Origin of the sequence: Ruegeria pomeroyi DSS-3 (assembly GCF_000011965.2) — a bacterium.
Taxonomy (GTDB): Bacteria; Pseudomonadota; Alphaproteobacteria; order Rhodobacterales; family Rhodobacteraceae; genus Ruegeria_B; species Ruegeria_B pomeroyi.
In genome coordinates, this window is record NC_003911.12 from 885105 (window position 1) to 999226 (window position 114122).

A 114122-nucleotide genomic window follows, 5' to 3' on the forward strand; every position below is an offset into this window, starting at 1 on the left:
ACCGGCCGAGAGAATCGCAAGGATCAGGAGAGTGGGCAGAACAACGCGCAACATGGGGGATTTCTAACGCAACCCGGGGCGGATTTCACGCCGCAACGGCCAATGCCGTGACAATCAGCCCGCCGCCCCGGGCAAAGCGTCCGTGCAGGGCCTCGCCCCTGACAAAGGGGGGCACATCGCTCTGGAATGTGGCGACAAAACTCTGGCCGGGGGCGTCGATCCGCAGCTCGAGCGCGTCAAAACCGATCAGGGCGTGGCTCAGCCGGTGTTGCGCCTTATAGGCCGCTTCCTTGGCCGAAAAGATCAGCTTGGCCCAGTGCCCGGCCTCATCCTGAGTGGCCAGCCAGGCGCGCTCGGCAGGGGTGCAGACGGTCTCCAGCAGGTCAGCGTCCAGCGGTGTGTCGGGTTCCATGTCCAGGCCCAGCAAGCGAAACTCGCCCTCCCAGGCGGTGGCGGCCAGACAGGCGGTGTCGGTATGGGTGATGCTGCCCAGCAGCCCCGGCGGCCAGACCGGTGCACGGTCGGCCCCCATCGGGATCGCCAGCGCCGGAGCACCCAGTTCGCGCAGCGACAGGCGGGCGGCAGCGCGCCCGGCGGCAAACTCGCGCGTGCGCTTTTCGGTGGCGCGGGGCAGGGCGGCCAGCTCTTCCGGATAGGCCTCGTAGGGGCCGGCGGGGTCGGTCGCGGCCAGTGCCACCCGCCTGTCCAGAAGCGGCGCCGCCAGCATCAGCGCGCCGGAGGCGGCCGCCCCTGTCACCGTACCCGTTCCTGTCGGCTGGCCCGCATCGCGCGCCGCCGCGACATGGTGCTGGCGCGTTCCTCGCTGTCGACGGCGGGCGGTGTCGGTTCGTCCGGGGCGCTGCCTTGTGACAGATGCGCGGCCAGCCCGCCCAGCGTGGGAAAGCGGAAGATGTCGGTGATCGGCAGGTTCGGCACGTTCAGCGCCGCGCGGATCTCGCGATGGGCCTGCACCGCCAGCAGGGAATGCCCGCCGAGGGTGAAGAAGTTGTCATCGGCCCGGATGTCGCCGACGCCTAGGATACGTGACCAGATCGCGGCGATCTGCGCCTCAGCGCCGCTGGCGGGTTCCGAGGGGGCGCTGGGTGCGGCGCGCTGTTGCACCGGTTCGGGCAGGGCCTTGCGGTCTATCTTCTTGTTGGGTGTCAGCGGAAACGCGTCAAGCGTCACGATATGGGCGGGCACCATCACCTCGGTCAGGCGCGCGGCCAGATGCGCGCGCAGGGCGGCATCCGAGACCGGCCCGCCGGTGGTGACATAACCCACCAGCCGCGTGTCGCCGCCCATTTCGCGGGCGATCACCACCGCACCGGTCACGCCGGGATAAGCCGCCATTGCGGCCTCGATCTCTCCCAGCTCGATCCGCTGGCCGCGGATCTTGACCTGATGGTCGCTGCGGCCAAGGAAATCGAGCTGCCCGTCGGCCCGCCAGCGCACCAGATCGCCGGTGCGATACATCTGCGGGGCGGCGGTCACGGTCAGACCGGCCTCGGCCGCAAACGGGTCGCGCGGGAATCGCTCGGCGGTCAGTTCTGGGCGCTGCCAATAGCCGCGTGTGACCCCCTCGCCGCCGATATGTAGCTCTCCGGGCACGCCGATGGGGCAGGGCTGGCCGCTGCCGTCCAGCACATAGACGGTGGTATTGGCAATGGGCTGGCCGATATCGACCGTGCCCTCGGCCCGGGGCGGCACCAGCGCGCAGGTGGACCAGATCGTCGTTTCGGTCGGCCCGTACATGTTGAGGATACGGGCGCCGGTCGCCTCGCGCAGATCCTCGACCAGATCGCCGGGCAGAGCCTCGCCGCCCAGCAGCAGGTGTTTCACCCGCCCCAGTGCCAGGCGCGCCTCGTCGTTCATGGCGATCATCCGCGCCATCGAGGGGGTGCACTGCATATGCGTCACCCCATGGCGCACGATCTGGGCCGCGAGCGAGAAATCATCCTCGGCCAACGCGCTGGGCGCGCGCACCCGCCGCAAGACCTCGGCCAGCGGTTTCAGCCCTTCGAGCACGACCGCAGGGTCGATGCCATAGTCGATGAGGCAAGCGACCTCGTCCACGCCGATGCGTTTGAGCTGTTCGACGCGGGCCACCGCATCACCGATGGTGCCGAACAGGCCCGAGTCCTCGAAGTACCGCTCGAAGGCGAAATCGAGGATCGCCTCCAGCTCGTCGCCGCTCAGCACCCCCAGATCCATTTCAAAGGCGTTGGTCACGCCTTTGGGTTTCTTGAAGGCGGGGAAGGCCCAGGCATATTGCTTGATCAGCCCGGCGGCGGAACGCAGATAATCCTTCATCGGCTCGCGGGCGATGCGCGCCGCCTCTTCGCGGGTATCGGCCAGATAGGTGTGCAGCATCAGCGTCACCTTGAAACCGGCCGGGTCATGGCCCGCCTCGCGCAGGGCGGCGTGATAGATGCGGATCTTTTCGGCCACCTCGTCGATGCTCTGGCCCAGAAGGTGGGTCAGCACGTTGGCGCCGATGGACCCGGCCTCGCGCCAGGTCTCCGGGTTGCCCGCCGTGGTGACCCAGAGCGGCAGTTCCTTGGACACCGGGCGCGGCTGGGTGACGACCGAATGCATGGTGCCATCGGCCTTGGCAAACTCCACCGCCTCGCCGCGCCAGAGCCTGCGCAGGGTCTCGATGGTTTCGAACATGGCGGGCTTGTTGCGCGGCGGCGTGTTTTCCGGGCGCAGGATGAAATCGTCGGGCTGCCAGCCCGAGGCGATGCCAAGCGCCGCGCGTCCGCCGGTCAGGTTGTCGATCACCGCCCATTCCTCGGCGATGCGGGCGGGATGGTGCAGCGGCGCCACGCAGGAGCCCGCGCGCACGCTCAGGTTCTTCGTCACCGCAGCCACCGCTGCGCCGGTTACCGAGGGGTTTGGATAGGGGCCACCAAAGGCATGGAAATGCCGTTCCGGCGTCCAGACCGCGTTGAACCCATGCGCATCGGCGAATTTCGCGCCTTCGAGCAGCAGTTCGTATTTCTTCGGCCCCTGACCGTCGTCATTGCCCCAATACATCAGGTTGAAGTCGATCGGCCGGTCGCTGACCGCGATCGGGCCTTTCGACACTTCGGCGCGGTTCTCGTCCGAACTCAGCACCACCTTGAAGCCGCGCGCCAGCGTCCAGAACAGTTCCAGCACCGAGATGTCGAAGCTGAGCGAGGTGACCGCCAGCCAAACCCCGCCCAATGCATGGTCGATGCGGTCATCCATCCCGGCAAAGAAATTGGCCACATTGCGGTGTTCGACCATCACCCCCTTCGGCGTGCCGGTCGAACCCGAAGTATAGATCACATAGGCCAGATCGTCGGCACTGGCGCAGCCATCGACATTCTCGGGCTGTCTGGCACCCGCCAGCGGGCCAAGGTCGAGGATTTGGGCCTGCGTCTTGGGCAAACTTTGCGCGCGCGTGCCTGTCGAAACGATGATCGCGGCACGGCTGTCACTCACGTAATGGGCGATGCGGTCGGCCGGATAGGCGGGGTCGAGCGGCACATAGGCGCCGCCTGCCTTGAGCGCGGCCAGCGCCGCGATCAGCAGTTCGGGGCTGCGGTCGAGATAGATGCCGATATGGCTGCCGGGGCCAGCGCCCATCTCGCGCAGGCGCGCGGCCACCGCATTGGCCCGGGCGTTGAGCGCGGCGTAGCTGAGCGTTTGACCCTCGAATACCAGCGCCGGGGCTTCGGGCGTGCGGGCGGCCTGATCCTCAAACGCGCGGTGCACCGTCAGCGCCCGGTCGTAATCGCGCGCGCTGCGGTTCCAGTCGCTGAGCATGGTCGAGCGTTCCGAGGCCGGCAGAACCGGCAGCGCGGCGGCGGTATCGGTGGCGCGCGCGCGCCCCATCGCATGCATCGCGGTTTCCAGCCGCCGGGCCAGGATCTCGGTCCGGCGCGGGTCAAGCCGCGCGGCATCAGCAAAGAGCGTGGCCTGACCCCGGTCCAGCGCCACGGTAAGCGCAGCGCCCGGAACCGGCCCGGCGCCATCCAGCGCCAGCGCCACCTGCGGCGTGTCGCGATGGGCGATGCGCGGGTCGCGCAGCAGCAGATCGGCGGGCGGCGCGCCCTTGGCCCGGGCGGCCTCGACCGTCTGTTCGATCCAGCCGATCAGGTCGGCCCGGGTCGAGGTCAGCGCCGCCTGCAAAGGCACCCAACCGTTGATATACCCCTCGGCGGCGGCCTGTTGCATGGCGCCCGTGGTCAGCGCCAGATCGCCGAATTCTTCGCCGCTGCTGCGCAGGGCCCAGACCACCACAGCCGCCATCAGCGCCGCATCGTCCAGCCCGTGGGGCACCGAAATGCGGTGCGGACCGGGGATGCCCGGCGCGGACGAACCGGCCAGCGGCACCGGCAACGGTCGCATCGCGGCAAGAGGCAGGCGCCAATGCCGCTCGGCGGGCAGGGCGGCGGCAAGCGCGCGGTCAAGTGCCGCGCTCTCGGCGGCAGAAAGCGCGGGCAGGCGTTGCCCCTCGGGCACCAGCGCGGCCAGATCGACCGGCGCGCCATCCAGCGCGCGCAACCCGCTCAGCACCAGATCGCCCTCGCCGCAGGCAAGGGTCAGGCTGTCGGAGCTGCTGGACAGAACCGTGCCCGGCAGCGCGCCGGAACGGCCCTCGGCCCGGGCGCGGCCCACGGCCAGCACCCGCCCGCCGGCCAGGATCTTGGCGCAGGTCAGCGGGTTGGCGTAATCGCCGAAATCAAGCGCGCGCACCAGCGCGGCGAGTGTCGCGGCGGGTTTGGTGAAATCCAGCCGCCCGGCGGCGGCAGGCCGGGCGTCGCGCCCGAAATAGCTGCGCTGGCTCAGATCCTGGGCCTGCCGCTCGAGCCCCTGTTCCAGCTGCCCGGCCACGCGCGCGAAACTGTCCAGCGCCGCGCCGTAGCATTTGGAGTTCAGCGAAAATGCGGTGTCGTCCTCGGCGATATCGAACATCTGCTGGGCCAGGATATCGCCTTCGTCGATGCCGCCCTCGATCAGGTGCCAGGTGACACCATAGCGGGTTTCGCCCGCCATCAAGGCCCATGCGGGGGTGTTGAGACCGGCATAGCGTGGCAGCGGCCCGTCGTGAAAGTTGATCGCGCCCTGGCGTGGTAGGGCCAGCAGCGCCTCCGGGATCACCCGCAGATTGGCGATCGACAGCAGCCAGTCGAACCCGGCACCGGCCAGATGCCGGTCCAGATCAGAGAGGTCGCGCATATGGGCCAGCCCTTTGCCCCGTGCCCAGGCGGCGATTTCGGCATCGGTCGAGACAACGGCGGCGATCTTGTGGCCCCGATCAAGCAGCATCTCGCTGCACCCGATCAACAGGGATTCGTTTCCGATCACGACATGGCTCAGGCTCATCTGCTGTCCTCCGGGATGGCGGCAATTGGGGCGGGGGCGGTGCGGGGCCGGCCCAGCGCGGCGCGCAGGGCATGAGTGACCAGATCGCTCAGGAAGCGATCAGGATCGGCCTGCGGCTTGGCCTGCAGCAGACGGCGCAGGCGCCAGATCATGGCACCGGCCACCAGCGCCAGCGTGGCGCCCGCCGCATAGGCCCGCCCATGGGTTTTCAGGTAGTAGTGAAGCCGGGAATCGAACCAGTATTGCGGGGTCCGGTTCCAGCTTTTCATGCCGGTGCTGGCCGAGCCGATATGCACCACACCCACGTCAGGCAGGTAATGCGTGCTCCAGCCCTCGGCCTGGGCGCGATGGCAAAGATCGGTTTCCTCGAAATAGAGAAAGAAGCGTTCGTCGAACCCGCCGGTGGCCGCAATCACCTCGCGCCGGATCATCAGGCTGGCGCCCGAGGCCCAGTCGACCCGTGTGCGCCGCGCGGGCAGGGGCGGCGCGATGATGCGCTCGCGCAGCAGGCGGCTCAGCGGGCCGGTACGGGCGGCGGCCTCGAACTCGCCCGCTGCAGTGGGAAAGCGAAAGGCGGTGCGGTGCGGATCATCGTCGATGCCGCGCACGGCGCTGGCGGCCAATCCCGCATCGGGGGTTTCCAGCAGGAAATCGCGCAGGCCGCGGATGCAGCCCGGATCGGGCCAGGCGTCCGAATTCAGCAGGTAATAGAAATCAGGCGCGGCCCCGTTCGACAGACCCGCGGTCATGCCCACGTTCATCCCGGCGCCAAAACCGCCATTGCGCCCGCTTTGCACCAGCCGCAGCTTGCCGCTGGCCAGCCAGCCATAGTCGGACGCGGCCTTGGAAAGCTTCTCGAACGAGCCATCGCCCGAGGCATTGTCGACCACCACGATCTCGCCCGGCAGGCCCTGCATCTCGCGCATGGCGGCCTCGCAGGCGCTGATCGTCAGATCGGGCGTGCGGTAGTTCAGGATGACGGTCAATACGGTTGCGCTGCTCATGGTCTCACTCCGCCGCATGCGGCAGGGCGCCGGGTTTGTCGATGGCGTTGAGCTGGCCGCGCAGATGCTCGGCCAGGACCGAGACATTGGGGACCAGCACCATGCTGTCATGGTCGCCGGGCACCTCGATCACCTCGAGCGCCGCGATCCAGCGGCCCCAGTCGTTGTCGGGATAGACATAGTGGCGTTCATGATTGACCCAGTTGCCGCCCGACACCTGCCAGAGCCGTTCCAGCGGCGGCCGGAACAGTACTGTGGCGCCCTCCCATGGCCGTAGCGCATAGCCCGCCGCCGAGCGCAGAAAAGCCGCCTCGATCCGTGTGTTGTTGAAGGCACCACCGCCGCTGTCCTGAGCCGGGCCGCGCCTGCGCTGCACTTCCCAGGCAAAGCGCGCCTTGACCCAGTCGACCAGATAGCGCGGGCCACGTTCGCGGAATTGTTGCAGCTTGATCAAGGCCTTGTCGCTGCGGCCAAGGGGTGGGCGCTGCGGCAGCGGGGTGTCGAGCAGTACGAGCAACGCCACCTCTTCGCCCGCGTCGCGCAGTTGTTGCGCGATCTCATAGGCAATGATGCCGCCGCCCGAGAAACCACCCAGCAGATAGGGGCCATGCGGCTGCACCTGCCGCATCTCGGCGATATAGTCGCGCGCCGCCTCGGGGATAGTTTCATGCGGGGCATCCTCGCCCACCAGCCCGCGCGCCTGCAGGCCATAGACGGTCCGGTCGCGGCCGAGCATCAGTGCCAGATGGCGCAGGTTGAGCACATTGCCGAACATGCCGGCCACCACGAAGAACGGGCTGGCATGGCCGCCCGCCGCCTGATGCAGCGGCACCACATGGGTCAGGTCGGGCGCGCTGGCCTCGGCTGTTTCGGGGCTGTCGCCCGTGCCGCTGCGGCCCAGCCGCGCGTCGATCCGCGTGGCGATGGCCTCGACGCTGGGTGCCTCGAACAGCAGCGAAATCGGGAATTCCACCGCAAAGGCGCGGTTGATCTGCGCAAACAGGCGCACCGCGATCAGGGAATGACCGCCAAGGTCGAAGAAACTGTCCTGCGTGCCGACCTTGCTGACCCCCAGCAGGGTTTCGAAGAACCCGGCCAAGGTCTTTTCCGTCTCGGTCGCGGGCGCCACATAATCGGTGTCCAGCTCGGGCCGATCAAAGCTCTGCCCGGCCTCGGCCGGGGCGGCGACCTGATCGGCCTCGGCGATCAGCCGGGGCAGGTCGAGCGAGCTGACCACCAGTTGCGGCAGGCCGGTGCCCAATGCGCGCACCAGCGCCTCGGCGCCTTCTTCGGCGCGGATGCCCTGGGCGATGTTGTGATGCAGGCGCTGTTCCTCGGGGGACAGCGGCGTCGATTGCCGCGCGGGTTCCAGCCCCAGCGCGCGCGCATCCGCATCGGGGCGTTCGGGATCGCTGAGGTCGATGGTGCCCGAGGTGCGCTGCATCTGGAACCCTTCGATCTCGACCAGAACGGCGCCCGTGGCATCGCTCAGCGTGATGTCGAAGGAGGCATGCCCCGCCACCGAGGCCTGATCCGGCGTCAGGCGCATCCAGCTGCGGATTTCAGCAGGCAGCGGCGCATGGACCCGGATCGAACGGTAGGAGACCGGTACCCAGAGCGTCGTGTCATCATAACCGGCGGCTAGCTCGATCGCCCAGCCGGTGGCCAGGTCGAGCAGGCCGGGATGCATCCGGTACCCCTTGTCCAGATCGCCGCGATAGGCTTCGGGCAGGGCAAGCCGGGCCAGCCCCTCGCCCGTGCCGCGCGCGGTGGCGCGCAGCACCTGCCAGCGCGGGCCGAATTGCAGGTGCCGTTCCTGCGGGCTGTGCAGCACCGCGTTGGGCGCGGCGCTCTGTGCCTCGGGGCAGCGGGTGGCAATGGCAGCCAGGTCGAGCGGTTCGGCCTGTGCCCCGGGCGCGGGCACCAGCCGGGCCTGCGCGTTCTGGGCATAGCCGCCGCCGGGCAGCGCGCTCCAGACGGAAAAGGCAACGCCGTCCGGCGCGTCTTCCAGCCGGACCACCACCTCGCGCGGGGTGCCGTTCACCCTGAGCGGGCGGAAGAAATAGAGATCGCGGATGTCATAAGGATGCGTGATGCCCTGGGCGTGCAGTGCTTGGGCGGCCAGTTCCAGATAGCCGGTCCCGGGCAGCAGCGCGGTACCATCGGCGGTGCGGTGTTCGTCAAACACCCAATCCTCGGCGCTCAGCCGCGAGACGAACAGGCGGTTGCCCGCCTCGTCAAACCCGGCCTCGTGCAACAGCGGCAACCCGGTCGGGCTGCGGGCGGTGTCGTGACCGGTGCCCAGCCGCGCGGCGCGGGCATCGGCGGCCATGCCGACATCGGCCCAGACCCCCCAGTTGACCGCGACCACCCGGGTTGCGCCGCCCTGCCGGCTGTCGGCAAAGGCGTTGAGATATTCGTTGGCGGCCACGTAATCGACCTGCCCCGCCGGGCGGCTGGCGGTGGATGACGAGGCACAAAGCACCATCAGCTCCAGCACCCCGTCGGGGAACAGCTCGTCCAGCACCCTCAGCCCGGTCATCTTGGGCGACAGGACCCGGTGCAGATCGGCCTCGGTCTTGGCCAGTGCGGGGCCGTCGGCGATATGGCCGGCGGCATGGATCACGCCGGTGAGCGCGCCGAACCGGTCCTCGGCCAGGGTCAGCGCGCGGCGCATCTGGTCGATATTGGCCACATCGGCGGCAATCGCCATGACCTCGCCGCGCTCCAGCGCCTCCAGCTCGGCCAGGGCGCGCAGGCGGCGGCTGGTGCGGTCGGCGGGGCTGTGCCCGGCCAACCACGCGGCAGGGTCGGTGGGCAGCGGGTCACGCCCCAACAGGATCACGTTCGCGCCGTGGTGGTCCATCAGGTGGCGGGCCAGCGTCAGACCGATACCGCCGAAACCGCCGGTGATCAGATAGGTGCCACCGTCGCGGAACGCAGGCCCTGCGTCGGTCAGCGGCGCCGGGCGGTAACTGCGCGCGTACCGCTTGCCGTCGCGCCGCGCAGCGAACGCGTTGCCGGGTTCGACCAGCAGCTCTTCCAGCAGGGCCGGGGTCAGATCCTCGTCCTGCTCGGGTGCCGCGCCGCGCAGGCGCGCAAAAAGCGGCGGGCGCAGCCGGGCGGGCAGTTCGATATCCACCGTTGCGCAGGTCAGTCCGGGCATTTCATGCGGCAGCACCCCCATCGGCCCGGCGATGGTGGCCTTTTCGGGATAGGCCAGCCCCTCGTCGCGCAGCCGCGCCGCGCCCGAGGTGAAGACGGTGATATGCAACGCTCCGGGCAGGTCCACCTGCCCCAGCGCCTGCGCCAGCCAGGTCAGCCCAAAGAAGCCGTGTTCCATGTTGCGGTCATGAAAGCTCGACCCGGGGCGAAAGCGCTCCGCCTCGGTCACAAGCCAGAAATGACCGATCCGGTCGGGCAGCCGCTGCTGCTCGTCCAGGTCACGCAGCAACAGGTCATAGCCCATCCGCCCCTGTTCGGGCGCGAGCGTATAGCTGCCATCGGTCAGGCGGGCATAGCTGTCGCCCGAGCGGACGCGGGTGACATGATGACCAACGCCCTCCAGCCTTTGCGCGGCGGCCTCGGCCAGCCCGGTCTCGTCCATGAAGAACAGCCAGTTGCGCGGCGCGGCCTCGGCCAGCTCGGTAGCCGTGTCGATATCGCAATCGGCCAGACGCGGACGCCAGACCGGGCGCCAGCCCCATTGGCTCAGGTCGTCGCTGCGCGCAGGCAAGGCGCGCGGCGCCTCGGCCTGCCGGGTGCCGGGCTCGATGAAGTAGCGGCTGCGCTGAAAGGCATAGGTCGGCAAGGGCAGGCGGCGGCGGTGCGCCTCGCCCCAGATCTGGGGCCAGTCGGCTTCGACCCCGCAGGCCCAGAGCCGCCCGATCACGCCCAGGAAATAGGCATCATCGGCAATCTCCTGATCGGGGTGGCGCAACGAGCTGAGCACCTGGCCCGGGGTCACACCCGGGCACATCTGTGCCAGCGAACTCAACGCCTTGCCCGGACCCACCTCGAGGAAGACCCGGTCAGGGTCTGAGGAGAGGCCCGCGATGCAATCGGCGAAATGCACCGTGTTGCGCAGCTGCGCGACCCAGTAATCTGGGCTGGTGGCCTCGGCCTCGCTCAGCACCGCGCCGCTGCGGTTGGACTGGATCGGGATCTGCGGCGCGCTCAGTGTCAGGCCGCGCAGGAAATCGCCATATTCCTTCAGGATCGGCTCCAGCATCCGCGAATGGGCGGCGATGTCGATCTGGATACGCTGATACTCGACCTCGCGGGCCTTCAGCACTGCGGCCAGCCGGTCCAGCGCCGCTTGCGGGCCGCTGACGGCGGTCAGGCGCGGCGCGTTGACGCTGGCGATGTCCAGATCCTCGCCGATCAGCGCCTGCACCTCGTCCAAGGGCAGCGAGATCGACAACATGCCGCCCGGCGCCACGGTGTCGAACAGCCGCCCGCGCAGAAGAACCAGGTCGATGCAATCCTCGAACGCGATCACGCCTGCCAGACAGGCGGCGGTGTTCTCGCCCATGGAATGGCCGACCAGCGCGGCGGGCCGCACGCCCCAGCTGAGCCAGAGCTGGGCCAGCGCATATTCCACGATCATGATCAGCGGCAATTGCACCGAGGGCTGTTGCAGCTTGGCGTCTGCCTCGGCAGTATCGCCATCGGGCAGCCAGATGGCGCGGATGTCGTAATCGAGGCTCTGTTGCAGATGCGCCAGCCCCCGGTCCATCCACTCGGCAAAGACCGGTTCCACCTCGTAGAGGTCGCGTGCCATGCCGGCATATTGCGCCCCGCCGCCGGGGAACATGAAGACCACATCGGCCCCGGCCCCCAGCGCGTCATGGGTGAACACCCGGCGCGGATCGCCCTGGTCCAGCAGGTCTGCGGCCTCAAGCGCGGTTTCGGCCACCAGCACGCGGCGTTTCTCGAACCCGCGACGGCCCTCTTTCAGCGTATAGGCCACATCGGCCAGGTTCACGTCCGGGTTGGCGCGCAGCCAACCGGCCAGCGCCTTGGCATTGCCGTCGAGCGCGGCGCGCGAGCGTGCCGACAGGCACAGGATCTGGAACGGGAAGTCGCTTTCGTCGGAGGCGGCGCGCTCGGGCGCTTCCTCAAGGATAACATGCGCGTTGGTGCCGCCCACACCCAGACTGTTCACCGCGCCCCGGCGTGGCCCCTTGTGCGGGGTCCAGTCGGTCAGCTTGTCGTTCACCCGGAACGGGCTGGTCTCGAAATCAATCGCCGGGTTCGGCGCCTCATACCCCAGCGAGGGCGGGATCTGTTTGTGATGCAGCGCCAGCGCGGTTTTCACAAAGCCCGCGACCCCGGCGGCGGTGTCGAGATGGCCGATATTGGTCTTGACCGAGCCGATCCGGCAAAAGCCGCTTTCGGCGGTCTGTTCGCGATAGGCCTGGGTCAGGGCCGACACCTCGATCGGATCGCCCAGATAGGTGCCGGTGCCATGGCATTCGATGTAATCAATGGTCTCGGCAGGCACATCCGCCGCCTTCAGCGCGGCGCTGATCGCCTGCGCCTGACCGCCCACCGAGGGCGCCAGATAGCCCGCCTTGTCGGCGCCATCATTGTTGATGGCGCTGCCCTTGATCACGGCCCAGATATGGTCGCCATCGGCCAGCGCGTCCTCGAGCCGGCGCAGTGCCACCACCCCCGCGCCCGAGCCGAACACGGTGCCCTGCGCCCTGTGGTCGAAGGCATGGCAATGGCCATCAGGGCTGAGGATCTCGTTTTCCTTGTAAAGATACCCGCGCCCCTGCGGCAGTTCGATGGTCGACCCGCCCGCCAGCGCCATATCGCATTCGCCCTCGCGCAGCGCCTTGCAGGCATAGTGGATGGCGACCAGCGAGGTGGAACAGGCGGTCTGGATATTGAGGCTTGGCCCGCGCAGGTCGAACACATGGCTGACCCGGGTCGACAGGAAATCCTTGTCGTTGCCGGTATGGCGCAACAGGAACATGCCCACATCGTCGACCAGCCCGGGGTTCGAGCAGATGTTGAAATAGAAATAGCTGCCCATGCCGCAGCCGGCATAGACACCAATGGGCCCGGCGATGGTCTCGGGCGGGTGGCCCGCATCCTCCATCGCCTCCCAGGCGGTTTCCAGGAACTGACGGTGCTGGGGGTCGAGGATGGCGGCCTCTTTCGGCGAGAAGCCAAAGAAATCGGCATCGAACCGGTCAAACCCGTCCAGCGGTGCCGCCGCACGGACATAATTCGGGTCGGCCAGCCGGTCGGGGCGCTCGCCAGCCTCCAGCAGCGCCGCGTCATCCAGGACACGGATCGATTCGATCCCAGCCCTCAGATTGCGCCAGAATTCCGCCGCCGATTGGGCGCCGGGAACATGGACGGACATGCCGACGATGGCGATGTCTTCCTGTTCGAACTGTGTTTCACTCGTTGCCATGGCCAGACCAAACGATCCCGTTCGTTCACATCAGCCCGCCTACCCGCGCCCAATTTAGAGAGCGCCAGAGAGGGCGGAAAGTCTCGAATTTTAACAATCTCACCCGTACCGCGCTTAACCACCTGTATTCGTGACACAAAGTCTAGCGGGTTTGGAATATGTTCGCTCCAAGTTTAGGAACAAACCCAGTTCTTTCTGAATTTTGTGGCCTGAATGGGGACAATTGGTGATCATTTCAGGCGGCTCTGGGGCGGCCACATCACAGAACGGGCCGGGTTTCGTCGCTGGGGACATGCCGGCCAAGGACGGGCGCGCGGGCCTGTTGGCGGCGCCCCGGCTCTGCCACCGGGCGGCGCAGCTGTTCCACATATCCCAGCACCGCCCCGGCGCAGAGCCAGGTAAACGGCGTCAGCGTGTCATTGAGCAACATGTCGGTCATCGTGGCGGCTAGGATCAGGGCCAGCGGCGCGGCGAAATCCGAGATCTCGGCCGATTTCATTTTGCGGGATTGCCAGGTCATCATGGCAATAGGCGCTGCCAAAAGGCCCATTTTCGCAATATATCCGAGCCAGCCGAAGGTGCCGAAAGCGATGATCCAGGCGCCATCGGGGATGGTGATGATCAGCCCGGTCTCGTCATCCAGTACCAGGTTGCGGTTCCAGCCGCCCCAGCCGAACCAGGGTTTCAGATGGGCCCGATCCAGCAGCTGTTCTTCGTTGGTAAAGCGGAATTCCAGCGATTGTGCCCGTTCCGCGCTGATCGCGGCGGCACGTTCCAGAATGGCATCCAGCGGGATGACCCCGATATTGCGCAGCGCCGGATAGGCGATGGCCAGCGCCGCGATACCCAGCGCGATACGCAGCACCGCCTTGCGCCGCAGGAACAGCACCACCGGCGTCAGCGCGAGGCCATAGCCCAGCGCGGCCAGGCTCTTGCAGGCGTTGAGCACCAGCAGCATGTAGATCAGCGCCCCGGCCCAGCGTTCGCGAATCTTGGCGCGGCTGTGGCGGGTCAGGGCGGCCACCGACAGCACCGCCGTGGTCATGAAGAAGGCCAGCCATAATCCGTGCGGCATGAACACGATGGGGCGAAAACCGCCCTCGCGGATCATCTGGTTAAAGTCGTGCTGGAAGAAGCCGTAGATATGGATGTTCAGCACCGGGGCGAACAGAATCTCGAAGATCGACGGCAGGGAATAGGCCAGGCCCGCCACCGCCATCGCCAGCACCAGATTGCGCAGCCCCGCCTCGTCTGCCAGATGCGCCCGCCCCAGAAAGAAGGGCAGCAGGATGATCAACTGGCTCAGGATGATCGACAACAGGTCGCGCAGGCCCATTCCGGGCACGTAATTGGTAAAGAAGCGGATCGGCTCGGCCTGCATCGCCATTTCAAAGATCAGCGGCTCGCGATTGGTCAGCACCGTGGGCACCGCGCACAGGACAAAGCTGAACAGCAGCACCCGCACCGGCCAGCTGTCGGGGATCAGCGGCACCCGCTTGCGCGCCACAAAGAGGCAGGCAAGGAAGGTGCTGACAGCGGCAATGGAATCCTTGTTCATCGACGGGACCAGCGGCAGGTCGAACTCGGCCACCGGCGGCAGGATCAGATAGGCCCCCAGGATGCCCCAGATGATGGCGCGCTGCAGCGGCAGGCGCGTGAACAGGAACGCGCAGGCAATCGGCCACAGCATCAGCATCAGATAGGCGACGGGATTGGGCATCTGCTCCTGCCTTATGGGTCGCATGCGGATGGGCAAAGCCTAACAGGGCAGCGCCCGCTTGTCCCGGGGGTAGCGCGCGAATGCGGCGATCCGGTGGCAGGATCGGTTCGCTTTCGCAGCAGGGGCTGGCCTGAGAGCGCGCCGGCGGCTAATCAAGGCGGGGGCAGTCGGAGGCGGGTCGATGGAATTCAGTTTTGGCACGGACAGGGTGAGCGTCAACATGCCGACCCGCGAGGCGCTGATGGGCGAGGTGGGGCGCCGGTTTCGCGCGGGCGAGGGGTTTGCCCTGGCGACGATCAACCTCGACCACCTGGTCAAGCTGGGCTGCGACCCCGTCTTTGCCCGCGCCTATGCCGGGCAGGATCTGGTGGTGGCCGATGGTCGCCCCATCGTGGCGCTGGCGCGGCTGGCGCAGCGCCCGGTCGAGCTGATGCCGGGCTCGGATCTGGTGCGCCCGCTTTGCGCGCTGGCCGCGGCCGAGCGGGTGCCGGTGGCCTTGGTCGGCAGTTCGGATGAGGCTCTGGGTGATGCCAAGCGCGTGCTCGAGGCTGAGACGCCGGGGCTGGACATTGCCTGGACCCATGCCCCCGAATACGGGTTCGACCCCGAGGGCGCGGCGGCCGAGACGATCCTGATGGAACTGGCCACGCGGCGTATCGGCCTGTGTTTCCTGGCGCTGGGCGCCCCCCGGCAGGAACGGCTGGCGCTGCGCGGCCGGGCCTTGGCGCCCGGGGTCGGGTTTGCCTCGGTCGGGGCGGGGCTTGATTTTCTGGGCGGTCACCAGCGCCGGGCGCCGCTGTGGATGCGGAAACTGGCGCTGGAATGGCTGTGGCGAATGCTGAGCGATCCGCTGCGCCTTGCGCCGCGCTACGCGCGTTGCGCGGCGATCCTGCCCGGCCATATGGTGCGGGCGCTGCGGCTGCGCGGGCGCTAGGCTCAGAACCCCAGAAGCCCGGCCTCGTCCACCGCGTTGGTCAGGAAAGCGTCGGCATCGCTGACCGGGTGCCAGCCGAGCGCGGATCGCGCGCCCGAGATGTCGAACCGGCTTTGATGGGCGCGCGACAGCCAGTCGGCGCGCGAGGGGCGGGTCAGCCCGCTGCGCCCCAGTACCCGGGTCTTGAGCTGGAACTTGACCCAGTCGGCGGCATACATCAGCGACAGGTTGCCGCCGCTCACCCGGATGCGGGCGCCCAGCCGGTCATGGATGGCGTCGAAATAGTCACGCGCGCTCAGGATCGGCGGGCCGACCAGGTTGAAGGCGCGGCCTTCGATCCCCTCTGCCTCGGCGCAGCGGATCAGCCCGTCGACGCAATCGCCGATCAGCACGAAGGGCAGCGGGTTGCGCCCGTTGCCCCACAGCCGTACCGCCCCGGCGCCGTGCCAGCGGCCGATCCCCCAATGTTGCAGCGGTCCGCCCGCACCCAGCACGATGCCGGGCCGCGCGATCACCAGCGGCAGGGCGCTCTGGCGGTGCAGCGCCATCAGGCGCCGCTCGCATTCGGCCTTGGAGCGGGCATAGAGGTTGCGCTCGTCCATCTCGTCCGGCAGCGGTGTGGCATCGGTGATCGTGGCTGCCGGATCGGACATGTCGAAACTGGCGATGGTGCCGGTATAGACCAGCCGCCGCACCCCTGCCGCCAGTGCGGCCTTGCCGATGCCCTCGGCCACGGCGACGTCGTTTTGCAGGCAATCCTCCCAACTGCTGTCGGTGGAACGCGCTAGGTTATAGACCGTGTCGATCCCCGCCATCGCCCGGGCCAGCCCCTCGGTGTCGCGCAGCGACAGCGAGACGGTTTCGACCTGATCGGGCAGGTCGGCAAAGGACCCCTGCCGCCCGCGCGAGATCACCCGCACATCGCTGCCGCGCGCCACCAGTTCGCGGGTCAGCGCCCGACCGATGAAGCCGGTGCCGCCGATCACCATCGCGCTGGGCGCCGGTTTGCGGCTGGGGCTGGCGGGCACCGGCGCGGGCCAGTCGACCCGCTCGAGCACCGCGTCAAGCGCGGTCATCACCGCGACGGCGGAACTGCCCGACCAGCGCGGATCGGCGGGGGCATTCTGCGCCAGCGGCTCCCAGATACCGTTGGCGAGGCCACGAAAGCTGAGTGCGTAAGGCGATTTACGGTTGAACGAGGTCAGTTGCCGGGCCGCATTCACGCTGCCCTGAACCAGGTGCTGGCGGGCAAGCGACAGCTGGCGCAGCAGCGGGTTGGCCACCAGATCGGCGGTATTCTCGGCGTCGATGACCAGCGTGTCGGCAGCCAGGTCCAGCCGCGCCCGCGCCGAAGACCCTCGGATCGTCACCGAGCGGTCATCGGCGGTTTCGACCAGCGACAGGATCAGCACCAGCTCGACCTCGCCCGCCCGGGCCAGGATGCGCCAGCCCTGCGGCCGGGTGCCCGCCCCGGGCAGCGCCACCGGTTTGGACAGCGCCACATGTTCGATCTCGGGCAGGCCGAACAGGTCGATCACCAGGCTCATCAGATGCGGGCCGAATTCCAGCATCAGATTGCGGGTATCGCGCAGCGGCCAGATGCCGAACGGCCCCGCCCTGAGCGGCCCGAACGGATAACACCAGCGGATCTCGGCGCCCGAGACGCGGCCCAGTGCGCCGCGCCGGATCTCGCGTTTCAACCGCGTGTACGAGGGCAGGCCCAGGAAGTTGTGACCGGCGTGAAAGCGCCGGTTCGCTGCGCGCGCGGCATCCTCGATCTCTTGTGTCTGGGCGGCGTTCAGCGCCACCGGTTTCTCGACCAGCACATGCAGGCCCGCGCGCAGGCAGTGCAGCGCCAGCGGGTGATGCAGGTCGGGCGGGGTCAGGATATGCACCCCGTCGCACAGACCGGCGCCGATCAGGTCGTCCAGATCGCCAAAGGCACGCGCGCCATGGGCCGCGGCCAGCCCCTCGGCCAGGTCCATGTTGGGATCGCAGACGGCGGTCAGCTTGACACCCGGCACCGCGCGCAGGGCATCCGCATGCCAGGCAGCGATATAGCCGGCGCCGATCAGTCCGATGCGAAGGGGGGGCGTGGTCATGATACTCTCACTGATACTCGATGATCCGGGGGCGGCGGCGCGCAAGATGCGTCAGCCAGTATTTGCCCATGCCGATCAGGTTGGGGAATTTCGACAGGGTCAGCAGAAACGCCTGTTTGCGGGCCTCGGGGGCGGGCATCCCCTCGGCGCGCAGCCCCTTGGCACTGCGCAGCCACGACAGCGCATAGAGCAGCGCCACCAGCACTGGCACGACCGGTCCCCGGGTGGCGCCGAGCAGCGCGATCAGCGGCAACACGAGGCCCCAGGCCAGCACCCGGCGCTGTTCGGTACGGAAATGGCCGGGATGGCGCAGGCCAACTTGTGCAAAACCATGCCCTGCACGAACGGCGCGTCGCCACCATTGTGCAAAGCGGGTCATCGCGGCGTCATGCCGTGTCATCTCCAGCGGCAGGCGTTCCAGCTGCCACCCGGCCCGCGCCAGCCTGAGGCAGAAATCGTCATCCTCGGCGGCGATCACCGTGGGATCGAACCCGCCCGCCTGCGCAAAGGCCTCGGCCCGGACCATCATGTCGCCGCCGCAGGCCACGATCGGCCCGGCGGGGCGGCGCCATTCATGATCGCAGATGCGGTTGTAAAGGCTCGCCTCGGGCGCGATTTCCGAGCGCCAGCCAGTGACAAGGCCCAGCGCGTCATCCTGGCTCAGCCGGGCCTCGGCGGCGGCGAGCCAGCCGGGAACCAGCGCGCAATCGCCGTCGATGAACTGTACGAAAGGGGCCGGATCCTTTGCCTGCGCGGCCTCGAATCCTGCGTTGCGGGCGCGGGCGGCGCTGAAGGGGATGGACATGTCCAGTTCGACCACCAAGGCGCCGGCGGCGCGGGCGGCGGCGACGCTGCCATCGGTCGAGCCCGAGTCCACATAGATCAGGCGGCGCGCCTGACCGCGTGCGGCGCGCAGGGCGCGGAGCAGCCGCTCGCCCTCGTTCCGGCCGATGAGAACCAGATCGACGCTCATGATCGGCCCTCGCCGCTCAGCACCGATTCCAGCAGATCGCAGGCATGGTCCCAGCTTTGCCCTTGCGCGATCTTGTGATTGCGTGCGGACATGGCGCGCCATTCGCCATCGGGCAGCGAGAGGATGTGTGCGGCGCCCTCGGCCAAGGCACTCGCATCGCCCACATCGGCCAGATAGCCTGTCACGCCCGGTTCGATCAGGTCCTCGGCGGCGCCTACGCGGGTCGAGACCAGCGGCGTGCGGCAGGCCATTGCCTCGAGCAGCGGCAGAAAGAACCCCTCGGCGGTGCTGGCGCAAAGGAACACGTCGCAGGCGGCATAGATGTCGCGGATCCGCTCCTGCGCGGGGCGCAGGTGAAAATCGGCGCCGGGGGGCAAGGGCAGATCGGGGGTCACCGGTTCGGCGCCAAAGGCGACCACATGCAGATCGGGGAAGCGTTGCCGCAGCAGGGCAATGGCGGCTAGCGCGGTATCCGACCCCTTGATCGGGTGCGGGCTGTAGAGAAACCCGACCGTGGGGCGGGCGGCCTTGCCCCGCTCGGGCGCGTGGAACTGGGTCAGGTCGATGCCATTGGGCACCAGCCGCGCGTCGTCGCGGCCATAGGTCCGGCGCAGGATGCCGTCCAGCCAGTTCGAGATCACGATGGGGGTCAGTGGCAGGTAATAGGTGGCGCGCGAGATCTGCCAGGGCAGGAAATCATGCACCTCGTGATGCTGAATCAGGTAGAACTTGCGCCCCTTTTCGGGCGGCATCGCGGCGGCGGCAAAGGCGGTCTCCCACCAGGTCGCCACGATCACGTCCGCATCGGGGATTTCATCCGGGTCGACATGGAAATCGGCACGCGCGGTTTCGATCACTGGCAGGTCCAGCGTGTCGAGATGGCCGGGTGGCTCGGGTGAGTTGGATGCTTGCCCGCGCAGCAGCGCGCGCAGTTTCTGCCGGCGGCCGGGCTGTGCCCGGGCCGGAGTGACAAGGGTGACCTCGTGCCCGCGCGCGCGCAGCATGCGGGCATAGATCGCGATCACGCGCAGGCCGCCCGACAGGTTCGAGCGTGGGCTGAGAAACGTGATGCGCACCGGGTCTGCTCTCCTTGGTCTGATCCGCGCGGATTGCCCTGTCCTAGCATGGGGGCCGGGACTGGCGAGTGAAAATCTCTCTGTGCGCCTCGATACCGCTGCCGGGGTACGGTTTTGCGACCCGACTGTGACCAATCCGGGGCAGGGAGGGCTCTTTTTAATTTGACACTTAAATTAAATCGGGCAAAGCTCTGGCAACGGCTGGGGAGGCGACATGTTCATAGGGCTCGATCTGGGCACATCGGGGGTGCGCGCGATACTGGTACGGCCGGATGGCAGCGTGTTGGACAGTGCCGAGGCCGGCTTGCAGGCAAGCCATCCGCATCCAGGGTGGAGCGAACAGGACCCCGACGACTGGCTGTCGGCGGCGCGCGCCGCTCTGGTCGCGCTGGCACAGCGCCATCCGCTTGCGATGGGCCGCGTCGCAGGTCTGGGCCTGTCGGGGCAGATGCATGGGGCGGTGCTGCTCGATGCGGCTGGGGCGGTGATCCGGCCCGCGATCTTGTGGAACGACAGCCGCAGCTTTGCCGAGGCGGCGGAACTGGACAGGACGGAGGCGGTGCGCGACCTGTCCGGCAATATTGTGTTCCCGGGCTTCACCGCACCAAAGCTGGCCTGGCTCGCAAAGCACGAGCCTCGATCTTTTGCCCGCGTGGCCAAGGTGCTGCTGCCCAAGGATTATCTGGCGTTCTGGCTGACCGGCATCTTGGGGTCCGAGATGTCCGATGCCGCCGGTACCGCCTGGCTGGATGTGGGCGCGCGCGACTGGTCCGACCGGTTGCTGGAGGCGGGTAGCATGCGCCGCGACCAGATGCCGGACCTGCGCGAGGGGACCGGGACTGTCGGACCTGTGCGCCCCGACCTTGCCGCAGATCTGGGCCTGCCTGATGGGGTGCAGGTGGTGGCAGGGGGCGCCGACAATGCCGCCGCCGCCTGCGGCGTGGGCGCATTGGCCGAGGGTGACGGCTTTGTCTCGCTGGGCACTTCGGGCGTGCTCTTGGCGGCGCGAAACGGGTTTCACCCGGACCCGGCCAGCGCAGTGCACACTTTCTGCCATGCAGTTCCCGGACGCTGGTACCAGATGGGCGTGATCCTGGCCGCGACCGACAGCCTGAACTGGCTGGCGCGGATCACCGGCGCCAAGGCCCCAACGTTGACCGCCGAGTTGGGCGCGCTGGGCGCGCCCGGTCCTGTGCGGTTCCTGCCGTATCTCTCGGGCGAACGGACCCCGCATAACGATGCCGCGGTACGCGGTGCCTTTCTGCATCTCGACATTGCGCAGGACCGCACCGACCTGACCCGCGCCGTGGTCGAAGGCGTGAGTTTCGCCCTGCGCGACAGTCTCGACGCCCTGCGCGCCACCGGCGCCGATCTGCCGCGCCTTCTGGCGATCGGCGGCGGCACCCGCTCGCGCTATTGGGTGGAACTGCTCGCCACCGTGCTGGGCCTGCCGCTCGACCTGCCCGAACAGGGCGAGAACGGCGCGGCGCTGGGCGCCGCGCGGCTGGCCATCTGCGGCGTCACCGGGGCCGATCCGGCACAGGTGATGACCCGCCCAGCCGTTGCCGAAACCATCGACCCGCGCGCCGACTTGCTGGAGGCCTATGAACAGGCCCATGCCGATTTCGCCGCCACTTACCCCAAGCTGAAAGCCCTGCCATGACCGAGTTCTTCGCCGATATCGCCCCCGTCCGTTACGAGGGACCGGACAGCGCCAACCCGCTGGCCTTTCGCCACTATGACCCCGACGAAATGGTCATGGGCAAGCGGATGGAGGATCACCTGCGCTTTGCCGTGGCCTATTGGCATTCCTTCGCCTGGGAGGGGGGCGATCCGTTTGGCGGCCAGACCCTGATCCGGCCCTGGCATCCGCAGGACGACATGACCCGCGCCAAGGTCAAGGCCGATGCCGCGTTCGAGATGTTCGATATCCTGGGCGTGCCCTATTTCTGCTGGCATGATGCCGATATACGCCCCGAAGCCGCGACATTCGCCGAGTCCTTGCGGAATTTCGAGGAAATCATCGACCATTTCCTTGCGAAAATGGAAAGCCGCAGGACCCGCCTGCTGTGGGGCACCGCAAACATGTTCAGCCACCGCCGCTGGATGGCGGGCGCTTCGACCAACCCCGACCCGGACGTCTTCGCCTATGCCGCAGCGACCGTCAAAACCTGTTTGGACGCCACCCAGCGGATGGGCGGACAGAACTATGTCCTCTGGGGCGGGCGCGAGGGGTATGAGACGCTTCTGAACACCGATATGGGGCGCGAGCTGGACCATATGGGCCGGTTCCTGAGCATGGTGGTGGATTACAAGCACAAGATCGGCTTCAAGGGCGCGATCCTGGTCGAGCCGAAACCGCAGGAACCCTCGAAACACCAGTACGATTTCGACGCCGCCACCTGCATCGGCTTCCTGCGCAAATACGGGTTGGAGGGCGAGGTAAAGCTGAACCTTGAGCAGGGCCATGCGATCCTCGCCGGGCATTCGTTCGAACATGAAATCGCGGTGGCCGCGTCCGAGGGGATGCTGGGGTCCATCGACATGAACCGCAACGATTACCAGTCGGGCTGGGACACCGACCAGTTCCCCAACAACGTGCCCGAGGTGGCGCTGTGCTATTACCACATCCTGCGAGCGGGCGGCTTCACCACTGGCGGCACCAATTTCGACGCCAAGCTCCGGCGCCAGTCGCTCGATGCAACCGACCTGATCGCGGCCCATGTGGGCGGCATGGATATTTGCGCGCGGGGGCTGAAAGCTGCCGCTGCGATGATCGAGGACGGCGGGCTGGAGACCGCGCTGCGCGACCGCTATGCCGGATGGGACAGCGACCATGGTCAGGGCATCTTGGAAAGCGATCTGGACAGTCTCTTTGCCCGCGTGCTGGCCGGCGAGATCGACCCGCAACCCCACTCGGGCCGTCAGGAGATGCTGGAAAACCACGTGAACCGCTTTGTCTGACCGGGGTGGCATCCGGCGGCACGTGCTGGAGGGGGGCGACGTTTCGGTCGCGATCCTGAACCGTGGCTGTATCACCCAGGACTGGCAGGTGCCGCTGCGTGGCACCCGGGTGCCGGTGGTGCTGGGCTATGCCGACCCTGCCGACTACGCCCATAACCCCGCCTATCTCGGGGTGATTGCGGGCCGGGTGGCCAACCGTATTTCGGGCGCGGCGTTCACGCTGGACGGGCAGCGCTATGACCTGCCCGCCAACGAGGCGCCGAACCACATCCACGGCGGGCCAGAGGGGCTGCATACGCGCCTGTGGGAGATGGAGGCGGACGGTGCCCGCGCGGTGCGCCTGACACTGGTGTCCCCACATGGCGAGGGCGGATACCCCGGGCGGCTCGATCTGACGGTGACCATCCGGCTGGAAGGTGACGCGCTCACCTATGACATACGTGCCGTCAGCGACCGTCCGACCCTGCTGAACCTGGCGCAGCATTCCTATTATTCGCTTGGGGCCGAGACCTGCCGCGATTTCCACGTGACCCTGCCCGCCAGCCGCCATACCCCGAATGACGCCGCCAGGATCCCCACCGGCGAAATTGTCCCGGTCACCGATCGCCCCTTCGACTTTCGCAACGGGCGCAGCATCGCCGAGGCGGACCCAGAGAGACAGGGGCTGGACATGAATTTCGTACTCGACCGGGGGCAGGCGCGGGTGACCGGCAACGGGCTGGTGCTGGAGATCGAGACCGACCAGCCCTGCCTGCAACTCTATAGCGGTCAGCACCTGAACCCGCTGCACCCCCCCTTGCCGGGCCAGAGCCACGCGCCCTTTGCGGGCCTCTGTCTGGAGCCGCAGGGCTATCCCAACGCGGTGAACACCCCCGGCTTTCCCTGCCCGCTGGTCACCCCCGATCACCCCTACCGCCAGCGCACGACAGTGCGCATACGCGAACAGGACGCGGCATGAGACGGCTGGTCGCGCTTCTGACGTTTGTGGCAGGTCCACTGCTCGCCGAACCGCTGCCACGCGCCGATGCAATATTTGCCGAACCCGCGATGGAGGCGGTGCGGCTGGGGCAGCTTCTGTTCTATGACCCGATCCTCAGCGGCAACCGCACGATATCCTGCGCCAGCTGCCACCATCCGCGCTTTGGCACCTCGGACGGGGTGTCGCTGGGCCTGGGCGACGGCGCGGTTGGGATCGGGCCGGACATGCGCCTCGACCCGCAAAACCCGCCGGAACAGCGCATCCCGCGCAATGCACCGGCGCTCTTCAATCTCGGCGCGGCGGAGTTCACCCGTTTCTTTCACGATGGCCGACTGGAAAGCGATCCCACCCGCCCCTCGGGCATCCGCACGCCGCTGGGTCCCGATATGGAGCAGGGCTTCGCCTCGGCGCTGGCCGCACAGGCGATGTTCCCGGTGCTCTCGGGCGATGAGATGGCCGGGCATTACTCGGAAAACGACGTGGCCCAGGCGGTGCGGCAAGGCAGGCTCACAGGCCCAGGCGGGGCCTGGGCGATCCTGGCGGCGCGCATCGAGGCGATCCCCGACTACCGCCGCTCCTTTGACGCGGTCATCGGGCCGCGCCCGGTGACATTTGCCGACATTGCCAATGTGATCGCCGATTTCATGGTGTTCGAGTGGCGCGCCGATGACAGCCCCTTTGATCGTTTCCTGCGCGGGGAGGGGGACCTGCCCGAGGTGGCGAAAGCGGGGATGGACCTCTTCTATGGCAAGGCGCGGTGCGCGACCTGCCATGCGGGGCAGTTCCAGACCGATCATGCGTTCCACGCCATCGCTATGCCGCAGATCGGGCCGGGCAAGGCGGCGCGCTTCGAGCGGCACAATCGCGATATCGGGCGGATGCGGGTGACGGGCGATCCGGCAGACGCTTATGCGTTCCGCACGCCCTCGCTGCGCAACGTGACCGCAACCGCGCCCTATGGGCATAGCGGCGCCTATGCCAGCCTGCGCGCGGTGGTCGAACATCATCTCGACCCGGTGGCCAGTCTCGAAGCCTATGATATTGCGTCGGCGCTGCTGCCGGGGCCCGGGTTCGCCAGCGACCGGGCGGTGCTCGACGATCCGGCGGAGATGGCGGCGATCGCCGCGTCGAACCGGTTGGAGCCGATCCGGCTGACCGAAGCGGAGGTCGATGCCCTGCTGGCCTTTCTGGATACGCTGACCGACCCCGTGGCGCTGTCGGGGCGTCTTGGCATTCCCGATAGTGTCCCGAGCGGCCTGGCGGTGGCGCGATAGATTTTTCGTCGAAAAATCTTTGCCTCCGGCGTGAGTATTTTTAGCGGAATGAAGGGGCTATCGCCGTGCTTTCAGGCCCTTGGCGGTGCGGATCAGCGTCAAGGCCTGATTGGGGCCGACATAGACGGTTTCGGATTTGGCGCCGTCGGGCCAGATCACACGAATGCCGATCTCTCCGGCATCCGCCAGGCCGAAATGTTCGAACCCCGCCATACCTCCGGCATGGCCGCCGCCCACCATGATCTCGCGAAGTTGCGGGGCGCCGGTGGTGGTGACCTCGATCCATCCGCCGATGGCGGCGCGGTTGGGGCCGGGCTGTTCCAGCGCCAGCGCCAGCCAGTTGCCAGTTTCGGGCGTCACATTCTGCCAGATTTCCATCGGCGCGCGGCGGTTGACCACCGCGATATCAAGCCGCCCGTCGCCGTCCAGGTCCACCAGCGCGCCGCCGCGCCCCCGGTGCAGGCTGGCGATGCCGGCGCGGTCGCCGGCCTCGGCGAATGTGCCGTCGGGCTGCTGGATCAGCAGGTTGTTGGGGTCCTCCATCGCCGCGTCGGGCATCTGTTCGACATTGCCCTTGGTGATGAAGACATCGTCCAGCCCGTCATTCTGTACATCGCCGAAACCGATATGCCAGCCGGTCGAGGGCCGCCCGTCGCCACCGGTATAGGGGCGGTGGGCGGTTGTGCCCATGGCATAGGGCACATCCGTGAACTCCGCCCCGTTCCCGGTCATCCGCTGCAACCGCTGGTCGCCCATCGAGGACAGGAAGACCTCTTGCCGCCCGTCGCGGTCCAGATCGCGCTGGGCAATGCCCATGCCCCAGAGCTTGTGGCTGAGCCAGCCATCGGCGGGGCCGAGCAGGCGGGGCGTGGACCCGATCGCCCACATCTGTTCCTCGCCGTCAGAGACATAATAATGCCGGTCGTTGCTGACCCGCAGGTCGGCGCGGCCCTGCCGCGCCCAGTCGCTGAACAACATCGAGAGCGGGCAATACCCCGGCGTGAGTTCGATGGGCGGGCCGTACCGGTCGCCCTCGGGCCGGTAGAGCAGGTTGGTGTCGCAGGTGCCGAACGGCCCGTTCGGGTTGCTGCGGTCGACATAATTCCCAAAGGCTAGTGTCGGCAGGCTCTGCCCCGTCTCCCAGGTGGCGGAAAAGGCGGTGGTCCAGCGGTCGTCGCTGGTGAAACCCAGCCCCTCGAACGGGGCAAAGCTGCAATCGGCGCCCCCGCGCAAGAGTTGGTTCGAACCCACCCGCAGTACCACCAGATCCATGGTCCCGTCGCTGTCGATATCCAGAGGATAGGCGCCGGTCATCCCCGGTTCGGTCAGGGCTTCGGGCGTGTCCGCCTCGAAGCGCAGCGCGCCCGCATCCGAGCGGTTGCGCAACAGCGTGGCCGGGTTCTCGCCGCCTGCCGCCAGCAGCTCGGGCAAGCCATCGCCGTCGCAGTCGAACACCGCCAGCCCGCCGCCGACGAAATGCTCCCAGCCGCCCGCATAGACATGTTCGGGCACCGGGACCGGGTGGAACATGGGTTCGGCCACAGCGGGTGTGGCCCCCAGCGCCAATGCAAACAGCTCAGGCCGCATCTTCGTCCAGCCGATCCAGCGCCAGTTCCGAGACCTGCTCCAGCGCATAGGCCGCCGCGCCGCGCGCCCACATCAGGTCGCCCCATTTGTGCACCACCACCTCGGGCGGGGGCTTGTCCACCTGCACGATGGATTTGCGCATCGCCTCGATCACCGCATCGGCATAGAGATGGTCAAGCTGCATCTGTTCGCCGGCAAGGATGATCAGCTCGGGGTCGAAGATATTGACCAGATTGGCCAGTCCCATGGCAAAGATCTGGCCCGCCCGGTCCAGGATGCTGCGCGCGGTCGCATCGCCCGTCCGCGCGGCATCCAGCAGGGTTTCGATCCTGGTGCCCGGGTCGCCAGTGGGTGGCAGGCCACTGACCAGCGTCGCCTCGCGCAACAGCGCGTAATCGGCCACATAGGCCTCGAGACAGCCGCGCTGGCCGCAGCGGCAGAGCGCGCCGTTCAACTGCACCTTGGTATGGCCGAACTCGGCGCCGCACCCGCGGGTGCCACGATAGAGCGCGCCGCCGATCACCATGCCCAGGCCAACGCCGCTTTCGATGGTGACGACCAGAAAATCCTTGTGTTCGCGCCCCAGGCCAAAGGTCTGCTCGGCCACCGCCACCAGATTGGCGTCATTGTCGATGAAACAGGGGGTGCCCAGCGTCCGTGTCAGCAGGGCGCCAAGATCGACGTTGCGCACCGAGAGCGAGGGCGACCAGTGCACGAAGCCGTCGGTCGCCTCGACGATACCGGCGATGCCGACACCCACGCCCGAGATCTCCTCGGCCCGGCGTCCGGCGGTGGTGGCCAGATGGGCGACCGCGTCGCGGATCGCATCGGCCAGCGCCTCGGGGGCGTTGACGGGGGCGGGCAGGTCGCATTCCTTGGCGGCCAGCTGTTCGCCCTCGAAATCCAACAGCACCAGCGACAGTTTGTGATGCGAGACCTTGACCCCAACCAGCAGATGCGCGGCGCCGCGAATCTTGAGATCGACGCGGGGCCGGCCCCGGCGGGAATCCGGCCCGGACTCGTCGCGCTGCACCTCTTCGATGAGGCCGCGCGACAGCAGTTCGGCGGTGATGGTGGTGACCGTGGCCCGGCTGATCCCGGTCAGGTCGGCCAGCTCGATCCGGGGGATGCGGCCCGCGCGCCGGATCTGATGCAGCAGGGTGCGGCGGCCATATTCCCGTTGCATCACAGCCATTTATGCATGTCCTTCCTGGTTCTTTCGGGCGCCGGTCTGCGGATCCTATCCAGCCGGGGACGCCGGGCCAAGCCTTTTGGGGCGCGGCCTGTTGCACAAGCCTATCTTATTTAATTTGACATTCAAATTAAAATCACACACGATCCGTCGCATCGGCCCCGCCTGTGCCAATGTCCTGGCGTGCGGCTGCAACCGATTTGGGAGGACAGAATGAAACTCTTTGCAACCGCGGCTGCGGTGATTGCGGGTGCCGTGATGAGCACCTCGGCCCTGGCCCAGGATGTCGTTGTCGGCGTCAGCTGGTCGAACTTTCAGGAAGAGCGCTGGAAAACCGACGAGGCCGCGATCAAGGCCGAGCTGGAATCCAAGGGCGCCAAGTATATTTCCGCCGATGCCCAAAGCTCCTCGGCCAAGCAGCTGTCGGATGTGGAAAGCCTGATCGCGCAAGGCGCGACCGCGCTGATTATCCTGGCACAGGACGCGCAGGCCATCGGCCCCGCCGTGCAGGCCGCAGCAGACGAGGGGATCCCGGTCGTCGGTTATGACCGCCTGATCGAGGACAGCCGCGCATTTTACCTGACCTTCGACAACGTCGAAGTGGGCCGGATGCAGGCCCGCGCGGTGCTCGAGGCCGCGCCCTCCGGGCGCTATGTCATGATCAAGGGCTCGCCCACCGATCCGAACGCCGATTTCCTACGCGGCGGTCAGCAGGAAGTGCTGCAAGCCGCCATCGACAAGGGGGACATTACCATCGTCGGCGAGGCCTATACCGACGGCTGGCTGCCCGCCAACGCGCAGCGCAACATGGAACAGATCCTGACCGCCACAGACAACGGTGTGGACGCGGTTGTCGCCTCGAACGACGGCACCGCCGGCGGCGTTGTGGCGGCGCTGACCGCGCAAGGGATGGAAGGCTTGCCGGTCTCGGGCCAGGATGGCGACCATGCCGCGCTGAACCGGGTGGCCAAGGGCACCCAGACCGTTTCGGTCTGGAAGGACGCTCGCGATCTGGGCCGTGCGGCTGCGCGTATCGCCGTGTCGCTGGCCGAAGGCACCCAGATGAACGCCATCGGCGGCGCCGATGACTGGACCTCGCCGGGTGGCACCAAGATGAACGCCATGTTTCTCGAGCCGCTGCCGATCACCAAAGACAACCTGTCGGTTGTTGTCGACGCTGGCTGGATCACCCAGGAAACCCTGTGCCAGGGCGTGACCAACGGTCCCGCACCCTGCAACTGATCCTTTCCCAACACGACCGGTCTCACCCTGTTTCGGGGTGAGACCCCCAAAATCGCAGGACATCCCATGACTCATTCCGAGGCGGAGCTGTCCCCGGCACATCCCAAGAAATCCTTTGTACAGACGCTGGAACTGGATCTGCGCCTTCTGGGCATGATCGGGGCCTTTGCGATCCTGTGCGTCGGGTTCGACATCGTGACCGGCGGCCGTTTCCTGACACCGCGCAACATCTTCAACCTGACCATCCAGACCGTTTCGGTTGCGATCATGGCCACCGGCATGGTGTTCGTCATCGTCACCCGTCATATCGATCTGAGCGTCGGCGCCCTGCTGGCCACCTGCTCGGCAGTGATGGCGATGACCCAGACCGAGATCCTGCCCAACATGCTGGGCCTGGGGCTGGGCCATCCGCTGATCCCCTGGGTGACCATCCTTGTCGGCCTGCTGGTGGGGTCGCTGATCGGTGCCTTTCACGGCTGGCTGGTGGGCTATCTCGCCATCCCCGCCTTTATCGTCACGCTGGGCGGACTGCTGGTCTGGCGCAATGTCGGCTGGTACCTGACCAGCGGCAAGACCATCGGCCCGCTGGACCCGACCTTCATGCAATTCGGCGGCATCAATGGAACGCTGGGCGCCACCTGGTCCTGGATCGTCGGTCTGCTGGCGCTGGCCGCCGCGCTCTATGGTCTGTGGGCGAGCCGCAAGAACAAGCTCCGCCATGGGTTCCCGGTCAAGCCGCTCTGGGCCGAGGGGGTTCTGGCGGCGCTGATCTCGGGCGCGATCCTGGGCTTTGTCGCCATCCTGAACGCCTATGAGGTGCCACTGGCCCGGCTCAAGCGCGATTTCGCGGCGCAGGGCCTGACCTTGCCCGAAGGCTATACCGAGGCTTATGGCATCCCGATCTCGGTGCTTCTGCTGATCTTTATCGCGGTGGGCATGACCATGCTGGCACGCCGAACCCGGCTGGGCCGCTATATCTTTGCCACCGGGGGCAACCCGGATGCGGCGGAACTGAGCGGCATCAACACCCGGCTGCTGACGGTCAAGATCTTTGCGCTGATGGGCGCGCTCTGCGCCATCTCGGCGGTGGTGGCCTCGGCCCGGCTGACCAACCATTCCAACGACATCGGCACGCTGGACGAACTGCGCGTGATCGCGGCCGCCGTGATCGGCGGCACCGCGCTGGCGGGGGGCTTCGGCACCATCCACGGCGCCATCCTGGGCGCGCTGATCATGCAGTCGCTGCAATCGGGCATGGCCATGGTCGGTGTCGACGCGCCCTTGCAGAATATCGTCGTGGGCGCGGTTCTGGTGCTGGCGGTTCTGATCGACATTCTCTATCGCAGAAAGACGGGGGCACGGTGATGATTGACAGAACGGGAACACCCTTGGTCGAGATGCGCGACATCTGCATCTCGTTCGGTGGCGTACACGCGGTCGACCATGTCAGCGTCGATCTCTATCCGGGCGAGGTGGTGGGCCTTTTGGGCCATAACGGCGCCGGCAAGTCGACGCTGATCAAGATCCTCTCGGGCGCCTACCAGATGGACTCGGGCGAGATCCGTATCAACGGGGATCGGGCCGAGATCCACAATCCGCGCGACGCAAGGCGTTACAATATCGAGACGATCTATCAGACATTGGCGCTGGCGGACAATCTCGACGCGGCCTCGAACCTGTTTCTGGGGCGCGAATTGGTGACGCCCTTCGGATTGGTCGATGACGATGCGATGGAGGCCGAGACGCGCAAGATCATGGCGCGGCTCAACCCCAACTTCAAGAAGTTCAACGAGCCGGTCTCGGCCCTTTCGGGCGGCCAGCGCCAGTCGGTTGCCATTGCGCGCGCGGTCTATTTCGATGCCCGCATCCTGATCATGGACGAACCCACCGCCGCGCTAGGCCCGCATGAAACGCAGATGGTTGCCGAGCTGATCGAGCAACTCAAGGCACAAGGGATCGGCATCTTCCTGATCAGTCACGACATTCATGACGTGATGAAACTGTGCGACCGGGCCAGCGTGATGAAAAACGGCCAATTGGTGGGTACGGTCGACGTGGACAAGGTGACCGATGACGACCTGTTGGGCATGATCATCCTGGGCAAGCACCCGGGCGAGCAGGCCGAGGCGTGAGCATGACCGTCCTGGTGGCAGATGTGGGGGGCACCAATACCCGCGTCGCGCTGGCCAGCGCCGGGCAGCTGGTGCATCTGGCCCGGTTCGCCAACGATGCCTATGGCTCTTTCGCCGAGGTGCTGACGGCCTATGCGCGGGGCAGGGACCTGCCGGGTCTGCGCGGCGTCTGTGTCGCGGTGGCGGGCCCGGTGGCGAATGGGCGCGCCGAGCTGACCAACCGGAACTGGCATTTCGATACGGCAGAGCTGGCCGCGCCGCTGCCAGGGCAGGGCGATGTTGCGGCGCGGCTGATCAACGATCTGGTGGCGCTGGGCCATGCCTTGCCGGGGCTGACGGCAGCGCAGCTTGACGTGATCCGCGCGGGCGCCGTACAGCCTTCGAACGATCAGGCGCTGGTGGCCGGGCTGGGCACCGGTTTCAACACCTGCCTGCTCAAGGGTGGCGCGGTGGTCGAGGCGGAACTGGGCCATGCCAGCCTGCCGCTGGCCATCGCCGAGGAACTGCGCGCGCAGCTTGGCGACGCGGCGGGCGGGTTTCGCACCAACGAATGCCTGTTCTCGGGCCGGGGCCTGTCGCGGCTGCATGCCATCCTGTCCGGTCAGGACCGGCGCGGACAGGACATCCTGGCGGATTATGCAATTGGCGAGGACCCGCAGGCCGCCGCCACGGTGACTCTGACCGCGCGGCTCTTGGGTCTGTTCGCCCGCGAACTGGTGTTTCAGTACCTGCCGTTTCGCGGCATCCACTTTGCCGGCGGGGCCGCGCGCGGCATCCTCGGCTCGGCGGCGCGCGCCGAATTCCTGTCGGCCTTCGAGGCCGATGGGCGGTTTGCCGACCATCTGGACCGGGTACCGGTGCGGCTGATCGCCGACGATGCCGCAGCGCTCAGCGGCGCAGCGCGACTGATGGAGGAATGCGCATGAGTGCACCGCTGTTCCGCTGGGGTATCCTGTCGACGGCAAAGATCGCGCGCGAACAGGTGATGCCCGCGATTGCGCGATCGGAGACCGGCGTGATCCACGCCATTGCCAGCCGCGACGCGGGCCGGGCACAGGCGCAGGCGGCGCGGTTCTCGGCTGCGCGCTGGTATGACGGGTACGATGCGTTGCTGTCTGATCCGGATGTGGACGGGGTCTATATCCCGCTGCCCACGGCGCAGCATGTCGAATGGGCAATCCGCGCGGCGGAGGCAGGCAAACACGTGCTCTGCGAAAAGCCCATCGCGCTGAGGGCCGAGCAGATCGACCGGATCATTGCGGCGCGCGACGCCACGGGCCGGGTCGTGTCCGAGGCGTTCATGGTCTGGTATCACCCGCAATGGCACAAGGTGCGCGACCTGATCGCCAGCGGCGCCATCGGGGCGTTGCGGCAGGTCACCGGCGGGTTTTCCTATCACAACACCGACCCGGACAACATGCGCAACCGGCCCGAGCTGGGGGGCGGGGCGCTTCCCGATATCGGGGTCTATCCGGTGGTGACGACCCTCTTGGCGACCGGAGGGGAGATGCGCCGGGCCGAGGCGCGGGTCGCGTATTCGCCCGAGTTCGGCACCGATATCCTTGCCCGCGCCACGGTTGGCTTTGACGGGTTCGATCTGGATTTCCATGTTGCCACCCAGATGGCCGCCTATCAGTCGATGCTCTTCTTTGGTGAAACCGGCTGGATCGACGTGCGGACCCCGTTCAATGCCGGTCTCTACGGGTTTGACGAGGTTGTGCTGCACGATCAGAAGGCGCTGTCGCGACAGGTGTTCCGCTTTCCGGGCATCAATCAGTACGAGGCGCAGGTGGATGCTTTCGTTCGGGCGACGCGCGGCGCGGGCGCGGTCTTTCCGCTGGAGATGTCACGCCGTGTGCAGGAGGTGATCGACGCGATCTATGCCGCGGGCACGCCCCGCCGCGCCTAGCGCGGCACCGTTTTCCGGCCCGGAAAACGGCCCGGAATTCTTGCAGAATTCCGGCGCTCAGCGTCCGATCGCATAGGCCTGCATCAGCCGGGGCGTTGCCGCCGCGCGCAGCGTGCCGTCAGACAGGCGGCTGGCCGCGGTCAGGCGGCCGACGCTCCAGGGCTCGGCCACCTCAACCCGGTGACCGCGTGCGCGCAACTCGGCGATTGCGGCCTCGCCCAGGGCGGGTTCCACCATCAGATGCCCGGGCTGAACCTCGCGCGGGTAGAATGAACTCTGGAAATGGTTGGTATGGAACAGTGGGGCGTCAATTGCCTCTTGCAGGTTCAGCCCGCCATGCACCAGCCGCAGGAAATAGATCAACTGCCACTGGTCCTGCTGGTCGCCCCCGGGCGTTCCAAAGGCCAGCTCGGTTCCGTCCGGCCCCCGCGCCATAGAGGGCGACAGGGTGGTGCGCGGGCGGCGTCCCGGTGCCAGCGAGGTCGGCAAGCCTTCCTCCAGCCAGAACATCTGTGCCCGGCTGTTCAGCGGCATTCCCAGCCCCGGCACCACCGGCGCGCTTTGCAGCCAGCCGCCCGAAGGGGTGGCCGAGACCATGTTGCCCCAGCGGTCGATGACGTCCAGATGCACGGTGTCGCCCTTGCGCTGGCTCAGATGCGCCATGGTGGGTTCCCCCGCGCCGGTTCCCCCGGCCGAGGCATAATCTTCCCGCGCATGGCGCAGCGCCGCCGCGACCCAGCTCTCGTACCCCTCCACCAGCCCCGGGCGCTGTTCGGTCGATGCGCGTTCGCCGATCAGGCCGCGACGGGCCTCGCCATAGCGGGCCGACAACAGGGCCGACATGGGAATGTCGCTGTGCTCGGGGTCGCCGTAATAGGCCTCGCGATCGGCGAAGGAAAGCTTCATCGCCTCGCTCACCAGATGCACGAACTCGGCGCCATTGAGGTCGATCGCATCCAGATCGAACCCGTCGAGCAGATGCAGCGATTGCAGCAGCGCGGGGCCTTGTGTCCAGGGGCCGCCCTTCCAGACGGTCCAGTCCTTGTAGCGGGTCGAGATCGGTGCCTCGTAACTGGCCTGCCAGCAGGCCATGTCCTCGCCGCTCAGCACGCCCTTGCGGCGCCCGCCGGCAGCATCCATCACGCAGGCATGGCGCAGATAGCGGTCGATGCTCTCGGCCACGAAACCACGATAGAAGGCGGCACGTGCCGCCTCGATCTGCGCCTCGCGGCCCGATACCGTCTCGGACTCGGCCAGAAGGCGCGTCCAGGTGTCGGCCAGGGCCGGGTTCTTCATCAGCGCCCCGGCGCGCGGGGCGCTGCCGCCGGGCAGCCAGGTTTCGTGAGAACTCGGCCATTCCGCGCGAAAGAACTCCGCCAACCCGGCAATGGTGGCGGCGACCCGGGGCAGGGCGGGATGCCCCGCCCGGGCATAATGGATGGCCGGTTCCAGAATATCGCGCAGCGGCAGGGTGCCGTAATCGCGCAGCATCAGCATCCAGGCGTCGAAGGCACCCGGGATGACGGTGGCCAGCAAGCCCGATCCCGGAATACGGGTCAGCCCTTCGGATCGGTAATGCGCGATGGTGGCCCCGGCAGGCGCGGTGCCCTGTCCGCAGACCATGGTGGGCACCACATCACCTGCCGGTTTGATCAGCATCGGCATATCGCCCAGCGGGCCGTTCAGATGCGGTTCGACCACTTGCAGGACGAACCCCATCGCCGCTGCCGCATCGAACGCGTTGCCGCCGCGCTCCAGCACCCCCATCCCGACCGCCGAGGCGATCCAGTGGGTGGAGGTGGCAACGGCAAAGGTGCCCGCGATCTCGGGTCGGGTGGTAAATCGCATGGCTCAGTAATCGCGCTCGAAGAAGATGCCCAGCGAGGTGTCGCCAGCATTGTCGACCATACCCTTGAGCGTCAGATTGTCGGTCACGTCCAGGTTCAGGTTCACCTCGGTGTCGCCTTCGATATTGACGGTGAAATCGGTGTAGAGATTGTCACTCAGATAGGCCCCGGCACCCAGCCGTCCAACCCCGCCCGCGTCCGTACCGATTTCGACCGTGTCGGCGCCGGTCTTATCCCTTGCCCCTTTGGCGACGTCACCGCCATGGCCCGACAATGTCGCCAGCGAGGCGGCCATCTGCGCGATCACAAAGGGCGAGAGCTGCGAGAACTGGTTGCCGAACAGCAGCATCGCCAGCGCCTCTTCGGAGGGGCGGTCGGGGTCCGCGGTCACCCGGACCTCGGGCTGGTCCAGCGGCCCGATGATCCTGAGCGTGGCCTGCCCTTCCGAGGTGGTGGCGGTCGAGGCGAACTCGACATAGGGGGTAAGATCGCCCTGCAGGGTGACGACGCCCTTGGTCAGTTTCAACCGTCTGCCGAGGATGTTGAAATCGCCCCGGATCAGCCCGATCTGGCCCGAGGGAACCACGGCCGCGCTGGTGCCGCCGATATGGATGCGTCCGCCCATCTCGGCATTCAGGCCGCGCCCGCGCGCATAGACCTTGCCCGGGGCGTTGATCGCGATGTCCAGTGCCATGCTGGTGCGCCCGCCATTGCCATTGCCGCTATCGATCAGCTTGGCGCGCTGCCGGGTGGCACGCACCGCAGCCGGTTCGCGCTGATGTACCATGCCTTCGGGGATCGGGGCCGCGCCAACCGCGCCCGAGGCGGTGTTGAGGTTGATATTGGTCTCGCCCACCTCGATCTGCCCGGCCAGCCTGCTGTTGCCCGTCAGCGGCCCGGACAGGGTGATCTGCCCGCCCAACCGGCTGTCATAGGAAAGGTTGTCGGTCAACACCAGGTCGTTCAGCCGCACCGCGATCTGCCCGTCAAAGGGGGGCAGCAGCGAGACCGGGCCGCTGACGGTAAAGCCGCCGCCGGCGCGGACGCCACCACGGATGTCGATCCGGGCGGCGCTGTCGGCAAGGGTGACGGTGCCGCCGATGCCGGTGATGGTTTGGCCCAGATCGGGGATCGCCAGCGCCGACTCTGCCGTGGTGATGGTGCCGCTGAGCGCGCCCAGCCCCGGTGTGCCGCGCAGCGCCAGATCGAACCGGGCGGTGCCTTCGATCTTGTTGGGGGCCAGCGCCTTGTTGGCTGCGCCCAGGCTCAGCTGGCCCGTTGCCGTCATGTCCGCCGCGCCCTTTGCCTCGTCAAAGGTGCCGGCCACATCCGCCGTGATTCCGGCGGGGCCCCGGGCGTTGCCGGCGACGGTCCAGATGCCGCTTGCGCGGGTGGCGGTTCCGACAGCCTTGAGCGCCCCGGCCAGATCGGGCACGAACCGTTCAAGCCGCGCCAGTTCGGCGTCAAACGCCAGATCGGCGGCGCCATCGGTATCGACGGTGCCGTTCAGCCGGGCAAAGGAACTGTCAGGCCCCAGCAATTCCACCTCGCTGCGCAGGCCGGTTGCGGTGGGCGACAAGGTCCCGCTCAGTTGCAGCGGCCCCGAGACAGAGGGCGTCACCCGCGACAGCTCGTCCAGACGGGCGGCGAAACGCAGGTTGCTGCCGGTACCGCGAAAGGCGCCCGAGGCCTCGGCGCTGAGCGCGCTGCCGTCCAGGTCGAAATGGCGGATATCCATGCCGCCCGCATCGCGGCTGCCGTCGAATTCCAGCCGGGTCTGCCCGGCGATCAGGGCGTCGGCCTGGGCGATGCCGGTGCGCAGGTCGGTGGCATCAAGCGCCAGGCTGAGGTCGAAGCGCTCGCCGTTCAGCGCCGAGCGCCCCTCCAGCCCGGCACGGATCCGTCCGCCAAGTTCCAACCCGGCCAGCGCCGAGAACGGGGCCAGATCGGGCGCTTCGATCCGCGCGGTGCCGTCAAAGACCGCTTCCGTGGTCAACCCGGTCACCTCGCCCTGCACCTGCGCCGTCAGCACCGGCGCGTCGAGAGTGAAGCGGCGCAGGGTCAGGCTGTTGCCCGCCCGGCGGGCATCCAGCCCGATCCGGCTGGCCCCGGCCAACAGCGGGTCGATCTCGGCCATGCCGCTCGACAGGTTCTGGCCGCTCAGGTCGATACTCAGGTCGAATTCCTCGCCCAGCCGGGCGACATTGCCGGTGATGTCAGCCACCGCGCCCCCGCTCAGCGGACGCCCGGCCAGCGCCGAGAACGGGGCCAGATCCGGCGTGTCGATCCGCAGGCTGCCATCCAGCGCCAGCTCGCCGCCCGGTTGGGTGACCCGGGCCTGGGCCGTGATCCGGCCCGCGGCTGCGTCCAGTGTCAGCTTGCGCACCGTCATCCCGGTATCATCGCGCAGCGCGTCCAGATGGAGGCGGCTGTTGCCGGTCAGCAGCGGGTCGGCCTCGGCCATGCCGGTTTTCAGGTCGCGGCCGTCAACATCCAGCACAAAGTCGAAGCTGCCCGACAGGGGCGCGCCGGTGCCGGTCAGTCGTGCCTGGGCGACGCCGCCCAGATCGCGGCCCGCAAGCCCCGAGAAGTGGCTGAGATCGGTGGCGGTCAGGCTGACCGTTCCGTCCATTTCAAAGCCCGAGGTCAGCCCGTCGATCACAGCATCTGCGGTCGCGGTGAAATCCGCGCCGCGCAGGGTGAGGCCGCTCAGCGACAGATCCCGTTCGGGGGGCAGCTCGAACCCGCCCTCCAGCGTCAGCGCGGTGCCCAGCGCGCTGTTCAGCGCCGGGTCGGCAAAGCCCATCCCGCTCAGCGCCGCCTCGATACGGCCCGCCAGGGTGGGGCCACCCGCGCCCGGTGTCAGGGTGCCGCTGGCGTCGATCCGGGCAAGGTCGAGCCGCAGATCGGGCGTGTCAAGCGCCTCGGCGCTCAGGTTCAGAGACCAGCCATCGCCCTGGGCCCGGTCATAGCGGCCTGCCAGTCGTGCCGCGCCCAGCGTGATGCGCTGATCGGGCACGGGCAGGGTGACACGGGTGCCATCGGGCGGGGTGATCCGCCCATCGAGCACCGCGCGTTCCAGCGCGCCGCCCGCCGCCAGCGCCAGCGCGCCGCTGAGGTCGAGCGCGTCGGAACGCAGGTCGAACCGGTCAAGCCTCAGCGCCCCGTCCGCCAGCGACACCCCCTCGATCCCAAGCCGGGTATCGGCGCCGAAGAACGGGTCGAACGCGGCATCAAGCAGCGGCGTGACATCGCCGCCCAGGTCGGCGGCAAAGGCGATGCCGGGGGCGGTGTCATCGCCGGTGCCGCGCAGGCGCACCTGCCCGCTGACCCGCTCGACCGCGTCGCTGCTCAGCCCGATATCTGCGGTGAAATCGTCGACCGGCCCGGCGCCCTTGGCGCTGAGCATCAGTGCGGGGGCGTCGGGGATGGCCAGCGTGGTCGCGATCAGACCGCCAGCCGCCTCGGTCAGGGTCAGGTCCAGGGTGATCTGCCGGGTCTCGTTGGCAAAACCCGCCACCAGATCGACCTTGTCGCCGGGCCGGTCCAGCCGGGTCACGCTCAGCGTGGTGTCAAGCGCCCCGTCGGCCAGGGTCAGGTTACCCCCGATCGACAGTGTCGCCGCCACGCCCAGCAGCGGCGCGCCCAGCGTCAGTGTCTCGACCCCAAGCTCTCCCAGTTCCACGGCGACGGGCAATTCGGGCACCTGGAACGGGGTCGCGGCGGCATCGGGCAGTTCGAGCTCGGCGGGCGCGGGCAGGGGCGCGCGGGCAATGTCGATTTCGGCGGCGGTCAGCGTGTTGACCGAGAACCGCCCGCGCAGCAGCGCCAGCCGGTTCCAATCCAGTTCCGCCGCGCGGATGGTCAGCCAGACCCCGTCAGCGTCGGCGACGGTGATTTCCTCGATGGTGGCGCGCGCGCTGAGCGCGCCCGAGAGACCGCGCACCCGGATATTGCGCCCCTCGCCCGAAAGGGTGTCCTCAAGAAAATCGACCAGCAGACCGCCGCTTTCCTCCAGGCTCTGGGTCTGGGCCACGGCCGAGGACAGGGTGAGCGCGAAGGCCAGCGGATATACAACCGGTTTCATCAGAATGCCTGCCCGATCCCCAGATAGAATTGCAGCCCGCCATCGGTGTTGCCGCTGGTGGGATAGGCCAGGTCCAGCCGCAGCGGCCCCAGCCCGCCCAGATCATAGCGGATGCCCAGCCCGGCGCCCGCATGGCTGTCCGAGCCCGAAGTGATGAAGGACGATGCCCCCACCGTGCCGAAATCGTAAAAGCCCACCAGCGAGATTTTCTCGGTCACCTTGCCCCGGACCTCGGTCGACAGACCCACAAAGGATTTGCCGCCCGCGATATTGCCGCCCACCGGCAGGCCCAGGCTTTCGTACGGCTGGCCGCGCACGGTGCCCGCCCCGCCCGAAAAGAACAGCAGTTCGGGCGAGATCTCGGATTGCGACGGACCAAGAACCGAGCCGATCTGAAGTCGCCCGGCCAGCACGAACCGGCCCTCGGTATTGAAATCCCAATAGGCGCGGCCATCGGCGGTCAGCCGGGCCCCGGATTTGCTGCCTGAAAGCCCGATGAACGGGTCCAGCCCGGCGTTGAGGTAAAAGCCGCGGGTGGCGCTGACCTTGTTGTCGCGCTTGTCCCATTCCACCGTGCTGCGCAGGCCGAAATAGCGGAACTTGCGCCCGCTGCCATAGGCGTCGTCGGCATCGCCATAGTTAAAGCCCACGCCCGCCTCGGCATAGAGCGTGTCCGAGAAGGTGCGCCGCGCACCGATGCCCAGCACCGCGCGGGTGATCTGGTAGTGGGTACGGTTTCGCCGTTCCGCCTCGCCGATGTAAAAGATGCTGTCATCCGGCCCCAGCCGGTCGGGCCGGTCGAGGCGGAAACCGATGCGCCCGTCGATATCCTCGGTACCGCCGATATTGCGCACCGTGGCCTCCAGCCGCAGCCGCTCGGCGGCGCCAAACAGGTTGCGGTGGATCCAGATCGCCGACAGGTCGAGCCCATCGCGCGAGGACAGCTCGGCGCCAAAGGTGATGCGCCGCTTGGGCAGGTCCTCGAAGGTGGCGTTGAAATCCAGCGTTCCATCGGGATTGGGGTTTTCGTGTTCGGTGAGCGACACCAGCGCAAAGGCGCCGGTGCGGCGCAGGCGGGTGCCGACCCGCTGGACCTGATCGGGCGAATAGACCTGTCCGCTGGGAAAGCCCGCGATCCGGGCGATGGCCTCGGGGCGCACATCGCTGTCGCCCTGTACGACCATCTGGCCAAAGCGCAATTTCGGCCCCGGCAGCAGGCGGATCTCGGCGTCAAGCTCGGCGGGCGCATGCCGCACCACGATGCGCTGGTCGCCAATGCGGGCCTTGGCATATCCGGCCTCGCGCCAGCCCAGAATGCCGGTCTGTGCCGCATCGCGGATGGCGCCCGTTGTGGCGGGCTGGCCGGGGGCGAACGCGTCAGACAGGCGCGTTTCGGCGCTCAGCGGTTCCACCCGCGCGGTGCCAAAGCGGAAGGCGGGGCCGGGATCGACCGCAATCTCGATCCGTTCGATCCGGGCAGGGGTGGAAAACGGGTCGATCGCCGCCGCCTCGCGCCCGTCGAGGCGGATATGGACCACCGGGCTGAAATGGCCCGCGTCATAGAGAACCTGAACCAGGGTGCGGTAATCGGAAAGCGCCGAAGACAGCAGTTCCAGCGGGCTGTCCTGGCCACGGGCCGACGCCGAAAGCGCGGCCGAGCTCTGGCGCAGGCGATCCTGCAACTCTTCCGAAGCGCCGGGCGCGGTCAGCACCGCTTCAAGCGCGCTCGCATTCACCGGCACAAGAAGAAGACCCGCGGTGACGAGACCACGCAAACGCGCACCCAGAGGGCCTGTCAGATTCATGCCACGGCTCCAGACTCTTCGGCCTATAGAACTACGGGCCTCCCCCCAAGGATGACTCGCCGGTTACCCCTGTCTAGCACAGGGCGAGAGGGGAGCGGAACGGCATAATCCGGGATGGGCGGAACTGTGGCGGTTCGGGCCGGCTCAACGGGTGGCGGCGCGGTACCAGGCAATGATCGCGGCGCGGTCTTCGGGTTCCATATAGGTGACATTGGCGGGGGGCATGGCATGGCTGACGCCGGATTGCAGATAGATCGCCCGCGCATTGCGGGCGATGTCACCTTCGGTTTCCAGCAGCACGCCCTTGGGCGCCCAGAGAATGCCTTCCCAGACCGGTTCGCGGGCATGGCACATCGAGCAGCGCCCCAGCACCACGTCATGTGCCTGGTCAAAGCCGGGCGCGGCGGCCAGGCGCTGCTCTTGCGCGGTCATCGGCATCGCCTCGGCCTCTTCCAGCGGCTGATGCATCGGCGCGGTGGAAAGCCAGATGATGGCGAGGAACAGCAGCGCCGTCACCAGCCAGGTCCAGGTCGGGTTGCCGGTGCGGGCATGCAGCGAGTTGAAATAGTGCCGGATCGTCACCCCCATCAGGAACACCAGCGCCGCGATGATCCAGTTGTACTGGGTGGCAAAGGCCAGCGGATAGTGGTTCGACAGCATCAGGAACAGGACCGGCAGCGTCAGATAGTTGTTATGGGTCGAGCGCAGCTTGGCGATCTTGCCATATTTGGGATCGGGCGCGCGCCCGGCCATCAGGTCGGCCACCACGATCTTCTGGTTGGGGATGATGATGAAGAAGACATTGGCACTCATGATCGTGGCGGTGAAGGCGCCCAGATGCAGCATCATGGCGCGGCCGGTGAACACCTGGTTCAGCGCCCAGCCCATCACCACCAGCAGAACAAAGAGCAGCAGCATCAACAGCGTCGGGCGCTCGGCCAGGCCGGATTTGCACAGCCGGTCATAGACCAGCCAGCCAATCGACAGCGTCGCCGCAGAGATCAGAATGCCCTGCCACAGCGCCAGCTCCGCCTTGGACTGATCGACCAGATACAACTCGCCCCCGACCCAGTAGACGATCATCAGCAGCGCAAAGCCGCTGAGCCAGGTTGCATAGCTTTCCCATTTGAACCAGGTCAGGTGTTCCGGCATCCGCTCGGGCGCGACCAGGAACTTGCGGATGTGATAAAAGCCGCCGCCATGCACCTGCCATTCCTCGCCATGCGCGCCCGGGGGCAGGTCGGGCGCCTTGCGCAGGCCAAGGTCCAACGCAATGAAATAAAAGGACGATCCGATCCAGGCAATCGCGGTGATCACATGCAGCCAGCGCACACCAAAGGCCAGCCAATCCCAGAACACGGCTAGATCATACATAGGGGGTCTCCGATCCGTTTGCGCCAGACTAGGCAAAGCCTGTTTTTTCCGGTATTCCAGCATATTGCCAAGCTGTATCAAAATTTCCGGAACAATGTCCTATCTTGATAATATCCGAACCTTCGTGCGGGTCTATGAACTGGGCAGCATGTCCGCTGCGGGGCGCGATCTGCGGATCTCGCCGGCGGTGACCTCGGCCCGGATCTCGCAGCTTGAGGACCATCTGAACGTGCGGCTGTTCCAGCGCACCACCCGCAACCTGACGCCCACCGAACAAGGACGTGCCTTTTACCCCGGGGCGGTGGCGGTGCTGGATGCGGTGGACGAGGCCGAGGCGCAGGTGATGCACCTGACCGAAGCGCCGCGCGGTTCGCTCTTCGTGGCGGCGCCGCTGGGGCTGGGGCGGCGGTTGCTGGCGCCCAACGTGCCCGACTTTCTGGCACAATATCCCGAGATCGACATTCGTCTGCGGTTGACCGACCGCACCATCGACCTGACGACCGAGGGGCTGGATCTGGCCTTTTTCCTTGGCCAGCCCGAGGACAGCAACCTGCGCATCCGCAAGATCGCCGATTGCCGCCGGGTACTGTGCGCGGCACCTGACTATGTCAAACGCCGGGGCCTGCCCGCGACCGGGCAGGACCTGATCACGGGGCGGCACGAATGTCTGAACCTGCGCTTTCCCGGCGCGACCGAGTTCCAGTGGCTGTTGCAGACCGCCGAAGGCCCGCGCCGGTTTGCGGTTTCGGGGCGGCATGAATGCGACGATGGTGATGTGCTGACCGATTGGGCGCTGACGGGGCAGGGGATCGCGATGAAGCCGGTCTTTGAGGTGGCCGAACATCTGAAGGCGGGGCGGCTGGTGCCGGTGGCGGTGGACACACCGCCGGTGACGGTGCAGATGGCCTGCCTATATACCCACCGCCGCCACCAGGACCCCAAGACACGGCTGTTCATGGAATTCATGATCGAACGGGTGGGGCGGGCGGTGAAAGCCGCCGAAAGCGCCGCCGCCTGAAACGGGGCCCTCCCGCCCCCGGATCGCTGCCCTGACGGGCAACTCCCGGCGTTGGGCCGGGCGCCGGCCCTGCGTTCCGGCGCGGTCGGTCTACCTGGCTGGGGTGCGTGCAGCGCAACCGCGCCGCGCCAGAGGCGCGGCGCATGGCCCAACGGGAGGAGGGCATCTGTGATGCCCGATCGACGGGCGGGAGTGGCCCGCCCCATGAGCGACCGCGCCTAGCTGCCGCGATAGGTTGAATAGCCGAAGGGCGACAGCAGCAGCGGCACATGATAATGTGCCTCTGGGTCCGAGATGCCGAACCGGATCGGCACCACATCCAGGAACAGCGGCTCCACCCCGTCCTGTCCGGTGGCTCGCAGATAGTCGCCAGCGGCAAATTCCAGTTCGTAGATACCGGGAGAAAAGCTCTCTTGCGGCAGGATGGGCGCATCGGTCCGCCCGTCTGCATTGGTAAGCATCTCGACAATCTTGTGGCGCGCGCTGTTCTCGATCCGGCACAGGGTGATCCGCAGCCCTGCGGCCGGGCAGCCCCGGGCGGTGTCCAGAACATGTGTGGTCAGATATCCGGTCATGGCGGTCTCCTTGCGTGTTTCCCTGCCTCTCACATCCACCCTGCCTGTGGCAGACCCGGAATGCACGAGAGAGTTTCTGCCTCTTTTTGAGAATGGCCGTTTGCCCCTGCGCCCGGCCCCAAGGCACCCGAACCCGGATGCCCGGCGCCGATGATGCCCGCACCTGACCCCTCCCGGTCTTTCCAATTTCCGAAAGCTGCGTCAAATCGCATTTGATAAACGGAACCCGCTTTGTGAGATATGGACAAAGGCGGTACCTTTCTCGAACCAAGCAGGATCCAGACATGACAGCCCCCCGCTATCCGCGCGACATGATCGGCTATGGCGCCACGCCCCCGAATGCCAATTGGCCGGGCAATGCCAGAATCGCGGTGCAGATCGTGCTGAACTACGAAGAGGGCGGCGAGAACAACATCCTGCATGGCGATGCCGCCTCAGAGGCGTTCCTGTCCGAGATCGTCGGCGCCGCGCCATGGCCGGGTCAGCGCCATTGGAACATGGAGACGATCTATGAATATGGTGCCCGCGCCGGGTTTTGGCGTCTGCACCGTCTGATGCGGGACCTGCCCGTCACCGTCTATGGCGTCGCCACCGCGCTGGCCCGCTCGCCCGATCAGGTGGCGGCGATGAAATCGGCCGGTTGGGAGATCGCGAGCCACGGGCTGAAATGGGTCGAACACAAGGACATGCCCGAGGAGGAGGAGCGCGCCCAGATCGCCGAGGCGATCCGCCTGCACACCGAGGTGACCGGCAGCCGTCCGCGCGGCTGGTACACCGGGCGCTGTTCGATGAACACCGTCCGCCTCGCGTCCGAGGCCGGGATTGATTACATCGCCGACACCTATGACGACGATCTGCCCTATTGGAAACGCATCGACGGGCGCGATCAGCTGATCGTGCCCTATACGCTCGACTGCAACGATATGCGCTTTGCCACGCCGCAGGGGTTCAACTCGGGCGATCAGTTCTTCGCCTATCTCAAGGACAGCTTCGACGCGCTCTATGCCGAGGGGGGGGAGGGCGCGCCCAAGATGCTCTCCATCGGCCTGCATTGCCGCCTGATCGGGCGGCCGGGCCGGGTGATGGCGCTGAAACGCTTCCTCGATTATGCGCGCGGGCATGAGGATGTCTGGTTCGCCACCCGCCTGCAAATCGCCGAGCACTGGGTGCGCGAACATCCGCCGGTGGCGCGCACCCGCCCGTCCGAGATGCCCAAGGCCGATTTCGTGGCGGCCTATGGCGGCATTTTCGAACATTCCCCCTGGATCGCCGAGCGCGCTCATGGGCTTGAACTCGGCCCCGCCCATGACACGGCGGGCGGGTTGCACAATGCGCTTTGCCGCATGTTCCGCTCGGCCAGTGCCGAGGAGCGGTTGGGTGTGCTGACCGCCCACCCGGATCTGGCGGGCAAGCTGGCGCAGGCCAAACGGCTGACGGCGGAAAGCACCTCGGAGCAGGCCTCGGCAGGGCTCGATGCGCTGACCGACGAGGAACGCACCACCTTTACCCGGCTCAACACCGAATATGTGGCGCGCTTCGGCTTTCCCTTCATCATCGCGGTGCGCGACCATGACAAGGCGTCGATCCTTGCCGCCTTTCAGCGCCGCATCGGCAATGACCGCGAGACCGAATTCGCCGAGGCTTGCCGTCAGGTCGAACGCATCGCCGAGTTCCGCCTGCGCGACGTGCTGCCCTCATGAGCCGCCGCATCGTGACAGAGCCGATCACCGTCGCCGGGTTCGCGCCCTTTGGCGACCTGCTGTCGGTTTCGGGCGCACCGGACAAGATCATCAACCAAGGGCAATGCGGGCGCTATCATGACCGGGCGCGGCTCGATTTCGCTGATGGGCGCGCGGGCATCAGCCTGTTCGACGCCAATCCGCGCGCGCTGCCCTATACGCTCGACATGGTCGAGCGGCATCCCGATGGCAGTCAGGCCTTCATCCCGATGAGCCATCAGCCCTTTCTGGTCATTGTGGCCCCCGACGAGGATGGGCGCCCCGGCACGCCGCGCGCCTTTGTCACCGAGCCGGGACAGGCGGTGAACTATCATCGCGGCACCTGGCACGGGGTGCTGAGCCCGCTGGCCGCGCCGGGCCTGTTTGCGGTGGTCGACCGTATCGGCCCCGGCGCCAATCTGGAAGAATTCTGGTTCGACGACCCATGGGAGGTGGTCGCCGGATAAAGAAGCCGCCCGGCAGACAAGAGGCGGCAAGACCCCCATGATCCACACAGGGAGGACAGTGACATCATGGCCGACACTTCGATAGGAACGCCGGAGCAACTCCGCGATCCGAATTACACCCCGCCGCTGATCAAGGCGGTTCCGCTGGGCATCCAGCATGTGCTGGCGATGTTCGTCTCGAACGTCACGCCGGCGATCATCGTGGCGGGGGCGGCGGGCTTCGGCTTTGGCTCGAACTCGCCCGATTTTCCCGAACTTCTCTACCTGATCCAGATGTCGATGCTGTTCGCCGGTGTGGCGACGCTGTTGCAGACGGTGACGTTGGGCCCGGTGGGCGCGGGCCTGCCGATCGTGCAGGGCACCAGCTTTGCCTTTCTGCCGATCATGATCCCGCTGGTCGCGGGCAAGGGGGTGGACGCGCTGGCGGCCCTGTTTGGCGGCGCGATCCTGGGCGGTCTGTTCCATTTCTGCCTCGGCTTCTTCATCGGGCGCATCCGCTTTGCGCTGCCGCCGCTGGTCACCGGCCTGGTGGTGACGATGATCGGTCTGGCACTGGTCAAGGTCGGCATCCAATATGCCGCTGGCGGCGTGCCCGCAATCGGCACGCCGGAATATGGCTCGGCTCTCAACTGGTCAGCAGCGCTGGTGGTGATCCTGGTGACGCTGGGGCTGAAATTCTTTGCCCGGGGCATGCTGTCGGTCTCGGCGGTGCTGCTGGGGCTGATCGTTGGTTATGTCTATGCGCTGATGGTTGGCATGGTGACCTTCGAGGCGATCGGCACCAGCTGGAGCCGAGCGGCGGGTTTTGCCCTGCCGGTGCCGTTCAAATACGGGTTCGAATTCTCGCTGGCCGCCGTCATCGGCTTTGCGATGATGGCGGTGGTTTCCGCCATCGAGACGGTGGGCGATGTTTCGGGCATCACCAAGGGCGGCGCGGGACGCGAGGCGAGCGACAATGAAATCGCTGGCGCCACCTATGCCGATGGTCTGGGCACCGCGGTTGCGGGCCTGTTCGGCGGTTTCCCGAATACCTCCTTCAGCCAGAACGTGGGCCTGATCGCGATGACAGGGGTGATGAGCCGTCATGTGGTCACCATCGGCGCGCTGTTCCTGATCCTCTGCGGGCTGGTGCCCAAGGTGGGCGCGATCATCCGTACCGTACCCATCGAGGTGCTGGGCGGCGGTGTCATCGTGATGTTCGGCATGGTGGTCGCCGCCGGTGTCTCGATGCTGTCGGATGTGCACTGGAACCGGCGCAACATGGTGATCTTTGCCATCGCTTTGTCGGTCGGGCTGGGCTTGCAGCTGGAGCCCGGCGCGGTGCAGCACCTGCCCGATACCGCGCGGATCCTGATGACCAGCGGGTTGTTGCCCGCCGCCGTCATCGCCATCGTCCTGAACCTGATCCTGCCACAGGAATTGGGGGAAGAGGCGACCGAGGAGGTCTCAGGCGGCATGGACGGCCACGGGCGTCGGTAAGCCTTTCACCGGGCGGGCCGCTCCCGCCCGGGTCCGCCGCATTAAAGATGCGTTGGCCCCGGTTGGGCCGGGCGCGCGGGGGCAAGCCCCCCGCGCGCGGATCGCGCTGAAGCGCGATGCCTCCGGCGGAGGTATTTTCGAACAGAAGAAAGGTGCCGGGTGCCGTGGCCGGGGTCAGACGGCCATCAGGCGGGCGATATCCAGCATCCGGGCCGAGAACCCCCACTCATTGTCGTACCAGCCGAACACCCGAACTTGCTTGTCCCCCACCATGCGGGTCTCGGGACCGGCGATGACCAGCGATTCCGGGCGCGCGCGCAGGTCCGAGGAGACCAGCGGCTTGTCGGTCCAGCCAAGCACTGGCGAGGCTTCGACCGCGGCGCGCAGGGCGGCATCGAACTGTTCGGGTGTCATCGCGCGGTCGAGCTGCACCACCAGATCGACCGCGGAAACGCTGGCGGTGGGAACCCGGACCGCCGCGCCCGAGATGCGGCCGGCCAGATGCGGCAGCACCTCGTCGATCAGATGGGTGGCGCTGGAGGTGGTGGGCACCATGGACAGCGCCCCGGCCCGCGAGCGGGCGAGATCGCCCCGGGGGGCGTCCACCATCGGCTGGCTGTTGGTATAGCAGTGGATCGTGGTCATATGGGCGCTGGTGATGCCAGCGATATCGTCGATCATCCGCGCCAGCGGCGCCAGCCCGTTGGTGGTGCAGGAGGCGTTGGAGACGATGCGGGCATTGCCCAGCAGTGCCTCGTTCGCACCCAGTACCACGGTGATCTCGGCGGCAGGCGAGGGGCCCGAGATCAGCACCTTGCCAGCGCCGGCACTGAGGCCCCTTGCGGCTACATCCGAGGATCGCGCGATTCCGGTGCAATCAAGCAGCACGTCCACGTCCGAGAGATCGACCCGCGCCAGATCGGCGCTGTGGGTGACCGGGATGGCCAGACCATCGACGATGAGGCTGTCGGCGCCGGTGGCGACATCGCCGCGCCAGGGGCCGAAGGTGCTGTCATATTCGAAGAGATAGGCACAGGTGTCGAGCGGTGCGATGTCGTTGATCAGAACCAGGTCTATATCGGTGGCCCGCGGCGCAGCCAGCAGCTGCCGCAGGATGGTGCGGCCGATGCGGCCGAATCCGTTGATCGCGAGTTTCATGGGCAAGCTATGGCAGGAGCTTTGAGTGATCTCAATGCTTTTGGGGGCCAGGTCGAAAGGATGTCTTTGGGGGAGGTTGCCGGGGCAGGCGCCATTTTCCTGCAAGGAAAATGGACAAGAAAATTGCTAATTTTCTTGTGTGGAAACCAAGGTTTCCACACCGGAATTCTTGCAGAATTCCGGTGGCTCGTAACAGCGCCACTCAACGCCGGGGCAGCGCCATGTGCCGGTTCACATCCTTGTAAAGAAGATAGCGGAACGGCCCCGGCCCGCCCGCATAGCAGGCTTGCGGGCAGAAGGCGCGCAGCCACATGTAATCACCCGCCTCGACCTCGACCCAATCCTGGTTCAGCCGGTAGACCGCCTTGCCCTCGAGCACATAGAGCCCGTGTTCCATCACATGGGTCTCGGCAAAGGGGATCACGCCGCCGGGCAGGAAGTTCACGATGGTGACATGCATGTCGTGGCGCATGTCCTCGGGGTCGACAAAGCGTGTGGTCGACCAGCGCCCCTCGGTGCCCGGCATCTCGTTGGGGGTGACATCCTGTTCGCGGATCACGAAGGGGGTCGGGGGATCGATCCCCTCGACCGCTTCATAGGCTTTGCGGATCCAGTGGAACCGGGCGGCGGGGCCAGCATGGTTACGCAGCCGCCACGGGTGGCCCGCAGGGATATAGGCATAGCCGCCGGGTTCCAGCACATGTTCGGCCCCGTCCAGCGTCAACGTCACCGCCCCTTCCACCACGAACAGCACCGCCTGCGCGCCCGGATCGGTGTCGGGCCGGTCGCTGCCGCCGCCGGGCTGAACCTCCATGATGTAATGCGAGAAGGTCTCGGCAAACCCGCTCAGGGGGCGGGCGAGGATCCAGGCCCGGGTACCCTGCCAGAAGGGCAGCTTGCTGGTGACGATGTCGCGCATCGTGCCCTTGGGGATCACCGCATAGGCCTGGGTGAACATGGCCCGGTCGGTCAGCAGCTGCTCTTGTCCGGGATGGCCGCCTTGGGGCGCGTAATAGCTTGGGTGTGCCATGGGTCCTCGTCTTGTCGTTCCGGTTAATCTGGGGCGTTGGCGGCGACAGTCCAAGTGCGGATGGCCAGATAGGATCCTTCGCCTTTATTTGAAGATTGACCGCCACGGGTCAGCCTGACGCGTTGGCGTCTGGCGCCGGGCCGTGTAATCATCGGACAGATCTACGCGCGTTGAGGAGAGAGCGATGAGACTGGTTGTGGCGTTTCTGCTGGCCGTGGGGCTTTTTGGTGCAAGTGCCGAGGCCAAGCCCCTTTCGCGCATCATCGCCGAACTGGGGCTGGAGCCCGAGGATTTCCAACTGATGGGCGCGGCCTCGCGGCAGTTGATCGTCGATGGCAAGCCCGTGGTGGGGCGAGAAAGCGGATGGGAGAATGCAACGACCGACTCGCAGGGAACCGTGCGGGTCGATGCGGTGCAGGGCGATTGTGCGGTGCTGCATCACGTGATCCGGCCCAAGGGCGCGCAAGACCCGCGTGTGATCGGCACCCGCCTGTGCAAAGGCGCGGATGGCGCCTGGACGCTGACGCCGTAAGGCAGGGCATCGGAGAGCTCTGCTCTGTTCGGGATGATTGGCTGCCGGTCCTATGCCCCGGTTCGCGCGATCTATGGGAAGAAGAGCGTTCTGGCCCCCGATTCACCGATGCTGCGGTTCGTGTGATTGTCGGCTATCTATGTAGGCCCGCGAGATTATCCCGCGGATTGACAATCCCGTGCCGTGACGATCACGGTTGTTGGATGATCCAGATGCAGCAAGACGTTCGTCAGTATGGCGATATGCCCTCTCGCGTGGTCGTGCTTCATGGCGGCCCCGGCGGCGCGGGAGAGGTTGAACCGCTGGCGCGTGAACTGGGAAACAGGGGCCATGCGGTACTGGAGCCTTTTCAGACGTGCCAAACAGTAGGTGGGCAGGTTGATGAACTCAGCTCACACATCGAACGTTTCTGTGCGCCACCTGTGACGGTGATCGGTTGGTCATGGGGCGCGTGGCTTGGATGTTTGCTCGCTGCGCAACGCGGGATGCTGGTCCGCAGGCTCATTCTTGTCGGCAGCGGACCGTTCGAGGAAAGCTATGCCAGTGCGATCAGAACCACAAAGAATTCCCGCCTGACGAAGGACCAGCGCAAAGAGATATCGCAGCTGCGTCCAACAGAAGGAGACCCGGCAGAAGTGGCGCGTTTCATCGCCCTCAGCGACATCGCGGATACCTACGCACGAGATACCTCGCAGCAACCGTTTGTCGCGTTCGACGGGGCGATACACGCAGCAGTTTGGGCCGAAGCGGTAGACATGCGCAGAAATGGCGCTCTTCTGGAAGCGGTTTGTGCCATTCGTTGCCCGGTTGTCGCAATCCATGGCGATTACGATCCAAGGCCGTCAGAGGGGGTGCAGATACCACTGCGAGCGGCGCTCCCATCAGCAGATTTCGTGCAACTCGAACGGTGCGGGCATAAACCGTGGCAAGAAACCTTTGCCAAGGCCGATTTTTATCGTGCGTTAGAGGCTGCAATCGTCTGAACGACAGGAACAGCGGGTCGACGCACAATGGAAATTTGCCCGCACTTGGGATCTTCGGGCAGAATGCGGCGGGTGCACCATTGCGCATACCTGTTCCCATCACGCGGTGCGTCGCGACCTATCGGCGTTGCGAGCGGTGCCCAAACCCGGCCAAGGCCTTGGGTCATTTGCTCTATTGCCGCAACCGGGGACCGGGGCTAGGCTTGCCGGCATCAAGCGTTTTTCACAGGGAAAGACACCGGATGAAATATACCGAAGAGCATGAGTGGCTGCTGGCCGAGGATGACCTTATCGTGGTTGGGATCACCGCCCATGCCGCCGAGCAGTTGGGGGATGTGGTGTTCGTGGAATTGCCCGAACCCGGCACCGAGGTCAGCAAGGATGACGAGATCGTGGTGATCGAATCGGTCAAGGCGGCCTCGGATATCCTGGCGCCGCTGGATGGCGAGATCGTCGAAGTGAACGAAGCGCTGATCGACAATCCCGGCATGGTCAACGAAGACCCGATGGGCGAGGCCTGGTTCTTCAAGATGCGCCCGTCCGACCTGTCGCCGATGGACGACTATATGGACGAGGCGGCCTATACCGATTTCATCAGCTGATTTGTCGCGCGTGCGTGCGGCAGGCGGCCGTTTTCCGCGCCGGAAAACGGCCCGGAAAACCCTGTTTTCCGGCACCCCCTCACGGATGGCGCTATTGGCCCGGCCACATTCGGGCCGGTGACGTTTCGTCACGCGGCTGGACATTCGCGCGCGCACCGCGCCATCCTCTTTCCAGACATTCCCCCGATCATCCGGGGGCAGGGAGGCAAGGCCATGAACATGACGTTCGCGATGCGCGACGAGAACCGCAAGCTTCTGGATCGCGTCGCGGCGATGATCCGGGACGAGATCATGCCGCTGGAGGAGGAATACCATGCCGAGATCGCCAAGGGCGATCGCTGGCAGTATACCGCCCGCCAGACCGAGATCCTCGAATGGCTCAAGGCCAAGGCCAAGGCCGCCGGCCTGTGGAACTTCTGGCTGACCGACAGTGACCGCGGGTTCGGCCTGACCACCGTCGAATACGCCTATTTCGCCGAAGAGATGGGCAAGACCCCGCTGGCGGCCGAGGTGTTCAACTGTTCCGCCCCCGACACCGGCAATATGGAAGTCTTCGAGCGCTATGGCAGCGAGAGGATGAAGCGGGACTGGCTGGCGCCGCTGCTGGATGGCCAGATCCGCTCGGCCTATCTGATGACCGAACCGGATGTGGCCAGTTCGGATGCCACCAATATCTCGATGTCCTGTGTCCGTGATGGCGACGACTATGTGCTGAACGGCGAGAAATACTGGGCCTCGGGTGCCGGTGATCCGCGCTGCAAGGTCTATATCGTGATGGTGAAAACAGGGGGCGAGGACGCACCCAAGCACCAGCGCCATTCGATGATCGTGGTGCCTGCCGGGGCCGAAGGCATCGAGATCCTGCGTCCGATGCTGGTGTTTGGTCACGACGACGCGCCGCATGGCCACATGCATATCCGCTTCACCAATGTGCGGGTTCCGGCCGAGAACATTCTGGTGGGCGAGGGGCGCGGCTTTGAGATCGCGCAAGGCCGGCTTGGACCCGGCCGCATCCACCATTGCATGCGTTCGATCGGTCAGGCCGAGATCGCGCTGGAACGCATGTGCAAGCGCGCGCTCGACAAGGAGGCGTTCGGCAAGAAACTCGCGCATCTGGGTGCCAATTACGACATCATCGCCGAATGCCGGATGGAGATCGAGATGGCGCGCCTGCTGTGCCTCAAGGCCGCCTGGATGATGGATCAGGGCGACGCCCGGGCCGCCGCGCCCTGGATCAGCCAGATCAAGGTGGTGGCGCCGCGCGTCTCGCTCAAGGTGATCGACGAGGCGATGCAGATGCATGGCGGTCAGGGGATCAGCCAGGACACGCCACTGGCCGCCGCCTGGACCGGTCAGCGCACCCTGCGCTTTGCCGATGGTCCCGACGCGGTGCACCGCCGCCAGATCGCCCGGACCGAGCTGAAGAAATACACCCAGGAAAAGGTCTGACTTCCGTGACGGCCCCGGTCTATTTCACAGAAACCGAACCGGGGCTGTTTGTCGGCAACGATCCGGCGCGCGGGCCGTGGTCGCCCGATCACTGCCATGCCGGGCCGGTCACCGGCCTGGTGGCGCGCGCGGCCGAGGCGGTCGCCGGGCCGGAGAAGATGCTGACCCGGCTGACGCTTGACGTGCTGAAACCGGTGCCTCTGGCAGGTATCCGGATCACCACCGAGATCGCCCGCAACAGCCGCACCCTGACCACGACCCGGCTGGCGTTGCATGACACGACGGGCACGCTGTGCCTCACCGGCACTTCGATGCACCTGGTGCGCAAGGAGCTGGGAGAGGTGCCCACCGCAACGGTGCCCGCTCCTGATTTTGCCCGCGCCCGTCCGGGCCCGGCCCTGCTGGTGGGCAAGCTGCATGACCAGCCCGCCTTTGGCCAGTATATCGAGATGGCCTATCCCGAGGGCGAGGATCTGGGGCCGGGGCCGAAAACCGTCTGGATGAAGGCGCCCCACCTTCTGGCGGGCGAGGTGCCTTCGCCGATTCAGGCGATCTGCCCGCTGGCCGATTGCGGCAACGGCATTTCCTGGAACGAGCCTCCGGTTCGGTTTGGCTTCATGAACACCGACCTGACCCTGCAAATTCACCGCGAACCGCAGGGCGACTGGTTCGCGGCCTCGGCGGTCTCGCATTGGCAGCCCAACGGTATCGGCATGTCGCAGGCGATCCTCTATGACACGCTCGGGCCGGTGGGCATGGCGCTTCAGACGCTTGTTCTGCATCCGATGGCGAAATAGCGCCGAGTTACAGAAAGATTCTGCGGCTGCGCTTCTCTTCTCCGTCCGGACCAGGCTCGACGATCAGCAAATCCGCTCCGTTCAGCTTTGCCATCGCAAGCGAGTGATAGACGATCAGGGCGCGGCGCACGACATCGGTCGGGGTTTCCGCTGGTGTTTCATTTTGAATTTCAGAAATCATCTCGCCCAGTTTCCCACTGAGTCGAACAGTCACCCGACCGCTGGATTTTTCTTCCGACATCTTGTCGCCTCCCCATCTGCGCCAGTGCCTGACTTGCGTTCATACGCATGAAGGCAAAGTGATTCTGATGGCGCAGTGTGTCGCCAGAGCACTTCTCGTCTGACATTGGTGTGTTTTGGCAGAAATTTTGGACCTGTTCAACACTAAATTTACCTAGCGTCATATGGACGGACAGATGCGCAAGATTTTATGCTATTTTAGCGCTAACATCGTGAAATTTAACATGTTTTCGAAATGCTCATTTAGGAAATCGTTTGCTCATCCGGCGGATTCGGGCCCGTCGGCCGATAGCGATCCAGGCCGAGGGGGGAAGCTGTTCATTTGTGTACAGTGAAATCCATGCTACGGTGAAGGAGTTCCTAAATGTCGGAACGATGTGAAATCTAGCAACTTTGTTATCAAGGAGAAACCGATGACCGTCTTTTCAACACTTCGAAATCCAGGGAGCTTCAACTGGAATATCAGTGGTATATTTCATTTTCTTGAAATCACCTTGGACTCTGCTTTCCGAGCCCGGCTGATTGCCAAATCTGACGATTGTCGCGTAGCCGGTCTGCCAATCCCCACCCGTTTCGCTTCCCTCGCACCGGCCTTTGCCGGAAATACCGAAGCCCATGTGACACGAAAGGAGAAGAACCGTGACAGGTCGCCAGAAAGGAAAGGAAACTGTACCTCGTAAACCCGACCCGCTGTTCGATCAGCTGGGGCCGGATGTAAAGTCCTCTTTGGAACGCAACACCTTTGCCGGATCATTCAGTCCAGAACTGAAACGCGCCATCCGACGTTTCGTATTCGAAGTTGCCATCATCCTGGTCGCCACACTGATCATCTTCGCGGCAACCAAGGCATATGCCCACTACATTTCCGACGATTTCGGCGGGTCAAAATTCCCGGCCAATATCGAACAGATGGACAAGCATGCGCCACCCACAAGTTGCCGGAAACCACAATACTGGAGATGGAACAGTGAGTCCTTCAAAATCTGAGACCGAGAGCGATGGCTCTCAAACTTGACCCGCCCGATCTGATCGCGGCGGGTTTTTCTTTGGTGGCGATGGCGAAATAGCGCCGCAGCCGCGCCTGCCCGGATTGTCAGCCCTGCACCCGCGCCCTATCGTCTGGCCATGCGTCGGATTGCCCTTGCCCTCTCTTTGTTGTTCCCTGCGCCGCTGACGGCGCATCCGCATGTGTTCATCGACACCGGATTCGAGCTGATCTTTGCCCCTGATGGGGCGTTGACTCAAGTGCGGGTCACCTGGGCCTATGACGATTTCTATTCGTTGGTCATCCTCGAGGAACTGGGAATGGACCCCGATGGCGATGGCAGCCTGACACCCGAGGAACAGGCGCAATTGGCGGGGTTCGATGCGCAATGGATCGACGGCTATAACGGCGATCTCGACCTGCGGTTGGGCGATCAGCCACTGGCGCTGTCCGGCCCGCTGGAGCCCACCGCCACCACCGAGGCTGGACGGATCGTGTCGACCCATCTGCGCGCGGTTACTGGTGGCGGGGTGGGGGCGGGCGCGCCCCTGTCGCTGCGCCCTTATGACGAGAGCTATTACACCGCTTACGAGGTTGCGCGCCCGGTCACGATGAGCGGCCGCGACGATTGCCTGCTGGAGCGGTTCGAGCCCGATATCGACGGGCAGTTGGCGGAAATGCAGCAGATGCTGCTGCGCATCGACGCCGATGCCGATCTGGAGGAGATGGATATCCCCCTGATCGGCGCTGAATTTGCCACCGAGATCCGCGTCACATGTCCCGGCTCGTGATCGTTCCGGTTGCGCTTGTGCTGGCCCTCTTGGGCTGGTTCTGGCTCAGCGGCGGTTTCGACCAGCTGACGCTGTGGGCGGCGGGCGAGCAACGGGATTTTCAGAACCGGATCGCCCAGGCGCTGCGCGGATTGCGCAGCGGGCAGGGTGAGGCGCTGATGCTGCTGTTGTCGGTCTGTTTCGCCTATGGCTTCTTTCACGCGGTCGGGCCTGGCCACGGCAAGGTACTGATCGGCGGCTATGGGCTGGGTCGGCGGGTGCCGGTTCTGCGGCTTGCGGCGATTGGGCTGGCGGCGAGCCTGGGCCAGGCGGTTACTGCGATCGCGCTGGTTTATACCGGGGTAATGGTGCTGGATCTGGGGCGTCAGCATCTGGTCGGCGTGACCGAGCGGATCATGGCGCCCGCCAGCTATGCCGCCATCGGGTTGATCGGCTGCTGGCTGGTCTGGCGCGGGGCCCGGCGGCTGCTGGCCACCCAGAAACCCACGCACCACCATCACCATCATGACGGCGAGACCTGTTCTCATTGCGGCCACAAGCACGGCCCCAGCCTGAGCGAGGTCGAGCAGATCGGCACCCTGCGCGAGGCGCTGGCGCTGATTGCGAGCATCGCGATCCGGCCCTGCACCGGGGCGCTGTTCGTGCTGATCCTGACCTGGCAGATGGGCATCGCTTTGGCCGGAATCGCCGGAACACTAGCCATGGCGCTGGGCACCGCCAGTGTGACCGTCGGGGTCGGGCTGGCCTCGGCCGGGCTGCGCGGCGGGGTGCTGGGCGCGGCCTCGGCCTGGCGCTTTGCCGGCGTCGCCCTGCCGATGGTCGAGCTTGCCGCCGGTCTGCTCGTTGCGACCCTTGCCGGCGGGCTGTTCCTGAGTGCGATCTAGGCGCGCCGGGTGATGAAGTTGCGGACCAGATCGACCATCACCGGGGCCAGTTTCGGGGTGATGATATGGCCCATGCCCTCGATGGCGTGAAACTCGGATGCGGGGATATGGGCGGCGATCTCTTCGCCCATTTCCAGTGGCACCAGCGTGTCCTGCCTGCCGTGGATCACCAGACAGGGCAGGTCGAGCTGGCGCAGGCCGGGGCGCCGGTCGGGCGCGTGCAGGATCGCCAGCACCTGCCGGTTCTTTCCCGCCGCATCGACACCGCGGGCCCAGGCGCGCTCGGCCATCGCGCGGATATCGGCCTCGGGCATCGGATAGCCGGGGCTGCCCCACAGCCCGTGTTCGGCGATCTGCGCCTCCAGATACTCTGGCTGGCTTGTGTCGCGCACCAGCAGATTCGCGGCCAGTGCCAGCAGCGCCTCGCGCCCTTCGCCCGCGCGCTCGGTAAAGGGGCGGCAGGCGGTCATCACGATGGTTGCCGACAGCACCCGGCCGGGGTGGTCGATGCAAAGCTGTTGCAGCACCGCGCCCCCCATCGAGATGCCAAAGAAATGCGCGCGTTCGATCCCCAGCGCATCCATCAGGCCGGTGATGTCATCCACCATATCCTCGATCCCATAGGGTTTGGGCAGGTCCGCGCCTGCCGCCAGCGCCGCCAGAATGTCGTCGGCACTGTCGGGCACGCCCGGCGCCGGGCAGCGCCGGGACAGTCCCACGTCGCGGTTGTCAAAGGCGATCGTCCGGAACCCGGCGGCGGCAAAACCGGCGCCCAGCTCCTTGGGCCAATGCACCAGCTGGCTGCCCTGGCCACGGATCAGGATCAGCGGCACCCCGTCCGCCGGCCCGCTCTGCTCGACTTCCAGGTAAATCCCGTTCGCTTCGACCCGCATCGATCCTGCCCCTGATGTTGACCGGGCAAATCTGCGCAAGCGGGCGGGGGATGTAAACCGGTTTGGCGCGCGGCGCTCGATCAGTGCAGATTTTCACATCACCGATGTTGACTCGGCTCTTTCCACCCCCTAGCTATGCGCCGTTAGCACTCGTCAGACCTGAGTGCTAATGCCTCTGTGAGAGAGCAGGGGGAGGGAAACAAACTTTGAGCCTCAAGGAGCTGCAAAGATGGCATTGAAACCGCTTCATGACCGCGTGCTGGTTCGCCGTACCGAAAGCGAAGAGAAAACCGCAGGCGGCCTGATCATCCCCGATAGCGCCAAGGAAAAGCCCAGCGAAGGCGTGGTTGTCGCCTGTGGCGAAGGCGCCCGCAAGGATAGCGGCGAGCTGATCGCGATGGCAGTCAAGTCCGGTGACCGGGTTCTGTTCGGCAAGTGGTCGGGCACCGAAGTCACCGTCGACGGCGAAGAACTGCTGATGATGAAGGAAAGCGACATCATGGGGATCATCGAGTAAGCCACGCGCTTCTCTGATCTCTGGTCGCATCATTCCAAACATATTTCTCAAGGAGAAAGAACATGGCTGCTAAGGACGTCAAGTTCAATACCGAAGCCCGCAACAAGATGCTCAAGGGCGTCAACATCCTGGCCGACGCGGTCAAGGTGACCCTGGGCCCCAAAGGCCGCAACGTGGTTCTGGACAAGAGCTTCGGCGCGCCCCGCATCACCAAGGACGGTGTGTCGGTCGCCAAGGAAATCGAACTGGAAGACAAGTTCGAGAACATGGGCGCGCAGATGGTGAAAGAAGTCGCCAGCCGCACCAATGACGAGGCCGGCGACGGCACCACCACCGCCACCGTGCTGGCCCAGGCCATCGTGCGCGAAGGCATGAAATCGGTTGCCGCCGGCATGAACCCGATGGATCTGAAGCGCGGCATCGACCTGGCCACCGCCAAGGTTGTCGAGGCCATTAAGGCAGCCTCGCGCCCCGTCAACGACAGCGCCGAAGTGGCGCAGGTCGGCACCATCTCGGCCAACGGCGAATCCGAAATCGGCCGCCAGATCGCCGAAGCCATGCAGAAGGTCGGCAACGAGGGTGTCATCACCGTCGAAGAGAACAAGGGCCTGGAAACCGAGACCGACGTGGTCGAGGGCATGCAGTTCGACCGTGGCTACCTGTCGCCCTATTTCGTCACCAACGCAGACAAGATGATCGCAGAACTCGAAGACTGCATGATCCTGCTGCACGAAAAGAAACTGTCCTCGCTGCAGCCGATGGTTCCGCTGCTCGAGCAGGTGATCCAGTCGCAAAAGCCGCTGCTGATCATCGCCGAGGATGTCGAAGGCGAAGCGCTGGCCACCCTCGTGGTGAACAAGCTGCGCGGCGGCCTGAAAATCGCAGCCGTCAAGGCACCGGGCTTCGGCGATCGCCGCAAGGCCATGCTGCAGGACATCGCCATCCTGACCGGCGGTCAGGTGATCAGCGAAGACCTGGGCATGAAGCTCGAGTCCGTCACCATGGACATGCTGGGCACCGCCAAGAAAATCTCGATCACCAAGGACGAGACCACCATCGTTGATGGCGCAGGCGAGAAGGCCGAGATCGAAGCACGTGTTGCCCAGATCCGCACCCAGATCGAAGAGACCACCAGCGACTACGACCGTGAAAAGCTGCAAGAGCGCGTGGCCAAGCTGGCCGGCGGTGTTGCCGTGATCCGCGTCGGTGGCATGACCGAAGTCGAAGTGAAAGAGCGCAAGGACCGCGTCGATGACGCCCTGAACGCCACCCGCGCAGCCGTGCAGGAAGGTGTTGTTGTGGGCGGCGGTGTCGCTCTGGTTCAGGCAGGCAAGGTTCTGGCCGACCTGGAAGGCGCAAATGCCGACCAGACCGCCGGTATCAACATCGTGCGCAAGGCCATCGAAGCGCCGCTGCGCCAGATCGCCGAGAACGCAGGCGTCGACGGCGCCGTGGTTGCCGGCAAGGTGCGCGAATCGGGCGATGCCTCGTTCGGCTTCAACGCGCAGACCGAAGAATATGGCGACATGTTCAAGTTCGGCGTGATCGACCCGGCCAAGGTTGTCCGCACCGCTCTGGAGGATGCGTCCTCGGTTGCCGGTCTGCTGATCACCACCGAAGCTATGGTTGCCGACAAGCCGCAGAAAGACGCCCCCGCAGGCGGCGGCATGCCCGACATGGGCGGCATGGGCGGCATGATGTAAAAGGCGATTTCGCCTGAACATCATCTGTAAAAGGTGCGTGTTCATAGGCCCTTGGGCCTATGTGATACCCACCCTTCGCAGTAGAATACCGGGGCCGCCCTTGGGCGGCCCCTTTGTTTTTCCACCCGCCGCAGCTGGCAGAGTCTCGCCGGTTTCGATTACGGGGAAAGAAAACGATTGGGTGACCGTGACCTTGCGGGCCATGCGGTGTATGCCGAACCCGCCGATCGGGGCGAATTGAACCGCCCTTAGTCTAGCGAAAGTTGATCTTTGCATGAAACCATTCCCGCCCGCCGTATTTCCCGATCTGGTCGACGCCTTGCTGCGCGCGGCCTTCGATACCGGGGCCGAGGCGGATCTGGTGCGCGAATTGCGCGCCGACCGGGATATCGCCACCGAGGTCACCTTTCAGGAACATGGCGAGTTGCTGGGTTATGCGGCGCTGTCCTGGATGCGCTCGCCCGATGGCTGGCTGTGTTTGGCCCCGCTGGCGGTGGCGCCCGGGGCGCAGGGGCGGGGCATCGGTTCGAAAGTGCTGCAACTGACCCTGAAATGGGCGGCCGAGCGCGATCTGATGATCGTGGTACTGGGCGATCCCGCCTATTACGAGCCGCGCGGCTTCTCGCAGGCCCGCGCGGCCGAGCTGCGCGCGCCCTATCCCAACGAACACCTGATGCTGGCCGGGCGCGGCAGTGAGGCACCCAAGGCACGGCTGGTCTATCCGCTGGCGCTGGAGCCGCGCTGACGCGGAAGTGTCTGTTGCGGCGCCCCGCGATCCTGTAGGCCGGGTTTATGCGCCTGTTTCTGCTCACTGCCCTGACCATGACCGCCTTTGCCGCCAACTCGGTCCTGAACCGGCTGGCGGTCGCCCAGGGTTGGGCCGATCCGGGTGGCTTTGCCATTCTTCGGGTGCTGGCCGGTGCTGCCATGCTGACGGTGCTGGTTCTGGCGCAGGGCCAGCGGCTGCCGCTCTGGCGGCGACGCCGGCTGTTGGGGGCGGGATCGCTCACCCTCTACATGGTCGGGTTCTCGCTGGCCTATCTGACGTTGGATGCCGGGCTGGGCGCGCTTATCCTGTTCGGTGTGGTGCAGATCGCCATGTTCGGCTGGAGCGCCGCAACCGGCGCACCGCCGACGATGCGGCAGATGGCCGGTGCGGCGATCGCCTTTGGCGGGCTGGTCTGGGTGCTCTGGCCCGCGGGCGCCTTTCGTGTCGATGCGGGCGGGGCGGGGTTGATGGCGCTCGCCGGGATCGGCTGGGCCGCCTATACGCTGGCGGGGCGGCGCGAGGCGGATGCGCTGGCCGCGACGGGGGCCAATTTCGCGCTGGCGCTACCGTTGACCGCCGCTGCGATCCTGCCGGTCACGGGAGTGCCCGCGATGTCGGGCGCGGGCCTGCTGCTGGCAACGGTGTCGGGGGCGGTCACCTCGGGGCTGGGCTACGCACTGTGGTACCGGTTGGTGCCCGCCTTGGGACCGGTCCGGGCGGCGACGGTACAGCTCAGCGCGCCGGTTATCGCGGTCCTGGGGGGCGTGTTGCTGCTGGGTGAGACGGCCCCGCTGCGCCTGCTTCTTGGCGGTGCGGTGCTGCTGGGTGGGATCGCGCTGTCGATCCGGCGCGCGCCTGACGCTTGAACCTTTCGCTGCGCCGCAAATCGCAGTATGCCGCGCGCATGCGTTGTCTGCCGATCCTCCTTCTCTGCCTGCTGCCCGGCACTCTCTGGGCCGATTGCGTCGTGCTGCTGCATGGGCTGGCCCGGACCGAAGCGTCGCTGTCGGTGATGGACCAGGTGTTCGAGGCGCGCGGGCTGCGGGTGGTGCGCCCGGGCTATCCCTCGACCGACATGTCGATCCCGGACCTGGCGCGCGAGACCCTGCCGCCCGCGGTCGCCGCCTGCGGCGACGAGACGGTGCATCTGGTCGCCCATTCCATGGGGGGGATCCTGATCCGCTACTGGCTGCTCAGCAACCGGCCCGCAAAGCTGGGCCGGGTGGTGCTGCTGGGCCCGCCCAATCAGGGCAGCGAACTGGTTGACGAGCTGGGCGCCTGGGAGGTGTTCGGCCGCCTGAACGGCCCGGCCGGGCTGGCGCTGGGCACCGGTCCCGACAGCGTGCCGCGCGGCCTGCCGCCGGTGGATTACCCGGTGGGCGTGATCGCGGGCGATCAGTCGCTGAACCCGATCTTCTCGTCGATCATCCCCGGCCCGGACGATGGCAAGGTCTCGGTCGCCTCGACCCGGGTGGCGGGCATGGCTGACCATATGGTGCTGCCGGTCACCCATACCTTCATGATGAACAACCCGCGCGTCATCGCGCAGACCCTGCATTTCATCGAGACCGGTCATTTCGATGCCGATCTGTCATGGCTCGATGCGGTGTTCGAGACGATCGACCGCGTCTGCCTGCGCAGCGAATGCTGGGAAGGCCCGGGGGGGAGAGAGAGATGAACGGCGTTGAGCTGACCCTGACCGGGGCCGAGGTGCTGTTGCCCGGTGGCCCGGCCCGCCGTGATCTGTGCCTGTCGGGTGGGCAGGTGGTTGACGCGCCCGCCGGGCGCCAGGTCGACCTGAGCGGGTATCTGGTGCTGCCCGGCATTGTCGATCTGCATGGCGACGGGTTCGAACGGCATATGGCCCCACGCCGGGGCGCGATGAAGGAGATGGGCGAAGGCGTGGTTGCCGCCGAGGCGGAACTGGCCGCAAATGGCATCACCACCGCCGTCCTCGCCCAGTTCTGGAGTTGGGAGGGCGGGCTGCGCGGCCCCGATTTCGCCGCCGGCGTGTTCCAGGCGATCCGGCAGGTGCAGGGCAGTCTGGTCACCGACCTCATCCCGCAGCTGCGCTTTGAAACCCATCTGCTCGAAGATTACGCAGCCCTGCCTGACAGGTTGGCCGAATGGCAGGTCCCCTATGTCGTGTTCAACGACCACCTGCCCCATGACCGGCTGGCCGAGGGGCGCAAACCGCCCCGGCTGGCGGGGCAGGCGCTGAAGGCTGGCCGCAGCCCCGAAGCACATCTGGCGCTGTTGCAGGCACTGCATGCCAATGGCCCGCAGGTGCCAGCGGCACTGGACAAGCTCTGTGCCGAACTTCACCGGCGCGGAGTGCGCATGGGCAGTCATGACGACCACAGCGCCGAAGATTGCGCCACCGGGCAGGGGCGCGGGCTGACGATATCTGAATTCCCCGAAACGCTCGAAGCGGCCGAGGCGACGCGGGCCAGCGGCGGCCATGTCATTCTCGGCTCGCCCAACGTGGTGCGCGGTGGGTCGCACAAGGGCAATGTCAGCGCGCTCGACCTGATCACCATGGGCCTGTGTGACGCGCTTGCCTCGGACTACCACTATCCCAGCCCCCGCCGGGCGGCGCTGATGCTGGTGCGTACGGGTCTTCTCGACCTCGCCGCCGCCTGGGCGCTTGTCAGCAGCGGTCCGGCGCGGGTTCTTGGGCTGGACGACCGGGGAGAGCTTGCGCCCGGCAAGCGCGCCGATCTGGTGATCCTCGATGCACAGAGCCACCGGGTCGCCGCGACGTTTGCGGCTGGCCGGGTCAGTTATATGTCGGGCGATGTGGCGACACGCTTTCTGGCCTGAGCCCTTTCACTTTGCCCCAAAATACTCCCGCCGGAGGCATCGCGCGCAGCGCGATAGGGGCTGCGCCCCGCCTCAGGCCCAACGGGCCGTCGGCGGGGCGCGCGAAATCCGTGCCGGATTTCGCCGCCTGCCTCAACCGTTCCGCTTCATCCGGTTGACATGGCCCATCTTGCGGCCGGGCTTGGCCTCGGCCTTGCCATAGAGATGCAGTGCCAGATCACGCTCGCGCGCCAGCTCGGGTATCCGGTCCATGTCGGCGCCGATCAGGTTCTCCATCACCACATCGGTATGCCGCTGCCCGTCGCCCAGCGGCCATCCCGCCACCGCGCGGATATGCTGTTCGAACTGGTCCACGGCGCAGCCGTTCTGGGTCCAGTGTCCCGAGTTATGCACCCGGGGCGCGATCTCGTTCACGATCAGCCCGGCAGGGGTCACGAACAGCTCGACCCCCATCACACCCACATAGTCGAGCGCGTTCAGGATCCGCGCCGCCAGCAGCACCGCGTCGGTGCGCTGCGCCGCGCTCAGCCGCGCGGGCACGGTGGTGGTGTGCAGGATACCGTCGCGATGCACGTTCTCGCCGGGATCGAAACAGGCGACCTGCCCGTCGAGCCCGCGCGCGGCGATGACCGAGACCTCGTGGCTGAACTGAACGAACCCTTCCAGGATCGCGGGCGCGCCGGCCATGTCGGCCAGCGCCGCCGCGGCATCCCCGGGCGCTTTCAGCCGCGCCTGTCCCTTGCCGTCATAGCCAAAGCGCCGGGTCTTGAGGATCGCGGGCGTGCCGATCTCAGCAATCGCGGCCTCGAGGCTCTCCAGATCGGTCACATCGGCAAAGGGCGCCGTCATCAGGCCCAGATCGCGCAGAAAGCTTTTCTCGGTCAGCCGGTCCTGGCTCACCCGCAGCGCCTCGCGCTCGGGGCGGATGGGGCGGTGCGCCTCAAGGATGTCCAGCGCCTCGGTCGGGATATTCTCAAACTCATAGGTGATCACGTCGACCGAGGCGGCGAACTGTGCCAGCGCTTCGGCGTCGTCATAGCCTGCGGTGGTGACCCGGTCGGCCACCTGACCGGCGGGCGGGTTGGCGCCCGGTTCATAGATATGGGTGACAAAGCCCAGCCGCGCGGCGGCAACCGAGAGCATCCGGCCCAACTGGCCGCCACCCAGAATACCGATCCGGGCGCCCGGTTTCAGAGCCTCACTCATCGACCGGCTCCTCGGGGATCGAGGCAGAAAGCGCCGCGCGCCAGGCGTCCAGCCGTTCGGCCAGGCCTGCGTCCTGCAGGGCGAGGATGCCGGCCGCCATCAGCCCCGCATTGGCGGCACCCGCCGCGCCGATCGCCATGGTCGCAACCGGATAGCCCTTGGGCATCTGCACGATGGAGTAAAGCGAATCGACCCCCGACAGCGCCCGGGTCTGCACCGGCACGCCAATGACCGGCACCCGCGTCTTGGACGCCATCATGCCCGGCAGATGCGCGGCCCCGCCGGCCCCGGCGATGATCACCTGCAAGCCGCGCCCCACGGCGGCGCGGCCATAGTCCCACAGCCGGTCCGGGGTGCGATGCGCCGAGACGATCCGCGCCTCGTAAGCCACGCCCAGCTCATCCAGAATTTCCGCTGCACCCTTCATGGTCGGCCAGTCCGACTGGCTGCCCATGATGATCCCTACCTTGACCCCGGCCATGTGCCCCGCCCTCTGTGGAAAGAGCGCGCACTATAGCCAAAACCGGCCAACTGGCAATGCGGTATGGCGGCGTGCCGGGACAGGCCGGATCAGGCGATGATATCGGGAGTCAGACGGTCCTCGAGCATCGCGATGATATCCTTGAGGCGCAGCTTCTGCTTCTTCAGACGCTTCACCGTCAGCTGATCGGCGGTGCCCTTTTCCTCCAGCGCGGCGATGGCCTCGTCCAGGTCACGGTGCTGGCGCCGGAACACTTCCAGCTCGACCCGCAGAACCTCATCAGTTTTCATCGACATATCGCTGGGTGCGTTCATTCGGGCGACTCGCAGGTCTGTTTCCAAGGTGCTGCAAAGAATACGCTTTTACGCTGATTTCGACCAGACCTTGTGGTGTGTCCGATTTCTTCCCATATTCTCTATCAAGCGGTTGCCGGTTTCGGGGCCGCGCGTGAACGTCGCTTTGACCATAAGGACGAGAGAAACGTGTCGAAACTTACTCTGGGCTCTTACCCGCATATGCTGGGCTTCGAGCAGCTGGAACGGCTGCTGGAGCGTTCGGCCAAATCCGGGAACGAGGGCTATCCTCCCTATAATATCGAGCAGACCTCCGAGACCTCGTATCGGATCACCCTGGCGGTGGCCGGTTTCGCCGAGGCGGATCTGTCGATCACGGTCGAGGATCGTCAGCTGGTGATCCGTGGCCGTCAGAGCGACGACAGCGAGGGGCGGGTGTTCCTGCACCGGGGCATCGCCGCGCGCCAGTTCCAGCGCATGTTCGTGCTGGCCGAAGGGGTCGAGGTGGGCGAGGCCGTGATGGAAAACGGTCTGTTGCATGTCGATCTCAGCCGCGCGGTGCCGCAATCGGTGGTTCAGACGATCAACATCAGGAAAGGGTAAGCGATGCATACTCCGTTCGATTTCAAGGATGACGGCGACCGGATCGTCTATGTCAAGACGGTCGATGTTGCCGATCTGCCCGACGAGGTCCGCCAACAGGCGGGCGGGCGTGATCACCTTTATGCGGTGCATAACGCCGCTGGCGAGCAGCTGGCGCTGGTGGCCGACAGGCGGATGGCCTTCGTTCTGGCGCGCCAGAACGATCTGTCGCCCGTCGCGGTGCATTGATCCGCGCCCGCAACGGGGCCGGATTTCCCGCGTGACATTTGCGGCGGAACCGCCGAAACATGCGGTTCTGCGGGCAGATGGCGAAAGGGTCGCGGATGAACTGGTACGACTTTGACTGGGTGGATGCGTTCACCGACCGCCCCTTTGGCGGCAATGGCTGTGCCGTGGTGCATGGTGGCGCGGGTCTGCCAGCCGAGACCTGCATGGCCTATGTTCGGGAAACCTCGCTGGTCGAATGCACCTTTACCGGCCCCTCGGATGTGGCCGATCTGAAGGTGCGCTATTTCCTCGCCAGTCGCGAGATCCCCTTTGCCGGGCATCCCACCATCGCAACCGTCGCCGCGCTCAGCGCGCGCGGCTTCATCGACAAGACCGATCTGGTGCTGGAAACCGGCGCCGGACTGGTGCCGATCCGCATCTTTGGGGACGAGATCGAGATGACCCAGGTGGCGCCGCAATTCGGCGCGCTGGTGCCTGCCGAGCAGGTGGCCCGGGTCATCGGCCTGCCGACCGAGGCCATCGTGTCGCCGCCGCAGATGGTGTCGACCGGGCTGCCCTTTTGCATCACGGTGCTGCGTGACCGCGCCGCGCTTCAGGCCGCGCGGCTGGATGTTGCCGCCCTGACCGCGATGGCGGCGGGGCTTGGCTATGACGGGTCGGATATGCTGGAACCGTTTCTGGTCACGCTCGAGGGCGCGACCGAGGCGGGCGATACCTTTGCCCGGCTGCTGCTGGCGCCGCCCAGCCCGCCCGAGGATCCGTTCACCGGATCGGCAACGGGCGCCATGGCCGCCTATCTGTGGCATCACGGGCTGATGGCAAAAGACACGTTCATCGCCGAGCAGGGGCACGGCATGGGCCGCCCCGGTCAGGCGCGCGTCACCCGCCTGGGGCCGCCCGATGCGATGACCGGGATCAAGGTCGCCGGGCAGGGCACCATCGTGATGCGCGGCCAGGTCCGGCTGCCGGGATAAACGCGCATGTCCGATCCCGCCATCGCTGTCCTGCCCTATGGCATGAAGCTGGGTCCGGCGCTGTCCGGCCTGCCGCTTGACCAGGTGAACTGGCCGCTGGGATGCCCCGAGCGGCTGGTGGGCAAGACCCTGGGTGATCTGGGGGCGGGGGATCACCTGCTGGTCTATCCCCGCACCGGAACCCATTTCCAGCTGAGCCGGGGCACCCGCGCTCGTATCTCGCTGATCATGGCCGAACCGGCGGTGATCCATGCCAAGCACTATGCGCTTTTGCGCGTCACCTGGCGGCGGTTTCACCGGGTCCTGACCTTCAATCAGGCGGCGGTGGACCGGTTGCCCAATGCGCGGCTGTTGCTCTTTGGGTCGACCTGGGTGCCCGAGTGGCAAAGCCTGACACCCGAGAAGGTGGCGCAATGTTCGCTCATCGCCTCGGCCAAGCGGGACAGCACGGGCCACAAGCTGCGCCATGCGGTGGTGGATTGGGTGCGCGCCAGCGATCAGGACGTGGCGGTGCTGGGGCGGGGCTATCAGCCCTTTGACAGCAAGGCCGACGGGCTGGCGCCCTATCGCTATTCGGTGGTGATAGAGAATGTGCAGGAGCGGAACTATTTCTCGGAGAAACTGCTGGACGCGGTGTTCTGCGAAACGGTGCCGATCTATTGGGGCTGTCCCAACATCGCCGATTTCGTGGACACCACCGCGATGATCCTGTGCACGCGCGAAGAGGACATCCGACGCGCGGTCGCCGAGATGAGCGCCGAGGATTACGCCGCCCGGCTGCCCGCCCTGCGCGCGCTCAAGCAACAGCTTGCCCCCTATGCCGCGCATGAGGCACGGGCAGCCCGGATGATCCTGGACGAGCTCTGACGCTGGTGCGCGTCGATTTGTTCTTGGCCTGCCTGTCAATCCCCGACTAAACTTTTGGTTGAATCCAATCTGTTGCAAGGGGGCTTGATGCACAAGGGAATGAGGATTTTGGCGGTTCTGGCGGTTTCTCTGCTGCCGGGCTTTCCACAGGCGGCCGAGCAGTGGGAGAAGGACCAGATCGCCTGCGTCCAGAACCAGCTGGCGACATTGGGCATTTCAGGGGTCTCTCCCACGGGCAAGATCAATGGAGCGACCAAGGCAGGGACCGAGGCCATTCGCGGCCAATACCCCTCGGCCGCGGGTCTGGCGCTGTTGCCCAAGTTGTCGGGCGTCAGCGCGGTCGGCTGGTGCCGCGAGATTGCGGCGCTGCAACCGGCGCTGCGGCGGTTCATGCCCTCGGCCCAGCCGCCTCTGGTCACCGGCGAGGGCGGGCAGGGCAGCATGCAGACCCGTCTGCTGGCCACGGCCTTTCGCGATGTCGAACAGTTTTTCCAGAGCCAATACGGCATCCGCCCGGCCTCGCGGGTTGACGTGGCCGGGGCCGCTTCGGGCGAGGTGCTGACCCAGCTGGCGGTCAATCTGCAACGCCAGCGCGGGCGCTCGATCGCCCGGATGAAGGATCACGTGACCGACAATTGCGACAGCCCCAGCCTGAGATATGGCGGGCAGGCCTATCGCAACCAGCTGCTGCTTTGCTGGCCGGTGGCCAAGCAATATGACAAGGGCTGGTACAGCAAGGTCTATCCCGTGGTCTCGTCGATCATGGCGCATGAATACATGCATCACGTGCAGCGCGAACTGGCCAATGACAAGGTCAGCACCGGCGCAAACCGAAGTCAGGCCAAGCGCGGCCCGGCCTGGATGACCGAGGGCACCGCGGAACTGGTCGAGGCCCGCTGGCGCCGCGCCAAGCTGGGCAAGGGTAAATCCTTTGCCGAACTGCAAAAGGCGGCCCATGACCATCCAAAGACTTTGGGTGGCATGCATGGATGGGGGTCGGTCAAGGATGCGCACCAGTACCGGGTCGCGCATTTCGCCGCCCATCTGCTGGCCGAGCGTTATGGCGATCAGGCCATCATGAATTATTGGCGCTATATCGGGCAGGGACAATCCTGGGACGGCGCGTTCCGGGCGGCCTTTGGCGAGTCGCTGAGCGCCTTCAGCAGCCGGTTCGAAACCCTGCGCCACAACACGGCCCAGGCCAAGGCCTATGCCGCCGGGCAATAGCGACCGGCAACCATGAAAAAGGCCCGGGAGGCGATCCCGGGCCTTCTTGTGTCTGGCTCTGGTGCCGGTCAGCCGGCGATCAGCCCCATGTTTTCCAGCTTCAGCAGCACCTGGTGGGCGCAGTTGTCGACCTCGACATTCTCGGTCTCGACGCGCAGTTCAGGGGCCTCGGGCACATCATAGGGGTCCGAGATGCCGGTGAATTCCTTGATTTTGCCCTCGCGGGCCAGCTTGTACAGGCCCTTGCGGTCGCGGCGCTCGCATTCCTCGATCGTGGTGGCGACATGCACCTCGACAAAGGCACCGAACTGTTCGATCTCTTCGCGCACCGCCCGGCGGGTGGTGGCATAGGGCGCGATCGGGGCACAGATGGCGATGCCGCCATTCTTGGTGATCTCGCTGGCGACATAGCCGATGCGGCGGATGTTGAGATCGCGGTGCTCTTTCGAGAAGCCCAGCTCGCTCGACAGGTTCTTACGCACGATATCGCCGTCCAGCAGGGTGACCGGGCGGCCGCCCATCTCCATCAGCTTGACCATCAGCGCGTTGGCGATGGTCGATTTGCCCGAGCCCGAGAAGCCGGTGAAGAACACGGTAAAGCCCTGCTTCGAGCGCGGCGGCGAGGTGCGGCGCAGTTCCTTGACCACTTCGGGGAAGGAGAACCATTCGGGGATCTCCAGCCCTTCGCGCAGACGGCGGCGCAGTTCGGTGCCCGAGATATCCAGCACGGTATCGCCCTCGGGGACCTCGGAGACGGGGTAATACTGGGCCTTCTCCTGCACATAGACCATGTGCTTGAAGTCCACCATTTCCAGGCCGATCTCGTCCTGATGCTTCTTGAACAGCTCCTGCGCGTCATAGGGGCCATAGAAATCCTGACCCTGGCTGTTCTTGCCGGGGCCGGCATGATCGCGGCCGACGATGAAATGGGTGCAGCCGTGGTTCTTGCGAATCAGCCCGTGCCAGACCGCCTCGCGCGGGCCGGCCATGCGCATGGCCAGGTTCAGCAGGCTCATGGAGGTGGTGGCGGCGGGGTACTTGTCCAGCACCGCCTCGTAGCAGCGCACCCGGGTGAAGTGGTCGACATCGCCTGGTTTGGTCATGCCGACAACCGGATGGATCAGCAGGTTGGCCTGCGCCTCGCGCGCGGCGCGGAAGGTCAGCTCCTGATGCGCCCGGTGCAGCGGGTTGCGGGTCTGAAAGGCCACGATACGGCGCCAGCCGACCTTGCGGAAATAGGCGCGCAGCTCGTTGGGGGTGTCGCGGCGGGCGCGGAAATCGTAATGCACCGGCTGCTGGATGCCGGTCACCGGGCCGCCCAGATAAACCTTGCCTGCCACATTGTGCAGATAGTTGACCGCCGGATGTGCCTGATCGTCGGCACCGAACACCTTCTCGGCCTCGTGCGCCTTGTTGGGCACCCATTTGTCGGTCACGGTCATGGTGGCGAGGATCACGCCCTCCTGATCGCGCAGGGCGATGTCCTGGCCCAGTTCGATCGTGTCGGCAAAACCCTCTTTCACGTCCAGCGTGATCGGCATCGGCCAGAGCGTACCGTCGGCCAGTCGCATGTTGTCGACGACGTTGTTGTAATCGGCCTCGCTCAGGAAACCCTTGAGGGGCGAGAAGCCGCCGTTCATCAAGAGTTCGAGGTCGCAGATCTGGCGTGGAGACAGATCGTGGCTTTTCAGCTCGGCCGCCTCCATCTTCAGTTTCTGCGCCGAGTCGTAGGAGACATAGAGTTCCGGGATCGGAGCGAGGTTGCTCAGCATGGTCATGTCGATACTCTTGATCTGTAAGGTCACTGCGTTGAGGGGTCTGTGTTGGCGGTGCAATAGACCCGTGTGCCGCAGATTGTCTAGGACTGCGGCGCAACAAAGGACGAATTGTGCCATTCCGCGACAAATCGAAAGGTTTTTGCTGGTTTCTTGACGCCAGGGCGGAACTTTTCCGGATTTTTTGCCGGATTTCAGGGTTGGCTGGAACTTGGTTCGCCCCTGGTTTGGTCGAGCGATAGCTTTGCCGCAGTGGCGACGGGCAGGGCGGCGACCGGTTGTGGCACCCCGCGCAGCGCGAAACTGCCGAGTTCCAGCGCGCTCAGATCGGCACCCGCCGCGTGCAGCACGGCCTCGGAAATCAGCAGCTCGACCCCCAGCGCCTTGGTTTCGGCCTCGAGCCGGCTGGCGGCGTTGACCGTGTCGCCGATGATGGTGCGGGGGGCATGGCCCGCGGCCCCGATCTCGCCCAGCACCAGCGTGCCCAGATGCAGTCCCATGCCGATCCGTACCGGCGGTGTCCCCTCGGCGGCCAGCGTCCGGTTGAACACTTCGAGTGCCGCGCCGATGCTCCGCGCCGCCTCGATCCCGGCGCGGGCCGAGGTCTGGGCATCGCGCGCCTCGAACAGCGCCAGAAACCCGTCGCCCAGGTATTTGTCCACGGTGCCGCCGGCGCCGATGACCGAGGGCACGATCGCATCGAAAAAACGGTTGAGCAGAAACACCACGTCATAGGGCAGTTGCCCGGTGGTGCGGGCGGTAAAGCCGCGCATGTCCAGGAACAGAACCGCCAGTTGCCGTTCCTGCCCCTGGCTGGCATGGGCGCGACTGCGGCCGCCCTCGGGGCGGAATACGCGAAAGACCGTGGCCGGATCGGTGGGCCGGATCTGGCAGGCCAGCCGCGTATTGGGCGGTGCGCCCACCGCGCGCAGGCTGCGCAGCTCCACCTCCGAGGGGGGGTGCAGCAGGTCGGCCCCTGCTTCGATCACCACGCGGCAGGTGGTGCAGCGCCCCTTGCCGCCGCACAGGGCGGTATGGGGCACGCCGTGGCTGCGCGACATCTGAAGCAGGGTCAGGCCGCGCTCGGACACGATCTCGGGCCCGTCCACATACCGGATGCGCACCGCATTGCGCCGCCGCAGCAGCCTGCGGCCAAGGTGGATGGCCGCGGTCAGCGCCAGCAGCCCCCAGAAAACCGCAAGGCCCAGGTCCTTGACCTGAAACAGCGCACCGAACGTCGCTGCATCGGGCCAGTTGAACGCCTCCATATAGCCCGGTCTCTGCGCATCGTTCGTGAAGATCGCGAACATCCGCCGCCCCTCGGTCAGCAGCCCGGCCAGCGCGAAGGCGGGCACCAGCACCGCCAGTCCGATCATCCAGGGCACCCAGGCGCGCCACCAGCTGGTCAGCCGCAGCCAGAAATGCAGGCCGATACAGCCATGGATCCAGACCACCAGAAGCAGTCCGCTTTGCTGCCAGATCGAGATATTGGGCCACATCAGGATGATGAGATAACTCATCTCGTCATTGACGCCATAAACCTCGTGCGCATAGCGGGTGTGGGTCAGATGCGCGATCAGTTGCAGTGGGATCAGCAGGCCCAGCACGACCTGCACCGCCTCGCTTGCGCGCATGCGCAGGCGCCGCCGCCGTGCCAGCCCGCTCAGCGCCAGCCCGGCATGGATCAGCAGCGCCCCATAGAGAAGGATCGAGCCCACAAGGCTGCGGGTGATCACCTGGCGGGCATCCTGAAATGCCTCCATCCAGGCGGGGCTGATCAGGCCCAGCCCGATATTGACGAAATGAAAGAAGGCATAGGCAAACAGGATCAGCCCGCTTGCGATCCTGAGACGTGTCGCCAGACTGCCCCGCCAGAGTGCGCTTGTGCCCATGCCGCCCGTCTCTTGTGCTCTCACGGTCAAGTGTGTGGGGCCGGGGCCGGGCGGTCAAGTCATGTGGTGGTGATGTCGGTGCCGGGCCAGGGCAGGGGGGCCGTGCCGCCGGCCCGGACCGGGCCCGGGTCGAACAGCACGATATGGCTCAATTCGGGGCGCGAGCGCGAGGAATAGAGCAGCCCTTGCGCCCCCTCGGCCCGGGCCGTGTCGGAATAGGGCCAGCTGGGTGCGGCGGCGCCGGTGGCGCGAATATCCTGCCAGATCTGCGAAACCTCGGGGCGACCGCGCAGATCGGCCAGCCAGGCCCGCGTCACCTCAAGCGGCACGATCACACGGGGTGGGTCCTGCGGCCCCACATAGCGCCGGATCGCGACGCCCGCGCCCTCGGGCGTCAGCGAGGCATAAAGCGCCCATTGGCCGGAATGGTGAAACCGCCCCTCGGGCGCGCGGGCCGGGGCGGTGGGCGCCCCGGCCAGATCGGCGAACAGAATTCTCCAGACGGTGCCGGAGAAGTCGATCACCGGCTCACTCCTGCTCCGCCAGGAACCGCTCCGCATCAAGCGCGGCCATGCAGCCCATGCCGGCGCTGGTCACCGCCTGGCGGTACTTGTGGTCGGTCAGGTCACCGGCGGCAAAGATGCCGGGGATCGAGGTTTCGGTGGTGCCGGGTTTCACGCTGACATAACCGCCATTGTGCAGCTCCAGCACATCCTTGACCAGCTCGTTGGCGGGCGCATGGCCGATGGCCACAAACACGCCCTTGCAGGGGATGTCGGTGATCTCGCCGGTCTTGACGTTGCGCACCTTGACCCCTTCGACACCCAGCGGGGCGTCGGTGCCATAGACCTCTTCCAGCTGGTTGAACCACAGCGGCACGATCTTTTCGTTCTTGAACAGGCGATCCTGCAGGATCTTCTCGGCGCGCAGCTCGTCGCGGCGGTGGATCAGCGTCACCTTGGACGCGAAATTGGTCAGAAACAGCGCCTCTTCGACCGCTGTATTGCCGCCGCCGATCACCACGATTTCCTGTCCGCGATAGAAGAACCCGTCGCAGGTGGCGCAGGCAGAGACGCCAAAGCCCTTGAACTTCTCCTCGCTCTCCATCCCCAGCCATTTGGCGCGGGCGCCGGTGGCCAGGATCACCGCATCGGCGGTATAGGTGGTGCCGCTGTCGCCCTTGGCGACAAAGGGACGCGCCGAGGTATCGAGCGAGGTGATGATATCGCCGATGATCTCGCAGCCCATCGCCTTGGCATGGGCCTCCATCCGCACCATCAGGTCGGGGCCCTGCACCTCGGTATCGCCGGGCCAGTTCTCGACCTCGGTGGTGGTGGTCAGCTGGCCGCCCGGCTCGATCCCCTGAACCAGGATCGGCTCCAGCATGGCGCGGCTGGCATAGACGCCGGCGGTATAGCCCGCAGGCCCGGACCCGATGATCAGAACCTTGGTGTGACGTGTCTCGGCCATGATATCCCCAATGCAGATGGCTGGCGGCGCACCGCCTGTCGAAGAGGGGATATAACCGCCCGGCGCGCGCTCTTAAACCCCTTTGCACATTCGCGTGTGTCGCCGGGCATCGAGGTGTGATCCGGCAAGGCTCGGGAAGAAAATTGCGCATGTACGAAAGATTATTGCGCAGCCGACCGGGGCTGTTATAAGAACCGCAAAAAACGGGAGTTGTTCATGGTCGCGCACCGGCTGGACGAGATAGACCGCAAGATTCTGGCGGAGCTTCAGGCGGATGGCCGCATGACCAATGTCGAGCTGGCCAAACGGGTTGGAATTTCGGCGCCGCCCTGCCTGCGACGTGTTCGCGCGCTTGAGGACGCGGGGCTGATCCGCGGCTATCACGCCGAGGTCAATGCCCGCCAATTGGGATTCGAGGTGCAGGTGTTTGCCATGGTGGGGCTGGAAAGCCAGGCCGAGGTGGAACTGAGCGCGTTCGAGGCGCGCTGCCGCGAATGGCCCTTGGTGCGCGAATGCCATATGCTGAACGGCGAGGTCGATTTCATGCTGAAATGCGTGGCCCCCGACCTGAGCAGTTTCCAGAGCTTTCTGACCGGTCAGTTGCTGACCACGCCCAACGTGGCCAGCGTCAAGACCTCGCTGGTCATTCGCGGGGCGAAGGACGAGCCGGGTGTTCCCTTTGATGTACTCGAGGAACGTTTGAGCCGGTCTGCCTGAAGTCGGCAGGAAGGCGATACCGCCCGGTCATCGGTGGCAGCAAGATCGCTGCCAATGTGCATAACGCCCAGAACACCAATAAACCCATTGCCCTTTCCTCAGGCAGGGATCGCGTCGATTTCACCTTCACCCGCGCGCGCAAATGCCTGCGGGCCGAAATCGGTCAGCTGATCAATGTGGTGGAACAGATTCAAATACAACGAGCGGATCGCCTGGCTGAGCACCCGCACGGCCTGAACGCCGGGGTGATAGGTCTCGAACTGCAACCCGTCGACATTGATGACCGCATGGCGGCGCAGGCAGATATGGAACACCTCGATCGGGGTCGGCGGCGCGGTCTCGATGATCCCCATGCCATCGACGAAATGCTGCACCGGGGTCAGCATTGGCTGGTCGCCCGCCAGCGCGCGCAGGTGGCCGGGTGTCGCCAGCAGCCGGGCCGAGGGGCCTGCGATGACGCCGGACATCGGGCGCTGCATGCCAAAGGCATCCGCCATGATTCGGGTCAGCCGATAGTCGCGACCGGTGGCCGAGACGCGGCCCGGCACGATCACGGTCGAGCCTTTCCAGACCACTTCCTGGGCGGAACCGTCCTGCGTGATCACCCGATCCCCCGGCAGCAGGTCCTCGATCGCCATGGGGCCGCAATCGGTGTCGATCAGCGAGCCGCGCGAAAAGGCGCAGAACGCGTCCTCGAACAGCGGCAGGGCCGGCGCGATATGGCGGGTCTGAACGACATTTCCGTTTTCCAGCAGGGTGCTGACCTCGTAACGGCGCATCTGCGGGCGCGGCTGGGGGCCGCGCAGCGCTGCCGGATCCTGCAACAGGGGACTTGTATGGACAGCATTACGCGCCGCCCTGGCGAGCGAATGGGGGATAGACATGGCGATATCGGCCCTTTCCTACTTCGGGTCGCATCTGCGTCGGCCCCCACCGACGACGTCAGACGGACAAGATGTCCTCATCTGAATCGACGGAAACATGCGGTGAAACGGATCAAATTGTCAAAAAATCAGACAGGAAAACCCGGTTTCCGTGGCTAATGCAGCGTTCCCCTCAGAACTGTTTCCAAATGGACGCGCTAACGTCCAAACTCGTTAATTTGCCCCCAAGTCCCGCCCCGCGATACGGCGGGGCGGGCTCTTGTGCCGGGCCGGTCAGGGGCAGCGTCCGGACCCGGGTCCTCGGAAAGGCAGCGAGCGGCCCTCCGCGACTAATCTCTTGATCAGGCCGATTTTGCCTTGATCTGTGCGGCATTCCGGCGGGCGATCATCGCCGCCCGGCGCGCGCCACGGGCCCAGGGCATCTGCACTTCGGTCTTTGCGGCGGTTGCAACTACCGATTTCACAAAGCGCGTCTGGGTCATGGTCTTGCTCCTGCCTGAGTGCCGACTGTGCGGCGTCATGTTTCTGCTACCGTCGAATGTGCCAGCAGTTTGGGGCAGGTCTGGGGCGCTTCCTTGAAAAATGAGCGACAATTCGGTCTTGGTTAGCGCGGGGTTAACAGCACCTCACGCATGCGTAACGTGCTTATATGTATCGGGAAAATTCTCGCCCGATCTCTGGCACAACGTCAGGCTGTGGCAGGTGGGGCCAGAATGTGGCGAAACCGGCCCGCCGTGCCCGCTGCCGTCCTCACAGGCGAATGGCAGAGATCAACCGCCCGTAATCGGCCTCGCGCGCGTGGGTTGCGCGGCGGTAGGAATAGAATCGGTCGGCATCCGAATAGGTGCAATGACGCGTCCATTCCGCCTGGCCGCAGCCCGCCGCGCGCAGCCGGTGCAGGCCATAGGCGGGCAGGTCGAACAGCATCCGATCACCGGTGCCATTGGCAAAGAATCGGCTGTTGTCCATGTCCTCGGCCAGGAAATCGTCGAGGAATTCCGGCCCGACCTCATAAGCACGCTGCGAGATGGTGGGGCCGATCACGGCGGTGATATCGGCACGGCTGGCCCCCAGCGCCTCCATTGCGTCCAGCGTCGCCTCAAGCACCCCGTCGCGGGCGCCGCGCCATCCGGCATGGGCGGCACCGATCACCCCGGCCTCGGGGTCGGCAAACAGCACCGGCTGGCAGTCGGCGGTCAGCACCGACAGGGCCAGGCCCGGTGTCGCGGTGACCAGCGCATCGGCGCGCGGCTTGTCGTTCAGCGGCCCGGTGACGGTGACCACATCCGGCGAATGCACCTGATGCACGCCGACCAACGCCTCGCGCTCGACCTCCATCGCCTGCGCCACGCGCGCCCGGTTGAGGATCACCACGTCGGTCTGGTCAGAAGAGCCCGAGCCGCAGTTCAACCCGGCGAACACGCCCGACGAGGCGCCGCCCCTGCGGGTAAAGAACCCGTGGCGGACAAAGGACAGGCTGTCGGCGGTGAGGATTTCCAGCGTCATGGTTCCAATCCGGGTGGTGGGGTGGCGTCCGAGGGATAGAGGCCCAGCACCTTGAACAGGTTTCCCATTTCCTCGGGATGCGTCAACCGGCGATGTGCGGTGATCAGCCGATCCAATGCCGCTTCATCCGCGTGCCGCGCCAGCGCCTGTGCCCGCTGCGCGATGCCCAGGCGCTCCAGAAACACGCCCTGGGTGCTCAGGCGGCTATGGGCGCAGCCAGCGGCGCGGGCGGTCATGGCCAGCACTTCGAAATCCACATGCGCGGTCAGGTCGGCCTGACCGGGATCGGCCAGCGGGTCGGCGGGGGCATGGTTGCGCAGCGCCTGCACCGTATCGCCCAGCGAGCGCCAGTCGCCGTAATCGACGATCAGCGCGGCGCCGCCATCGGCGGCGATGCGGCTGGCAAGTTCCGAAAGGATAAGCCCGGCAGCGGGGCACAGTTCGACCAGATCGCCCTCGCGCGTGTCCTCCAGCCGATGCGCCAGCGCCGGTTGCAGCGCCTCGGCGCCCAGCCCCCAGCACAGTGCGCCATCCCGCGCACCGACCAGACGCTCGCGCCAAACCGCGCCCGCGCGTTGGAACTGCCGCACCGGCAAGGCGTCGAAAAATTCGTTGGCAACCCCGAACAGCGGCCCCGCGGGCAGGTCGCTTACAGTGTCGCACCACTGCGGGTCATGGCCAGCCAGCGCCTGCGCCTGGGTTGCGCGCAGCACCGGCGAGGCCTCGACCAGCCAGAGCCGGGCGGCTTCGTGAAATCCGGGCACCGCGCGGGTGGCGCGCAGGGCGTCGGCCATCAGCGTGCCGCGCCCGGGCCCAAGCTCTACCAGGGTAAAGGGCGCGGGCCGCCCCTGATCCATCCAGGCCTGGGCCAGCGCCAGCCCGATCAGCTCGCCAAACATCTGGCTGATCTCGGGCGCGGTGGTGAAATCGCCCGCCACGCCCAACGGGTCGCGGGTGGTGTAATATCCGTATTCGGGATGCAGCAGGCACTCGGCCATGTAATCGGCCAGGCTGAGCGGCCCCTGCTGGGCGATCCGTTCCAGCAGCAGGCCGGTCAGGCTCATGCCGGTACCGCGCGGGCGCGAAGTACGAACCACAGCCCCAGTGCGATCATCGGCAGCGACAGCAGCTGGCCCATGGTCAGCCCGTATTCCCCCACTTGCCAGGCCAGCCCCAGCGGGTTGCCGGGAGTGACGAACTGCGCGTCGGGCTGGCGAAAGAACTCGACCACAAAGCGCGACAGGCCATAGCCCGCCAGGAATACGCCGGTAATCAGGCCCGGCCGTTTCAGCGCCCCGCGCCGCCAGACCAGCCACAACAGCAACGTGCCCAGCAACAGCCCTTCGAGCGCAGCCTCATATAGCTGCGAGGGATGACGGGCACACAGGCCGACCACGCCGGGGCAGGCTTGCGCTGCCGGTCCGGGAAAGATCACCGCCCAGGGCAGGTCCGAGGGACGCCCCCACAGCTCGGCATTGATGAAATTCGCCAGCCGACCCAACAGCAGCCCCGGCGCCACCGTATGGGTGATCAGGTCGGCCAGGCTCAGCTTGGGGATATTGTGGCGCAGAGAATAGAGCCACGCCGCGATCACCACGCCCAGAAGGCCGCCGTGAAAGGCCATGCCGCCCTGCCAGACCATCAGGATCTCGGTTGGATTGGCCAGATAGTATGCGGGCTGATAGAACAGCACAAAGCCCAGCCGCCCGCCCAGGATCACCCCGAGGATGATCCAGGTCAGCAGATCCTCGATCCGCGCGGGTGCCATCGGCGGGGTGTTCGCGGGCCACAGCGCCGCGCGCCGGGTCGCCAGCACCGCCAGCCGCCAGGCGATGACGATCCCGGCGATATAGGCCAGCGCATACCAGCGCAGCGCGAACTCCATCCCGAACAGCGAGATCGAGAACAATTCGGGTGAAAGATCGGGAAAATTCAGTACTGCCTGCATATGCGCCTCAATGCCCGGGGCCTGCGGCAGAAGTCAACCTTGAGCCTTGCCCCTTTGTTGCCCATATAGGGGGCAACGTCGACACGGAGAAGACCGATGCAGACCCGCAACAAGATACTGGACGACATTTCCCAGCTGATGACCAACGCGATGGGCGTGGCCCAGGGCGCGCGGGACGAGGCCGAAACGGCGATGAAATCGCTGATCGACCGCTGGCTGGCCGACCGCGACTTTGTCACCCGCGAGGAATTCGACGCCGTGCGCGCCATGGCGCAGAAGGCCCGCGAAGAGAACGAGGCGCTGGCCGCCCGCATCGCGGCGCTCGAGGCGCGGCTGAAGGACTGAGTCCCTCACGGCCCTGACAGGGGTGAAAAGCCGCCGGTGCGGGACCCGCTCCGGCGGCTTGGCATATTTTGGGCAGGGCGGATCGGATCGCAAGCGGAACCTGCCGAGGCCTGCCAATATTTTGGGTTGCGTGCCGCGTTTCCCACAACTTCTCGAAGCTGTCCCCAAATAATGTGGGTTTATCCCCAATTTTCCGGTTGCCAGATCGGCCGTTAGCCTCCACCATATCTAGTATGGACACAGGGAAATCACCCGGTCTGTAGAAAAGGCGACTAGCGCTGGGGGCGCTGACAGCCCCTTGCAGCTAGACATCAGTGAGGTGGCACCATGGCCCTTTCCGAGCAGTTCCTGGAAGAAGACATCCATCCTATCGACATCGTCGAACATCTGGCCGAACACCATGACTGGGATTTCGACCGGATCGGCGACGATCAGATCGCCATGGCGGTCGAGGGGCAGTGGCGGACCTATTCGCTGACGCTGGCCTGGTCGGGCTATGACGAGACCCTGCGCCTGATCTGCACCTTCGAGATGGAGCCGCCAGCAGAAAAGCTGCCGCTGCTCTATGAGTTGATCAATGCGATGAACGATCAGTGCTGGGCCGGAACATTCACCTATTGGGCGGCGCAGAACCTGATGGTCTACCGCTATGGCCTCGTGCTGGCGGGCGGTCAGGTGGCCAGTGCCGAGCAGATCGACACCATGATCGGTGCCGCAGTGCTGAGCGCCGAGCGCTATTACCCGGCGATTCAGCTGATGGTCTGGGGCAACCGCAGCCCAGCGGACGCGATGCAGGTCGCCATTGCAGAGGCTTATGGCCGGGCTTAAACCTGTGCCCCGAACCGGATGACAGGAGAGGGGCATATCGTGGACATGTCTGATATCGCGCGCCGCGGGCTGGTCCTGCTGGGCTGTGGCAAGATGGGATCGGCGATGCTCGCCGGCTGGCTCGACGGCGGGCTGCCCGCAGGCTCGGTCTGGGTGATCGATCCCTATCCGTCGGACTGGGTCAAGGCACAGGGCGTGCATGTGAACGCCGAGCTGCCCGGTGATCCGGCCATCGCGCTGATCGCGGTCAAGCCGCAGATGATGGGCGATGCGCTGCCGCAGATGCAGGCGCTGGGCAATGGCACGACGCTCTTTGTCTCGGTCGCCGCCGGAACCTCGATCGCCACCTATGAACAGATCCTTGGCGCCGATACCCCGATCGTGCGCGCCATGCCCAACACGCCCGCCGCCATCGGGCGCGGCATCACCGCGCTGATCGGCAACGCCCGCGCCTCTGCCGCCGATCTCGACCTGGCCGAGGCGCTGCTCAAGGCGGTGGGCCAGACCGTGCGGCTGGAGCGCGAGGAACAGATGGATGCGGTCACCGGCGTCAGCGGCTCGGGTCCCGCCTATGTGTTCCACCTGATCGAAACGCTGGCCGCCGCCGGCACCGCCCAGGGCCTGCCCGCCGATCTGGCGATGCAGCTGGCCAAGGCCACCGTCGCAGGCGCAGGCGCCCTGGCCGAGGCGGCCGAGGAAGACCCCGCGCAACTGCGCGTCAACGTGACCTCGCCCAATGGCACCACCCAGGCCGCGCTGGAGGTGCTGATGGAGCCCGAGACCGGTTTTCCCGGCCTGCTCAACCGGGCCGTCGCCGCCGCCACCAACCGATCCAGGGAGCTGTCCCGTGGCTGAGATTTCCTTTGACGACTTCCTCAAGGTCGACATCCGCGTGGGCGAGGTGATCCGTGCCGAAGCCTTCCCCGAGGCGCGCAAGCCCGCCATCAAGATGTGGATCGACTTTGGCCCCGAGATCGGCGAGCGCAAGACCTCGGCCCAGATCACCGCGCATTACGACCCGGCGACACTGGTGGGCAAACAGGTGATGGCGGTGGTTAACTTCCCCCCGCGCCAGATCGGCAAGTTCATGTCCGAGGTGCTGGTGCTGGGCCTGCCTGACGACAACGGTGAGATCGTGCTGATCGGCCCCGACGGCAAGGTGCCGCTGGGCGGGAGGATGCACTGATGAAACTTTTGATCGCACGGCCGATGACGGCCGCCGTCGAAGCCCGCGCCCGCGCCGAATTTGAGACCGAGATCCGCACCAGTACCACGCCCCTGAGCGAGGCCGAGATGCTGCGCGCCCTGCGCGAGTTCGACATCGTCATGCCCACTCTGGGCGACATGTTCAGCGCCGATGTGTTTGCCCAGGTGCCAGAGCCACGCTGTCGGCTGTTGGCCAATTTCGGTGTCGGCTACAACCATATCGCCGTGGCGGCGGCACGTGCGGCGGGCGTTGCCGTGACCAATACGCCCGGCGCGGTGACCGATGCCACGGCGGATATCGCGATGACGCTGCTGTTGATGACCGCGCGTCGTGCGGGCGAGGGCGAGCGGCTGGTGCGCTCAGGCGCCTGGGAGGGCTGGCATCCGACCCAGATGCTGGGGCACCATGTGACCGGCAAACATGTCGGCATTGTCGGGCTGGGCCGGATCGGCCAGGCCATCGCCCGGCGCTGTCATTTCGGGTTCGGCATGCAGGTGTCCTATGTGGCGCGCAGCGACAAGGACGTGGATTTCCCGGTGTCGCGAATGGAGAGCCTCGCGGCCTTGGCCGGAGCGGTGGATTTCCTGGTCATCGCCGTGCCCGGCGGCGGCGAGACCCGGCACCTGATTGATGCGCAGATTCTGGCCGCGATGAAACCTTCGGGCATTCTGGTCAACATCGCGCGTGGCGAAGTGGTGGACGAGGCGGCGCTGATTGCCGCGTTGTCAGAGCGCCAGATCGCAGGGGCAGGGCTCGACGTCTACGAGTTCGAACCAAAGGTGCCCGAGGCGTTGCGGGCGATGGAACAGGTGACGCTGCTGCCGCATCTGGGCACCGCCACCGAAGAGGTGCGCAGCAGCATGGGGCATATGGCGCTGGACAATGTGGCAGCCTTTGCCGCCGGGCGCGACCTGCCGAACCCGGTGAGCTAAATTTTCGGGGAACGGGCCCCACCCGCCCGCCGTTGACCCGTCCTTGCGGACGAGCCGCCTCTGGTTGGGCCGGGCAGCGCGGCCTGCGGCCGCGCTGCGGTTGCGACAGGCGCGCCCTGTGCGGGCCATGCCCGCGCCGGGCGCGCCGGGCCCAACGGCCGCAGGGGCATCCCGTGGATGCACCGAGGCGGGCGGGAGCGCCCCCTGTCGGGATCAGTGGCCCTTGGCTCCGGGATCGCCCGTCGCCTCGCGCCAATGCTTGCGGCAGAGCGAGACATAGGTTTCGTTGCCGCCGATCTGGACCTGCGCGCCTTCGGTGATCGCCCGGCCCGAGGCATCCTGACGGATCACCATTGTTGCCTTGCGGCCGCATTTGCAGATCGTGCGCACCTCGCGCATCTCGTCGGCCAGCGCCAGCAGCGTCGCCGAGCCGGGAAACAGCTTGCCCTGGAAATCGACCCGTAGCCCATAGGCCAGCACCGGCACATCCAGATCATCGACCACCCGGGCCAGTTGCCAGACCTGTTCGGGGCTGAGGAATTGCGCCTCGTCGACAAAGACGCAGGCCACCGGCCCGGCGCCGAGCCGGTCGCGGATCATCGCAAAGACATCGTCCCGGGGCGTAAAGATATCCGCCTCGGCGCCGATCCCGATCCGGCTGGCGATACGCCCGGTCCCGGCGCGCCCGTCAATTGCCGCCGTCATCAGATAGGTCTGCATGCCGCGTTCGCGGTAATTGTGCGAGGCCTGCAGCAAGACGGTCGATTTGCCGGCATTCATGGTGGAGTAGTTGAAGTAGAGTTTTGCCATGGGGCACCGTCTAATCTTTCGACCTGAGCGCGGCAAGCAGGCCCGACACGGCGGCAGCCCCAAATAGTTGGCACCGCCCCCGCGCAGGCCCGTCCTAGGCGAACCTATGGGGATGGACTTGGACCGTTGCGATTGCGGTGCCCCGTGCCACAGGTGTGGCTGTTCGGTCGGAGGCGGCGAAACTTCCTCCGAAACACGGTAAACCCGGCAGATGAAAGACCGGTCACTCGTTTAAATCCCTGAAAACCTGAGGGATAGCCAAGGTATGACATTTGACTTAGAACGGATTCATGGGAAAAATTCGATCCGTTTCCCCGACAAAAACAATGGGGCGGAGAATGCGGTTCAGGAAAGGGTGAATATGGCCGATATCGGGGCATATCTGAAGAAACATACCGAGGCCTTGGTCAAGGATGTGGGTATCGAGGCCGCCTGTGCATTGACCGGTAAGTCAAAGGCGACATTAGGTCGGTATTATTCGGATAATGCGGAACATGCCGACCGGTTCATCCCGGTTGACGCGGTCGCGCGGCTGGAAGGCGCGTCCAGCTATCCGCATGTCACCTCGGCCCTGGCGGAACTCAAGAACATCACGCTCAGCTATGACGGGCGAAACAGCGATACCGAGACCCGGACAGGCGGTGTCAATGCCGACGTGATCGCGCTGAGCCAGCGATTCGCCATGCTGATGACCGAATATCAGACCGCGATCGAAGACGGGATCATCACCGTGAACGAGGCCAAGCGGCTGTTGAAGGAAACGGTTCAGTTGCAGCAGGTCCTGATCGACATGAAGCTGCATCTGGAAGAGGAAAGCACCAGCTGAGGACAGGCACGCCGCCTCCTGCCGATCCGGCGCTTGCCGCGCGTTATCTGCGGTTTGCCCGGGTCGAGGCTGAGGGGCGCTCGCCCGTCTATGCCAGTTGGGCGCGGCATGTGGCGGGATCATTGCGGGCACTGGCCTTTCTGCAAACCCTGCCGCCCGATCGTCGCCAACCCAACCTGTTTTTTGCCGCGCTGCGTCTGGTGGGCGGGCTGCCCGAGGCCGGGGTCGCGTTTGACGATGTGCTGACGCGCGAAGGCGATGCCATCGCGGCGGTGATGCGGGCGCGCCGGACCCAGACCAACGAGCCGGGGCGCTGCGCCTGCCTGCTGCCGCTCTTGGCGCAACTCGACGGGCCGCTGGCCCTTATCGAGGTCGGCGCCTCGGCCGGATTGTGCCTGCTGCCCGATCTCTATGGCTATGACTGGGGCCGTGCCCGGCTTGACCCGCCGGGTGGGACCGGGGCGCCGATGTTCCCTTGCCGGGTGAACGTGCGGGCGCCCTTGCCCGAGCACCATCCAGAGATCGTCTGGCGGGCGGGGCTGGACCTGTCACCGCCCGACCTTGGGGATGCGGCGGATGTGGCCTGGCTCGAGGCGCTGGTCTGGCCGGAACAGACCGACCGGCTGGCAGGGCTGCGTCAGGCCACAAGCATCGCCCGGCAGGCGCCGCCGCCGGTGATGGCGGGCGATCTGACCCGCGATCTGGAGGCGCTGATCGCGCAGGCGCCCGCTGATGCGCGGCTGGTGGTGATGCATTCGGCGGTGCTGACCTATGTCAGCGACCCCGGGGCGCGGGCGGATTTTGCCCGGCTGATGCGATCACGCGATCTGCACTGGATCAGCAACGAGGCGCCCGGCGTCTTTCCCGACCATGCCGAGGGGCTGACTCCGCGCGAAGACATGTTCCTGATGGCGCTGGACGGGCGCCCCGTCGCCTGGACCGGCCCGCATGGGCAAAGCCTGGATTGGCTATAGCGTTTCGTTGCAGAAAGGGGGCAGATCATCGCCAACGATCAGGGCCGCCGGGGGGCACTGACCCTTTGCGGGGCCGCTTATTTTTTGGCCTTGACCTGAACCCTGCTTGAGCTCGCATCCTTCCGTTTCAACTTGTCAGCGGCGCGCGATCCAACAATGGGGCAACAATGAACTATACGATGGCGGGGATGATCCTGTTCACACATAACTATCAGGACTGTGTCGATTTCTATGGCTCGACCCTTGAACTGGAGGTCTTGCACCGGATTGATCGACCGGGTGAAACCCTAACCACGTTTTTGTTGGGTGATGCATACTTGATGGTCGAATCCGGTGGAGTGGCCTCGGATAAGCCCAAGACGCTTGAGCAATCTCCGGTGAAGTTACGCTTCAACGTTCGGGACGTGCGGGCGGCGGCCGATCAGCTTCTTGAAAAAGGGGTACCTGTGAAGGTTACCGAGCATATCTGGGGAACCACCGCGGAATTTGTCGATCCAGATGGCAATCGCTGTGCGCTCAGGTCCGACAAGGGGTTTGGCGAATAGAAACCGGCCGGCCTTGCCCCGTGACGGTATCTCTCCCGGGCAAGGGCTGGCCCCCTTGTTCAGGACGTATGGCGTCGCAGGATGACCGAGCCGACGGAATAGCCCGCGCCGAAGGAGCAGATCAGGCCCAGGTCGCCCTCGACCAGATCGGCGGAGTTCTGGGAAAAGGCGATGATCGACCCGGCGGATGAGGTGTTGGCATAATCTTGCAGGATGTTGGGCTGTTCGCCCGGCTCCGGCTCGCGGCCCAGGACCTTTTTGCCGATGAAATCGTTCATCGTCTTGTTGGCCTGATGCAGCCACAGCCGTTTCAGATGGGTATTGGCCACGCCCTCGGCGGCCATGTGATCGGCGATATGCTGGCTGACCATCGGCAGCACTTCCTTGAACACCTTGCGGCCGTTCTGCATGAACTGCATGTCGCGCCGGTCCGCCATCCCGTCGGGGCGCGAGCGGCGCAGGAACCCGTTGTTGTTGCGGATGTTGTTGGAAAACTGGGTGGCGCAGCGGGTCGAGAGGATCTCGAAATGCGGGCCCTTGGCGTCCTCGATGCGTTCGATCAGGGTGGCGGTGGCCACGTCGCCAAAGATGAAATGACAATCGCGGTCGCGCCATTCCAGATGGGCCGAACAGATCTCGGGGTTGACCACCAGCGCCGAGCGGATCGAGCCCGAGCGGATCATGTCGGCGGCGGCCTGAATGCCGAAGGTGGCCGAGGAGCAGGCCACGTTCATGTCAAAGGCAAATCCTTCGATCCCTAGCGCCTGCTGGATCTCGATCGCGACCGCCGGATAGGCGCGTTCCAGGTTCGAGGCGGCGCAAATCACCGCGTCGACATCGGCGGCGGTCTTGCCTGCCTGCTCCAGCGCCTTTTTCGCGGCGTACACGGCCATTTCGGTCATGATGCCCGGTTCGTCATCGCCGCGCTGGCGCAGCAGGGGATGCATCACCGCCGGATCCAGTACGCCGGTCTTGTCCATCACGTACCGGTTCTCGATGCCGCTGGCCTTGACGATGAACTCTTCCGAGGAGTGCTGCATCGGTTCCATCTCACCGGCGGCGATGGCCTCGGCATTCTCGGCATTCATCCGGTCGGCATAGGCGTTGAAGGCGGTGACCAGTTCGGCGTTGGTGATGACATTTGGCGGCGTAAAGACTCCGGTGCCGGTGATGGCGGGTCTGAACATGGCGGATTCCTTGAAATCTGGGATTTGCTCAAAATGCAGGCGATAGCGTGAGCGATCAAGAGCGGATGACCCGAGGGAAAGCGGGCAAAAGGGCGAAATCACCTTTCATAACTTGAATGGTTCAGATTTTGAAGTATATCCCGCCACAGAACAGGGCAATCCGATGACCGACCACGACTCTTCTCCACCGAAATCCTACCCGCCCGAGATCGAGGCGATGATGGGGGTCTATGCGCTTTATTGGAAGCTGGAGGAGGTGATCGCGTCCGAGGTCGCTGAAACTTGCCTCAGCCGCCCCGAGGTGCATATGCTGATCAAGCTGGACGCGCCGATGCGCATGGGGGTGCTGGCGCGCGACATGCTGGCGCTGCCCTCGACCATCACCGCCACGGCGGATTCGCTGGAGCGCGCGGGCTATCTGACCCGCAGCCGCGACCCCGACGACCGCCGCGCCTGGCTGTTGGAGTTGACGCCCGAGGGCCGGGCGCTGCGCGCCGAGTTTGTCGCCGATGCCGGTGCGCTGTTTCACGAGGTCTCGGGGCTGGATGCAGCCCAGACCGAGGAATTCGCGCGGCTGGCGCGCAAGATCCGCCTGACCATCCTGGAAACCGGACTATCCGAAGGGTTCAAGACATGAGATTTCTTTTTGCGCTGGGCACCGTGCTGAGCCTTGCCGCGGCCCCCTTTGGCGGCGGATACGCTCGCCAAGCCGGTCAAGCTGATGGTGGTGAGCGAGACCGCACCCGGGTTCTCGCGCCAGTTCTTTGGGCAGGTGGCGGCGCGGCGCACGGTCGACCTGGCGTTTCAGGTGGCCGGCCAGATCGTCCAATTCCCGGTGAACGAGGGCGTGCTGCTGCCCAAGGGCAGTCTGATCGCGCAGCTGGATCTGGAGCCGTTCGAGCTGCAACTGGATCGCGCCCGGCTGCAAAAGGAACAGGCCGACCGCACGGTCGCGCGGCTGAGCCGGCTCAAGGGGACCACGGTCAGCCAGGTGTCGCTGGACGATGCAGAAACCAGTGCGCAGCTGGCCGCCATCGCGCTGCGCGACGCGGAATATGCGCTGGAACATGCGACGCTGACCGCGCCCTTTGACGCGCTGATCTCGCGCCGCAACGTGGCGGCCTTTACCACAGTGGCGGCGGGTACGCCGGTGGCGCGCATCCACGACATGTCGGAGCTGAGGATCGAGGTGGACGTGCCCGAGATCCTGTTCCAGCGCGCGGGCGAGCCCGAGGACGTGACCATCACCGCGACATTCCCGGCCTCGGACCGGGTGTTTCCGCTGCAGATCCGCGAGTTCGATGCCGAGACATCCAGCGTCGGCCAGACCTTCCGCATCAATTTCGGCTTTACCCCGCCGCCCGATCTGAACGTCTTTCCCGGCTCGTCGGTGACGGTGAACGTGCGGGTACGGGATGGTGAGCCGGGCATCGCGGTGCCGCCCTCGGCGATCATTCCCGATGCGGGCGGCGGTCCTGGCGTGATGATCTTTGAGCCCACAGGCGCTGATACCGGAACGGTGCGGCGGCAGGCGGTCGAGATCGCGCCCTTGCCGAACGGATCGGTGCGGGTGCTGTCGGGCCTTGGCGAAGGGAACGAGATCGTCAGTGTCGGCGGTGCCAGCCTGAAGGACGGGCAAGCCGTGCGCCGGTTCACCGGCTTTGGCAACTGAAGGGCCGGGTCATGAACATCGCGCGCCTGTCGATCGAAAAGCCGCTTTATACCTGGTTGATCATCCTGATTTCGCTGGTCGGCGGCATCTGGGGCTTTGCCACGCTGGGCCGGCTGGAAGACCCGGCCTTTACCATCAAACAGGCGGTCATCGCCACGCAGTATCCCGGGGCGACCGCCGAACAGGTGGCGCTGGAGGTCTCTGAACCGCTGGAATCGGCGATCCAGAAGATGGACGAGGTGGATATCATCACCTCGGTCAACCAGCCGGGCCAGTCGCTGATCGAGGTCGAGATCAAGTCGACCTATGACGGGGGCGAGCTGCCCGCGATCTGGACCAAGCTGCGCGCCCGGGTGGGCGATGCCGCCCGCACCCTGCCCGACGGGGTCAGCGCCCCCTTTGTCAATGACAGTTTCGGCGATGTCTATGGCCTGTTCTATGCGGTGACCGCACCGGGATACAGCGATGCGGAACAGCACGAACTGGCCACCTGGCTGCGGCGCGAGCTGCTGGCGGTGCCCGGAGTGGCCGGGGTCGAGGTGGCGGGGCTGCCGGACGAGGCGATATTCGTCGAACCCGATCTGGCGCTGTCGGTGAACCAGAACGTGCCGGTGCAGGCGATTGCCAATGCCATTGCCACCGCCGATTCCGTGCGCGACGCAGGCACCCTGCGCAACGGGGACGGCAAGACCGCGATCCTGCGACCCGAAGGCTCGGACAGTGTGGACGCCATTGCGGGCCTGTCGGTGGGCACGCAAGGCAAGGTGATCAACCTGTTCGACATGGCGCAGGTGCATCGGGGGCGTCAGGCCGACCCGGACCTGATCATCCGCCATAACGGGGGTGAGGCGTTCTCGCTGGGCATTGCCGGGTTGGCGACCGAGAACATTGTCGAGGTGGGCCAACGGGTGGATGCCCATCTGGCGGAACTGGACGGCGATATCCCCGCCGGCGTGACGCTGGAACCTATCTATCAGCAGCATGTGGTGGTCGAGGAGGCGAGCAACGCTTTCCTCGTCAACCTGGCCATGTCGGTGGCCATCGTGGTGGCGGTGCTGGCGCTGTTCATGGGCTGGCGCGCGGCGGTTGTGGTGGGGGCGACCCTGCTCTTGACCGTGGTCGGCACGCTTCTCTTCATGGCGCTGTTTTCCATCGAGATGGAGCGGATCTCGCTGGGTGCGCTGATCATCGCCATGGGGATGCTGGTGGACAATGCCATCGTGGTGGCCGAGGGGATGCAGATCGCCATGCTGCGCGGCAAACCCTCGCGCGCGGCCGCGGACGAGGCGGCGGGCAAGACGCAGATCCCGCTGTTGGGCGCCACCGTGATCGGGATCATGGCCTTTGCCGGGATCGGCCTCAGCCCCGATGCGACGGGCGAGTTCCTGTTCTCGCTCTTTGCCGTGATCGGCATTTCGCTGCTCTTGAGCTGGGTGTTGGCGCTGACGGTGACGCCGCTGTTGGGGCATTACTTTTTCAAGCAGGGGCATGCGGATGCCGCCGATGCCTATGGCGGGCCGCTGTTTCGCGCCTATGCCGCCACTCTCAGGGCCGCGTTGCGGCTGCGCTGGCTGGTGGTTGTGGGGCTGGTTGCGGTAACGGCGGCCTGTTTCGCGGGCTTTGGCCTGATGAAGCAGCAGTTCTTTCCCAATTCGAACACGCCGCTGTTCTTCGTGCATTACAAGCTGCCGCAGGGCACGCCGATCGAGACCACCGCCGGTGATCTGGCCCGGGTCGAGGCCTGGCTGAACAAGCGTTCGGACGTTCTGGCTTACACCACATTTGCCGGGCAAGGCGCGACGCGGTTCATGCTGACCTATGCGGCGGAGAAGCCGAACCCCTCTTACGGCCATATGATCGTGCGAACGGCGAGCATCGAGGATATCCCCGCGCTTCAGGCCGATCTTGAGGCGTTTGGCACCGCCACCTTCCCCGAAGGCGAGTTTCGCACCAGGCGGCTGGTCTTTGGCCCCGGCGGCGGCGACCCGATCCAGGTGCGGTTCTCGGGGCCCGATCCGGCAGTGCTGCGGCAGCTGGCCGATACGGCGATGGGCGAGATGCGGGCGGCCTCGGACAATATCACCGGCGTGCGGTCAAACTGGTACGAGCAGGAACTGGCGCTGCGCCCCGTCTATGCCACCGAGCGGGCGCAGATCGCGGGCGTCAGCCGCGACGATATCGCCGACATGCTGCGGTTTTCCACCGATGGCATCACCAGCGGGGTGCTGCGCGAACGCGACCGGCTGATCCCGATCATCGTGCGCCGCCCCGCCGATGGGCCCTATTCCATCGTCGATCAGGTGGTCTATTCGCCGCTGTCCGAGACATTCGTACCGGTCGAACAGATGGTGGACGGGTTCGAATACGAGGCGGTCAATACGCTGGTGCATCGCCGCGACCGGCTGTTGACGGTGACCGTGGGCGCCGACATTCCCGCCGATCTGACCGCAGCCCAGGTGCATGCCGAGGTGCGCCCGGTCATCGAGGCGATCGACTTGCCTCCGGGTTACCGGATGGAATGGGGCGGCGAGTTCGAGGATTCAGCAAAAGCGCAGGAGAGCCTGGGCAAGCAATTGCCGCTGAGCCTGTTGATCATGGTGCTGATCTCGATCCTGCTGTTCAACGCGATCCGCCAGCCGGTGATCATCTGGCTTTTGGTGCCGATGTCGGTGAACGGGGTGGTGATCGGCCTGTTGGGCACCGGGTTGCCGTTCACCTTTACCGCGCTTCTGGGTCTCTTGAGCCTGTCGGGGATGCTGATCAAGAACGGCATCGTGCTGGTCGAGGAGATCGACCTTGTTAGGGCCGAGGGCAAGCCGCTGCGCGCGGCCATTGTCGAGGCCTCGGTATCGCGGATCCGGCCCGTTATGCTGGCCGCTGTCACCACCATTCTGGGCATGGCGCCGCTGTTGTGGGATGCGTTCTTTGTCTCGATGGCGGTGACCATCATGGGCGGGCTGGCATTCGCCACCGTGCTGACCCTGATCGCGGCGCCGGTGTTCTATGACCTGTTCTTCAGCCGCGAGGCGCGGGCCGGGGCCTGAGAGGGGTGCGGGCGTCAGGCGCCCGCGTCCGTCGCCGGGTCATAGTGATAGTAAAAGCAGGATATCTTGTTGCCATCCGGGTCGCGCAGATAAGCGACATAGAAATCCGGCCCGTAATAGGGCCGGGTTCCCGGCCCGCCCGCATCGGTGCCGCCATGGGCAAGACCGGCAGCGTGAAAGGCGCGGACCTGCGCGGCATTCTTGGCCGGAAAACCCACCATTGTGCCATTGCCGGTGCTGGCGGGCGAGCCATCGAACGGGGCGCAGACCCAGAAGCCGGTGCCATTGTCATAGTCCTGGCCCCAACCGGCCCAGCCCTCGGGCCAGTCGGGCAGGCGCGGCTGATCCAGCACCGCAAAGACCGCGTCATAGAACCGGACCGCGCGGGTCAGGTCGTTGGTGCCGAAGGTGGTGTAGATATTCATGGGGGTGCCTCGCAGGGATCGATTGCGCGATCATGCGTGGTCTCTGGCCCCGGCGAAAGCCTGAAAGACGAATGTTGCATCTGACAGAGAAAGGCCGGGGGACGCCGTCCCCCGGACCCCCTGGGAGTATTTTCGACCAGAAAGAAGCAGGAGAGACCGGTTTTCGCCGGTTTCTCCCGGTTTTTGGGGTGTCACCCCTGAAGGCTGCGCACTTCGATATCGCCTTCGGCCTGGGCCTTGATCGCCAGCGCGGCGGCGTTGCTGCCGGCGGCGGTGGTGAAATAGGGGATCTTGTCATAGAGCGCGATCGAGCGGATGGCCTTGCTGTCGCTCACCGCCTGGGCGCCTTCGGTGGTGTTCATAACCAGATGCACCTGACCGTCCTTCAGCATGTCGACCACGTCGGGGCGGCCCTCATAGACCTTGTTCACGATCTCGCAGGGCACGCCGTGACCCTCCAGCCAGCTTTGCGTTCCGCGCGTGGCAACCAGGGTGAAACCCTGATCCACCAGCACCTGCGCGGCCTCGAGCATGGCGGCGCCCTTGTCGGCGTCCTTGATCGAGATGAAGGCGCGGCCTTCGCTGGGCAGCACCATGCCCGCGCCCATCTGCGCCTTGAGGAAGGCGCGCGCAAAGGAGCGGTCCCAGCCCATCACCTCGCCGGTGGAGCGCATTTCGGGGCCGAGGATGGTGTCGACGCCGGGGAAACGGGCAAAGGGCAGCACCGCCTCCTTGACCGAGAACCACGGCATGTTGGGATCCGCGAGCGTCATCTGGTCGGCGATCTTGGTATCCTCGCCCTCCTTGTAGGGGGGACGCATCGGGAAGGCGCTGAGTTTCTCACCCGCCATGACACGCGCGGCGATCGAGGCGATCGCAGAGTCCGTGGCCTTGGCCACGAAGGGCACCGTGCGGCTGGCGCGCGGGTTGACCTCGATCAGATAGATCTCGTCCACGCCCTGCTCGTTGGCCTTGATCGCAAACTGCACGTTCATCAGGCCGACCACGTTCAGGGCGCGGGCCAGCTTGTTGGTCTGATCCTTGATCTGCTCGATGATCTCGGCCGACAGCGAATAGGGCGGCAGCGAACAGGCGCTGTCGCCCGAGTGCACGCCAGCCTCTTCGATATGCTGCATGATGCCGGCCACATGCACCGCCTCGCCATCGCAGAGCGCGTCGACGTCCAGTTCCACCGCGCCCGACAGGTAGCTGTCCAAGAGCACCGGGCTGTCACCCGAGACCACCACCGCCTCGGCGATGTAGCGGCGCAGCTGGTCCATGTCGCGCACGATTTCCATGGCGCGGCCACCCAGCACGTAAGAGGGGCGGATCACCAGCGGGAAGCCGATATCCTCGGCAATTGCCAGCGCCTGAGCGTCGGTCGAAGCGATGCCGTTCCTGGGCTGTTTCAGGCCCAGACGGTTGACCAGATCCTGGAACCGCTCGCGGTCCTCGGCCAGGTCGATGGCATCGGGCGTGGTGCCCAGGATCGGGATACCGGCCTGTTCCAGCGCGTTGGCGAGTTTCAGCGGGGTCTGGCCGCCGAACTGCACGATGACGCCATGCAGGGTGCCGTTCTGCTGCTCGACCCGCAGGATTTCCATCACATGCTCGAAGGTCAGCGGTTCGAAATACAGCCGGTCCGAGGTGTCATAGTCGGTCGACACGGTTTCCGGGTTGCAGTTGATCATGATGGTTTCATAGCCGACATCGGTCAGCGCGAAACAGGCGTGACAGCAGCAATAGTCGAACTCGATCCCCTGGCCGATCCGGTTGGGGCCGCCGCCCAGGATGACCACCTTCTTGCGGTCGGAGGGGCGCGCCTCGCATTCCACCTCGCCCATCATCGGGGCCTCGTAGGTGGAATACATATAGGGGGTCTGGGCCTCGAACTCGGCGGCGCAGGTGTCGATCCGCTTGAACACGGCGGTAACGCCCAGGTTGTGGCGGGCGCGGCGCACGTTGTCCTCGTCGCGGCCGGTCAGCTGGCCCAGACGCGCATCGGTGAAGCCCAGCATCTTGAGCGCGCGCAGGCCTTCCTCGGTGGTGGGCAGGCCGGTCTTGCGCAGGGCGCGTTCCTCTTCGACGATTTCGCGGATCCGGGCCAGGAACCAGGGGTCGAACTTGGTGACGCCAAAGATCTCGTCATCCGACAGACCGTGCCGCATCGCCTGGGCGATGGTGCGCAGCCGGTCGGGGGTCTGGCGGCTGATCGCCTTGATCACATGCGCCTTGTCATCGGCGCCCTCGACCGCGTCCCAGAGCCCGACCGACAGGCCGGGAATGGTGACCTCGTCAAAGCCGGTCAGGCCCGATTCCATCGAGGCCAGCGCCTTTTGCATCGATTCGTGGATGGTGCGGCCGATCGACATCGCCTCGCCCACCGATTTCATCGCGGTGGTCAGGTAGGGTTCCGATCCGGGGAACTTCTCAAACGCGAATTTCGGGATCTTGGTGACGACATAGTCGATGGTCGGCTCGAAGCTGGCAGGCGTCACCTTGGTGATGTCATTGTCGAGTTCGTCCAGCGTATAGCCCACCGCCAGCTTGGCCGCGATCTTGGCAATCGGGAAGCCGGTGGCCTTCGACGCCAGCGCGGACGAGCGCGACACCCGCGGGTTCATCTCGATCACCACCATGCGGCCATCGGCTGGGTTCACCGCCCATTGCACGTTCGAGCCGCCGGTCTCGACGCCGATCTCGCGCAGCACGGCGATCGAGCCGTTGCGCATGATCTGGTATTCCTTGTCGGTCAGCGTCAGGGCGGGGGCGACGGTGATCGAGTCGCCGGTATGCACGCCCATCGGATCGACGTTTTCGATGGAACAGACGATGATCGCATTGTCCGCCTTGTCGCGGACGACCTCCATCTCGTATTCCTTCCAGCCCAGCAGGCTTTCGTCGATCAGGATCTGCGCCACCGGCGAGGCTTCGAGGCCGGAGCGGCAGAAATGCTCGTAGTCGTCGCGGTTATACGCCACGCCGCCACCGGTGCCGCCGAGCGTAAAGGCGGGGCGGATGATCGCGGGCAGGCCGATATCCTCGAGCGCGTCCATCGCCTCGGCCAGGCCCGCGCGGATGTCGAATTTGCCCTTCTCGTTCTTGGGGGCCGATACGATGGTTGCCTTGGGATTTTCCAGCCCGATCCGGTCCATCGCCTCGCGGAACAGCTTGCGATCCTCGGCCATTTCGATGGCATGGCGCTTGGCGCCGATCATCTCGACCCCGAACTTGTCCAGCACGCCCATTTCCTCGAGCGCGAGCGAGGTGTTCAGCCCGGTCTGCCCGCCCATGGTGGGCAGCAGCGCGTCGGGGCGCTCTTTCTCGATGATCTTGGCGACCACTTCGGGGGTGATCGGCTCGATATAGGTGGCGTCCGCCAGGCCCGGATCGGTCATGATCGTGGCCGGGTTCGAGTTCACCAGGATCACCCGGTAGCCCTCTTCGCGCAACGCCTTGCAGGCCTGCGCGCCGGAATAGTCGAATTCACAGGCCTGCCCGATCACAATCGGCCCCGCTCCAATGATCATGATCGACTGGATGTCGGTTCTCTTCGGCATGGCTGGCCCCTTTGATTTTCATGCGAGTCACGAGCGCCCACCCAGCGCTCAAATTGTCGTGCGTTATAGGCGCCTCGGGGAAAGGTGCAAGAGGGATCGGAAAGCGGCGCGGTTTTGCCGCTTTCGCCTCTTTCACCCGGGCGTGAAATCTCTATACCCCAGGCTCACGCCAATTGGCAGAGGGGGACGGGCCCAGATGCAGCTTCGTTTCGATCACGGGCCTTGCGGGGCCGGAACCGGATTCGACCGCCCGGTGCGGCTGATCCGGGCCGATACCGCCGCACAGGTGCCGGCGGCGCTGGCTGATCTGGATGCGGCGCGGGCGGATGGCGCCTGGCTGGCGGGTTATGCCAGTTACGAGCTGGGCTATGCGCTGGAACCGCGTCTGGCCGGGCTGATGCCCGAAGGGCGGCGGCTGCCGCTTCTGTGTTTCGGCGTTTATGACGGGCCAAGGGTGCTGCCGCTGCCGACCCCCGGCGGCGGGATCGGTGATTTCGCCCCCCGCTGGGACGGCGCGCGCTATGGCGCGGCCTTCGACCAGGTGCACAGCGCCATCGGCGCCGGAGAGTTCTATCAGGCCAATCTGACCTTTCCGGTCGATCTGCGTCTCCACGGCGCCGCGCCCGCGCTTTATGCCGCGCTTGCCGCGCGTCAACCGGTGGGCCATGGGGTGCTGGTCACCCAACCCGGCCTGCCCGATATCCTCTGCCGCTCGCCCGAGCTGTTCTTTCGCACCGACCCCGAAGGCCGGATCGAGACCCGCCCGATGAAGGGCACCCAGCCGCGCAGCGACGATCCGGTCGAAGATGCCCGCCGCCGCGACTGGCTGGCCTGCGATGCCAAGAACCGGGCCGAGAACCTGATGATCGTCGATTTGTTGCGCAACGATATCAGCCGGGTGGCGCTGCCCGGCTCGGTGCATGTGCCCGACCTGTTCAAGGTCGAAACCTATGCCACGGTGCATCAGATGGTGTCGCGGGTGGCGGCGCGGCTGCGCGCGGGCGTTACCCTGTCGGATATCCTGCGGGCGCTGTTTCCCTGCGGCTCGATCACCGGCGCGCCCAAGATCCGTGCGATGGAGATGCTGGCGCGCCTCGAACCCTGGCCGCGCGACATCTATTGCGGCAGCATCGGCTGGGCGGCGCCCGACGGTGCGTCCGAATTCAACGTGGCGATCCGCACGCTGTTGGCCGATGGCGCGCGTGCCACGCTCAATGTCGGCGGCGGCGTGGTCTGGGACAGCACCGCCGGCTCGGAATACGAGGAGGCGCTATGGAAGGCCCGCTTTGCCCGCCAGATGATCCCGGCTTTCGCCTGATCGAGACACTGGGCTGGCACCCGGACGAGGGGCCGCGCCGGGCTGCGCTGCATCTGGCGCGCATGGCCCGGTCCGCCGCCGCCCTCGGGATGCCGCTCGACCAGACCGAAGCGCAGCGCCTGCTGGACCAGATCACCGGCCCGGCGCCGCTGCGCTGCCGCCTGACCCTTGGCACCCGGGGCGCCCTGTCGCTGGAAACCGCTCCGCTTGCCGCGAGCCCGCCGCACTGGCGCGTGGCGATCCATCCCGAACGGCTGGATGCGGATGATCCCTGGTTGCGCCACAAGACCACAAGGCGCGCGCTGTATGACCGTGCCCGCGCCGAACTGCCCACAGGCTTCGACGAATGGCTGTTCCTCAACCGGGCGGGCGAGGTCTGCGAAGGGACGATCACCAATATCTTTGCCGATCTCGGGGATGGCCTTCTGACGCCGCCGCTCGCTTCGGGGCTGTTACCCGGTATCCTGCGCGCCGAGCTGCTGGCCAGCGGTCAGGCGCGCGAGGCCTGCCTCACCCCGCAAGACCTGCACGAGGCCCACGCGCTCTATTGCGGCAACGCGCTGCGCGGGCTGATCCCGGCCACGTTCGCCCCGGATGCATGACCGCCTCTTTCCTCTTGCTCCAAATTTCCCGGGGGTGAATTGGCCGCAGGCCAAGAGGGGGCAGCGCCCCCAGCCACCCGAATCCAAAGAAATCCGGGTGAATTGGCCACAAACCCCGGATGCGCGCGGCGCGGCCTTGACTTCCCCGGCCTATCGCGCTGTATCGGCGCGACGCTTTCTCCGCCCGAAGGGATATCACCGATGCACGCCTATCGCAGCCATACCTGCGCCGCCCTGACCGCCGCCAATGTCGGCGAAACCGTTCGCCTGTCCGGCTGGGTCCACCGGGTGCGCGACCATGGCGGGGTGCTGTTCATCGACCTGCGTGACCATTACGGCGTGACCCAGGTGCTGTGCGATGGCGACAGCGCCGCCTTCGCTGCCCTGGAAAAGGTCCGCTCGGAGTGGTGCATCCGCATCGACGGCACGGTCAAGGCGCGCGACGCGGACCTGGTCAACCCCAAGCTGCCCACCGGCGAGATCGAGGTCTATGTCCGCGAGCTCGAAGTGCTGGGCCGGGCCGAGGAACTGCCGCTGATGGTGTTCGGCGATCAGGAATACCCCGAGGAAACCCGCCTGCGCTATCGCTACCTTGACCTGCGCCGCGAGGCGATGCAGGCCAACATGACCCTGCGCTCGGACGTGGTCGCCTCGATGCGGCGGCGCATGTGGGACAAGGGGTTCCGCGAATACCAGACCCCGATCATCACCGCCTCCAGCCCCGAGGGCGCGCGCGACTTCCTGGTGCCCTCGCGCCTGCATCCGGGCCGCTTCTATGCGCTGCCGCAGGCCCCGCAGCAGTTCAAGCAGCTGATCATGGTCTCGGGCTTTGACAAGTATTTCCAGATCGCCCCCTGTTTCCGTGACGAAGACCCGCGCGCCGACCGTTCGCCCACCGATTTCTACCAGCTCGACCTGGAAATGAGCTTTGTCACCCAGCAGGATGTGTTCGACACCATCGCGCCGGTGCTGGCGGGCGTGTTCGAGGAATTCGGCGGTGGCCGCAAGGTCGATGCGCCGCAGGACTGGCCGCAGATCGCCTATGCCGATGCCGCCAAATGGTACGGCACCGACAAGCCCGACCTGCGCAATCCGATCAAGATGCAGGACTGTTCCGAGCATTTCCGCGGCTCGGGCTTTGCCATCTTCGCCAAGCTCCTGGAGCAAGAGGGCACCGAGATCCGCGCCATTCCCGCCCCCACCGGCGGCAGCCGCAAGTTCTGTGACCGGATGAACGCCTTTGCCCAGAAAGAGGGCCTGCCGGGTATGGGCTATATCTTCTGGCGCGATCAGGGCGAGGGCTTGGAAGCCGCAGGCCCGCTCGCCAAGAACATCGGCCCCGAGCGGACCGAGGCGATCCGCCAGCAGCTGGGTCTGGGCGTGGGCGACGCTGCCTTCTTCCTGGGCGGCAAGCCCAAGTCGTTCGAAAAGGTCGCGGGCAAGGCGCGCGACGTGATCGGTGCCGAACTGGGCCTGACCGAGACCGACCGCTTTGCCTTTGCCTGGATCGTCGATTTTCCGATCTACGAACGTGACGAGGAAACCGGCGAGATCGACTTTGAACACAACCCCTTCTCGATGCCGCAAGGTGGGATGGAGGCGCTGAACGGCGACCCGATGGCGGTGCGCGGCTATCAATACGACCTCGCCTGCAACGGCTATGAACTGGTGTCGGGCGCGATCCGCAACCACAAGCCCGAGATCATGCTCAAGGCGTTCGAACTGGCCGGATATGGCGCCGACGAGGTCAAGGCCCGCTTTGGCGCGCTGTTCAATGCCTTCCATTACGGCGCGCCGCCGCACGGCGGCTGTGCCGCCGGCATCGACCGCATCGTGATGCTGCTGGCGGACGAGGCCAACATTCGCGAAGTGATGATGTTCCCGATGAACCAGCGCGCCGAGGATCTGATGATGCAGGCGCCGTCCGAGCCCAGCTCGGACCAGCTGATGGAACTGGGCCTGCGGGTGATCCTGCAGGACTGAGCGTGGTTCAGTCCGGTGTGATGTTGCCGGGGCGTATCCCGAAGACCAGCACCGGACAGCCGCCGCTGCGCCCCGCCGCGATGCGGCTGAGCAGCTTGTGGGTGCCTGTGGTGCTGGCGCCGAATTTGGCCGCAACGGTGCTGGCGGTTTCGTTGCCGTCCTTGTCCAGGCAATAGCCCAGCGACTGAAAGAACTCGGGCGGCAGCGCCCGGGTCACGATGACGCCGACGTCGATCACGCCCGCTTCGAAGAAGCTGCGAAAGGCATAGAGATCGCGGTCATAGGTCTGGTCCTTGCTGTTCCACTCGTAATCGAAGGCTACCCGGCCGCGCCAGAAATCGACCAGATGATTGTGGATGTAATCGGCGCGCAGGATGCGGTCGATCTCGGGCGCGTTCTCGCCCTTGCCCTCGCGCAGGCGGACGGTCAGGTCGGCCTCGATCCGGACCTCCTGGTGGAACCCCTCGGCCGCCGCCAGATCGGCAAAGCGGGTGGTGGCCGACATCCGGTTGCCGCCGGGCGAGCGGATTTCGGTGCGGCTGATGGTGAAGGCGTCGAGGATGCGCAGGATCGCGGCAAGTTCGCCGGGCGCGCGCTGGGCAAGGATGGCGGCGGCGCTGCGATAGCTGGCCACCGAATAGCGCGGGCCAAGCGTCCAACCCAGCTGCGCCTCGACCGCGCCGCCCGGATCGAACACCGCATCGTCGATACTGCGGGCCATGTTACTCGGCCGCGACGCCGGAGTTATAGGAATAGGTCTTCCAGCTGGGTTTGTAATCGGCGTCCGCCTGATTGCCCCAGACGGTCCAGCCGTCGCGCACGCCGCGCCCGAACATCTCCAGATAGGGTCCCCAGGAACAGCTCTCGATCAGCTCGTACTGCTCGTCGGGCTTGCGCGAATGTTCGCGCTTGCGGGTTTGCATCATGTTGACCTGGCGCCGGCCCGGCGCCAGCGTGCGGGCATTCTTGCCCTTGGTGCCGAACAGCAGCAGCTCGGTCACATTGCGGAAATAGAAGCCCACGCCGCGCCCGTCCGAGCCGCCATCCTTGCGCACCTTGTGCCAGACGATGTTGGACTTGTACTCGAACCCCCAGGCGCTGAGCACCTGCAAGCCCTCGGGCAGCAGCGCGTTGGGTACCCACAGATAGCAATGTGCCCGGTCCTGCAGATAATCGGCCACCGGCAGGGCGCAGATATCCTCCAGCGTCATGGTCGGATAGCGTGCCAGCCGCTTGTGTTCGGGCGCAACCTTGCCGGTGCGGTTGGTGAACCGCCAGGGCGGGTCGGCCATCACGGTGGCGAAGCGGTCGTCACCAAGGAAATCCGACAGATCTTGAGAGGCTGATTGAGACATGTCCAACATATTGCGGTCTTCCCCCTCGATTGTCACGCCCCTTTTGCGGGGATGTTCACTCTAGGCGAGTGAGAACGAAAGGTAAACACGCTTTGCGGTCCCGAAGCGGTATCGGCGCAGCCGTTGGCAGGCACCGACCGGGCAGCCGGGTTGCAGTTGCAATCGCGCGATGCCCTACCGGGATGGCGACAGGGTCAGCGTGGCCCGACCTGCCTGCGTCGCGGAACGGGCGTCTGATGCCAGCGCAGCGCGTAGATCAGCACGCCGGCGGTCACGATGGCGATCGGAAGCATTCCGGCCATCTCAGATCGCCTTCCTGTGATTCAGGCGTTCCTGCACCAGCCCCGCGATCCGCGCGGTGTCCGAGGTGACGGGCGCGCCGCTGGCCCGGGTGCGGGCCAGGGCCTGCGCGGCCGAGGCCAGAACGTGATCTTCGGCGCTGCGGGCCACGCCCAGCAGGAACTGGGCCACATAGTCCAGCGTCTGCGGGTCGGTCTTTTCGCTCAGCACATCGGCCACATGGGCCATGTCGTCGTGATAGGCGATGGGATCGGGGCGAATGTGTTCGTCATGCAGGATGCGCGGGCCGGTCGGCTGACGGTCGGCAGGCAGGCGCGACAGGATCTCGGCCTGGAATGTCGCGAGCGAGGTTACCGGCTTGGCCAGGAAACCGTCGGCCCCGGCCTCGAGCGCGCGCTCTTCGGCGCAATCATCACCCGATGTGCCCAGGATCACCCCGACCCGGGGCGCCGTATGGGCCAGTTCCTCGATCAGGTCGGCGCCGGAGCCATCGGGCAGCCCCATATCTACAACGATCACCGAGGGGCGGTAGATCTGCAGATGCCGACGCGCCGATTTCAGGCAATCCGCACGTCGGATACGGGCGCCGCTGCGCAGGCACAACAGGCGCATCGCCTCGCAGGCAAAGCGGCTGTCCTCGACCACGAGAATGGTCAGCCCCAGCAGCGGGCGGGTAACCGTCGGCAGCCGGTGCGGGGCGGCAAAGGGATCAGAATCATCCATGGCTGGCTCCTTCAGCAGACCCTTCAACGCTAGGCCACGCTGGCTAACAGGACGTTAATGGGCGATTTGGCGCACTTGCCCCGGCAAGCGTCACACCGCATAAGACGCCTGACCCGATGAACCCTGGAGGATGATCATGATCGGCCGTTTGAACCATGTCGCCATTGCCGTACCGGATCTGGAGGCCGCGTCCGCGCAATACCGCAGCGCGCTGGGCGCCAAGGTGGGTGCGCCGCAAGACGAACCCGATCATGGTGTCACCGTGGTGTTCATCGAACTGCCCAACACCAAGATCGAGCTGCTGTACCCGCTGGGCGAGAACAGCCCGATCCAGGGCTTCCTGGACAAGAATCCCTCGGGTGGCATCCACCATGTCTGCTATGAAGTCGAGGACATCATCGCCGCGCGCGATCACCTGAAATCGACCGGTGCCCGGGTGCTGGGTACGGGCGAGCCCAAGATCGGCGCCCATGGCAAACCGGTGCTGTTCCTGCACCCCAAGGATTTCAACGGCTGCCTGGTGGAACTGGAACAGGTCTGACCCATATCAGGGTGAAACCCAAAGGGGGCGAAAATGTCGATCACATCCGCATTGGTGCTGTTCTCGGTCATCTGGTTCATGACCTTCCTGATCGTGCTGCCGATCCGCGTGCGCACGCAGGGCGATCTGGGCGACATCGTGCCCGGCACCCATGCCAGCGCGCCCGAGCATCACCATCTGAAAGCCAAGGCCTGGATCACCACCGGGGTTTCGGTGGTGCTCTGGGCGATCATCGGGGGCATCATCCTGTCCGGGTGGATCAGCGTTGACGACATCGACCTGCTCAACCTGAGGCCGCCGCAGGAGTGAGGGCAGGGCACACCGGTGCCCCGCCATTGCGTTCAGCGGATCCCGTTCACCGCGTGAAAGATATGGGTGAAGGTGGCCGCGCCCAGGATCGGGATCAGCAGGTTCACCAGCGGCACCGACAGCGGAATTGCCATCAGGGCGCCCGCGGCCCAGATCGTCATCAGATGTTTCGAGCGCAGCCGGCGTGCCTCGGCCCGACCGACCCGGCGCATCGCGGCCAGGGTGAAATACTCGCGGCCCAGCAGGAAACCGTTCAGCCCCCAGAAGATGAACAGCGCAAAAGGCGCGAACATCGCATAGAGGACAAAGGCCGCCAGGTTGGCCGCGATCAGCACGCCCAGAAAGTTGACCGTATCCTTGAGCGCCTCGCCAAAGGGCACCTTGGCCACGGCGGGCAGGTGCGGGTAATGCCTGTCCTCGACCGCCTGCGCCACCTCGTCCAGGAACATCGAGGTGATGGCCGAGGCCACCGGCACCATCAGGAACACCGACAGCACCAGCATGAAGATCAGCGACGAGACGCTGAGCAGCCCGCCGACCCATGTCACCTCGCCCAGCACGGGCAGGGTGACCTCAGGGCCGACCAGCGTTTGGATCAGCCACAGGAACAGCGCATAGACCGCCACCAGCAGCGCCAGTGTCAGGCCCACACCCAGGCCCAGCACCTTGCGAAAGCGCGGATCGCCGATCTGACCCAGCGCGGCGAGGAAAGCGTTGATGATGATCATGCCGTTACCCAGGTGGTGATGGCCTCCAGATCCGGTCGGGGCCGGTCGGGGGGCGCACTGGTCTCGGTGGCGATATGGATCAGGCCGGCGATCCGCTCATGGGACTCAAGCCCCAGACCCTCGGCGCAGAAGATGCGGTCATGCGAGGGCCAGCCGCTGAGCCAGTTGGCGCCCCAGCCCGCCGCCAGTGCCGCGTTCAGCATCGCCAGGCAGACCGCACCGGCCGAATAGGTCTGTTCGATCGCCGGGATCTTGGGGCTGTCCTTCTGCACCTCGATCACCGCCACCGCCAGAATGCCCTGATCGAACTGCGCCCGCCCCTTGGCGATATCCTCGTCCGGCTTGCCCAGCGCGCGCCCGCGCGCCTCGGCCAGATCGGCCAGCCGCGCCATCGCGCCCTGTTCCAGCACGACAAAGCGCCAGGGTTCCAGCTTGCCGTGGTCCGGGCTGCGCGCGGCGGCGGTCAGGATCGGCAGCAATTCTTCGCGGCTGGGCGCCGGGGCACTCAGCGTCTTGGCCGGGCGCGACCGGCGGGTTTGCAGAAACTCCAGAGCGGCATCGTTGCGCGGCGGCATATGTAAATCCTTTTCACATCAATCGCTCTCCGCTATCTCGGTGACCGGACGCGGAGTTTCAAGGGTAAATCCTGCGTGAGGTTCGGCTTTTGCCGGCTTGGCAGCGGCGGGATGTGCTAGCATGGGCCACCCGATTGAGAGTCCGTGATGACCCCACATGCCTTTTTGATGGCGGCGTTCCTGGCATTGAGTGCCTGCGCCACAAGCGCGCCGCAACCGGTGGCGCAATATCCCGGCAGCCTGCCACCACCCAAAGCCCAGCGTGACAGCGACGCGCGCGCGTCGGCAACCGCCTATTACCTGGGACCACGCGGAGAAGAGTGGTACTGAGCGGCGCCGCGACTGGGCTTTTGCGCGCAACCCTGTAAAACGGGCACATGGCAAAGCCCAAGGTCAAATCCCTTCCCGATCTGTCGCACCTGGCCCGACCGGGGCAAGAGATTGCCCTGCGCGTGACACCAAAGGCCGCGCGCGACAGCGTGACCCTTGCGGGAGAGGGGCTGCGGATCACCGTCACCGCCCCGCCCGAGGATGGCAAGGCCAATGAGGCGGTGCGCAAACTGCTGGCGCGCGCCATGGGCGTGGCACCCAGCCGACTGACCCTCAGACGTGGCCAGACCGCGCGTGACAAGACCTTTGTCTATCTGGGGGGCTGAGGGTCAGCCCGGTACCTCGCGCAGCTGATACACCCCCTCGGGCAGGTCCAGCGCTGCTGCCAGATCGCGCAGCTGCTCGGGCGACAGGGTGATCTTTTGCATGGTTTCGGTGCGTGGGTCGAATTGTTCGACCGTCACGCATTCGGCAAAGGAATTGATGACCACATCCTCCTGCAAGGGCGCTTCGCCCTCGTCCACGAGCGTGATCACCGTCGAGTCGAATTCATGTTCGATGGTAAACATAAGACCACAGTGGCGGTGGCGCCCGACCATTGCAAGCCCGCGCGCGCAGCAAGGGCTGGAAGCCGCTTGGCGCGCAGGCTAAACTCTGCCCAAGATGGTAAAAAACGAAAAGGTATCCCATGCGTCGGTTTCTGACTCTGACGGTTGCGCTTGGCTTTCTGTCCGCCTGCGAGGTGTCTGATCCCGGGCCAGTCGCACCTCTGCCGAAGGTGCCCGACAGCCCGCCGATGAGCGCAAGCGCGGCGCAATCGGCATTTGCCAGCGTCTCGGCGCGGGTGCGGCCGGTGGCGGTGCGTGAATGCCAGCAGCGCACCCAGGGCGCCAATTGCGATTTCAAGATCCAGATCGACCCCGACCCCAAGGCGCCGGTCAACGCTTATCAGACGGTGGGCAAGAACGGCCAGCCGCTGATCATCTTTACCCGCTCCATGATCGCCACCGCGCGCAATGCCGACGAGTTGGCCTTTGTCATGGGGCACGAGGCGGCGCATCACATTCGCGGCCATCTGGCACGTCAGAACGCCAGCGCCATCGCGGGTGCGGTCATCCTTGGCGGGCTGGTGGGGCTGGCCGGCGGCGGCGCGTCAACCATCGATGCGGCCACCCAGATCGGCGCCAGTGTCGGTGCGCGCACCTATTCCAAGGAATATGAGCTGGAGGCCGACGAGCTGGGCACCGTGATCACTCACAAGGCCGGATACAACCCGCTGGTCGGGGCGCATTTCTTCTCGCGCATTCCCGATCCGGGCGACCGGTTCCTGGGCTCGCACCCGCCCAATGCCGCCCGCATCCAGACGGTGCAGCGGACCGCCGGCAGCCTGGGCCTGACCCAGTGACCGGGCTGACCCGGCTGGGCGTGGTGCTGACAGATCGCGGGTCGAAATACGCGGTCAGCGGCGCCCCCGCCCGTAGCCGGGAAGAGGTGGACACGGTGCTGGCCGCGCTGAAATCGGACCGCGCCTATGCCAAGGCGACCCACAACACCTGGGCGGCGCTGCTGCCCAGCGGCGCGCTCAAGGCCGATGACGGCGAATCCGGTGCCGCCATGGTGATTCTGCGAATGATGGAGCGCGCCGAGCTTGCCGATCATGTCATCGTGGTCACCCGCTGGTATGGCGGCAAGAAACTGGGTGGCGACCGGTTCCGCAGGGTCGGGGATGCCACCCGTGCCTATCTCGATCACCTGGGCCTGTGCGCTTGACCTGCGTCAAGGGCAGGGCGCGCGCCCTGCGCTAGTCTGATGCCATCGCCGCCGCGACAGCAGAGGACATCATGGCCGACCGAGACACGCTGAGAAAACACGCCGACCTGTTCGACCGCATGGCCACAACGCTGGGTCATGATCTGGAGGAATCGGCCCTGAAGGGCCAGGTGCGCATCGACGAGATCAGCGATGCGGTTCTGGCCTGCACCGGATGCAGCAATCCTGCGCATTGCTCTGACTGGCTGGCCACGCGCGACACCGCGTTGCAGGCACCGCAGTACTGCCGCAACCGCGCATTGCTGGAACGTCTGCATCCCTGACGGCCCACACAGGTTCAAGGAAGGAGTCCCATGGCTCAGATTCCCCTGGGCGATATCGAGCGGCATTTCTGGCTGACCCGCTCGGTGGCCCGCACCATCGGCGTGTCCTTTACCGAGGCGCTGGCCGAAAAGCGCCTGACCGAGGAGGGTTATGCCGAACTGATCACCCGCTGCCGCGCGGCGGGGTGTACCGAGCGCTGCCAGCTGTGGCTGGCCTGCCAGCAGGGCCGGGCCGAGGCCGCGCCTGAATTCTGCACCAATGCCGAGGCGCTCGACCGCCTGCGCTGATCACAGCTTGCTGTGGCTGCCATCGCACAGCGGCTGTTTGCCCGAATGCTTGCAGCCGCAAAAGAACACCTTCTTGTCCGCCTCGGCGGTGTATTTCACCGGCGCAAACGCGGTCCCCTTGTGCGACCCGTCGCAAAAGGGCTGTTTCTGCGATTTGCCGCAGGCGCACCAGAAATAGGATTTGCCTTCGGTCACCTCGACCGCAAAGGGGGCTTTCTGGACGATCTCGGGGCTGTCGGACATGTGGCTGTTCCTTTGAGTGGCGGATGTCTGTGGAGTGCACGATAGCGCAGATCGGGCGCAGGAAAAGGGTGAGGATAGATAGGGAACCCATCATGCGCCTTGGGGGATAGTCAGCTTTGCGCAGCGTTCATCCCGTTTGTTTGACGACAAGCAACTATCGCTAGGGATGTGATTGTGGGCTTTTTAGCTGGAGAAAACCGCTATCCCCCAGCACTTTCAGTGCGCGAGTGAGGTGATATTCCTCAGAAACCGTTAGATGGTCTTCTTCGAATCCTCTGAAGTCGAAAGCCGTGATCGTGGCTAGCCCATACACTGCCAGAACATGGTGTTTCATCAACCATTCCGCATAGGTCTTGTTGTAACGAGGGTCGTAAGAAAACGGCCTTCCACCGGTTAGGTAGGTAATTCCTTCGTTTAGCGACAAGTGGCTTACGCCGGTCAGTTGGCTATAACCCTTCCCAAGGAATTTGAATGCCTTCAAGCGTGGTGTAGCACCATCTTTTTGTTTTCCGGCAAGGATTCCGCGGAGGACCTCTACGCCTTCCAGCTCCTGCCTGATTAAGGCAGATGCACCGATGTATTGTGCCTTTGAAACCGCTGTCTCTACGAGTGAGATGTTTTGAAACATGGCGGCTGCGACAGCAGCACGACGTAGTGAATCTTTGTCAACATTGAGAGGGCAGATAGATTGCGACCGCTCGAAGACTGAGACCAATGCTGAAAGAACGCAGTCGTTCGCAAAGGCCAAGTCTGGCAACTCTGAACGCCAATCAGGAAAGTCCGATTGCAACGTTCCGAGTGCCAGCCTGTAGTTGTTGGCCTTTTGGAAAAACTGAAAGTCTTTTTCTATCTTAGACGTCCCCACAGATCATATTCCCCGGCCTCGTCCACTTCGACCGTCACGATATCGCCGGGCTGCAAGCCTTCGAATCCCTCGTCGATGAACAGGTTGCCGTCGATCTCGGGGGCGTCCGACTTGGTGCGGCAGGTGGCGGCCTCGTCGTCGACCTCGTCGACGATCACCTCGATCACCTGTCCCACCCGCGCGGCCAGTTTCGCCTCGGAAATCGCCTGCGCCTTTGCCATGAACCGGTCCCAGCGCTCTTGCTTGACTTCTGCCGGAACATGATCGGGCAGGTCGTTCGAGCGGGCACCCGCCACGTTTTCGTATTGGAAGCAGCCGACGCGATCCAGCTGCGCCTCGTCCATCCAGTCGAGCAGGGTCTGGAACTCGGCCTCGGTCTCGCCGGGATAGCCGACGATGAAGGTCGAGCGCAGGGTGATCTCGGGACAGATCTCGCGCCAGGCGGCGATCTCGTCCAGGGTGCGCGCCGCCGCTGCCGGGCGCGCCATGCGCTTCAGCGTGTCGGGATGTGCATGCTGGAAGGGAATATCCAGATAGGGCAACAGGTTGCACCCCGCATCTGCCATCAGCGGGATCAGCTCGCGCACATGCGGATAGGGATAGACGTAATGCAGCCGTACCCAGGCATCGAGCTGTCCCAACTCGCGGGCCAGATCGGTGATATGGCTGCGGACCTCGCGGTTTTTCCACAGGTTCGTGTCATACTTGCGATCCAACCCGTAAGCACTTGTATCCTGAGAGATGATCAGGAGCTCTTTCACACCGTTATCCACAAGCTTTTCCGCTTCGCGCAGCACCGCATGGGCGGGGCGGCTGGCCAGCTTGCCACGCATGTCGGGGATGATGCAGAACTTGCACTTGTGGTTACAGCCCTCGGAAATCTTGAGGTAACTGTAATGGCGCGGCGTCAGCTGAACGCCCGAGGCGGGCAGCAGGTCGACAAACGGGTCCGGATCGGGCGGCACCGCGCCATGCACGGCATCCAGAACCTGCTCGTATTGATGCGGGCCGGTGACGGCCAGAATGCGCGGATGATGCTCGCGGATATAGTCGGGTTCGGCGCCCAGGCAGCCGGTCACGATCACCTTGCCGTTTTCCTTGAGCGCCTCGCCGATCGCATCCAGGCTCTCGGCCTTGGCACTATCAAGAAAACCGCAGGTGTTGACGATCACCGCATCGGCGCCCGCATAGTCGGGCGAAATGCCATAGCCCTCGGCCCTGAGCCGGGTCAGGATGCGCTCGCTGTCGACCAGCGCCTTGGGACAGCCCAGCGAGACCATGCCGATGGTCGGCTGGCCGGGGCGGGTGGCGGCGGTGCCCAGTCGGGCGGCGGGGGCCAGGTCGGGGCGCAGGTTCGGAGGGTTCGTGCTCATGGCGCGCATATAGAGGGGAAAGCTTCCCCTTGCAAATGTTGCGCAACCGAGGTCGGCTGACCATATCGCAAGAGGCAAACAGGCAGGGAGCGCGCATATGCGGTGGATCGTGCGAATCGGCATCACTTTGGTCCTGGCGGCGGTGGTTATGATAGGGGCGCTGCTGCTGTTGCCCGGCGACCGGCTGGCGCGACTTGCCATCGAGCAGATCCGCAAACAGACCGGGCGCGAGGTCACGGTGGCGGGCGAGGTCAAGCTCAGCTTTTGGCCGGTGCTCGGGGTCGAGACCGGGCCGGTGACCGTCGCCAACGCAGATTGGGCCAGCGCGGCCCCGATGTTGCAGGCGCAGGGGCTGGCGATCGGGGTCGCGGCGCCGGCGCTGCTGGGGGGCGAGGTGCGGATCACCCGCATCCTGGCCCAGGATCCGGTGCTGCGGCTGGAAACCGCCAAGGGCCGCGTGAACTGGGAATTCAGCCCCACGGGCGCGTCCGGCGGCGCCGCGACCCCCTCGGGCGGCGGCAGCGGCGGGCAATTGGTGACGCTTGACGGGCTGGACCTGAGGAACGCCCGCCTGATCTATGTCGAAGAGGGCAAGACCAGTTTCGACTTTGGCGGCGTCGATCTGTCGGCCAGTTGGCCCGCGACGGATGCACCGCTCAAGATGGAGGCGCGGCTGGAGCCGGGGGCGGGGCCGATCTCGGTCGATCTCGATCTGGCCGATCTGAGTGCGTTTTCGAACGGGCAGGTCAGCGCCATGCAGATGAAGATGACCGCGCCCAAGACCAGCATCACCTTTGACGGGCGTGCCAGCATCGACGGCGCGCTGGCCGGAGCGGCCGTGCTTGATACCAGCGACAGCGCCGCGATGCTGGCGGCATTCGGCCAGGCCGGCATCAGCCTGCCGCGCGGGCTGGGGCAGCGGGCTGATCTGCGCGCCCAGATCACCTATACCGCCGACGGGCGGCTGGCGCTGCGCGAGCTTGCGGCCGATCTCGACGGCAACCGGCTGAACGGCGCCGCCGATGTGACGGTGGCCGACCCGCCGCAGGTGACCGCGCGCCTGACCGCCGGTGCGCTGGATCTGACCGGGCTTGCCGCCGCTGGCGGGACAGGCTCGGGGCGCAGCGACGCGGCCTCGGGCTGGTCCGAGGACGCCATCGACGCCTCGGCGCTGGCGCTGGCCAATGGCATGCTGCATCTGAGCGCCGGTTCCATCGCCCTGCCGGGGTTGGAGCTGGGGCAAAGCGTACTCAGCCTGTCGCTTGATAACAGCCGCGCGGTGGTCGACATGGCGCCTGTCTCGCTGTTTTCGGGGCAATTGACCGGTCAGGTCGTGGCCAATAACCGCAACGGCTTGTCGGTTGGCGGCGATCTGCGGGCCGAAGGCATCGAGATGCGCGAGGCGCTGGCGACGCTGGGCGGGATCGAGCGGCTCTCGGGCGCCGCCTCGGGTCAGCTGAAATTCCTCGGCGTCGGCGCGAGCGAGGCGCAGATCATGCGCTCGCTCTCGGGCGAGGGGCGGCTTGCGATGGGTCGCGGGGTGATCGCGGGCTTCGACCTCGACAACCTGATGGGGCGCGGGGCCAAGGGCGGCGGCACCACGGTGTTCAACAGCCTCACCGCCAGCTACCGGATGGACAAGGGCAACCTCTTCAACGAGGACCTTTTGATGCTGCTTGACAATTTCAAGGCCAATGGCACCGGGCGCGTGGGTCTTGGTGCGCGCGATATCGACTATCTGTTCACCCCGGTCGCGCTGCGGGCCAATGCCGGGCAGGGGCTGTCGGTGCCGGTCCGCATCGTCGGCCCTTGGGCCGACCCGTCGATTCGCCCCGACCTGAGCCAGGTGATCGAGGCGGCGACCGGCCTGGACAAGGAAGCGGTCGATACCAAGGCCAAGGACGAGTTGCGCCGCAAGCTGGGAGAGGAGCTGGATACCGAGATCACGCCGGATCAGAATGTCGAAGAGCTGATCAAGGACCGGCTGGAAAAGGAGGCAACAAAGGGTTTGCTGAAGCTTCTCGGCGCCGACTGAGGTGAGGACAAAGGGGGCGCTGCCCCCGTCACCTGCGGTGACTCCCCCGGGATATTTTCAGCAAGAGGAAAGAGCAGGGTGCGATCCAGCTTCTTTCTGGTCGGAAATACTCCGGAGCGCGAGGCAGCGCCTCGCAAAAGACCGCCGCGCGGAACGCGCGGCCCGGCCCAACGCCTCGGGCCTCTCGTCAGAGAGGCGTGAGGGGGCGGGAGCGCCCCCTGCCAGGCTCAGATGGTCTGGTCGTAGTCGCCCACGCCCGGCTCGGTGCGGATAACCTCGTCGATCTCGGCAAAGATGGCGCGCATCTCCGCCTCGCTCTCGCTGCTTTCGCAGACCACCACCAGGTTGGGCGTGTTCGACGAGGCGCGCACCAGCCCCCAGGAGCCGTTGTCCAGGATGACACGGGCACCGTTCACGGTGACCACCTCCTTGATGGCACGCCCGGCAAAGCTGTCACCGGCGGCATGTTTGGCAACCAGCTTTTCCACCAGCCGCTCCAGAATGGCGTATTTCTCGGTGTCGGCAGCATAGGGCGACATGGTGGGCGTCGACCAGGTGCGCGGCAGCGCCTTGCGCAGGTCCGACATCGACATTTCGGGGTTGCGATCCATCAGCTTGCAGATCTCGACCGCCACCCGCATGCCGCAGTCATAGCCGCGCCCGATCGGCTCGGCCAGAAAGTAGTGACCGGATTTCTCGAACCCCGCCAGTGCGCCGATCTCCTTGACCCTGCGTTTCATGTGGCTGTGGCCGGTCTTCCAGTAATCGGCCTTGGCGCCGTGTTTCTGCAACTCGGGATCGGCGGCAAACAGGCCGGTGGATTTCACATCCGCTACAAAGGTGGACCCGGGATAGAGTTTCGAGAGGTCGCGCGCCATGATCACGCCCACCTTGTCGGCAAAAATCTCCTCGCCCTCGTCATCCACCACGCCGCAGCGGTCGCCATCGCCGTCAAAGCCCAGCGCGAAATCGGCGCCGCTGGCTTTGACCGTGTCGGCCATGTCATGCAGCATTTCCATGGCTTCGGGGTTGGGGTTGTAGTTGGGAAAGGTGTAGTCGAGCTCATTGTGGCTCGGCACGATCTCGACGCCCATGCGGGCAAAGATTTCGGGCGCAAAGGCCGAGGCGGTGCCGTTGCCGGTGGCGCAGACCACCTTGAGCGGGCGCGACATGCGGAAATCGCCGACCAGATCGTCGATATAGGCCTCTTTCACGCCGTCCACGAATTCGTAAGAGCCGCCCGGGCGCGCCACGCCCTCGCCGTTCAGCACGATGTCGCGCAGCTCGGCCATCTCGTCGGGTCCATGGGTCAGCGGCCGGTCAAAGCCCATCTTGACCCCGGTCCAGCCGTTCGGGTTGTGGCTGGCGGTCACCATCGCCACGGCGGGCACATCCAGATGGAACTGCGAGAAATAGGCCATCGGCGACAGGGCGGGGCCGATATCCTTGACCTGGATGCCGGCCTGCATCAGGCCCAGGATCAGCGCGTTCTTGATGGCCAGCGAATAGTCGCGATAATCGTTGCCGACCGCGATCACCGGCGCGATGCCACGGCGGTGCATCTGGGTGCCCAGACCCAGGCCCAGCGCAGTCATGCCGGGCAGGTTGATCTCTTCGGGATACTTCCAGCGGGCATCGTATTCGCGAAATCCGGTTGGCCGGATCATGGCATCGCGCAGGAAGGTCCAGGTGTTTGGAGTCACCTCGGAAAGGGGCTTGGTCATATCGAACACTCGGGCCTTTGTCAGATCTGGATCGGGTTTGCCTTGGCGAGCGCGTCGAACCGCATCAGCGTGTCGATGAGACCCGGCATCTCGTCGAGATAGATCATGTTGGGCCCGTCGCAGGGCGCGTTGTCGGGATCCTGATGGGTCTCCATGAACACCGCCGCTGTTCCCACCGCAACCGCCGCGCGTGCCATGACGGGCGCAAACTCGCGCTGGCCGCCGGACGAACCGCCCCGACCGCCCGGCTGTTGCACCGAATGGGTGGCATCCATAACCACGGGATAGCCGGTCTGCGCCATGATCGGCAGCGCGCGCATGTCGGCCACCAGCGTGTTATAGCCAAAGGAGACGCCGCGCTCGGTCAGCAGGATGTTTTCGTTGCCGGTGCTGGCGATCTTGTCGACGATATTGCCCATTTCCCAAGGGGCCAGGAACTGGCCTTTCTTGACGTTGATCACCGCGCCGGTGTTTCCGGCGGCCAGCAGCATGTCGGTCTGGCGGCACAGAAAGGCCGGAATCTGCAACACATCGACCGCCTCGGCGGCGATGGCGCATTGCGCCTCGCTATGCACATCGGTCAGCACCGGCACGCCCATGGTGCGGCGGATATCGTCCAGCACCTTGAGCCCGGCGTCGATGCCCATGCCGCGCTTGCCACCCAGCGAAGTGCGGTTGGCCTTGTCATAGCTGGCCTTGAACACATATTGCGCGCCAGCGGCGTCGCAGGCCTCTTTCAGCGTGCCGGCGATCATCTGGGCGTGATCGGCGCTTTCCAGCTGGCAGGGGCCCGCGATGATGGTGAGCGGGAGGTCGTTGCCGACCGTGAGGTCGGCGATTTGGACATGTTTCATAAGCTTACGAGGATACCTGTTCTCTGAGGATCGACGCGGTGAGCGAGATCATCAG

The 114122-nt window shown here is 65.8% G+C and carries 105 protein-coding genes (2 of these 105 cut by a window edge); 57 read left to right on the forward strand and 48 right to left on the reverse strand.

Annotated features, from left to right (window positions below; genetic code table 11):
- From SPO_RS04260 to SPO_RS04285, 6 genes are all read right to left on the reverse strand, one after another.
- A protein-coding gene (locus SPO_RS04260) for a hypothetical protein (protein WP_011046594.1) crosses the window boundary here: on the reverse strand, positions 1-54 show its start. 894 nt of this gene lie to the left of the window's left edge; the window shows 54 of its 948 coding nt (coding positions 1-54); it begins with the start codon at positions 52-54; the stop codon falls past the left edge of the window.
- Positions 55-85: 31 nt separating this feature from the next.
- Positions 86-757, reverse strand: coding sequence for a 4'-phosphopantetheinyl transferase family protein (locus SPO_RS04265; protein ID WP_011046595.1), 672 nt, complete (start codon positions 755-757; stop codon positions 86-88).
- Positions 754-5358: a MupA/Atu3671 family FMN-dependent luciferase-like monooxygenase gene (locus tag SPO_RS04270; protein WP_011046596.1), complete on the reverse strand. Its 4605-nt coding sequence runs from the start codon at positions 5356-5358 to the stop codon at positions 754-756. The genes SPO_RS04265 and SPO_RS04270 overlap by 4 nt, the downstream gene beginning before the upstream one ends.
- Positions 5355-6362 (reverse strand): glycosyltransferase family 2 protein, encoded by a 1008-nt coding sequence (locus SPO_RS04275; protein ID WP_011046597.1) that lies wholly within the window; start codon positions 6360-6362, stop codon positions 5355-5357. The genes SPO_RS04270 and SPO_RS04275 overlap by 4 nt, the downstream gene beginning before the upstream one ends.
- Positions 6363-6366: 4 nt before the next feature.
- Positions 6367-12792 carry a type I polyketide synthase gene (locus tag SPO_RS04280; protein WP_011046598.1) on the reverse strand — a complete coding sequence of 2142 codons (6426 nt, stop codon included), beginning with the start codon at positions 12790-12792 and terminating at the stop codon, positions 6367-6369.
- A 259-nt stretch (positions 12793-13051) separates the two neighbouring features.
- On the reverse strand, positions 13052-14512 hold the full coding sequence (locus SPO_RS04285) for a hypothetical protein (protein WP_144083955.1): 1461 nt from the start codon (positions 14510-14512) through the stop codon (positions 13052-13054).
- 181 nt (positions 14513-14693) lie between these two features.
- On the opposite strand from SPO_RS04285, the gene SPO_RS04290 reads away from it, so the two are divergent.
- Positions 14694-15446, forward strand: coding sequence for a WecB/TagA/CpsF family glycosyltransferase (locus SPO_RS04290; RefSeq protein ID WP_011046600.1), 753 nt, complete (start codon positions 14694-14696; stop codon positions 15444-15446).
- 2 nt (positions 15447-15448) lie between these two features.
- On the opposite strand, the gene SPO_RS04295 is transcribed toward SPO_RS04290, so the two are convergent.
- Genes SPO_RS04295 through SPO_RS04305 form a run of 3 tightly spaced genes read right to left on the reverse strand, consistent with a single transcriptional unit; the run spans position 15449 to position 19597 of the window.
- A complete protein-coding gene (locus SPO_RS04295; RefSeq protein ID WP_011046601.1) occupies positions 15449-17548 on the reverse strand; it encodes an NAD-dependent epimerase/dehydratase family protein in 2100 nt (699 codons plus the stop codon).
- A 7-nt stretch (positions 17549-17555) separates the two neighbouring features.
- Entirely contained in the window at positions 17556-18521 is a 966-nt protein-coding gene (locus SPO_RS04300) for a glycosyltransferase (RefSeq protein WP_011046602.1), read from the reverse strand.
- Positions 18518-19597 (reverse strand): glycosyltransferase family 4 protein, encoded by a 1080-nt coding sequence (locus SPO_RS04305; protein WP_011046603.1) that lies wholly within the window; start codon positions 19595-19597, stop codon positions 18518-18520. Before SPO_RS04305 ends, SPO_RS04300 begins: the two co-directional genes overlap by 4 nt.
- Positions 19598-19811: 214 nt before the next feature.
- On the opposite strand from SPO_RS04305, the gene xylB reads away from it, so the two are divergent.
- Genes xylB through SPO_RS04325 form a run of 4 tightly spaced genes read left to right on the forward strand, consistent with a single transcriptional unit; the run spans position 19812 to position 24814 of the window.
- On the forward strand, positions 19812-21260 hold the full coding sequence (gene xylB, locus SPO_RS04310) for a xylulokinase (RefSeq protein ID WP_011046604.1): 1449 nt from the start codon (positions 19812-19814) through the stop codon (positions 21258-21260).
- On the forward strand, positions 21257-22561 hold the full coding sequence (gene xylA / locus SPO_RS04315; RefSeq protein WP_011046605.1) for a xylose isomerase: 1305 nt from the start codon (positions 21257-21259) through the stop codon (positions 22559-22561). Before xylB ends, xylA begins: the two co-directional genes overlap by 4 nt.
- Positions 22554-23519, forward strand: a complete 966-nt coding sequence (locus SPO_RS04320) for an aldose epimerase family protein (protein ID WP_044027926.1) — start codon at positions 22554-22556, stop codon at positions 23517-23519. Before xylA ends, SPO_RS04320 begins: the two co-directional genes overlap by 8 nt.
- Positions 23516-24814, forward strand: a complete 1299-nt coding sequence (locus tag SPO_RS04325; RefSeq protein ID WP_011046607.1) for a cytochrome-c peroxidase — start codon at positions 23516-23518, stop codon at positions 24812-24814. The genes SPO_RS04320 and SPO_RS04325 overlap by 4 nt, the downstream gene beginning before the upstream one ends.
- A gap of 57 nt (positions 24815-24871) precedes the next feature.
- Here the strand turns inward: SPO_RS04325 and SPO_RS04330 are convergent, their stop codons facing one another.
- Together SPO_RS04330 and SPO_RS04335 are read right to left on the reverse strand one after the other, a co-directional pair.
- Entirely contained in the window at positions 24872-26401 is a 1530-nt protein-coding gene (locus SPO_RS04330) for a CRTAC1 family protein (RefSeq protein WP_011046608.1), read from the reverse strand.
- Positions 26391-27596, reverse strand: a complete 1206-nt coding sequence (locus SPO_RS04335; RefSeq protein WP_044027928.1) for an ROK family transcriptional regulator — start codon at positions 27594-27596, stop codon at positions 26391-26393. Before SPO_RS04335 ends, SPO_RS04330 begins: the two co-directional genes overlap by 11 nt.
- A 210-nt stretch (positions 27597-27806) precedes the next feature.
- Here SPO_RS04335 and xylF point away from each other — a divergent pair, with 210 nt between their 5' ends.
- From xylF to SPO_RS04360, 5 genes are all read left to right on the forward strand, one after another.
- Positions 27807-28835: a D-xylose ABC transporter substrate-binding protein gene (gene xylF / locus SPO_RS04340; RefSeq protein WP_011046610.1), complete on the forward strand. Its 1029-nt coding sequence runs from the start codon at positions 27807-27809 to the stop codon at positions 28833-28835.
- 66 nt (positions 28836-28901) lie between these two features.
- Positions 28902-30200 (forward strand): sugar ABC transporter permease, encoded by a 1299-nt coding sequence (locus SPO_RS04345; protein ID WP_011046611.1) that lies wholly within the window; start codon positions 28902-28904, stop codon positions 30198-30200.
- Positions 30200-30967, forward strand: coding sequence for an ATP-binding cassette domain-containing protein (locus tag SPO_RS04350; protein ID WP_044027929.1), 768 nt, complete (start codon positions 30200-30202; stop codon positions 30965-30967). Before SPO_RS04345 ends, SPO_RS04350 begins: the two co-directional genes overlap by 1 nt.
- Positions 30968-30969: 2 nt before the next feature.
- Positions 30970-31893 carry a glucokinase gene (locus SPO_RS04355; protein ID WP_011046613.1) on the forward strand — a complete coding sequence of 308 codons (924 nt, stop codon included), beginning with the start codon at positions 30970-30972 and terminating at the stop codon, positions 31891-31893.
- Positions 31890-32876, forward strand: a complete 987-nt coding sequence (locus SPO_RS04360; protein WP_216700144.1) for a Gfo/Idh/MocA family protein — start codon at positions 31890-31892, stop codon at positions 32874-32876. The genes SPO_RS04355 and SPO_RS04360 overlap by 4 nt, the downstream gene beginning before the upstream one ends.
- A gap of 57 nt (positions 32877-32933) precedes the next feature.
- Here the strand turns inward: SPO_RS04360 and SPO_RS04365 are convergent, their stop codons facing one another.
- The 4 genes from SPO_RS04365 to SPO_RS04380 form a co-directional block, all read right to left on the reverse strand.
- Positions 32934-34724, reverse strand: coding sequence for a gamma-glutamyltransferase family protein (locus SPO_RS04365; RefSeq protein WP_011046615.1), 1791 nt, complete (start codon positions 34722-34724; stop codon positions 32934-32936).
- A gap of 3 nt (positions 34725-34727) precedes the next feature.
- Positions 34728-38810: a translocation/assembly module TamB domain-containing protein gene (locus tag SPO_RS04370; RefSeq protein WP_011046616.1), complete on the reverse strand. Its 4083-nt coding sequence runs from the start codon at positions 38808-38810 to the stop codon at positions 34728-34730.
- A complete protein-coding gene (locus SPO_RS04375) occupies positions 38810-40615 on the reverse strand; it encodes an autotransporter assembly complex protein TamA (RefSeq protein WP_011046617.1) in 1806 nt (601 codons plus the stop codon). Before SPO_RS04375 ends, SPO_RS04370 begins: the two co-directional genes overlap by 1 nt.
- 144 nt (positions 40616-40759) lie before the next feature.
- Positions 40760-41989: a urate hydroxylase PuuD gene (locus SPO_RS04380; RefSeq protein WP_011046618.1), complete on the reverse strand. Its 1230-nt coding sequence runs from the start codon at positions 41987-41989 to the stop codon at positions 40760-40762.
- A 94-nt stretch (positions 41990-42083) separates the two neighbouring features.
- Here SPO_RS04380 and SPO_RS04385 point away from each other — a divergent pair, with 94 nt between their 5' ends.
- Positions 42084-43007: a LysR family transcriptional regulator gene (locus tag SPO_RS04385; protein WP_011046619.1), complete on the forward strand. Its 924-nt coding sequence runs from the start codon at positions 42084-42086 to the stop codon at positions 43005-43007.
- Positions 43008-43225: 218 nt separating this feature from the next.
- On the opposite strand, the gene uraH is transcribed toward SPO_RS04385, so the two are convergent.
- The gene (gene uraH, locus SPO_RS04390) at positions 43226-43582 is read right to left on the reverse strand and encodes a hydroxyisourate hydrolase (RefSeq protein WP_011046620.1); all 357 of its coding nucleotides are present in this window, start codon (positions 43580-43582) and stop codon (positions 43226-43228) included.
- A gap of 284 nt (positions 43583-43866) precedes the next feature.
- On the opposite strand from uraH, the gene puuE reads away from it, so the two are divergent.
- From puuE to SPO_RS04405, 3 genes are all read left to right on the forward strand, one after another.
- Entirely contained in the window at positions 43867-45282 is a 1416-nt protein-coding gene (gene puuE, locus SPO_RS04395; RefSeq protein WP_011046621.1) for an allantoinase PuuE, read from the forward strand.
- Positions 45279-45767 (forward strand): ureidoglycolate lyase, encoded by a 489-nt coding sequence (locus tag SPO_RS04400; protein ID WP_011046622.1) that lies wholly within the window; start codon positions 45279-45281, stop codon positions 45765-45767. The genes puuE and SPO_RS04400 overlap by 4 nt, the downstream gene beginning before the upstream one ends.
- Positions 45768-45833: 66 nt before the next feature.
- Positions 45834-47246 (forward strand): nucleobase:cation symporter-2 family protein, encoded by a 1413-nt coding sequence (locus tag SPO_RS04405; RefSeq protein ID WP_011046623.1) that lies wholly within the window; start codon positions 45834-45836, stop codon positions 47244-47246.
- A 174-nt stretch (positions 47247-47420) separates the two neighbouring features.
- On the opposite strand, the gene SPO_RS04410 is transcribed toward SPO_RS04405, so the two are convergent.
- Positions 47421-48404, reverse strand: a complete 984-nt coding sequence (locus tag SPO_RS04410) for a type I glyceraldehyde-3-phosphate dehydrogenase (RefSeq protein ID WP_011046624.1) — start codon at positions 48402-48404, stop codon at positions 47421-47423.
- A 202-nt stretch (positions 48405-48606) separates the two neighbouring features.
- Complete coding sequence (locus SPO_RS04415; protein WP_011046625.1) at positions 48607-49434, reverse strand: bifunctional allantoicase/(S)-ureidoglycine aminohydrolase; 828 nt, start codon at positions 49432-49434, stop codon at positions 48607-48609.
- Positions 49435-49618: 184 nt separating this feature from the next.
- Between SPO_RS04415 and SPO_RS04420 the strand changes: the two genes are divergently transcribed.
- The 5 genes from SPO_RS04420 to SPO_RS04440 all read left to right on the forward strand — a co-directional run bounded on the left by SPO_RS04420 (position 49619) and on the right by SPO_RS04440 (position 53797).
- On the forward strand, positions 49619-49966 hold the full coding sequence (locus SPO_RS04420) for a hypothetical protein (protein WP_030003183.1): 348 nt from the start codon (positions 49619-49621) through the stop codon (positions 49964-49966).
- A gap of 203 nt (positions 49967-50169) precedes the next feature.
- Positions 50170-50949, forward strand: a complete 780-nt coding sequence (locus tag SPO_RS22405; protein ID WP_084790939.1) for an alpha/beta fold hydrolase — start codon at positions 50170-50172, stop codon at positions 50947-50949.
- Between the two features lie 242 nt (positions 50950-51191).
- The gene (gcvH, locus tag SPO_RS04430) at positions 51192-51551 is read left to right on the forward strand and encodes a glycine cleavage system protein GcvH (RefSeq protein WP_011046627.1); all 360 of its coding nucleotides are present in this window, start codon (positions 51192-51194) and stop codon (positions 51549-51551) included.
- A gap of 213 nt (positions 51552-51764) precedes the next feature.
- Positions 51765-53000 (forward strand): acyl-CoA dehydrogenase family protein, encoded by a 1236-nt coding sequence (locus SPO_RS04435; protein WP_011046628.1) that lies wholly within the window; start codon positions 51765-51767, stop codon positions 52998-53000.
- Between the two features lie 5 nt (positions 53001-53005).
- The gene (locus SPO_RS04440; protein WP_011046629.1) at positions 53006-53797 is read left to right on the forward strand and encodes a thioesterase family protein; all 792 of its coding nucleotides are present in this window, start codon (positions 53006-53008) and stop codon (positions 53795-53797) included.
- Between the two features lie 7 nt (positions 53798-53804).
- Here SPO_RS04440 and SPO_RS22765 read toward each other — a convergent pair whose 3' ends face one another.
- Positions 53805-54038, reverse strand: a complete 234-nt coding sequence (locus tag SPO_RS22765; RefSeq protein ID WP_011046630.1) for a hypothetical protein — start codon at positions 54036-54038, stop codon at positions 53805-53807.
- Positions 54039-54676: 638 nt separating this feature from the next.
- Here SPO_RS22765 and SPO_RS04445 point away from each other — a divergent pair.
- The 3 genes from SPO_RS04445 to SPO_RS04455 all read left to right on the forward strand — a co-directional run bounded on the left by SPO_RS04445 (position 54677) and on the right by SPO_RS04455 (position 56697).
- Complete coding sequence (locus tag SPO_RS04445; protein ID WP_011046631.1) at positions 54677-55024, forward strand: hypothetical protein; 348 nt, start codon at positions 54677-54679, stop codon at positions 55022-55024.
- A 138-nt stretch (positions 55025-55162) separates the two neighbouring features.
- A complete protein-coding gene (locus SPO_RS04450) occupies positions 55163-55813 on the forward strand; it encodes a DUF1007 family protein (protein ID WP_011046632.1) in 651 nt (216 codons plus the stop codon).
- A complete protein-coding gene (locus tag SPO_RS04455) occupies positions 55798-56697 on the forward strand; it encodes a nickel/cobalt transporter (protein ID WP_011046633.1) in 900 nt (299 codons plus the stop codon). Before SPO_RS04450 ends, SPO_RS04455 begins: the two co-directional genes overlap by 16 nt.
- Here SPO_RS04455 and SPO_RS04460 read toward each other — a convergent pair.
- A complete protein-coding gene (locus tag SPO_RS04460) occupies positions 56694-57590 on the reverse strand; it encodes an alpha/beta fold hydrolase (protein WP_044027931.1) in 897 nt (298 codons plus the stop codon). The genes SPO_RS04455 and SPO_RS04460 overlap by 4 nt on opposite strands.
- Positions 57591-57819: 229 nt before the next feature.
- Between SPO_RS04460 and groES the strand changes: the two genes are divergently transcribed.
- The 6 genes from groES (at position 57820) to SPO_RS04490 (ending at position 63402) form a co-directional block, all read left to right on the forward strand.
- Positions 57820-58107 carry a co-chaperone GroES gene (groES, locus tag SPO_RS04465; protein WP_011046635.1) on the forward strand — a complete coding sequence of 96 codons (288 nt, stop codon included), beginning with the start codon at positions 57820-57822 and terminating at the stop codon, positions 58105-58107.
- 62 nt (positions 58108-58169) lie between these two features.
- The gene (groL, locus tag SPO_RS04470) at positions 58170-59810 is read left to right on the forward strand and encodes a chaperonin GroEL (RefSeq protein WP_011046636.1); all 1641 of its coding nucleotides are present in this window, start codon (positions 58170-58172) and stop codon (positions 59808-59810) included.
- Positions 59811-60084: 274 nt separating this feature from the next.
- Positions 60085-60555: a GNAT family N-acetyltransferase gene (locus SPO_RS04475; RefSeq protein WP_011046637.1), complete on the forward strand. Its 471-nt coding sequence runs from the start codon at positions 60085-60087 to the stop codon at positions 60553-60555.
- 47 nt (positions 60556-60602) lie between these two features.
- Positions 60603-61445 carry a DMT family transporter gene (locus SPO_RS04480; RefSeq protein ID WP_011046638.1) on the forward strand — a complete coding sequence of 281 codons (843 nt, stop codon included), beginning with the start codon at positions 60603-60605 and terminating at the stop codon, positions 61443-61445.
- A gap of 38 nt (positions 61446-61483) precedes the next feature.
- A complete protein-coding gene (locus SPO_RS04485; protein ID WP_011046639.1) occupies positions 61484-62257 on the forward strand; it encodes an alpha/beta fold hydrolase in 774 nt (257 codons plus the stop codon).
- Positions 62254-63402, forward strand: coding sequence for an alpha-D-ribose 1-methylphosphonate 5-triphosphate diphosphatase (locus tag SPO_RS04490; protein ID WP_011046640.1), 1149 nt, complete (start codon positions 62254-62256; stop codon positions 63400-63402). Before SPO_RS04485 ends, SPO_RS04490 begins: the two co-directional genes overlap by 4 nt.
- 132 nt (positions 63403-63534) lie before the next feature.
- Here the strand turns inward: SPO_RS04490 and SPO_RS04495 are convergent, their stop codons facing one another.
- From SPO_RS04495 to SPO_RS04505, 3 genes are all read right to left on the reverse strand, one after another.
- Complete coding sequence (locus tag SPO_RS04495) at positions 63535-64608, reverse strand: 5-(carboxyamino)imidazole ribonucleotide synthase (protein ID WP_011046641.1); 1074 nt, start codon at positions 64606-64608, stop codon at positions 63535-63537.
- Positions 64601-65089: a 5-(carboxyamino)imidazole ribonucleotide mutase gene (gene purE / locus SPO_RS04500; RefSeq protein ID WP_011046642.1), complete on the reverse strand. Its 489-nt coding sequence runs from the start codon at positions 65087-65089 to the stop codon at positions 64601-64603. Before purE ends, SPO_RS04495 begins: the two co-directional genes overlap by 8 nt.
- 89 nt (positions 65090-65178) lie before the next feature.
- Positions 65179-65403 (reverse strand): YdcH family protein, encoded by a 225-nt coding sequence (locus SPO_RS04505; RefSeq protein ID WP_044027932.1) that lies wholly within the window; start codon positions 65401-65403, stop codon positions 65179-65181.
- A gap of 168 nt (positions 65404-65571) precedes the next feature.
- Between SPO_RS04505 and SPO_RS04510 the strand changes: the two genes are divergently transcribed.
- From SPO_RS04510 to SPO_RS04530, 5 genes are all read left to right on the forward strand, one after another.
- Positions 65572-65985, forward strand: coding sequence for an Hsp20 family protein (locus tag SPO_RS04510; RefSeq protein ID WP_011046644.1), 414 nt, complete (start codon positions 65572-65574; stop codon positions 65983-65985).
- Positions 65986-65988: 3 nt separating this feature from the next.
- Positions 65989-66213 (forward strand): DUF1150 family protein, encoded by a 225-nt coding sequence (locus tag SPO_RS04515; protein ID WP_011046645.1) that lies wholly within the window; start codon positions 65989-65991, stop codon positions 66211-66213.
- Between the two features lie 95 nt (positions 66214-66308).
- On the forward strand, positions 66309-67187 hold the full coding sequence (locus SPO_RS04520) for a PhzF family phenazine biosynthesis protein (protein ID WP_011046646.1): 879 nt from the start codon (positions 66309-66311) through the stop codon (positions 67185-67187).
- Between the two features lie 6 nt (positions 67188-67193).
- Positions 67194-68054, forward strand: a complete 861-nt coding sequence (locus SPO_RS04525) for a hypothetical protein (protein ID WP_011046647.1) — start codon at positions 67194-67196, stop codon at positions 68052-68054.
- 99 nt (positions 68055-68153) lie between these two features.
- Positions 68154-69281 (forward strand): hypothetical protein, encoded by a 1128-nt coding sequence (locus SPO_RS04530; protein ID WP_044027933.1) that lies wholly within the window; start codon positions 68154-68156, stop codon positions 69279-69281.
- Positions 69282-69349: 68 nt separating this feature from the next.
- On the opposite strand, the gene SPO_RS04535 is transcribed toward SPO_RS04530, so the two are convergent.
- The 4 genes from SPO_RS04535 to trxB all read right to left on the reverse strand — a co-directional run bounded on the left by SPO_RS04535 (position 69350) and on the right by trxB (position 74418).
- The gene (locus SPO_RS04535; RefSeq protein ID WP_011046649.1) at positions 69350-71059 is read right to left on the reverse strand and encodes a bifunctional sulfate adenylyltransferase/adenylylsulfate kinase; all 1710 of its coding nucleotides are present in this window, start codon (positions 71057-71059) and stop codon (positions 69350-69352) included.
- 191 nt (positions 71060-71250) lie between these two features.
- Positions 71251-72948 carry an adenylate/guanylate cyclase domain-containing protein gene (locus SPO_RS04540; RefSeq protein ID WP_011046650.1) on the reverse strand — a complete coding sequence of 566 codons (1698 nt, stop codon included), beginning with the start codon at positions 72946-72948 and terminating at the stop codon, positions 71251-71253.
- Positions 72949-73007: 59 nt separating this feature from the next.
- Positions 73008-73472 carry an RES family NAD+ phosphorylase gene (locus SPO_RS04545; protein ID WP_011046651.1) on the reverse strand — a complete coding sequence of 155 codons (465 nt, stop codon included), beginning with the start codon at positions 73470-73472 and terminating at the stop codon, positions 73008-73010.
- A gap of 4 nt (positions 73473-73476) precedes the next feature.
- Positions 73477-74418: a thioredoxin-disulfide reductase gene (gene trxB / locus SPO_RS04550; protein ID WP_011046652.1), complete on the reverse strand. Its 942-nt coding sequence runs from the start codon at positions 74416-74418 to the stop codon at positions 73477-73479.
- A 216-nt stretch (positions 74419-74634) separates the two neighbouring features.
- Here trxB and SPO_RS04555 point away from each other — a divergent pair, with 216 nt between their 5' ends.
- A complete protein-coding gene (locus tag SPO_RS04555) occupies positions 74635-75135 on the forward strand; it encodes an Lrp/AsnC family transcriptional regulator (protein ID WP_011046653.1) in 501 nt (166 codons plus the stop codon).
- 98 nt (positions 75136-75233) lie between these two features.
- On the opposite strand, the gene SPO_RS04560 is transcribed toward SPO_RS04555, so the two are convergent.
- From SPO_RS04560 to lgt, 5 genes are all read right to left on the reverse strand, one after another.
- Entirely contained in the window at positions 75234-76019 is a 786-nt protein-coding gene (locus tag SPO_RS04560; protein ID WP_011046654.1) for a Hint domain-containing protein, read from the reverse strand.
- Positions 76020-76360: 341 nt separating this feature from the next.
- On the reverse strand, positions 76361-76501 hold the full coding sequence (locus SPO_RS23185; RefSeq protein ID WP_193385772.1) for a hypothetical protein: 141 nt from the start codon (positions 76499-76501) through the stop codon (positions 76361-76363).
- A gap of 268 nt (positions 76502-76769) precedes the next feature.
- Complete coding sequence (gene pgeF, locus SPO_RS04565; RefSeq protein ID WP_011046655.1) at positions 76770-77525, reverse strand: peptidoglycan editing factor PgeF; 756 nt, start codon at positions 77523-77525, stop codon at positions 76770-76772.
- Entirely contained in the window at positions 77522-78589 is a 1068-nt protein-coding gene (locus SPO_RS04570; protein WP_011046656.1) for a class I SAM-dependent methyltransferase, read from the reverse strand. Before SPO_RS04570 ends, pgeF begins: the two co-directional genes overlap by 4 nt.
- Positions 78586-79473 carry a prolipoprotein diacylglyceryl transferase gene (gene lgt, locus SPO_RS04575; RefSeq protein WP_011046657.1) on the reverse strand — a complete coding sequence of 296 codons (888 nt, stop codon included), beginning with the start codon at positions 79471-79473 and terminating at the stop codon, positions 78586-78588. Before lgt ends, SPO_RS04570 begins: the two co-directional genes overlap by 4 nt.
- A gap of 96 nt (positions 79474-79569) precedes the next feature.
- Between lgt and SPO_RS04580 the strand changes: the two genes are divergently transcribed.
- From SPO_RS04580 to SPO_RS04600, 5 genes are all read left to right on the forward strand, one after another.
- On the forward strand, positions 79570-79818 hold the full coding sequence (locus tag SPO_RS04580) for an accessory factor UbiK family protein (protein ID WP_011046658.1): 249 nt from the start codon (positions 79570-79572) through the stop codon (positions 79816-79818).
- 327 nt (positions 79819-80145) lie between these two features.
- Entirely contained in the window at positions 80146-80646 is a 501-nt protein-coding gene (locus SPO_RS04585; RefSeq protein ID WP_011046659.1) for a YbjN domain-containing protein, read from the forward strand.
- 39 nt (positions 80647-80685) lie between these two features.
- Entirely contained in the window at positions 80686-81501 is an 816-nt protein-coding gene (gene proC, locus SPO_RS04590; protein ID WP_044029023.1) for a pyrroline-5-carboxylate reductase, read from the forward strand.
- The gene (locus SPO_RS04595) at positions 81494-81832 is read left to right on the forward strand and encodes a tRNA-binding protein (RefSeq protein ID WP_011046661.1); all 339 of its coding nucleotides are present in this window, start codon (positions 81494-81496) and stop codon (positions 81830-81832) included. Before proC ends, SPO_RS04595 begins: the two co-directional genes overlap by 8 nt.
- A complete protein-coding gene (locus SPO_RS04600) occupies positions 81832-82785 on the forward strand; it encodes a 2-hydroxyacid dehydrogenase (RefSeq protein ID WP_011046662.1) in 954 nt (317 codons plus the stop codon). Before SPO_RS04595 ends, SPO_RS04600 begins: the two co-directional genes overlap by 1 nt.
- A gap of 213 nt (positions 82786-82998) precedes the next feature.
- Here SPO_RS04600 and SPO_RS04605 read toward each other — a convergent pair whose 3' ends face one another.
- Positions 82999-83595 (reverse strand): thymidine kinase, encoded by a 597-nt coding sequence (locus SPO_RS04605; protein WP_011046663.1) that lies wholly within the window; start codon positions 83593-83595, stop codon positions 82999-83001.
- 361 nt (positions 83596-83956) lie between these two features.
- On the opposite strand from SPO_RS04605, the gene SPO_RS04610 reads away from it, so the two are divergent.
- The 3 genes from SPO_RS04610 (at position 83957) to SPO_RS04620 (ending at position 85940) form a co-directional block, all read left to right on the forward strand.
- Positions 83957-84421 (forward strand): hypothetical protein, encoded by a 465-nt coding sequence (locus SPO_RS04610; protein WP_044029025.1) that lies wholly within the window; start codon positions 83957-83959, stop codon positions 84419-84421.
- 47 nt (positions 84422-84468) lie between these two features.
- Positions 84469-85395, forward strand: a complete 927-nt coding sequence (locus tag SPO_RS04615) for a DUF2332 domain-containing protein (protein WP_044027936.1) — start codon at positions 84469-84471, stop codon at positions 85393-85395.
- 167 nt (positions 85396-85562) lie between these two features.
- Positions 85563-85940, forward strand: a complete 378-nt coding sequence (locus tag SPO_RS04620; RefSeq protein WP_011046666.1) for a VOC family protein — start codon at positions 85563-85565, stop codon at positions 85938-85940.
- 59 nt (positions 85941-85999) lie between these two features.
- Here SPO_RS04620 and SPO_RS04625 read toward each other — a convergent pair whose 3' ends face one another.
- Entirely contained in the window at positions 86000-87127 is a 1128-nt protein-coding gene (locus SPO_RS04625) for a beta-ketoacyl-ACP synthase III (RefSeq protein ID WP_011046667.1), read from the reverse strand.
- A 163-nt stretch (positions 87128-87290) separates the two neighbouring features.
- Here SPO_RS04625 and SPO_RS04630 point away from each other — a divergent pair, with 163 nt between their 5' ends.
- Genes SPO_RS04630 through SPO_RS04640 form a run of 3 tightly spaced genes read left to right on the forward strand, consistent with a single transcriptional unit; the run spans position 87291 to position 91843 of the window.
- Positions 87291-87764 (forward strand): MarR family winged helix-turn-helix transcriptional regulator, encoded by a 474-nt coding sequence (locus tag SPO_RS04630; protein ID WP_011046668.1) that lies wholly within the window; start codon positions 87291-87293, stop codon positions 87762-87764.
- A gap of 33 nt (positions 87765-87797) precedes the next feature.
- Positions 87798-88799 (forward strand): efflux RND transporter periplasmic adaptor subunit, encoded by a 1002-nt coding sequence (locus SPO_RS04635; protein ID WP_011046669.1) that lies wholly within the window; start codon positions 87798-87800, stop codon positions 88797-88799.
- An 11-nt stretch (positions 88800-88810) separates the two neighbouring features.
- Complete coding sequence (locus SPO_RS04640) at positions 88811-91843, forward strand: efflux RND transporter permease subunit (protein ID WP_011046670.1); 3033 nt, start codon at positions 88811-88813, stop codon at positions 91841-91843.
- Positions 91844-91857: 14 nt separating this feature from the next.
- Here the strand turns inward: SPO_RS04640 and SPO_RS04645 are convergent, their stop codons facing one another.
- Positions 91858-92268 (reverse strand): VOC family protein, encoded by a 411-nt coding sequence (locus SPO_RS04645; RefSeq protein WP_011046671.1) that lies wholly within the window; start codon positions 92266-92268, stop codon positions 91858-91860.
- Positions 92269-92459: 191 nt separating this feature from the next.
- Positions 92460-95828 carry a carbamoyl-phosphate synthase large subunit gene (carB, locus tag SPO_RS04650; protein ID WP_011046672.1) on the reverse strand — a complete coding sequence of 1123 codons (3369 nt, stop codon included), beginning with the start codon at positions 95826-95828 and terminating at the stop codon, positions 92460-92462.
- Positions 95829-96024: 196 nt separating this feature from the next.
- Between carB and SPO_RS04655 the strand changes: the two genes are divergently transcribed.
- The 3 genes from SPO_RS04655 to aspS all read left to right on the forward strand — a co-directional run bounded on the left by SPO_RS04655 (position 96025) and on the right by aspS (position 99731).
- Positions 96025-97146 (forward strand): aminodeoxychorismate synthase component I, encoded by a 1122-nt coding sequence (locus SPO_RS04655; RefSeq protein WP_011046673.1) that lies wholly within the window; start codon positions 96025-96027, stop codon positions 97144-97146.
- Positions 97101-97748, forward strand: coding sequence for an aminotransferase class IV family protein (locus tag SPO_RS04660; protein ID WP_011046674.1), 648 nt, complete (start codon positions 97101-97103; stop codon positions 97746-97748). Before SPO_RS04655 ends, SPO_RS04660 begins: the two co-directional genes overlap by 46 nt.
- A gap of 201 nt (positions 97749-97949) precedes the next feature.
- Positions 97950-99731, forward strand: a complete 1782-nt coding sequence (gene aspS, locus SPO_RS04665) for an aspartate--tRNA ligase (protein ID WP_011046675.1) — start codon at positions 97950-97952, stop codon at positions 99729-99731.
- A gap of 7 nt (positions 99732-99738) precedes the next feature.
- Here the strand turns inward: aspS and SPO_RS04670 are convergent, their stop codons facing one another.
- The 3 genes from SPO_RS04670 to SPO_RS04680 form a co-directional block, all read right to left on the reverse strand.
- Positions 99739-100452 (reverse strand): BglII/BstYI family type II restriction endonuclease, encoded by a 714-nt coding sequence (locus tag SPO_RS04670; protein ID WP_011046677.1) that lies wholly within the window; start codon positions 100450-100452, stop codon positions 99739-99741.
- A gap of 1 nt (position 100453) precedes the next feature.
- Complete coding sequence (locus SPO_RS04675) at positions 100454-101086, reverse strand: MT-A70 family methyltransferase (protein WP_011046678.1); 633 nt, start codon at positions 101084-101086, stop codon at positions 100454-100456.
- A 303-nt stretch (positions 101087-101389) separates the two neighbouring features.
- On the reverse strand, positions 101390-102109 hold the full coding sequence (locus tag SPO_RS04680) for a response regulator (RefSeq protein WP_011046680.1): 720 nt from the start codon (positions 102107-102109) through the stop codon (positions 101390-101392).
- 136 nt (positions 102110-102245) lie between these two features.
- Between SPO_RS04680 and mce the strand changes: the two genes are divergently transcribed.
- Positions 102246-102650: a methylmalonyl-CoA epimerase gene (gene mce, locus SPO_RS04685; RefSeq protein ID WP_044029028.1), complete on the forward strand. Its 405-nt coding sequence runs from the start codon at positions 102246-102248 to the stop codon at positions 102648-102650.
- Between the two features lie 33 nt (positions 102651-102683).
- On the forward strand, positions 102684-102959 hold the full coding sequence (locus SPO_RS04690) for a DUF1467 family protein (protein WP_011046682.1): 276 nt from the start codon (positions 102684-102686) through the stop codon (positions 102957-102959).
- A gap of 32 nt (positions 102960-102991) precedes the next feature.
- On the opposite strand, the gene SPO_RS04695 is transcribed toward SPO_RS04690, so the two are convergent.
- Complete coding sequence (locus SPO_RS04695; protein WP_011046683.1) at positions 102992-103687, reverse strand: EI24 domain-containing protein; 696 nt, start codon at positions 103685-103687, stop codon at positions 102992-102994.
- Complete coding sequence (locus SPO_RS04700; RefSeq protein WP_011046684.1) at positions 103684-104262, reverse strand: nitroreductase family protein; 579 nt, start codon at positions 104260-104262, stop codon at positions 103684-103686. Before SPO_RS04700 ends, SPO_RS04695 begins: the two co-directional genes overlap by 4 nt.
- 147 nt (positions 104263-104409) lie before the next feature.
- Here SPO_RS04700 and SPO_RS22770 point away from each other — a divergent pair, with 147 nt between their 5' ends.
- Together SPO_RS22770 and SPO_RS04705 are read left to right on the forward strand one after the other, a co-directional pair.
- Positions 104410-104592 (forward strand): hypothetical protein, encoded by a 183-nt coding sequence (locus SPO_RS22770; protein WP_144083958.1) that lies wholly within the window; start codon positions 104410-104412, stop codon positions 104590-104592.
- Positions 104593-104639: 47 nt separating this feature from the next.
- Entirely contained in the window at positions 104640-104918 is a 279-nt protein-coding gene (locus SPO_RS04705; protein ID WP_011046686.1) for a DUF167 domain-containing protein, read from the forward strand.
- 3 nt (positions 104919-104921) lie between these two features.
- Here the strand turns inward: SPO_RS04705 and SPO_RS04710 are convergent, their stop codons facing one another.
- Positions 104922-105161 carry a hypothetical protein gene (locus SPO_RS04710; protein WP_044027940.1) on the reverse strand — a complete coding sequence of 80 codons (240 nt, stop codon included), beginning with the start codon at positions 105159-105161 and terminating at the stop codon, positions 104922-104924.
- A gap of 119 nt (positions 105162-105280) precedes the next feature.
- On the opposite strand from SPO_RS04710, the gene SPO_RS04715 reads away from it, so the two are divergent.
- The 4 genes from SPO_RS04715 to SPO_RS04730 all read left to right on the forward strand — a co-directional run bounded on the left by SPO_RS04715 (position 105281) and on the right by SPO_RS04730 (position 106973).
- Positions 105281-105997, forward strand: a complete 717-nt coding sequence (locus SPO_RS04715) for a M48 family metallopeptidase (protein WP_011046688.1) — start codon at positions 105281-105283, stop codon at positions 105995-105997.
- A complete protein-coding gene (locus SPO_RS04720; protein ID WP_011046689.1) occupies positions 105994-106362 on the forward strand; it encodes a YigZ family protein in 369 nt (122 codons plus the stop codon). The genes SPO_RS04715 and SPO_RS04720 overlap by 4 nt, the downstream gene beginning before the upstream one ends.
- Positions 106363-106433: 71 nt before the next feature.
- Positions 106434-106685, forward strand: a complete 252-nt coding sequence (locus tag SPO_RS04725; RefSeq protein WP_011046690.1) for a DUF6455 family protein — start codon at positions 106434-106436, stop codon at positions 106683-106685.
- A gap of 30 nt (positions 106686-106715) precedes the next feature.
- Positions 106716-106973, forward strand: coding sequence for a DUF6455 family protein (locus SPO_RS04730; RefSeq protein WP_011046691.1), 258 nt, complete (start codon positions 106716-106718; stop codon positions 106971-106973).
- On the opposite strand, the gene SPO_RS04735 is transcribed toward SPO_RS04730, so the two are convergent.
- From SPO_RS04735 to rimO, 3 genes are all read right to left on the reverse strand, one after another.
- On the reverse strand, positions 106974-107216 hold the full coding sequence (locus SPO_RS04735; protein ID WP_011046692.1) for a CDGSH iron-sulfur domain-containing protein: 243 nt from the start codon (positions 107214-107216) through the stop codon (positions 106974-106976).
- A gap of 160 nt (positions 107217-107376) precedes the next feature.
- Complete coding sequence (locus SPO_RS22775) at positions 107377-108081, reverse strand: hypothetical protein (RefSeq protein ID WP_144083959.1); 705 nt, start codon at positions 108079-108081, stop codon at positions 107377-107379.
- On the reverse strand, positions 108063-109454 hold the full coding sequence (gene rimO, locus SPO_RS04740) for a 30S ribosomal protein S12 methylthiotransferase RimO (RefSeq protein ID WP_044029031.1): 1392 nt from the start codon (positions 109452-109454) through the stop codon (positions 108063-108065). The genes SPO_RS22775 and rimO overlap by 19 nt, the downstream gene beginning before the upstream one ends.
- Positions 109455-109551: 97 nt before the next feature.
- Here rimO and SPO_RS04745 point away from each other — a divergent pair, with 97 nt between their 5' ends.
- Positions 109552-111489: an AsmA family protein gene (locus SPO_RS04745; RefSeq protein WP_011046694.1), complete on the forward strand. Its 1938-nt coding sequence runs from the start codon at positions 109552-109554 to the stop codon at positions 111487-111489.
- A gap of 227 nt (positions 111490-111716) precedes the next feature.
- Here SPO_RS04745 and SPO_RS04750 read toward each other — a convergent pair whose 3' ends face one another.
- The 3 genes in view from SPO_RS04750 to SPO_RS04760 are tightly spaced (at most 20 nt apart) and all read right to left on the reverse strand, a layout consistent with a single transcriptional unit that may run on beyond the window.
- Positions 111717-113213: a phosphomannomutase/phosphoglucomutase gene (locus tag SPO_RS04750; protein ID WP_030003185.1), complete on the reverse strand. Its 1497-nt coding sequence runs from the start codon at positions 113211-113213 to the stop codon at positions 111717-111719.
- A 20-nt stretch (positions 113214-113233) separates the two neighbouring features.
- Entirely contained in the window at positions 113234-114067 is an 834-nt protein-coding gene (gene kdsA / locus SPO_RS04755; RefSeq protein ID WP_011046696.1) for a 3-deoxy-8-phosphooctulonate synthase, read from the reverse strand.
- Positions 114068-114071: 4 nt separating this feature from the next.
- On the reverse strand, positions 114072-114122 hold the final stretch of the coding sequence (locus SPO_RS04760; protein ID WP_044027942.1) for a capsule biosynthesis protein. It continues 1668 nt past the right edge of the window; only the last 51 of its 1719 coding nucleotides appear in the window; the start codon falls outside the window, past its right edge; it ends in the stop codon at positions 114072-114074.

Coding starts and splice junctions, on each gene's coding strand:
- SPO_RS04270 (WP_011046596.1), bottom strand. CDS start 5,358: ATGAGCCTGAGCCATGTCGTGATCGGAAACGAATCCCTGTTGATCGGG.
- SPO_RS04275 (WP_011046597.1), bottom strand. CDS start 6,362: ATGAGCAGCGCAACCGTATTGACCGTCATCCTGAACTACCGCACGCCC.
- SPO_RS04280 (WP_011046598.1), bottom strand. CDS start 12,792: ATGGCAACGAGTGAAACACAGTTCGAACAGGAAGACATCGCCATCGTC.
- SPO_RS04285 (WP_144083955.1), bottom strand. CDS start 14,512: ATGCCCAATCCCGTCGCCTATCTGATGCTGATGCTGTGGCCGATTGCC.
- SPO_RS04290 (WP_011046600.1), top strand. CDS start 14,694: ATGGAATTCAGTTTTGGCACGGACAGGGTGAGCGTCAACATGCCGACC.
- SPO_RS04295 (WP_011046601.1), bottom strand. CDS start 17,548: ATGACCACGCCCCCCCTTCGCATCGGACTGATCGGCGCCGGCTATATC.
- SPO_RS04300 (WP_011046602.1), bottom strand. CDS start 18,521: ATGAGCGTCGATCTGGTTCTCATCGGCCGGAACGAGGGCGAGCGGCTG.
- xylB (WP_011046604.1), top strand. CDS start 19,812: ATGTTCATAGGGCTCGATCTGGGCACATCGGGGGTGCGCGCGATACTG.
- xylA (WP_011046605.1), top strand. CDS start 21,257: ATGACCGAGTTCTTCGCCGATATCGCCCCCGTCCGTTACGAGGGACCG.
- SPO_RS04325 (WP_011046607.1), top strand. CDS start 23,516: ATGAGACGGCTGGTCGCGCTTCTGACGTTTGTGGCAGGTCCACTGCTC.
- SPO_RS04330 (WP_011046608.1), bottom strand. CDS start 26,401: ATGCGGCCTGAGCTGTTTGCATTGGCGCTGGGGGCCACACCCGCTGTG.
- SPO_RS04335 (WP_044027928.1), bottom strand. CDS start 27,596: ATGGCTGTGATGCAACGGGAATATGGCCGCCGCACCCTGCTGCATCAG.
- xylF (WP_011046610.1), top strand. CDS start 27,807: ATGAAACTCTTTGCAACCGCGGCTGCGGTGATTGCGGGTGCCGTGATG.
- SPO_RS04345 (WP_011046611.1), top strand. CDS start 28,902: ATGACTCATTCCGAGGCGGAGCTGTCCCCGGCACATCCCAAGAAATCC.
- SPO_RS04350 (WP_044027929.1), top strand. CDS start 30,200: ATGATTGACAGAACGGGAACACCCTTGGTCGAGATGCGCGACATCTGC.
- SPO_RS04355 (WP_011046613.1), top strand. CDS start 30,970: ATGACCGTCCTGGTGGCAGATGTGGGGGGCACCAATACCCGCGTCGCG.
- SPO_RS04360 (WP_216700144.1), top strand. CDS start 31,890: ATGAGTGCACCGCTGTTCCGCTGGGGTATCCTGTCGACGGCAAAGATC.
- SPO_RS04365 (WP_011046615.1), bottom strand. CDS start 34,724: ATGCGATTTACCACCCGACCCGAGATCGCGGGCACCTTTGCCGTTGCC.
- SPO_RS04370 (WP_011046616.1), bottom strand. CDS start 38,810: ATGAAACCGGTTGTATATCCGCTGGCCTTCGCGCTCACCCTGTCCTCG.
- SPO_RS04375 (WP_011046617.1), bottom strand. CDS start 40,615: ATGAATCTGACAGGCCCTCTGGGTGCGCGTTTGCGTGGTCTCGTCACC.
- SPO_RS04380 (WP_011046618.1), bottom strand. CDS start 41,989: ATGTATGATCTAGCCGTGTTCTGGGATTGGCTGGCCTTTGGTGTGCGC.
- SPO_RS04385 (WP_011046619.1), top strand. CDS start 42,084: ATGTCCTATCTTGATAATATCCGAACCTTCGTGCGGGTCTATGAACTG.
- uraH (WP_011046620.1), bottom strand. CDS start 43,582: ATGACCGGATATCTGACCACACATGTTCTGGACACCGCCCGGGGCTGC.
- puuE (WP_011046621.1), top strand. CDS start 43,867: ATGACAGCCCCCCGCTATCCGCGCGACATGATCGGCTATGGCGCCACG.
- SPO_RS04400 (WP_011046622.1), top strand. CDS start 45,279: ATGAGCCGCCGCATCGTGACAGAGCCGATCACCGTCGCCGGGTTCGCG.
- SPO_RS04405 (WP_011046623.1), top strand. CDS start 45,834: ATGGCCGACACTTCGATAGGAACGCCGGAGCAACTCCGCGATCCGAAT.
- SPO_RS04410 (WP_011046624.1), bottom strand. CDS start 48,404: ATGAAACTCGCGATCAACGGATTCGGCCGCATCGGCCGCACCATCCTG.
- SPO_RS04415 (WP_011046625.1), bottom strand. CDS start 49,434: ATGGCACACCCAAGCTATTACGCGCCCCAAGGCGGCCATCCCGGACAA.
- SPO_RS04420 (WP_030003183.1), top strand. CDS start 49,619: ATGAGACTGGTTGTGGCGTTTCTGCTGGCCGTGGGGCTTTTTGGTGCA.
- SPO_RS22405 (WP_084790939.1), top strand. CDS start 50,170: ATGATCCAGATGCAGCAAGACGTTCGTCAGTATGGCGATATGCCCTCT.
- gcvH (WP_011046627.1), top strand. CDS start 51,192: ATGAAATATACCGAAGAGCATGAGTGGCTGCTGGCCGAGGATGACCTT.
- SPO_RS04435 (WP_011046628.1), top strand. CDS start 51,765: ATGAACATGACGTTCGCGATGCGCGACGAGAACCGCAAGCTTCTGGAT.
- SPO_RS22765 (WP_011046630.1), bottom strand. CDS start 54,038: ATGTCGGAAGAAAAATCCAGCGGTCGGGTGACTGTTCGACTCAGTGGG.
- SPO_RS04450 (WP_011046632.1), top strand. CDS start 55,163: ATGCGTCGGATTGCCCTTGCCCTCTCTTTGTTGTTCCCTGCGCCGCTG.
- SPO_RS04455 (WP_011046633.1), top strand. CDS start 55,798: ATGTCCCGGCTCGTGATCGTTCCGGTTGCGCTTGTGCTGGCCCTCTTG.
- SPO_RS04460 (WP_044027931.1), bottom strand. CDS start 57,590: ATGCGGGTCGAAGCGAACGGGATTTACCTGGAAGTCGAGCAGAGCGGG.
- groES (WP_011046635.1), top strand. CDS start 57,820: ATGGCATTGAAACCGCTTCATGACCGCGTGCTGGTTCGCCGTACCGAA.
- groL (WP_011046636.1), top strand. CDS start 58,170: ATGGCTGCTAAGGACGTCAAGTTCAATACCGAAGCCCGCAACAAGATG.
- SPO_RS04475 (WP_011046637.1), top strand. CDS start 60,085: ATGAAACCATTCCCGCCCGCCGTATTTCCCGATCTGGTCGACGCCTTG.
- SPO_RS04480 (WP_011046638.1), top strand. CDS start 60,603: ATGCGCCTGTTTCTGCTCACTGCCCTGACCATGACCGCCTTTGCCGCC.
- SPO_RS04485 (WP_011046639.1), top strand. CDS start 61,484: ATGCGTTGTCTGCCGATCCTCCTTCTCTGCCTGCTGCCCGGCACTCTC.
- SPO_RS04490 (WP_011046640.1), top strand. CDS start 62,254: ATGAACGGCGTTGAGCTGACCCTGACCGGGGCCGAGGTGCTGTTGCCC.
- SPO_RS04495 (WP_011046641.1), bottom strand. CDS start 64,608: ATGAGTGAGGCTCTGAAACCGGGCGCCCGGATCGGTATTCTGGGTGGC.
- purE (WP_011046642.1), bottom strand. CDS start 65,089: ATGGCCGGGGTCAAGGTAGGGATCATCATGGGCAGCCAGTCGGACTGG.
- SPO_RS04505 (WP_044027932.1), bottom strand. CDS start 65,403: ATGAACGCACCCAGCGATATGTCGATGAAAACTGATGAGGTTCTGCGG.
- SPO_RS04515 (WP_011046645.1), top strand. CDS start 65,989: ATGCATACTCCGTTCGATTTCAAGGATGACGGCGACCGGATCGTCTAT.
- SPO_RS04520 (WP_011046646.1), top strand. CDS start 66,309: ATGAACTGGTACGACTTTGACTGGGTGGATGCGTTCACCGACCGCCCC.
- SPO_RS04525 (WP_011046647.1), top strand. CDS start 67,194: ATGTCCGATCCCGCCATCGCTGTCCTGCCCTATGGCATGAAGCTGGGT.
- SPO_RS04530 (WP_044027933.1), top strand. CDS start 68,154: ATGAGGATTTTGGCGGTTCTGGCGGTTTCTCTGCTGCCGGGCTTTCCA.
- SPO_RS04535 (WP_011046649.1), bottom strand. CDS start 71,059: ATGACCATGCTGAGCAACCTCGCTCCGATCCCGGAACTCTATGTCTCC.
- SPO_RS04540 (WP_011046650.1), bottom strand. CDS start 72,948: ATGGGCACAAGCGCACTCTGGCGGGGCAGTCTGGCGACACGTCTCAGG.
- trxB (WP_011046652.1), bottom strand. CDS start 74,418: ATGGCCGAGACACGTCACACCAAGGTTCTGATCATCGGGTCCGGGCCT.
- SPO_RS04555 (WP_011046653.1), top strand. CDS start 74,635: ATGGTCGCGCACCGGCTGGACGAGATAGACCGCAAGATTCTGGCGGAG.
- SPO_RS04560 (WP_011046654.1), bottom strand. CDS start 76,019: ATGTCTATCCCCCATTCGCTCGCCAGGGCGGCGCGTAATGCTGTCCAT.
- SPO_RS23185 (WP_193385772.1), bottom strand. CDS start 76,501: ATGACCCAGACGCGCTTTGTGAAATCGGTAGTTGCAACCGCCGCAAAG.
- pgeF (WP_011046655.1), bottom strand. CDS start 77,525: ATGACGCTGGAAATCCTCACCGCCGACAGCCTGTCCTTTGTCCGCCAC.
- SPO_RS04570 (WP_011046656.1), bottom strand. CDS start 78,589: ATGAGCCTGACCGGCCTGCTGCTGGAACGGATCGCCCAGCAGGGGCCG.
- lgt (WP_011046657.1), bottom strand. CDS start 79,473: ATGCAGGCAGTACTGAATTTTCCCGATCTTTCACCCGAATTGTTCTCG.
- SPO_RS04580 (WP_011046658.1), top strand. CDS start 79,570: ATGCAGACCCGCAACAAGATACTGGACGACATTTCCCAGCTGATGACC.
- SPO_RS04585 (WP_011046659.1), top strand. CDS start 80,146: ATGGCCCTTTCCGAGCAGTTCCTGGAAGAAGACATCCATCCTATCGAC.
- SPO_RS04600 (WP_011046662.1), top strand. CDS start 81,832: ATGAAACTTTTGATCGCACGGCCGATGACGGCCGCCGTCGAAGCCCGC.
- SPO_RS04605 (WP_011046663.1), bottom strand. CDS start 83,595: ATGGCAAAACTCTACTTCAACTACTCCACCATGAATGCCGGCAAATCG.
- SPO_RS04610 (WP_044029025.1), top strand. CDS start 83,957: ATGGCCGATATCGGGGCATATCTGAAGAAACATACCGAGGCCTTGGTC.
- SPO_RS04620 (WP_011046666.1), top strand. CDS start 85,563: ATGAACTATACGATGGCGGGGATGATCCTGTTCACACATAACTATCAG.
- SPO_RS04625 (WP_011046667.1), bottom strand. CDS start 87,127: ATGTTCAGACCCGCCATCACCGGCACCGGAGTCTTTACGCCGCCAAAT.
- SPO_RS04630 (WP_011046668.1), top strand. CDS start 87,291: ATGACCGACCACGACTCTTCTCCACCGAAATCCTACCCGCCCGAGATC.
- SPO_RS04640 (WP_011046670.1), top strand. CDS start 88,811: ATGAACATCGCGCGCCTGTCGATCGAAAAGCCGCTTTATACCTGGTTG.
- SPO_RS04645 (WP_011046671.1), bottom strand. CDS start 92,268: ATGAATATCTACACCACCTTCGGCACCAACGACCTGACCCGCGCGGTC.
- carB (WP_011046672.1), bottom strand. CDS start 95,828: ATGCCGAAGAGAACCGACATCCAGTCGATCATGATCATTGGAGCGGGG.
- SPO_RS04655 (WP_011046673.1), top strand. CDS start 96,025: ATGCAGCTTCGTTTCGATCACGGGCCTTGCGGGGCCGGAACCGGATTC.
- SPO_RS04660 (WP_011046674.1), top strand. CDS start 97,101: ATGGAAGGCCCGCTTTGCCCGCCAGATGATCCCGGCTTTCGCCTGATC.
- aspS (WP_011046675.1), top strand. CDS start 97,950: ATGCACGCCTATCGCAGCCATACCTGCGCCGCCCTGACCGCCGCCAAT.
- SPO_RS04670 (WP_011046677.1), bottom strand. CDS start 100,452: ATGGCCCGCAGTATCGACGATGCGGTGTTCGATCCGGGCGGCGCGGTC.
- SPO_RS04675 (WP_011046678.1), bottom strand. CDS start 101,086: ATGTCTCAATCAGCCTCTCAAGATCTGTCGGATTTCCTTGGTGACGAC.
- SPO_RS04680 (WP_011046680.1), bottom strand. CDS start 102,109: ATGGATGATTCTGATCCCTTTGCCGCCCCGCACCGGCTGCCGACGGTT.
- mce (WP_044029028.1), top strand. CDS start 102,246: ATGATCGGCCGTTTGAACCATGTCGCCATTGCCGTACCGGATCTGGAG.
- SPO_RS04690 (WP_011046682.1), top strand. CDS start 102,684: ATGTCGATCACATCCGCATTGGTGCTGTTCTCGGTCATCTGGTTCATG.
- SPO_RS04695 (WP_011046683.1), bottom strand. CDS start 103,687: ATGATCATCATCAACGCTTTCCTCGCCGCGCTGGGTCAGATCGGCGAT.
- SPO_RS04700 (WP_011046684.1), bottom strand. CDS start 104,262: ATGCCGCCGCGCAACGATGCCGCTCTGGAGTTTCTGCAAACCCGCCGG.
- SPO_RS22770 (WP_144083958.1), top strand. CDS start 104,410: ATGACCCCACATGCCTTTTTGATGGCGGCGTTCCTGGCATTGAGTGCC.
- SPO_RS04705 (WP_011046686.1), top strand. CDS start 104,640: ATGGCAAAGCCCAAGGTCAAATCCCTTCCCGATCTGTCGCACCTGGCC.
- SPO_RS04710 (WP_044027940.1), bottom strand. CDS start 105,161: ATGTTTACCATCGAACATGAATTCGACTCGACGGTGATCACGCTCGTG.
- SPO_RS04715 (WP_011046688.1), top strand. CDS start 105,281: ATGCGTCGGTTTCTGACTCTGACGGTTGCGCTTGGCTTTCTGTCCGCC.
- SPO_RS04725 (WP_011046690.1), top strand. CDS start 106,434: ATGGCCGACCGAGACACGCTGAGAAAACACGCCGACCTGTTCGACCGC.
- SPO_RS04730 (WP_011046691.1), top strand. CDS start 106,716: ATGGCTCAGATTCCCCTGGGCGATATCGAGCGGCATTTCTGGCTGACC.
- SPO_RS04735 (WP_011046692.1), bottom strand. CDS start 107,216: ATGTCCGACAGCCCCGAGATCGTCCAGAAAGCCCCCTTTGCGGTCGAG.
- rimO (WP_044029031.1), bottom strand. CDS start 109,454: ATGAGCACGAACCCTCCGAACCTGCGCCCCGACCTGGCCCCCGCCGCC.
- SPO_RS04745 (WP_011046694.1), top strand. CDS start 109,552: ATGCGGTGGATCGTGCGAATCGGCATCACTTTGGTCCTGGCGGCGGTG.
- SPO_RS04750 (WP_030003185.1), bottom strand. CDS start 113,213: ATGACCAAGCCCCTTTCCGAGGTGACTCCAAACACCTGGACCTTCCTG.
- kdsA (WP_011046696.1), bottom strand. CDS start 114,067: ATGAAACATGTCCAAATCGCCGACCTCACGGTCGGCAACGACCTCCCG.